The sequence below is a fragment of the Novosphingobium rosa NBRC 15208 genome (assembly GCF_001598555.1).
Lineage (GTDB): Bacteria > Pseudomonadota > Alphaproteobacteria > Sphingomonadales > Sphingomonadaceae > Novosphingobium > Novosphingobium rosa.
This window is the reverse complement of record NZ_BCZE01000026.1, coordinates 1-110027: the sequence shown is the minus strand read 5'-3', so window position 1 is coordinate 110027 and position 110027 is coordinate 1. Positions and strand designations below refer to the sequence as shown.

The 110027-nt window shown below is 63.9% G+C and carries 104 protein-coding genes and 3 pseudogenes; 52 read left to right on the top strand and 55 right to left on the bottom strand.

Features of this window, described 5'->3' with window-relative positions; genetic code table 11:
- The 8 genes from SR3_RS11095 to SR3_RS11060 form a co-directional block, all read left to right on the top strand.
- The coding region (locus SR3_RS11095; protein WP_218018806.1) for an MFS transporter at positions 1-1367 on the top strand (1367 nt) is incomplete at its 5' end.
- Complete coding sequence (locus SR3_RS11090; protein ID WP_068085314.1) at positions 1364-2101, top strand: class II aldolase/adducin family protein; 738 nt, start codon at positions 1364-1366, stop codon at positions 2099-2101. The genes SR3_RS11095 and SR3_RS11090, both read left to right, overlap by 4 nt.
- Positions 2098-3252, top strand: coding sequence for an alpha-hydroxy acid oxidase (locus SR3_RS11085; RefSeq protein WP_068085311.1), 1155 nt, complete (start codon positions 2098-2100; stop codon positions 3250-3252). The genes SR3_RS11090 and SR3_RS11085 overlap by 4 nt, the downstream gene beginning before the upstream one ends.
- Before the next feature lie 2 nt (positions 3253-3254).
- Positions 3255-3755 (top strand): flavin reductase, encoded by a 501-nt coding sequence (locus SR3_RS11080; RefSeq protein ID WP_068085308.1) that lies wholly within the window; start codon positions 3255-3257, stop codon positions 3753-3755.
- Positions 3752-4543 carry a 2-keto-4-pentenoate hydratase gene (locus tag SR3_RS11075; protein WP_068085306.1) on the top strand — a complete coding sequence of 264 codons (792 nt, stop codon included), beginning with the start codon at positions 3752-3754 and terminating at the stop codon, positions 4541-4543. Before SR3_RS11080 ends, SR3_RS11075 begins: the two co-directional genes overlap by 4 nt.
- Before the next feature lie 11 nt (positions 4544-4554).
- Entirely contained in the window at positions 4555-4863 is a 309-nt protein-coding gene (locus tag SR3_RS11070; RefSeq protein WP_068085303.1) for a 2Fe-2S iron-sulfur cluster-binding protein, read from the top strand.
- Positions 4864-4865: 2 nt separating this feature from the next.
- Positions 4866-6086: an NAD(P)/FAD-dependent oxidoreductase gene (locus tag SR3_RS11065; protein ID WP_068085300.1), complete on the top strand. Its 1221-nt coding sequence runs from the start codon at positions 4866-4868 to the stop codon at positions 6084-6086.
- A 140-nt stretch (positions 6087-6226) separates the two neighbouring features.
- On the top strand, positions 6227-8665 hold the full coding sequence (locus SR3_RS11060) for a penicillin acylase family protein (protein ID WP_157098786.1): 2439 nt from the start codon (positions 6227-6229) through the stop codon (positions 8663-8665).
- A 579-nt stretch (positions 8666-9244) separates the two neighbouring features.
- On the opposite strand, the gene SR3_RS11055 is transcribed toward SR3_RS11060, so the two are convergent.
- Positions 9245-10480: an NAD(P)/FAD-dependent oxidoreductase gene (locus SR3_RS11055; protein WP_068085292.1), complete on the bottom strand. Its 1236-nt coding sequence runs from the start codon at positions 10478-10480 to the stop codon at positions 9245-9247.
- A 187-nt stretch (positions 10481-10667) separates the two neighbouring features.
- Here SR3_RS11055 and SR3_RS11050 point away from each other — a divergent pair, with 187 nt between their 5' ends.
- Entirely contained in the window at positions 10668-12833 is a 2166-nt protein-coding gene (locus tag SR3_RS11050) for a TonB-dependent receptor (RefSeq protein WP_068085289.1), read from the top strand.
- Between the two features lie 69 nt (positions 12834-12902).
- Entirely contained in the window at positions 12903-14882 is a 1980-nt protein-coding gene (locus tag SR3_RS11045) for a glycoside hydrolase family 3 protein (protein ID WP_068085286.1), read from the top strand.
- Positions 14883-14971: 89 nt separating this feature from the next.
- Here SR3_RS11045 and SR3_RS11040 read toward each other — a convergent pair whose 3' ends face one another.
- Genes SR3_RS11040 through SR3_RS11010 form a run of 7 tightly spaced genes read right to left on the bottom strand, consistent with a single transcriptional unit; the run spans position 14972 to position 20276 of the window.
- Entirely contained in the window at positions 14972-15766 is a 795-nt protein-coding gene (locus SR3_RS11040) for an SDR family oxidoreductase (RefSeq protein ID WP_068085283.1), read from the bottom strand.
- 4 nt (positions 15767-15770) lie between these two features.
- Complete coding sequence (locus SR3_RS11035) at positions 15771-16625, bottom strand: alpha/beta fold hydrolase (protein WP_068085280.1); 855 nt, start codon at positions 16623-16625, stop codon at positions 15771-15773.
- Between the two features lie 10 nt (positions 16626-16635).
- The gene (locus SR3_RS11030) at positions 16636-17196 is read right to left on the bottom strand and encodes a cupin domain-containing protein (RefSeq protein WP_068085277.1); all 561 of its coding nucleotides are present in this window, start codon (positions 17194-17196) and stop codon (positions 16636-16638) included.
- Between the two features lie 28 nt (positions 17197-17224).
- Entirely contained in the window at positions 17225-18142 is a 918-nt protein-coding gene (locus SR3_RS11025; protein ID WP_068085274.1) for a VOC family protein, read from the bottom strand.
- A complete protein-coding gene (locus SR3_RS11020) occupies positions 18139-18936 on the bottom strand; it encodes an IclR family transcriptional regulator (RefSeq protein WP_068085271.1) in 798 nt (265 codons plus the stop codon). The genes SR3_RS11025 and SR3_RS11020 overlap by 4 nt, the downstream gene beginning before the upstream one ends.
- Positions 18937-18940: 4 nt before the next feature.
- Positions 18941-19960, bottom strand: coding sequence for an aromatic ring-hydroxylating oxygenase subunit alpha (locus SR3_RS11015; RefSeq protein WP_068085268.1), 1020 nt, complete (start codon positions 19958-19960; stop codon positions 18941-18943).
- Between the two features lies 1 nt (position 19961).
- On the bottom strand, positions 19962-20276 hold the full coding sequence (locus SR3_RS11010) for a recombinase-like helix-turn-helix domain-containing protein (RefSeq protein ID WP_068085265.1): 315 nt from the start codon (positions 20274-20276) through the stop codon (positions 19962-19964).
- 329 nt (positions 20277-20605) lie between these two features.
- Here SR3_RS11010 and SR3_RS11005 point away from each other — a divergent pair, with 329 nt between their 5' ends.
- Positions 20606-21346, top strand: coding sequence for an SIR2 family protein (locus SR3_RS11005; RefSeq protein WP_218018805.1), 741 nt, complete (start codon positions 20606-20608; stop codon positions 21344-21346).
- Between the two features lie 257 nt (positions 21347-21603).
- Here the strand turns inward: SR3_RS11005 and SR3_RS10995 are convergent, their stop codons facing one another.
- The 4 genes from SR3_RS10995 to SR3_RS10980 all read right to left on the bottom strand — a co-directional run bounded on the left by SR3_RS10995 (position 21604) and on the right by SR3_RS10980 (position 26490).
- Positions 21604-22446, bottom strand: coding sequence for an IclR family transcriptional regulator (locus SR3_RS10995; protein ID WP_068085259.1), 843 nt, complete (start codon positions 22444-22446; stop codon positions 21604-21606).
- 79 nt (positions 22447-22525) lie between these two features.
- Positions 22526-24028 carry an aldehyde dehydrogenase gene (locus SR3_RS10990; protein WP_245653870.1) on the bottom strand — a complete coding sequence of 501 codons (1503 nt, stop codon included), beginning with the start codon at positions 24026-24028 and terminating at the stop codon, positions 22526-22528.
- Complete coding sequence (locus SR3_RS10985; protein WP_068085251.1) at positions 24028-24801, bottom strand: aspartate dehydrogenase; 774 nt, start codon at positions 24799-24801, stop codon at positions 24028-24030. The genes SR3_RS10990 and SR3_RS10985 overlap by 1 nt, the downstream gene beginning before the upstream one ends.
- Positions 24802-24813: 12 nt before the next feature.
- Entirely contained in the window at positions 24814-26490 is a 1677-nt protein-coding gene (locus SR3_RS10980; protein ID WP_218018804.1) for a thiamine pyrophosphate-binding protein, read from the bottom strand.
- A gap of 577 nt (positions 26491-27067) precedes the next feature.
- On the opposite strand from SR3_RS10980, the gene SR3_RS10975 reads away from it, so the two are divergent.
- The 5 genes from SR3_RS10975 to SR3_RS10955 all read left to right on the top strand — a co-directional run bounded on the left by SR3_RS10975 (position 27068) and on the right by SR3_RS10955 (position 32326).
- Positions 27068-27835 (top strand): SDR family oxidoreductase, encoded by a 768-nt coding sequence (locus SR3_RS10975; RefSeq protein ID WP_218018803.1) that lies wholly within the window; start codon positions 27068-27070, stop codon positions 27833-27835.
- Positions 27836-27875: 40 nt separating this feature from the next.
- Positions 27876-29150, top strand: a complete 1275-nt coding sequence (locus tag SR3_RS10970; protein WP_068085249.1) for an MFS transporter — start codon at positions 27876-27878, stop codon at positions 29148-29150.
- Entirely contained in the window at positions 29147-30136 is a 990-nt protein-coding gene (locus SR3_RS10965) for an ABC transporter substrate-binding protein (RefSeq protein ID WP_084455392.1), read from the top strand. The genes SR3_RS10970 and SR3_RS10965 overlap by 4 nt, the downstream gene beginning before the upstream one ends.
- Positions 30137-30600: 464 nt before the next feature.
- Positions 30601-31194 carry an alpha/beta hydrolase family protein gene (locus SR3_RS32085; RefSeq protein ID WP_174549144.1) on the top strand — a complete coding sequence of 198 codons (594 nt, stop codon included), beginning with the start codon at positions 30601-30603 and terminating at the stop codon, positions 31192-31194.
- Positions 31181-32326: a patatin-like phospholipase family protein gene (locus SR3_RS10955; protein WP_068085241.1), complete on the top strand. Its 1146-nt coding sequence runs from the start codon at positions 31181-31183 to the stop codon at positions 32324-32326. Before SR3_RS32085 ends, SR3_RS10955 begins: the two co-directional genes overlap by 14 nt.
- Positions 32327-32627: 301 nt before the next feature.
- Here SR3_RS10955 and SR3_RS10950 read toward each other — a convergent pair whose 3' ends face one another.
- The 5 genes and pseudogenes from SR3_RS10950 to SR3_RS32790 all read right to left on the bottom strand — a co-directional run.
- Complete coding sequence (locus SR3_RS10950) at positions 32628-33131, bottom strand: 2'-5' RNA ligase family protein (protein ID WP_068085238.1); 504 nt, start codon at positions 33129-33131, stop codon at positions 32628-32630.
- Between the two features lie 46 nt (positions 33132-33177).
- Entirely contained in the window at positions 33178-33510 is a 333-nt protein-coding gene (locus SR3_RS10945; RefSeq protein ID WP_068085235.1) for a hypothetical protein, read from the bottom strand.
- Between the two features lie 12 nt (positions 33511-33522).
- Positions 33523-33735 carry a hypervirulence associated TUDOR domain-containing protein gene (locus tag SR3_RS10940; RefSeq protein ID WP_068085232.1) on the bottom strand — a complete coding sequence of 71 codons (213 nt, stop codon included), beginning with the start codon at positions 33733-33735 and terminating at the stop codon, positions 33523-33525.
- Positions 33736-33847: 112 nt separating this feature from the next.
- A complete protein-coding gene (locus tag SR3_RS32795; RefSeq protein WP_218018807.1) occupies positions 33848-34066 on the bottom strand; it encodes a hypothetical protein in 219 nt (72 codons plus the stop codon).
- Positions 34067-34426: 360 nt separating this feature from the next.
- Positions 34427-34693: pseudogene (locus SR3_RS32790) on the bottom strand (pyridoxamine 5'-phosphate oxidase family protein); the annotation flags it as partial.
- A gap of 69 nt (positions 34694-34762) precedes the next feature.
- Between SR3_RS32790 and SR3_RS31265 the strand changes: the two are divergent.
- Positions 34763-34867 (top strand): annotated as a pseudogene (locus SR3_RS31265) (IS5 family transposase); the annotation flags it as partial.
- A 40-nt stretch (positions 34868-34907) separates the two neighbouring features.
- On the opposite strand, the gene SR3_RS10925 reads toward SR3_RS31265, so the two are convergent.
- From SR3_RS10925 to SR3_RS10915, 3 genes are read right to left on the bottom strand one after another with little or no spacing between them, the layout of a single operon-like run.
- Positions 34908-36365 carry an indolepyruvate oxidoreductase subunit beta family protein gene (locus SR3_RS10925; protein WP_068085229.1) on the bottom strand — a complete coding sequence of 486 codons (1458 nt, stop codon included), beginning with the start codon at positions 36363-36365 and terminating at the stop codon, positions 34908-34910.
- A gap of 10 nt (positions 36366-36375) precedes the next feature.
- On the bottom strand, positions 36376-38508 hold the full coding sequence (locus tag SR3_RS10920; protein ID WP_068085226.1) for an indolepyruvate ferredoxin oxidoreductase subunit alpha: 2133 nt from the start codon (positions 38506-38508) through the stop codon (positions 36376-36378).
- Between the two features lie 3 nt (positions 38509-38511).
- On the bottom strand, positions 38512-39291 hold the full coding sequence (locus SR3_RS10915; protein WP_068085223.1) for a cyclase family protein: 780 nt from the start codon (positions 39289-39291) through the stop codon (positions 38512-38514).
- A gap of 101 nt (positions 39292-39392) precedes the next feature.
- Between SR3_RS10915 and SR3_RS10910 the strand changes: the two genes are divergently transcribed.
- From SR3_RS10910 to SR3_RS10895, 4 genes are all read left to right on the top strand, one after another.
- Positions 39393-39857 carry a MarR family winged helix-turn-helix transcriptional regulator gene (locus SR3_RS10910; RefSeq protein WP_068085220.1) on the top strand — a complete coding sequence of 155 codons (465 nt, stop codon included), beginning with the start codon at positions 39393-39395 and terminating at the stop codon, positions 39855-39857.
- A 76-nt stretch (positions 39858-39933) separates the two neighbouring features.
- Positions 39934-42222 (top strand): bifunctional salicylyl-CoA 5-hydroxylase/oxidoreductase, encoded by a 2289-nt coding sequence (locus SR3_RS10905; RefSeq protein WP_068085217.1) that lies wholly within the window; start codon positions 39934-39936, stop codon positions 42220-42222.
- A gap of 123 nt (positions 42223-42345) precedes the next feature.
- The gene (locus tag SR3_RS10900) at positions 42346-42783 is read left to right on the top strand and encodes a MarR family winged helix-turn-helix transcriptional regulator (protein WP_245653869.1); all 438 of its coding nucleotides are present in this window, start codon (positions 42346-42348) and stop codon (positions 42781-42783) included.
- 13 nt (positions 42784-42796) lie between these two features.
- Positions 42797-43213, top strand: a complete 417-nt coding sequence (locus tag SR3_RS10895) for an acyl-CoA thioesterase (RefSeq protein WP_068085210.1) — start codon at positions 42797-42799, stop codon at positions 43211-43213.
- Positions 43214-43220: 7 nt separating this feature from the next.
- Here SR3_RS10895 and SR3_RS10890 read toward each other — a convergent pair whose 3' ends face one another.
- On the bottom strand, positions 43221-44201 hold the full coding sequence (locus tag SR3_RS10890; RefSeq protein WP_068085207.1) for an AraC family transcriptional regulator: 981 nt from the start codon (positions 44199-44201) through the stop codon (positions 43221-43223).
- A 244-nt stretch (positions 44202-44445) separates the two neighbouring features.
- Here SR3_RS10890 and SR3_RS10885 point away from each other — a divergent pair, with 244 nt between their 5' ends.
- The 5 genes from SR3_RS10885 to SR3_RS10865 all read left to right on the top strand — a co-directional run bounded on the left by SR3_RS10885 (position 44446) and on the right by SR3_RS10865 (position 49742).
- Positions 44446-45255: an SDR family oxidoreductase gene (locus SR3_RS10885; RefSeq protein ID WP_068085204.1), complete on the top strand. Its 810-nt coding sequence runs from the start codon at positions 44446-44448 to the stop codon at positions 45253-45255.
- A 112-nt stretch (positions 45256-45367) separates the two neighbouring features.
- On the top strand, positions 45368-46600 hold the full coding sequence (locus tag SR3_RS10880) for a styrene monooxygenase/indole monooxygenase family protein (RefSeq protein WP_068085201.1): 1233 nt from the start codon (positions 45368-45370) through the stop codon (positions 46598-46600).
- A gap of 3 nt (positions 46601-46603) precedes the next feature.
- Positions 46604-47077 carry a flavin reductase family protein gene (locus SR3_RS10875; RefSeq protein WP_068085199.1) on the top strand — a complete coding sequence of 158 codons (474 nt, stop codon included), beginning with the start codon at positions 46604-46606 and terminating at the stop codon, positions 47075-47077.
- Positions 47074-48666 carry a phytoene desaturase family protein gene (locus SR3_RS10870; RefSeq protein ID WP_068085196.1) on the top strand — a complete coding sequence of 531 codons (1593 nt, stop codon included), beginning with the start codon at positions 47074-47076 and terminating at the stop codon, positions 48664-48666. Before SR3_RS10875 ends, SR3_RS10870 begins: the two co-directional genes overlap by 4 nt.
- 113 nt (positions 48667-48779) lie before the next feature.
- Entirely contained in the window at positions 48780-49742 is a 963-nt protein-coding gene (locus tag SR3_RS10865) for a SphA family protein (RefSeq protein ID WP_068085341.1), read from the top strand.
- A 148-nt stretch (positions 49743-49890) separates the two neighbouring features.
- Here SR3_RS10865 and SR3_RS10860 read toward each other — a convergent pair whose 3' ends face one another.
- Positions 49891-50805: a fumarylacetoacetate hydrolase family protein gene (locus SR3_RS10860; protein ID WP_068085338.1), complete on the bottom strand. Its 915-nt coding sequence runs from the start codon at positions 50803-50805 to the stop codon at positions 49891-49893.
- 34 nt (positions 50806-50839) lie between these two features.
- Positions 50840-51964, bottom strand: a complete 1125-nt coding sequence (locus tag SR3_RS10855) for a cupin domain-containing protein (protein ID WP_068085193.1) — start codon at positions 51962-51964, stop codon at positions 50840-50842.
- Between the two features lie 125 nt (positions 51965-52089).
- On the opposite strand from SR3_RS10855, the gene SR3_RS10850 reads away from it, so the two are divergent.
- Together SR3_RS10850 and SR3_RS10845 are read left to right on the top strand one after the other, a co-directional pair.
- Entirely contained in the window at positions 52090-53031 is a 942-nt protein-coding gene (locus tag SR3_RS10850; protein WP_068085191.1) for a carbon-nitrogen hydrolase family protein, read from the top strand.
- On the top strand, positions 53031-53651 hold the full coding sequence (locus SR3_RS10845) for a flavin reductase family protein (RefSeq protein ID WP_068085189.1): 621 nt from the start codon (positions 53031-53033) through the stop codon (positions 53649-53651). Before SR3_RS10850 ends, SR3_RS10845 begins: the two co-directional genes overlap by 1 nt.
- A 169-nt stretch (positions 53652-53820) precedes the next feature.
- Here the strand turns inward: SR3_RS10845 and SR3_RS10840 are convergent.
- From SR3_RS10840 to SR3_RS10825, 4 genes and pseudogenes are all read right to left on the bottom strand, one after another.
- Positions 53821-54150 (bottom strand): annotated as a pseudogene (locus SR3_RS10840) (transposase); the annotation flags it as partial.
- A gap of 143 nt (positions 54151-54293) precedes the next feature.
- Positions 54294-55208: a bifunctional helix-turn-helix transcriptional regulator/GNAT family N-acetyltransferase gene (locus tag SR3_RS10835; protein WP_068085185.1), complete on the bottom strand. Its 915-nt coding sequence runs from the start codon at positions 55206-55208 to the stop codon at positions 54294-54296.
- 129 nt (positions 55209-55337) lie between these two features.
- A complete protein-coding gene (locus SR3_RS10830) occupies positions 55338-56123 on the bottom strand; it encodes a zinc-binding dehydrogenase (protein ID WP_068085183.1) in 786 nt (261 codons plus the stop codon).
- A gap of 32 nt (positions 56124-56155) precedes the next feature.
- Complete coding sequence (locus SR3_RS10825; protein WP_068085180.1) at positions 56156-57121, bottom strand: GlxA family transcriptional regulator; 966 nt, start codon at positions 57119-57121, stop codon at positions 56156-56158.
- 109 nt (positions 57122-57230) lie between these two features.
- Here SR3_RS10825 and SR3_RS10820 point away from each other — a divergent pair, with 109 nt between their 5' ends.
- Entirely contained in the window at positions 57231-57524 is a 294-nt protein-coding gene (locus tag SR3_RS10820) for a hypothetical protein (protein ID WP_068085177.1), read from the top strand.
- Positions 57525-57717: 193 nt separating this feature from the next.
- Here SR3_RS10820 and SR3_RS10815 read toward each other — a convergent pair whose 3' ends face one another.
- The 4 genes from SR3_RS10815 to SR3_RS10800 all read right to left on the bottom strand — a co-directional run bounded on the left by SR3_RS10815 (position 57718) and on the right by SR3_RS10800 (position 61031).
- The gene (locus SR3_RS10815; RefSeq protein WP_407668161.1) at positions 57718-58455 is read right to left on the bottom strand and encodes a haloalkane dehalogenase; all 738 of its coding nucleotides are present in this window, start codon (positions 58453-58455) and stop codon (positions 57718-57720) included.
- Between the two features lie 46 nt (positions 58456-58501).
- A complete protein-coding gene (locus tag SR3_RS10810) occupies positions 58502-59236 on the bottom strand; it encodes a hypothetical protein (RefSeq protein WP_068085174.1) in 735 nt (244 codons plus the stop codon).
- Positions 59237-59271: 35 nt separating this feature from the next.
- Positions 59272-60141, bottom strand: a complete 870-nt coding sequence (locus SR3_RS10805) for an NmrA family NAD(P)-binding protein (RefSeq protein ID WP_068085171.1) — start codon at positions 60139-60141, stop codon at positions 59272-59274.
- A 257-nt stretch (positions 60142-60398) separates the two neighbouring features.
- Positions 60399-61031 (bottom strand): LysE family translocator, encoded by a 633-nt coding sequence (locus SR3_RS10800; RefSeq protein ID WP_068085168.1) that lies wholly within the window; start codon positions 61029-61031, stop codon positions 60399-60401.
- Between the two features lie 53 nt (positions 61032-61084).
- Here SR3_RS10800 and SR3_RS10795 point away from each other — a divergent pair, with 53 nt between their 5' ends.
- Positions 61085-61600, top strand: a complete 516-nt coding sequence (locus SR3_RS10795) for an Lrp/AsnC family transcriptional regulator (protein ID WP_068085165.1) — start codon at positions 61085-61087, stop codon at positions 61598-61600.
- 192 nt (positions 61601-61792) lie between these two features.
- Here the strand turns inward: SR3_RS10795 and SR3_RS10790 are convergent, their stop codons facing one another.
- Entirely contained in the window at positions 61793-62170 is a 378-nt protein-coding gene (locus tag SR3_RS10790; RefSeq protein ID WP_068085333.1) for a winged helix-turn-helix transcriptional regulator, read from the bottom strand.
- A gap of 111 nt (positions 62171-62281) precedes the next feature.
- Between SR3_RS10790 and SR3_RS10785 the strand changes: the two genes are divergently transcribed.
- Together SR3_RS10785 and SR3_RS32080 are read left to right on the top strand one after the other, a co-directional pair.
- The gene (locus SR3_RS10785) at positions 62282-63343 is read left to right on the top strand and encodes an SDR family oxidoreductase (protein WP_068085162.1); all 1062 of its coding nucleotides are present in this window, start codon (positions 62282-62284) and stop codon (positions 63341-63343) included.
- 420 nt (positions 63344-63763) lie between these two features.
- A complete protein-coding gene (locus tag SR3_RS32080) occupies positions 63764-64087 on the top strand; it encodes a hypothetical protein (protein ID WP_068085159.1) in 324 nt (107 codons plus the stop codon).
- A 261-nt stretch (positions 64088-64348) separates the two neighbouring features.
- Here the strand turns inward: SR3_RS32080 and SR3_RS10775 are convergent, their stop codons facing one another.
- Positions 64349-65242 (bottom strand): LysR family transcriptional regulator, encoded by an 894-nt coding sequence (locus SR3_RS10775; protein ID WP_068085156.1) that lies wholly within the window; start codon positions 65240-65242, stop codon positions 64349-64351.
- Positions 65243-65371: 129 nt separating this feature from the next.
- Between SR3_RS10775 and attM the strand changes: the two genes are divergently transcribed.
- Both attM and SR3_RS10765 read left to right on the top strand, forming a co-directional pair.
- A complete protein-coding gene (gene attM, locus SR3_RS10770) occupies positions 65372-66163 on the top strand; it encodes an AttM family quorum-quenching N-acyl homoserine lactonase (protein WP_068085154.1) in 792 nt (263 codons plus the stop codon).
- A 328-nt stretch (positions 66164-66491) separates the two neighbouring features.
- The gene (locus SR3_RS10765) at positions 66492-66953 is read left to right on the top strand and encodes an SAM-dependent methyltransferase (protein ID WP_068085150.1); all 462 of its coding nucleotides are present in this window, start codon (positions 66492-66494) and stop codon (positions 66951-66953) included.
- 280 nt (positions 66954-67233) lie between these two features.
- Here the strand turns inward: SR3_RS10765 and SR3_RS10760 are convergent, their stop codons facing one another.
- The 3 genes from SR3_RS10760 to SR3_RS10750 are packed head-to-tail and all read right to left on the bottom strand — an operon-like array spanning position 67234 to position 71123.
- Positions 67234-69594: a TonB-dependent receptor gene (locus SR3_RS10760; protein ID WP_068085147.1), complete on the bottom strand. Its 2361-nt coding sequence runs from the start codon at positions 69592-69594 to the stop codon at positions 67234-67236.
- Positions 69578-70564, bottom strand: coding sequence for a FecR family protein (locus tag SR3_RS10755; RefSeq protein WP_068085144.1), 987 nt, complete (start codon positions 70562-70564; stop codon positions 69578-69580). Before SR3_RS10755 ends, SR3_RS10760 begins: the two co-directional genes overlap by 17 nt.
- Positions 70557-71123 carry an RNA polymerase sigma factor gene (locus tag SR3_RS10750; protein ID WP_068085141.1) on the bottom strand — a complete coding sequence of 189 codons (567 nt, stop codon included), beginning with the start codon at positions 71121-71123 and terminating at the stop codon, positions 70557-70559. Before SR3_RS10750 ends, SR3_RS10755 begins: the two co-directional genes overlap by 8 nt.
- Positions 71124-71335: 212 nt before the next feature.
- Between SR3_RS10750 and SR3_RS10745 the strand changes: the two genes are divergently transcribed.
- The 3 genes from SR3_RS10745 to SR3_RS10735 all read left to right on the top strand — a co-directional run bounded on the left by SR3_RS10745 (position 71336) and on the right by SR3_RS10735 (position 73903).
- Positions 71336-71662 carry a hypothetical protein gene (locus SR3_RS10745; RefSeq protein ID WP_068085138.1) on the top strand — a complete coding sequence of 109 codons (327 nt, stop codon included), beginning with the start codon at positions 71336-71338 and terminating at the stop codon, positions 71660-71662.
- A gap of 90 nt (positions 71663-71752) precedes the next feature.
- Positions 71753-72535, top strand: a complete 783-nt coding sequence (locus SR3_RS10740; protein ID WP_068085135.1) for a MipA/OmpV family protein — start codon at positions 71753-71755, stop codon at positions 72533-72535.
- A 675-nt stretch (positions 72536-73210) separates the two neighbouring features.
- Positions 73211-73903 (top strand): hypothetical protein, encoded by a 693-nt coding sequence (locus SR3_RS10735; RefSeq protein ID WP_157098784.1) that lies wholly within the window; start codon positions 73211-73213, stop codon positions 73901-73903.
- A 175-nt stretch (positions 73904-74078) separates the two neighbouring features.
- Here SR3_RS10735 and SR3_RS10730 read toward each other — a convergent pair whose 3' ends face one another.
- The 4 genes from SR3_RS10730 to SR3_RS10720 form a co-directional block, all read right to left on the bottom strand.
- Entirely contained in the window at positions 74079-74879 is an 801-nt protein-coding gene (locus SR3_RS10730) for a class I SAM-dependent methyltransferase (RefSeq protein WP_068085130.1), read from the bottom strand.
- 353 nt (positions 74880-75232) lie between these two features.
- Positions 75233-75832 (bottom strand): hypothetical protein, encoded by a 600-nt coding sequence (locus SR3_RS30555; protein ID WP_218018802.1) that lies wholly within the window; start codon positions 75830-75832, stop codon positions 75233-75235.
- Between the two features lie 28 nt (positions 75833-75860).
- The gene (locus tag SR3_RS10725; protein ID WP_068085128.1) at positions 75861-77000 is read right to left on the bottom strand and encodes an MFS transporter; all 1140 of its coding nucleotides are present in this window, start codon (positions 76998-77000) and stop codon (positions 75861-75863) included.
- Between the two features lie 34 nt (positions 77001-77034).
- Complete coding sequence (locus tag SR3_RS10720) at positions 77035-77811, bottom strand: DeoR/GlpR family DNA-binding transcription regulator (RefSeq protein WP_068085125.1); 777 nt, start codon at positions 77809-77811, stop codon at positions 77035-77037.
- Between the two features lie 117 nt (positions 77812-77928).
- Between SR3_RS10720 and SR3_RS10715 the strand changes: the two genes are divergently transcribed.
- Positions 77929-78711 carry an inositol monophosphatase family protein gene (locus SR3_RS10715; RefSeq protein ID WP_068085123.1) on the top strand — a complete coding sequence of 261 codons (783 nt, stop codon included), beginning with the start codon at positions 77929-77931 and terminating at the stop codon, positions 78709-78711.
- Between the two features lie 459 nt (positions 78712-79170).
- Here SR3_RS10715 and SR3_RS31260 read toward each other — a convergent pair whose 3' ends face one another.
- From SR3_RS31260 to SR3_RS10695, 5 genes are all read right to left on the bottom strand, one after another.
- Entirely contained in the window at positions 79171-79338 is a 168-nt protein-coding gene (locus SR3_RS31260) for a hypothetical protein (RefSeq protein ID WP_157098783.1), read from the bottom strand.
- 157 nt (positions 79339-79495) lie between these two features.
- A complete protein-coding gene (locus tag SR3_RS10710) occupies positions 79496-81445 on the bottom strand; it encodes an alpha/beta hydrolase domain-containing protein (RefSeq protein WP_068085120.1) in 1950 nt (649 codons plus the stop codon).
- The gene (locus tag SR3_RS10705; RefSeq protein WP_068085117.1) at positions 81442-82560 is read right to left on the bottom strand and encodes a M14 family metallopeptidase; all 1119 of its coding nucleotides are present in this window, start codon (positions 82558-82560) and stop codon (positions 81442-81444) included. Before SR3_RS10705 ends, SR3_RS10710 begins: the two co-directional genes overlap by 4 nt.
- Positions 82557-83792: an MFS transporter gene (locus tag SR3_RS10700; RefSeq protein WP_068085112.1), complete on the bottom strand. Its 1236-nt coding sequence runs from the start codon at positions 83790-83792 to the stop codon at positions 82557-82559. The genes SR3_RS10705 and SR3_RS10700 overlap by 4 nt, the downstream gene beginning before the upstream one ends.
- 12 nt (positions 83793-83804) lie before the next feature.
- A complete protein-coding gene (locus SR3_RS10695) occupies positions 83805-85907 on the bottom strand; it encodes a TonB-dependent receptor (RefSeq protein ID WP_281198720.1) in 2103 nt (700 codons plus the stop codon).
- A gap of 111 nt (positions 85908-86018) precedes the next feature.
- Here SR3_RS10695 and SR3_RS10690 point away from each other — a divergent pair, with 111 nt between their 5' ends.
- From SR3_RS10690 to SR3_RS30550, 5 genes are all read left to right on the top strand, one after another.
- Positions 86019-86735 carry a DUF3830 family protein gene (locus tag SR3_RS10690; protein ID WP_218018801.1) on the top strand — a complete coding sequence of 239 codons (717 nt, stop codon included), beginning with the start codon at positions 86019-86021 and terminating at the stop codon, positions 86733-86735.
- Between the two features lie 17 nt (positions 86736-86752).
- Positions 86753-88051 carry an NAD(P)/FAD-dependent oxidoreductase gene (locus SR3_RS10685; protein ID WP_068085103.1) on the top strand — a complete coding sequence of 433 codons (1299 nt, stop codon included), beginning with the start codon at positions 86753-86755 and terminating at the stop codon, positions 88049-88051.
- A 63-nt stretch (positions 88052-88114) separates the two neighbouring features.
- Positions 88115-89236 carry a pyridoxal phosphate-dependent aminotransferase gene (locus tag SR3_RS10680; RefSeq protein ID WP_218018800.1) on the top strand — a complete coding sequence of 374 codons (1122 nt, stop codon included), beginning with the start codon at positions 88115-88117 and terminating at the stop codon, positions 89234-89236.
- A 31-nt stretch (positions 89237-89267) separates the two neighbouring features.
- The gene (locus tag SR3_RS10675; RefSeq protein WP_068085097.1) at positions 89268-89738 is read left to right on the top strand and encodes a MarR family winged helix-turn-helix transcriptional regulator; all 471 of its coding nucleotides are present in this window, start codon (positions 89268-89270) and stop codon (positions 89736-89738) included.
- Between the two features lie 110 nt (positions 89739-89848).
- Positions 89849-90640: a redoxin domain-containing protein gene (locus SR3_RS30550; RefSeq protein ID WP_169805611.1), complete on the top strand. Its 792-nt coding sequence runs from the start codon at positions 89849-89851 to the stop codon at positions 90638-90640.
- A 159-nt stretch (positions 90641-90799) separates the two neighbouring features.
- Here the strand turns inward: SR3_RS30550 and SR3_RS10670 are convergent, their stop codons facing one another.
- From SR3_RS10670 to SR3_RS10660, 4 genes are all read right to left on the bottom strand, one after another.
- Complete coding sequence (locus SR3_RS10670) at positions 90800-91297, bottom strand: hypothetical protein (RefSeq protein WP_157098781.1); 498 nt, start codon at positions 91295-91297, stop codon at positions 90800-90802.
- A 491-nt stretch (positions 91298-91788) separates the two neighbouring features.
- The gene (locus SR3_RS32785) at positions 91789-92160 is read right to left on the bottom strand and encodes an Arm DNA-binding domain-containing protein (RefSeq protein ID WP_407668162.1); all 372 of its coding nucleotides are present in this window, start codon (positions 92158-92160) and stop codon (positions 91789-91791) included.
- A 266-nt stretch (positions 92161-92426) separates the two neighbouring features.
- Entirely contained in the window at positions 92427-93446 is a 1020-nt protein-coding gene (locus SR3_RS10665; protein ID WP_068085330.1) for an adenosine deaminase, read from the bottom strand.
- 174 nt (positions 93447-93620) lie between these two features.
- Positions 93621-94754 (bottom strand): nucleoside hydrolase, encoded by a 1134-nt coding sequence (locus SR3_RS10660; protein ID WP_157098780.1) that lies wholly within the window; start codon positions 94752-94754, stop codon positions 93621-93623.
- Between the two features lie 145 nt (positions 94755-94899).
- On the opposite strand from SR3_RS10660, the gene SR3_RS10655 reads away from it, so the two are divergent.
- Together SR3_RS10655 and SR3_RS10650 are read left to right on the top strand one after the other, a co-directional pair.
- Positions 94900-95631, top strand: a complete 732-nt coding sequence (locus SR3_RS10655) for a 2OG-Fe(II) oxygenase (protein ID WP_068085092.1) — start codon at positions 94900-94902, stop codon at positions 95629-95631.
- Positions 95632-95858: 227 nt separating this feature from the next.
- Complete coding sequence (locus SR3_RS10650) at positions 95859-96734, top strand: OmpA family protein (protein ID WP_068085090.1); 876 nt, start codon at positions 95859-95861, stop codon at positions 96732-96734.
- Between the two features lie 126 nt (positions 96735-96860).
- Here SR3_RS10650 and SR3_RS10645 read toward each other — a convergent pair whose 3' ends face one another.
- Complete coding sequence (locus tag SR3_RS10645) at positions 96861-97748, bottom strand: LysR family transcriptional regulator (protein ID WP_068085087.1); 888 nt, start codon at positions 97746-97748, stop codon at positions 96861-96863.
- 117 nt (positions 97749-97865) lie between these two features.
- Between SR3_RS10645 and SR3_RS10640 the strand changes: the two genes are divergently transcribed.
- The 3 genes from SR3_RS10640 (at position 97866) to SR3_RS10630 (ending at position 99539) form a co-directional block, all read left to right on the top strand.
- On the top strand, positions 97866-98480 hold the full coding sequence (locus tag SR3_RS10640) for a glutathione S-transferase family protein (RefSeq protein WP_068085084.1): 615 nt from the start codon (positions 97866-97868) through the stop codon (positions 98478-98480).
- 3 nt (positions 98481-98483) lie between these two features.
- Positions 98484-98897, top strand: a complete 414-nt coding sequence (locus SR3_RS10635; RefSeq protein WP_068085081.1) for a VOC family protein — start codon at positions 98484-98486, stop codon at positions 98895-98897.
- 114 nt (positions 98898-99011) lie between these two features.
- On the top strand, positions 99012-99539 hold the full coding sequence (locus SR3_RS10630) for a cupin domain-containing protein (RefSeq protein WP_084455364.1): 528 nt from the start codon (positions 99012-99014) through the stop codon (positions 99537-99539).
- A 10-nt stretch (positions 99540-99549) separates the two neighbouring features.
- Here the strand turns inward: SR3_RS10630 and SR3_RS10625 are convergent, their stop codons facing one another.
- The 3 genes from SR3_RS10625 to SR3_RS10615 all read right to left on the bottom strand — a co-directional run bounded on the left by SR3_RS10625 (position 99550) and on the right by SR3_RS10615 (position 105598).
- Positions 99550-101736 carry a GH92 family glycosyl hydrolase gene (locus tag SR3_RS10625; protein ID WP_068085323.1) on the bottom strand — a complete coding sequence of 729 codons (2187 nt, stop codon included), beginning with the start codon at positions 101734-101736 and terminating at the stop codon, positions 99550-99552.
- Positions 101733-102974 carry a phosphatidylinositol-specific phospholipase C1-like protein gene (locus SR3_RS10620; protein ID WP_084455406.1) on the bottom strand — a complete coding sequence of 414 codons (1242 nt, stop codon included), beginning with the start codon at positions 102972-102974 and terminating at the stop codon, positions 101733-101735. The genes SR3_RS10625 and SR3_RS10620 overlap by 4 nt, the downstream gene beginning before the upstream one ends.
- Positions 102975-103096: 122 nt before the next feature.
- A complete protein-coding gene (locus SR3_RS10615; protein WP_068085078.1) occupies positions 103097-105598 on the bottom strand; it encodes a TonB-dependent receptor in 2502 nt (833 codons plus the stop codon).
- A 217-nt stretch (positions 105599-105815) separates the two neighbouring features.
- On the opposite strand from SR3_RS10615, the gene SR3_RS10610 reads away from it, so the two are divergent.
- The gene (locus SR3_RS10610) at positions 105816-106442 is read left to right on the top strand and encodes a TetR/AcrR family transcriptional regulator (RefSeq protein ID WP_068085320.1); all 627 of its coding nucleotides are present in this window, start codon (positions 105816-105818) and stop codon (positions 106440-106442) included.
- Here the strand turns inward: SR3_RS10610 and SR3_RS10605 are convergent.
- Positions 106418-107365 carry an AraC family transcriptional regulator gene (locus tag SR3_RS10605; protein WP_068085075.1) on the bottom strand — a complete coding sequence of 316 codons (948 nt, stop codon included), beginning with the start codon at positions 107363-107365 and terminating at the stop codon, positions 106418-106420. The two genes, SR3_RS10610 and SR3_RS10605, sit on opposite strands and share 25 nt — an antisense overlap.
- 108 nt (positions 107366-107473) lie before the next feature.
- On the opposite strand from SR3_RS10605, the gene SR3_RS10600 reads away from it, so the two are divergent.
- Together SR3_RS10600 and rclC are read left to right on the top strand one after the other, a co-directional pair.
- Entirely contained in the window at positions 107474-107818 is a 345-nt protein-coding gene (locus SR3_RS10600; RefSeq protein WP_068085072.1) for a carboxymuconolactone decarboxylase family protein, read from the top strand.
- A gap of 12 nt (positions 107819-107830) precedes the next feature.
- A complete protein-coding gene (gene rclC / locus SR3_RS10595; RefSeq protein WP_068085070.1) occupies positions 107831-108418 on the top strand; it encodes a reactive chlorine resistance membrane protein RclC in 588 nt (195 codons plus the stop codon).
- A 70-nt stretch (positions 108419-108488) separates the two neighbouring features.
- On the opposite strand, the gene SR3_RS10590 is transcribed toward rclC, so the two are convergent.
- Positions 108489-109385 carry a LysR substrate-binding domain-containing protein gene (locus SR3_RS10590; RefSeq protein WP_068085067.1) on the bottom strand — a complete coding sequence of 299 codons (897 nt, stop codon included), beginning with the start codon at positions 109383-109385 and terminating at the stop codon, positions 108489-108491.
- 162 nt (positions 109386-109547) lie between these two features.
- Between SR3_RS10590 and SR3_RS10585 the strand changes: the two genes are divergently transcribed.
- A partial coding sequence (locus SR3_RS10585; RefSeq protein ID WP_157098779.1) for an alcohol dehydrogenase catalytic domain-containing protein occupies positions 109548-110027 on the top strand: 480 nt, incomplete at its 3' end.

The window sequence follows — 110027 nt, the reverse complement described above, 5'->3', positions numbered from 1 at the left end:
AAACGGCGCGCGCGAGGTGGGGAAACGACATGCATGATACGGTGAAGCTGCGCCCGACCCTGCGCGAGGCGCTGGAGGAAGGCCCCTTTACGGCGTTCCAGATCCGCTGCGCGCTGATCGCTGTGCTGGCGGTGGTGCTCGATGGTTTCGATATCCAGCTGCTGGGCGTGGCGATGCCCTCGCTGATGAAGGCCTGGGGCGTGGACAAGGCGGCATTTGTGCCGGTCATCGCGGGCGGGTTGCTGGCGATGAGCCTTGCCACCACCGTCTCGGGCTGGCTGGGTGACAGGATCGGGCGGCGGCCCTGCCTGATCGGTGCGCTGGTGATCTTCGGGCTTGGCACTTTGGGCGCCACTTTTGCCACAAGCCTGCCGCTGTTCTTGGCCGTGCGGTTGGTGGCTTCGCTGGGGATGGGCGGGGCGATGCCGGTGGCCATCGCCATTCTGGCCGAATACACACCACGCCGCCATCGCGGGCTGACGGTGACGGCCAGCATGGTCTGCATGCCGCTGGGCGGGATGCTGGCGGGCGTGGTTGCCGCGCAGCTGGTGCCGCTGTTTGGCTGGCCCTCGCTGTTTGTGGTGGGGGGCGCGGCGCCTTTGGCTTTTGCCGTGATCCTGTTGTTTGGCCTGCCGGAATCGGCGCATTACCTGCGCGCTAAGGGCCGGGTCGCCGAGCTGGGAAAGCTGGCCGAAAGGCTGGGCGCGCGCGTGGTGCCCGCCGCTGTCGAGGCTGGAACCATTGAAAGCAAAGGCCAGTTCTCCGCCCTGTTCGCCGATGGGCTGGGCACCACAACGCTGCTGATCTGGGGCCTGTTTCTGGCCGGGTTGCTGGCGGCCTACACCTGCTTCAACTGGCTGCCCACGCTGCTGACGCGTGGCGGGCAGAGCATCGCCACCGGCAGTCTCGCGCTCGCGGCCTTCAACTTCGGCGGCATTCTGGGCACAGCGCTGGGCGCGCTGCTGATCGGGCGTCTGGGTTCGAAGGCGACGATCACCGGCTTCGCGCTGGCGGGCATGGCGGCAGCGGCAGCTTCCATCGCGGTGGTCGGCGCAACGCAGGAGGCGCATGTCGTCGAGGCGGCCATGGCGGTTACCGGCTTCTGCCTGGTGGGCGTGCAGACCATGCTCTTCGCGTTGGCCTCGCATGCCTATCCCGACCATCTGCGCGCGACAGGCGTGGGCGTCGCGTTGGGTGTGGGGCGCCTGGGAGGACTGGCGAGTTCCGCCGTCGGCGCAGTGCTGGTCGGGCAGGGTTACGCCGGTTTCTTCGGGTTTCTCGCGGTGCTGATGGCGGCGGTGGGGCTGTTCCTGCTGATGCTGCGCCTGCATATTCCTTCCGCGCACCATCAGGGAGAGAGCGCATGAGCGACCACGATATCGAGCGCAAACTGCGCATCGACCTCGCCAATTTCTACCATCTGATCGATCACTTCGGCTGGAGCGAGCTGATCTTCAACCACATCTCGGTGCGTCTGCCGGGGCGGGATGCCTATCTCGTCAACCCCTTCGGCCTCAATTACACCGAGATCACGCCGGACAATCTGCTGGTCGTCAATGTGGATGGCGAGAAGGTGAGCGAGTCCGATTACAGCGCCAATCCCGCCGGTTTCGCGCTGCATGGCGCGATCCACAGCCATCGCCACGATGTGCATTGCGTGGCGCATACCCATTCGATCCCCATCTCCGCCGTGGCGATGAAGGAGGCGGGCTTCGACCATAATAATTTCTATGGCGCGCAGCTGATCGGCCGCATCGGCTATCACGATTTCGAGGGCATCACCCTCTTCGCCGACGAGCGTCCGCGCATGCTCGCCAGCCTGGGCGACAGGCATGTGCTGGTGCTGCGCAACCACGGCATCGCCGTGTGCGAACGCGACATTCCCTCCACCTTCTTCCTGCTGTGGATCGTCCAGCGCGCCGCCGAGGTGCAATGCGCCGCCGGCCAGATCCCCGGCCCCGACCGCCAGATCGGCGCGGAGATCGCCGAGAGATCGCGCGCCTCGGCCCAGAAGCTGACCGAGAGCGGGCGCGCCGCGCAAATGGTCTTCGACAGCCAGGTGCGCGCCATGCGCGCGGTCAAGCCGGTCGCCTGGATGTGACGCATCTGCGCTGCCTCTATGCCGGGCGAGACCCCGCGCGCGCGCTTGCCATCGCCGATCTGCGCGCGATGGCGCTGCGCCGCCTGCCGGGCTTCGTCGCGGAATTTCTCGAAGGCGGCGCCGAGGATGAGAACACGCTGGCGGCCAATCTGGCCAGCTTCGCGCAGGCGCGTTTCGCCCCGCGCGTGCTGACCGGGCCACCGCCGCCATCGGGCATTCGGTTGCTCGGGCAAGACCTGCCCCTGCCGCTGGTGATCGCGCCGACCGGCTTCAATGCACTGCACTGGCACGAGGGCGATCTGGCGCTGGCGCGCGCGGCGGCGCGCGCCGGCGTGCCTTTCACGCAAAGCACCGTCTCCAACGCCACCATCGAGCAGGTGGCCGCAACTGGCGCCAGCCACTGGTTCCAGCTCTATGCCTTTCGCGATCGCGGGGCGAGCGCCGCTCTGGTGGAGCGCGCGCGTCAGGCTGGGGCGGGGGCGCTGGTCATCACCGTCGACGCGCAGCTTTACGGCAAGCGCGCCTGGAACACCCGGCTCTATCGCGGCGAGCATGCGCTGCGCTGGCCCGCGATGCTGGACGCCGCGCGTCATCCGCGCTGGATGGCGCAGGTCTGGGCGAAAGGCATGCCCGGTTTCGCCAATCTCTATCCCTTCCTGCCGCAGGGGCAGAGCGGATTGCTGCCCTCGGCGCGCTGGGTGCGCGAGGCCATCGACCCCGCGCTCGATTGGTCGATCCTGGGCTGGGCGCGCCAGCACTGGAGCGGGCCGCTGATCGTCAAGGGCATCGGTCATCCCGAGGATGCCGCGCGCGCCCTGGCCAAAGGCGCCGACGGCATCGTGCTGTCGAACCATGGCGGGCGGCAGCTTGATGGCGCGCTGCCCGCGCTCGATCTGGTGGCGGCGGTGCGCGACCGGCTGGGCGATAGCCCCACGGTTTTGGTCGATGGCGGAGTGCGGCGCGGGGTGGATCTTGCCATCGCCCGCGCGCGCGGCGCGGATGCGGTGATGACGGGCCGTGCCACGCTTTATGGGCTGGCGGCGGCGGGTGAGGCGGGGGTGGGGCGCGCCCTGTCCATTCTGGCCGAGGAATACGCTCTGGCGCAGGGCTTGATCGCGGGTGGCCCATTGTGGCCGCCGCAAGGAGCATAGATATGGTTTCGCAACAGGAATTTCGGCAGGCCATGGCGGCGCTGCCCGCGGCGGTGAATGTCATCACCACCCATGGCCCCTCGGGCTGCCACGGCATGACGGCCACGGCGGTCTGTTCGGTCAGCGACGATCCGGCCTCGCTGCTGATCTGCATCAACCGCAGCGCGCGGATGCATGATGTTCTGGTGGAGAACGGGCGCTTTTGCGTCAATGTGCTGGCCGCCGGGCAGGATGGCGTTTCGGGCGCCTTTTCCGCGCGGGGGCTGACCATCGACGAGCGCCTTGCACAGGCCGGGGATATCGTGCTGCTGGAGGGCGACATGCCCGCTCTGGCCGAAGCGCAGGTGGCGCTGCCCTGCCGGGTGGAGCAGGTGATCGAGGCAGGCACGCACACCATCTTCATCGGCCATGTCGAGCAGGTGGTGCCGGGGCGGGGGCAGGGCGCGCTGGCCTATTACGGGCGCGACTATCACCATCTGACCCAGCGGGAGCAGGCGGCATGAGCGCCGCGACGGCGGAAGCCTTCGCACGTGCCCGCCGCACAGCTGCCGGGTTGGCGGCATGGCCCGGTGACTTTCCCGAGACGCTGGAGGACGCCTATGCCCAGCAGCAGGCTGTCGCCTCGGCCTGGGGGCGTCCATCAGGCGGGGTGAAGGTGGGCCGCGTGCTGGGCGAATGGGCCGAGCGTTTTGGCGTCAACCGTTTCTCCGGCCCCATCGATGCCGATGCCATCCGGCAGGCGGACGAGGAGGCCATCTTCCCGGTGATCGCGGGCGGCACGGCTTTGCTGGAATGCGAAATCGTCGCGGTGCTGGGGCAGGATGCACCCGATGGTGCGATCTCGCCCGAACAGGCGCGCGATCTCGTGGCCGGTCTGCATGTCGGCATCGAGGTGGCGGGCAGCCCCATGGCCGATATCAACGCTTTGGGGCCGCTGGCCTCGATCGCCTGCTTCGGCAACAACAATGGCGCGCTGCTGGGCCCGGCGATTGCCGACTGGCGCGCTCTGGACCTTTCCGCGCTGGGCTGCATCGCGCGGATCGACGGCGCGGTGGTGGGCCAGGGCGACACGTCGCGCCTGCCGGGCGGCATCTGGGCGGCGCTGGCCTTTGCCGCCACGCAGGGCGCGGCGCTGGGCCAGCCTTTGCGTGAAGGACAGATCGTCTGCACCGGCGCGCTGACTGGCATGCATCCCATCGCCGCGGGGCAAAGGGCCGAGGCGGATTTCGGCGCGCTGGGCGTGGTGCGCTGCCATGCGGTGGCGCAGGCTCCGCATGGCGCAATGGATTGAAAAGGAAAGACATGATCAGTTTCACGATTGTCGACCGCCAGGGGCGCGAGACGCAGGCACAGGCTCCCTCGGGACTTTCGCTGATGGAAGCGATCCGTCAGGCCGATGTCGGCGATCTGGAGGCGCTGTGTGGTGGCAGCTGTTCCTGCGCCACCTGTCATGTCTTTGTCGAAAGCTTTGACCTCGATGCAATGAGCGGCGATGAGGACGATCTGCTCGACAGCAGCGACCATCGCAGCGCGGCCAGCCGACTGTCGTGCCAGATCCGCCTGACCGAGGCGCTGGCCGGCCTGCGCGTCACCATCGCGCCCGAGGATTGAGCATGGCCGATGTGGTGATCGTGGGCGGTGGCCATGCCGGGGCACAATGCGCCATCGCGCTGCGTCAGCAGGGCTTTGAAGGCAGCATCGTGCTGATCGGTCGCGAAAGCGAACTGCCCTATGAGCGGCCGCCGCTCTCCAAGGAGTATTTCGCGCGGGAAAAGAGCTTCGAGCGGCTCTACATCCGCCCGGCGCAGTTCTGGCAGGACAAGGACATTGCGCTGCATCTGGGCTGCGAGGTGGTCGCTGTCGATCCGCAGGCAAAGCTGCTGACGCTGGGGGATGGCGCGCAGATGGCCTATGACAGGCTGGTCTGGGCGACCGGCGGGGATCCGCGCGGCCTGTCCTGTCCGGGCGCCAATCTGGCGGGTGTGCATGCCGTGCGCACCCGTGAAGATTGTGACCTGCTGATGGGCGAGATCGATGGCGGCGTGAACAAGATCGCGGTGATCGGCGGCGGCTACATCGGGCTGGAAGCAGCCGCCGTGCTGACCAAAATGGGCTGTCATGTCACGCTGCTGGAAGCCGCACCCCGCGTGTTGGCCCGCGTGGCTGGCCCCGAGCTTTCCGCCTTTTATGAGGCCGAACATCGCACTCATGGGGTCGATCTGCGCACCAGCGTGACTGTCACCGCACTGGAAGGTGAGGGGCGGGTCTCCGGTGTCAGCTTGGGCGATGGCTCGCTGGTGGCCGCCGATGCGGTGATCGTGGGGATCGGCATCGTGCCCGCGATCACGCCGCTGATCGCTGCCGGTGCCGCTGGAACGCAGGGGGTGGAGGTCGATGCGCATTGCCGCAGTTCGCTGCCTGACATCTATGCCATCGGCGACTGCGCCAGCTTTGCCTGCGCCTATGCGGGCGGGCAGGCGATGCGCGTGGAATCGGTGCAGAACGCCAATGATCAGGCGGTTTGCGTGGCCAAGGCGATCTGTGGTGACGCGCAGCCCTATCGCGCCTTTCCCTGGTTCTGGTCCAATCAGTATGATCTCAAGCTGCAGACTGCCGGCATATCGCTTGGGTATGACGCCACCGTGCTGCGCGGGGACAGGGCCGCGCGCAGTTTCTCGGTGATCTATCTCAAGCAGGGCCGGGTGATCGCGCTCGACTGCGTCAACCGGACCAAGGACTATGTGCAGGGGCGCAAGCTTGTCGAGGCCGGTGCTTCTGTCGATCCGGCAAGGCTGGCCGATGCCGACACGCCGCTCAAGGCGCTGATCGCATGAAGCCGGCAGGGGACAATAAGGGCGTCATTCCTGTTGCGGCTGCCCGGCGCGATGCGGGGCAGCCGCATTACCGTGGAGGGCGGCCATGATTTCGCGCTGCAATCTCCTTTCCTGCCAACTCTTTGCCGATTGAGGCTGTCATGATCTTCCTGCCTTTCAAACGCCTCGCCTCGCTGGCTGCCCTCACACTCGCTTTGACCGCCGGTGGCCTGCAGGCCCGTCCGGTGACGATCAAGCGCGACACCTATGGCGTGCCGCATGTCTATGCCGATACGACCTATGGCCTGTTCTATGGCTATGGCTATGCCGTGGCCGAAGACCGGCTCTATCAGATGGAAATGGTGAAGCGTTCGGCGGAAGGCACGGTGGCGCAGGTGTTGGGAGGGGCCTATCTGGCGACGGACAAGGCGACGCGAGGCATGTTCGACCCCGCCTCGCTTCACCGCCAGCTCACCGCGCTTCCGGCCAATGATCGCGCGATGTTCGAAGGCTATGCCGCCGGTTTCAATGCCCGCATCCATGCGGTCATGGCCCAGCCTGATAAGCTTCTGCCCCGCCAGTTCGTCACGGCCGGTTTCCAGCCTTCCAGCTGGAGTGCCGACGATGTTGCGGCGGTATGGGTTGGATTGATCCTCAACCGCTTCTTCTCCGGCAATATGGAGCTGGCCAATCTCAATCTGCTCAGTGAATTGCAGGCGGCCAAGGGGGCGGAGGAAGGCGAGAAGATTTATCATCAGCTGCGCTGGCTGGAAGACCCCACCGCCCCGACCATTGCCGCGCCTGAGAGCGCCGCATCGCCCACCGAGGCGAAGGCCGATCCTGGCGCAGCCGGTCTGCGCGGCGTGTCACGCGGGGCAGCGCTGGCCTATCAGGCCGGGCAGGAGGCACGTCTGGGCCCGGTTGCCGCCGCCGGCATGCCCACGGCGAGCAATGCCTGGGTGATCGCTCCCAAGCGTTCGGATCAGCATCACACCGTGCTGTATAACGGGCCGCAGCAGGGATGGTTCAACCCTTCGATCATCTATGGCATCGGCCTGCATGGCGCGGGCTTCGATCTGACGGGGACCACGCCGGTCGGCTTGCCTGCGGTGTTCTTTGGCACCAATGGCACCATCGCCTGGGGATCGACCGTGGGCGCGCTGGACACCAACGATCTCTATCAGGAGACACTCGCGCCCGAAGACATGCATCGCTACCGCTATAAGGGCGTCTGGCGCCCGATGATCGCGCGGCATGAGGTGATCCGGGTCAAGGGGCAGGTGGATGTGCCCTTCACCGCCTGGGCCACGGTGCATGGACCTGTCACCGGCTGGGACGAGGCGAACCATACCGCCTATGCGCTCAAACGAAGCTGGGTGGGGCATGAGATCGAGACGCTGATGGGCTGGGCTCATGTGGGGCAGGCGCGCGACTGGGACGGTTTTCTCAAACAGGCCGCGCGTGTCTCGGCCTCCATCACCTGGTTCTATGCCGATGGGCGTGGCAACATCGGCTATGCTGGCCTTGGCCGTTTGCCTGACCGGCCCGCCAATCAGCCGGTTCAGTTCCCTGCCAGGGGTGATGGCGGCATGGAATGGCGCGGAACCTTGCCCTTTTCAGCCAATCCCAAGCAGCTCAATCCGTCGCAGGGCTATCTGGTGAGCTGGAACAACAAGACCATGCCCGGGCTGAAGGGCGACGGGGCTGATTACTCACATATCGACCGGGTCAACGAGCTGGCAGCAGCCCTGAACCACAAGCCGTTGCTGAGCGACAAGGAGATCTGGGATGTCGATCGCTATGGGGCATTGGCCGATCTCAACCATCGCTATTTCGTGCCCTATATCACGCAGGCGGTGGCCGGTCTTGGGGAAGGAGATCCCTTGCGTCAGGCTGCCGCGCGGATCGCTGGCTGGGATGGACGGCTGACTGAAAGCGCCGTCTCGGGCTTCTATGATGCCCCCGGCGTTCCCCTGTTCCGTGCCTGGCTCGCCCATGCGCTGGAGCGGCTGCTGAAAGCCGACCTGCCCGCCGATGTCTACGCCAAATATGCCGCCACCGGTTATCTCCCCGCGCTCAGCCCGCTCAGCGCCAAGCCGGGCAGCGGGGCCAAGCTGCTGTGGTATGCGCTGCGCCGGGGACAGGATGGCGCGCCCTTCGCCTATGATTTCCTGCATGGCCGCGATGCGCAGGCTCTGGTGCGTGACGCTTTGCGCGATGCGGTGAGCGACCTCTCAAGGGCGCAAGGCCCTGACATGGATCGGTGGCGCACGCGGGCTGTGCCGATGCAGTTTGCCGCGCGCAGTGTGGTGGGCGTGCCATGGGCGGGCGAGGATGAGGACAAGGTGGTCGCTCCCTATCGCAATCGGGGCAGTGTCAGCCTGCGCGTCACGCTCGATCGGCAGGGGGCATCGATGTGTTCAGCGGCGGCGCCCGGGCAAAGCGGTTTTATCGCGCAGGATGGGAAGCCCGACCGCCATTATGCGGATCAGCTACCGCTATTTACGGGATTTGCCTGCAAGCCAGATTGGCTGACCGCAGGCGAAATCGCCGCCCATGTTGAACGGCAGGAGCATCTGGACGATGGGCGAGGGGGCTGATGCCCTCGAGGGGAGGTGGCGATCTTTATGGGGGCCGCGGATAATCTCAATTCAGTTGTGATGCCGTCCACCCACTGTATTCCGGCACATTCAGGTGCGGAATGGCGGGGGCGGCCTTGATGAGCTGCTGGACCTGCTCATCGAGGGTCATGTTCGCCACTCAGCTCTTTGGATACGGCGCGTTTCGTCTCTTTGAAATTGATTCAAAATCCCTCAACCTGGCCCAACGACGGTATCGATACAGTCCCTGTGGTTCTTGATCGGCTGCGGTCTCCATTACAATGCGACAGCTTTCAACGACCCGCTCTTTCTCTCAGTTAGGTGGCTGTGTTGTGGGAAACGGAATGTCGCCTTTGGGCCATGGGCGGGGCAATACCTGCCCATCATTCCTCGAACCTGAGCCAGCCCTTGGCGACGCTCGCCCATCTCGCGATTGCATCCGAATGGACTGTAAGTTTGCTCTCGACGCGATGCCATACCGTCCCGCCGTGGTGTTATCTCCCAACGCCGCTGCTGCTAACACTGGTTCATCAAGTTTTTCGGGCGGTCGCCAAACTGACGGTCTTCACCATTCGGCGACTATATCGTGGAGACCATTTCCTTTAGTTGGCGTGATGTGTCGGCAAGGCTGGCGGGATCGATGCGGGCCCGGGCCTCGATCAGCTTGCGGCCCTGCACATAATCCTTGACCATATTGACGCAGTCGATGGCGACAGCCCGCCCCGCCTTGAGGTAAAGGACCGAAAAGCTGCGCGTCGCCGGATCGCCGCGCAGCACGGTGGCGTCATGGCCCAGCGAGATGCCTGCCGTCTGGAGCTTCAGATCATACTGGTTCGACCAGAACCACGGGAAAGCGCGATAGGGCCGGGCCTCTCCGCACAGCGCCCTGGCCACGCATGTGGCCTGATCGTTCGCGTTCTGCACCGATTCGACGCGCATCACCGTGCCATCGGCGTGATCACAGGCAAAGGCGGTGCAATCGCCGATGGCGTAGACGTCGGGAAGCGAGGTGCGGCAGAACGCATCGATGGACACGCCACTGCCGTGCGCGGCCCCTGCCGCAACCAGCGGGGCAATGCTGGGGGCGATGCCGATTCCCACGATCACCGCATCGGCGGGGATCACCTCCCCGTCAGCCAGCGCCACGCCGTCTACGCTGTCCTGTCCGGTCAGCGCGGTGATGCTGGCGTTGAGGCGGATCTCCACGCCATGGGCAGTATGTTCTGCGGCGTAGAAAGCGGCGATCTCGGCCCCGGCGACGCGGGCCAGCAGGCGCGGCGCAGCTTCCAGCACGGTGACCTGGCATTCGCGCCTGGCCAGCACGGCGGCGGCTTCCAACCCGATATAGCCGCCGCCCACGATGGCGATTCGCCGCGCGCCCGAGTCGATGGCCGCCATCAGCCCGTCGCAATCCGCGCGTGAGCGAATGGTATGAATTCCCGACAGATTTGCGCCGGGGACAGCCAGCGGACGCGGGTCTCCACCCGTGGCCCAGATCAGCGTGCCATAGGTTACAGTGCTCTCATCAGCCAACACCACCTGTTTCAAATCGGGATGAACAGCCTCCACCGCTTCGCCCAGACGCAGCGCGATCTGTTTGTCCGCCCAGAATTGCGCCGGGCGGATCAGCAACCGCTCGAAGCTTTTGTCCCGTGCGAAATAGTCCTTGGAGAGCGAGGGGCGGTCATAAGGCAGATCCGGTTCGCGCCCGATCAGCATGATCGAACCGGAAAATCCGCTTTGTCTTAAGGCAATTGCGCATTGGGCCCCGGCATGGCCCGCACCCACGATCAAGACATCGGCATGGTTTGGCATGGTAGGCTGGTGTCCTCTTCAGGTCTCTCGATGCGGATCGCAACCGTCTGCCCAACCGGCAAACGGGCGCCTTACATGCGAAGCGTCATAAAATTTTCGCATAGGCCATATTGACACTATGCAGGTTTTCAATTCAACATATCAAGCAATGATCCGCATATCAAACACGAAGGATCGGGGAGTTAGCATGCAGACCTCAACGCGCAACATCTTGCTGGCCGGTGCCGGCGCCTTGGCACTCCTGCCGCAACTGGCTGTCGCACAGACGGCGCCCGAGGCTGCAGCCGAGCCCACCAGTGGCATCCATGACATCGTGGTGACCGCCACCAAACGCGAGACCAACTCGCAGAGCACGCCGATCGCGCTCAACGTCTTCGGGGCCGAGCAGCTCAAGCAGAACGGCGTGAGCAACATCAACGAACTGGGCGCCTTCGCCCCCACGGTGAACATCGGCCAGAGCGCGGGCGCCTCGATCATCACCATCCGCGGCATCTCCAGCCGCGACACCACCGAGATCGGCGATCCGGCGGTGGCCGTGAACATCGACGGCATCTATCTGCAGCGCCCCACCGGCATGAACGCCGCCTTCTACGACATCGCGCGCGTGGAAGTGCTGCGCGGTCCGCAGGGCACGCTCTACGGTCGCAACGCCACGGGCGGCGCGATCAACATCATCAGCCAGGCCCCCACCAGCAAGAACGAAGGCTATGCCATGTTCGAGGGCGGGAACTACGGCACCACCAATGGCGAGATCGCCATCAACCGCCGCCTGTCGGACGATCTGGACATGCGCGTCTCAGGCGTGGTCCACAACAATGACGGCTACCGCCAGACGGGCAACGGCACCCGCGCCGAGCAGAACGTCAACCAGGGCGGCCGCATCCAGTTCAAGTACCACCCGGGCAGCCGTCTGACCGCCACCTTCGGCGCCAGCTACATGCATATCGGCGGCGAGGGCACCGCTTACCTTCAGATGCCGACCCAAACCGTGAATGGCGTGGATGTGACCCGTCCGCCCAGCACGGCCTATGGCGCCACGCATTTCTCGCTCAACACGCCCGGCCATCTGAACATTCAGGATGTGATGCTGCACGGCCAGATCGACTATGATCTGGGCCCGGCCACGATCACCTCGATCACCGGCTATCACCGTCAGCGCTACATCAACAACTGGGATGCCGACGGCAGCGACAGCAAGGGCTTCAACTACTCGCGCAACGAGCTGACCGCCGATGCAAGCCAGGAGCTGCGCCTGTCATCGAACAACAAGCATGGTTTCGTGTGGCAGATCGGCGGCTTCTATTTCCATGAAGCCTTCCCGCTCAACAACTTCTTTTACAAAAACGCCACCAATGGCACGCCGGTCGCCATCCGCGAATATCACAACTCGGTGCCTTCGGAATCCTATGCCTTCTTCGGACAGGCCTCTTACGATCTGACAAGCAAGCTGCGCGTCACAGGCGGCGTCCGCTACACGCATGACAGCAAGAGCCGCGTCGGCCCCGATTACATCGGCTCGCTCACGCAGAACGTCGACAATGGCGCGACCCGCACCTACTCCTACGACAATTCGCATGTCGCATCGAGCAAGGTTACATGGCACGCCGGTCTGGATTACCAGATCGACAGCGCCCACCTGCTCTACGCCAAGGCCGACACCGGCTATAAGGCGGGCGGCTTCAACCAGTTCGGCTATGGCAACTATGCCCCCGAAACGCTGACGGCCTTCGAGGGCGGCTCCAAGAACCGCTTCCTCGACAACAAGCTGCAGGTGAACCTCTCTGGCTTCTACTACAATTACAAGAACCAGCAGGTGAACCAGTATGTCGCGGCGGTGGGCACCACCATCACCGTGAATGCGGGCGTCTCGCATATGTATGGCGGCGAGGCCGAGTTCATTGCCAAGCTGTCGGATGACGACCAGTTCGACGCCACGGCGGCCTATCTGCATGCCAAATATGTCGATCTGGCGGTGGCCAATGGCACGGTCAACCAGTCGCTGGCCGGCAATGACGTGATCCAGAGCCCCAAGTGGACGCTGGGCGCCGGTTACCAGCACACCTTCCATCTGCTGGGCGGCACGCTGGTGCCCCGTGTGCAGACGCAGTACCGCACCAAGTACTTCCTGACGATCTACAACCGCGCCAATGACCGTCAGGATGCCTTCACCCGCACCGACCTCTCGCTGACCTACAAGCCGGAGGGCGGGCGCTGGACGGCGCAGGCCTATGTGCATAACCTCGAAAACTCTGTGGTGATCACCAATGCCGCCGCCAGCGCCACCTATGGCGGCGTGCTCTATCAGTTCGATGCGCCGCGAACCTATGGCGCGCGCCTCACCTACAACTGGTAACATCCTTGTGGCGGCCATGGGGTTTCTTCCCCATGGCCGCCATGATCCAAGATTGACAGGAGACCCGCCATGACGCGCCCGCACGCCATTTCCTTCCTTCTGGCGAGCGCCGCGCTTGTCGTCTCCACGGGCGGTCATGCCGCCGCGCCCGCGCCTGCGAAGATCCAGCCGGTGCTGGGCAGCCATGACGTTCCGGTGATCACCGTCGAAGGCTTGCGTTTCCGCGATCTCGACCGCAACGGCCACCTCGATCCCTACGAAGACTGGCGGCTGGCGCCTGCCGTGCGCGCCGCAGACCTTATCAAGCGCATGACCCTGCCCGAAAAGGCCGGGCTGATGGTGCATGCCGCCAACTCCGGCTTCTTCGGCCCCGGCGGCACCGTGCTGCGCGAACTGGCCCCGCCGCCGCCCGGCGCGCTCAAGCCTCCGGTCAATGTCACCGGCGTCCCCGGCTTCGACCGCGCCGACAAGCCTTCGCCCTACACGCTGATCCAGACGCTCAATGTGCGCTGGATGATGACCTCGGCGGGCGGTACGCCCACGGAAGCCGCCCGCTGGTCCAACGCCATTCAGGACATTGCCGAAAAAACCCGTCTGGGCGTGCCGGTGATGCTCACCTCCGATCCGGTGCAGACCACCAACCGCCTGCCGGGGGGCGCGCTGCCCCCGCCGGATCGCAAGAAGATCACCTCCAGCTGGCCCGACCAGATCGGCCTGGGCGCCATCGGCGACCCCGCCGAGGTGGAGCGCTTCGGCAGGATCGCGGCGGCGGAGTACCGCGCCATCGGCTTCCGCATGATCGTCAACCCCATGGCCGACACCACCACCGAGCCGCGCTGGAACCGTATTCCCGGCACCTTTGGCGAGGATGCCGATCTGAATGCGAAGCTGGTCGCCGCCTATGTGCGGGGCTTCCAGGGCACGCATCTGGGCCCCGACAGCGTGCTGACGGTGGTGAAGCATTTCCCCGGCGACGGGCCGGTGAAGAACGGGCTCGATCCGCACAATCCCTATGGCAAATGGCAGGTCTATCCCGGCGGGCAGATGGCGCAGCATCTCAAGCCTTTCCGCGCGGGGATTGCCGCCGGTACGGCTGCGGTGATGCCCGGCTATGGCATTGCTGTTGGCACCGATACGGTGGCGATGAATTTCTCGCGCAAGATCGTGACGGGCATGCTGCGCGGCGATCTGGGCTTCAAGGGCATCGTGATGAGCGACTGGCTGCATGCCATGCCTTGGGGCGTCGAGACGCTCACCAAGGAGCAGCGCGAATATCGCATGATCGCGGCGGGTGTCGACCAGTTCGGCGGCGAGCATGATCCCTCGCATATCATCGCGCTGGTGAAAGCCGGGCAGGTGAGCGAGGCACGCATCGATGCCTCGGCCCAGCGGCTGCTGACGCCGATGTTCGCCATCGGCTTGTTCGAGAACCCCTATGTCGATCCCGAGGCGGCGGCGCGCATCGTCAATTCGCCAGCCTTTGCCGCTGCCGGGCAGGATGCGCAGCGCCGCTCGATCGTGCTGCTGCGCAATCAGGGCGCGGTGCTGCCGCTCAAGCCGGGCGCGCGCGTGTTCCTCTCGGGCTTTGCGGCCGCGCCTGCCGGGCTCGGCACGCCGGTGGCCAGCATGGGCGAGGCGGACACGGTGATCGTCAAGGTCAACGCGCCCTACATCAGCAACAAGACCGGCCAGAGCTTCTTCACCAACACCCATGAGGGTCCGCTGGTCTGGACCGGCGCCGACAATGAGGGCGAACTGACGCAGATCAGGGCTGCCATCGCCTCGGGCAAGAAGGTGGTGGTGGTGGTCAGCATGGAGCGCCCCGCCGTGCTGTCGGAGTTCATCGGCAAGGTTGATGGCGTGGTGGCGACCTTCGGGTCGGACGATACGGCGCTCACCGCGATCCTGACCGGGCAGGCCAAGCCGACGGGCCATCTGCCCTTCGACCTGCCCGCCGATGAGGCCTCGGTGGAAGGGCAGAAGGAAGATGTGCCCTATGATTTCGCCCGCAAGCTGTTCTCGCATGGCTTTGGGCTGACCTATCCCTGACGGGATCTGCCGCATGGCCGTCGGGGGGCGGACATGCGGCAAGCCTGCCGCGCCGGAGACTCTCGTCCTGGCGCGGCAGGCCTTTGGGTTTAGGCGAAGCGCGAAACGCCCCCCGCCACCTCCAGCGCCGCCCCGGTGATGAAGCTGGCCATGGGCGAGGCAAGGAAGGTGATGGCGGCGGCAGGCTCCTCCGCCTCGCCGAAGCGGGCCAACGGGATATGGCGGTTGCGGGCTTGCTCGGCGAGCCAATCCTCCATCGACTGGCCAGGAGCGGCGCGCTCGGCATAGCGGCGCGCCCATTGCCCGCTGTTGACGGTGCCCAGCAGAATGGCGTTGACGCGCACCTCGGGCGCAAACTCCACGCTCAGCGATTTGGCAAGGTTTTGCACCCCCGCGCGCGCCGCAGAGGTGCAGACCATATGCGGCTCGGGCTGGCGCGCCAGCAGCGAGTTGACGATGACGATGGCGCCAGCGTCGCTCTCTTTCAGCAACGGCAGAAAGGCCCGCGTCGGGCGGATGACGCTGAAGAATTTGAGGCGCAGTTCGGCCTCCCAATCCTCGTCGCTGGTGCTGGCGAAGGTTGAAAGACGGGCTTGCCCCGCATTGTTGATAAGGATGTCTGCCTTGCCGAAAGCCTCTCGCGTGCGCGCCACCAGCGCATCGACTGCGCCCTGATCGAGCACATCGCAAGGCTGTGAGACCAGATTGTCGATGGCCACACCTTCGCTAGCCAGTTGGCGCGCGGCCTGCTGCAGCCCCTCGGGTTTGCGAGCGCAGCTGACGACCTTGGCGCCCTCGGCCAGCAGCAGGCGCACGGTGGCCAGGCCAATGCCAGATGAGCCGCCGGTGACGACCGCCACGCGGTCCTTCAGTTTCAGATCCATGGGATTATTCCTTAAGGTCAGCGGCATCCGCCGCGTCGATCAGCGGGCGGATCGCGGCGTTGAAGGCGTGGGGCAGGGTGGTGGCGAAGGCATGGCCGCCATTGGGCACCTCCATACGGCTGGCGCGCGGATTGCAGCGCGCCGCAGCCGAAGCGATGCGCGCGCAGCTTTCGGGCGGGGTGACGACATCCGCCGACCCCCACAGCACCAGCACCGGCACGGGCAGGCCCTGAACATCGCGCGCCAGATCAGCACCGCCCAGCAGGCGAACGGCCTGCTCATAGCCTTGCGGCACCACCTCGGCCATGGCGGCGTGGACGGTGGCGCGCGCCTCCTCGCTGGCGGTGCCGGTGCAGAGGCGATGGGCGCGGGCCTCGGCCAGACCGGCCGGGCCCAGATCGCGCAGATCGCGGATGCGGGACTCCACCTTTTCGGGCAGCGGCGCGCCCGGCGCCACGCCATAGCCCGCTGCCGGGCTGGCCAGCGCCAGCGCCGCGACGCGATCCGGCGCCAGACGCGCCAGCGCCGTGCCCATGATCGCGCCCAGCGACTGGCCGACGATCACGCAGCGCCCGATCCCCAGATGGTCGAGCCATTCCAGCGCCGCCGCGCCATAATCCGCCGCCACCGGGGCGGCCATGGGCAGGGGCGCGCTGCCCGCATAGCCCGGCGCGTTCCAGGCCAGCACGCGGCGCTCACCGGCGAAACCGGCGAACTGCCCACCCCAGGCCCGGCTGTTCGAGCCGATGCCATGGAGCAGCACCAGCGGCAGCGCCGCGCCATCCTCGCCAGCCTCACGCCAGCTTTGGCGGCGACCGGCGACAGGGGCCCAGATCAGCGGCGGCAGATCCTGGTTCATGTCTCCTCGCTCAAGCCTGACCGGGCTTGGGGCGCTTCACCTTGGACAGCGGATGCGAGGGCGGATAGGTCGGCGTTTCGGGCACATTGGTGCCAAGGCAGACGATCATCAGCGCTTCCTCGATGCCCTCATTGACCAGACCGCGATAGATGCCGGCGGGCACGGAAACCAGATCGCGCTCACGCACATAGGTCTCGGTGTATTCGCCGTTGATCTCGAACATCAGCTTCACCTTGTTGCCTTTGAGGATGAAGAAGATCTCTTCCACATCGTCATGCAGGTGGAGCGGGCCTTCGCAGCCGGCGGGCAGCACCATGGTGGAGAAGGTGAAATGCTCGGCGGCCACCGTGTTGCCGTCAGCGGCTACGCCCGTGGCGCCGGTGCCGGCATAGCGCATTTGCGCGCGCTTGTATTTTGGATCGAAATCGGCCTGGAATTTCAACGCGTTCCAGTCGAGGTTGCGGGTCTCGTAACGCGCGGTGCGCTTGGTGATCCAGCTTTCCAGCGTCTCGCCCTCGGGGATGACATTGGGCAGGGCGTCGATGTTGGTGTCGGAAAGGGTCTCGGACATGGGTTCGTTCTCCGTGTCGAAAAAGGGATCAGGCGGCGCGCGACTGGCGACGGGTCTTCCCGTCGATGCCACCCGCGATGGCCCATTCGGTGAAGTTGTTGGGGGTGCGCTCGAATTCGCCGGCCACCCAGTTTTCGGTGCACCAGTCATCGTCGGCGTAATATTCCAGCGAGCCGCCGAAGGGGCTCTTGAAATACCAGAAATAGGCCGAGGAAATCGGGTGGCGGCCCGGGCCCAGATCGCTCTCCCAGCCCTTGGCGCTCATGGCCAGGCCGCCGCCGAACACCTCATGGATGTTGCTGACGGTGAAGGCGACATGGTTGAGGCCGGGCTTGCCGGGGCGCTGCAGCACAAAGGCGCTGTGATGCGGGCCGGGCGTGGAAGCGCGCAGAAACGCGGCATGGCCCGGATAGCTGTCAGACACCACGAAACCGAGGGTCTTGAGGAAGAAATCCAGCGTCTTCTCCAGATTGTCGACGAACAGCACAACATGGCCGATCGAGATCGGCACCGCGCGCTCATAGACCGGCGAGCGCTGGTCCACCCGGCGATGAACGCCCGGCCCGTTCACATCCTGCGCATCGGCCTCCACGGCCACGCGGCGGGTGGGGCGGAAGCCATGGGTCAACCCGTTGGGGTCGGTGGCGAGCAGCAGGCCGTCTTCCCAGCGGGCCTCTTCGCCAAGGCGGGCGGCGATGGCGGGGATGGTCGTTTCGTCGTCCACGCCCCAGACCACCATGCGCAGCGTGGGGCCCGCCTGCATGGCGGAGGGCAGGGCGGGGTCGTCATTGTGGCGCACCACCACCTCGCTGCCGTCGCGGGTGGAAAAGAGCAGCTTGTCCTTGGGGCCGGGGGTTTCGGCCAGGCCCCAGTCGGCCAGATAGGCGCGGGCCTCGGCCAGGTCGGTCACGCCGAAGGTGACGGCGTCAACACCGGTGATCATCATGCATCCTTTTCATGGTGTGCCCCGGCCTGAACCAGTGGCTCGGCGGGTAGGGGCAGCGTTTCGGGCGCGCCCATCAGGCGCGAAATGGCGTGAGCGGCGCGGGCAACCGCCTGTGTGATGGCGGAAAGATCGGTGCTGGCCGGACCTGTAGCCGTGGCATTGATCGCCGCGACGATCTGCAGCGAGGCGTCGCGCACGGGCGCGGCCACCACCGCCACGCCCGCCTCGTGAAAGCCGGTGCTGGCGACATGGCCGCGCGCATGGTCCTCGCGCAGCATCTGCTCCAGATCGGCGAGGCTGGCGATGCCATTGGGGCCGAAGGCGTGATCGGCATAGAGATCGCGCAGCGCCAGCGGCTCGAGATCGCTGAGCAGCACCCGGCCCATCACCGTGCTGTGCGCGGGCAGGCTGGTACCCACCGCGACATTGCGCGTCACCGCTGCCCGGCTGGCAAAGCGGCTGAGATAGACGATGCTGCGCCCCTGCCGCACGCCAAGGTGGGTGGACCAGTTGGTCTCGTTACGCAGAGCCTCCAGCACGGGCGCGGCCAGATTGGTGAGGCCCGAGGAGGCGAGATACTCATAGCCCAGCGTCAGCACGCCCGCGTCGAGTTCGAAGCGCCCCGCGCCGTCGCGCCGCAGCAGGCCGAGCGCGACCAGATCGCCCAGCAGGCTGTGCACCGTGCTGCGCGGCAGGCCCGATGCCGCCACCACCTCGGGCGCGGACATCTGGGCCCGGTCGCGCCGGAACAGGCGCAGGATCGCCACGGCGCGGTGGAGGGCAGGGGCGCTCATCGGGTTATGCCTCGACCTTGGGCGTGACCTGCTTCAAGGCCTCGGCCTCCATCAGGCGGCGCAGCTTCACCAGGCCGGCGTCATGGGCATAGAGCGCTTCATGCTCGCGGGCATCGTCGTCCATGCCTTCGAGGATCAGGCGGTCCTGCTCCAGCACGTCCCAATGCAGCGTTTCGAGGCGCGCGCGGTAGAGGAATTTCCAGGCGTCGCGCTGCCAGCCCTGCACCTTGCGGCAGCGCCAGAAGAACACGCGGCAGTTGGTGCTATCCACCGGCGTCACCAGCCCGACGATGCCGAAGGAGCCGCCCGGCCCCGCCGCCCGGCGATAGGGGATCGAGAGGCGCTGCCAATAGGCGCCGGTTGCGCCGAATTCGGTCCAGTCGAAGTTGATGCCGCTCTGGTTGGTCTTTTCGAAGACGAAGCCATGATCGGTGGCGCGGGCGCGCATCGTGGCGGTCTTGTCGCCTTCGGCCATGGAGTGCGAGACCGAATGGAGATAGGCGCCGTGCATCGGGTCCATCACATTTTCGGCGGCATAGCGATAGTTGCAGGACCAATGCGCGGTGCAAAGAATGGCTTCCCATTCGCCGCCGTTCACTTCCTCGGGCAGGGTCAGTTCGGCGGGCTCGGAGCCGTCATTGCCGAACCACAGCCAGATGGCGCCAGCGCGCTCGATCACATGATAGGTGCGGTTGCGGGCGCGCTTTTCAGCCTCGCAGCGGCCGATGGCGGGGACGGCGGCCATGCGGCCAGCTGCGTCCACTTCCACGCCGTGATACCAGCAGGCGACACGATCGCCCAGATTCCAGCCCATGGAGAGGCGCGCGCCGCGATGCGGGCAGCGGTCTTCCACGGCATTCACCTTGCCTTGGCCGTCGCGCCATAGCACGATCTTCTCACCCAGACGCGTTACGCCAGTGGGGGCTTCGGCCACCTCCCAGCTGGCGACCACCGGATACCACAGATCGCGCAGGCCTGTATTGAGGCGGGTGCGGGCCTGATCCTTGAGTGCAGTCTCGTCCACTTCAGGCCTCCTTGGCGAAGAGGGCGTCGCCCAGCGTTTTGAGGCAGGCGGCCAGGCTTTCGGGGGTCCAGGACTGGCCCTCGGCGTCGGTGATGCCACGTGCGTTGAGGCCGGCGACCACCTCGTCCAGCTCCACCGCGCCGTCGTCGAACACGGCCATCAGCGCATCGGCCAGACCGTCCTCAAAGGGAGAAAGCGGAGCGCCGCGTGTCTGGAAGACGATGTTGGGGGAGCCGGTGGCGGACTCGATGGTGCGCGTGTCACCCTTGTTGTCGCGGTGGCGGTCTGGCGCCAGCCACGGATTATGCTGATACATGGGTCACCTGTTTTGCATATCAAACACTGTCTGGTATTGAAGACATACAATCGCGTTCTTGGGCCTTCGTCAAGTGGGGCGAACGGCGTAAAATGGCACAAAGCCCGATTTTGTCATTCATATGTCAATCATTGTCTTGTATATGGCACCAGATGGCGCAGCAGCCGACCAAGCGGGAGTGTCCGAATGCCTTTCCCCATGTCTTTCGCCATCCCGCAGTGGGCGCGCCGATTCGTTCTGGCGGGTGGCGGCGCGTGACACCGCTCGAACGCCTCGCCGTGGCCGTCCGGCAGCGTCGCGCCATCCTCTTTGCTGGAGCGGGAGTTTCAATGAGCGTCGGCCTGCCCTCCTGGGCCGAGCTGATTTCCCATATGCGTCGCGACCTCGGGCTTGATGAGGACGATACGGTGCGCCACTGGGGCTATCAGACGCTGGCCGAATATTACCGCCTCAAGCATGGCAGCATCGGCCCCCTGCGTAGCTGGATGGACCGCACCTGGAGCGTTTCGGCGGAGCGCGTCAAGGAATCGCGCATCCACGAACTGATCGTGAAGCTGGATTTCCCGCTGCTCTACACCACCAATTACGACAACAATCTGGAACTGGCCTATCAGTTCCACGACAAGCCCTACGTCAAAATCGCCAACACCTGCGATATCGTGGGCTGCGAGGACGGCCTGCCGCAGATCGTCAAATTCCACGGCGATTTCGACGATGACGAAACGCTGGTGCTGGCCGAAACCGACTATTTCAAAAGGCTCTCCTTCGAAGGCCCGCTGGATACGAAGTTCAAGGCCGATGCGCTGGGGCGCACGCTGCTTTTCGTGGGCTATTCCATGTCGGACCTCAACATCCGCCTGATGCTCTATCGCCTGTGGACCACATGGCGGGAATCGGGGCGCGAGCGTGATCGGCCCGCCTCCTTTGTGTTTACGGCGAAGGCCGACCCCGTGCAGGACGCCGTGCTGGAAAACTGGGGCATCACCGTGATGCACGAAAAGGCCGATCACCCGGCGACCTCAATGCTCAACTTTCTCGATAAGCTTTATCGGGCGGTTGAGGAGGTTTGAAGGTTGGAAAAGTAGATGCGAGGGCCATCGCCCTCGCGCTCCCTTTACTGTCCGCCTTGCGTATCGGGTTCAGCCAAGGCGCCAAGTTTGCCGCGCCGCAGGCAACAGGCCTATCGGAATTTCGCGGTAAGGTAGCGCAGGTGGAGAGGCTGGGCACCAAGGATCGGGCGCCAACACCCTATCGCCGGAAGACGGAATGGGAGCGCGAGGGCGATGGCCCTAGCATCTTCTCTTTCCTTCTTACCCTCTGAAAACCCTTAACCCGCCGCCCCGGCATGATACCCCAATCCCGCCGAAATCCGCGCCGCAGCGGCTTCCACCTGACCGCGCACCTGTGTGCTGAAGGTGTCCTTGTCATAGGTGGTGATCGGGCAGCTGACGGAGATCGCCGCTTCCAGCTTGCCCGCCGCATTGTAGACCGGCGCGGCCACGCTGGCCACGTCGGGATCGTAGAAGCCCCAGCTGATGACGCTGGTCTGCGCGCGGTCGCGCTCGACGAGGCTGACCAGGGCGCCCATGCTCTCGGGCGTATCGGCGGTGAAGCGCTCGAAGGCGAAATGCTCGTAGAGGCCCACCACTTCGGACAGCGGCAGCCCGGCCAGCAACACGCGCCCCGGCGCGGTGGCATGCGCGGGCAGGCGCGAGCCCACCGTCATGGCGCTGATGAGGCTGGTGTTGCCCTGGAAGCGGGCGACATAGACCACCTCATGCCCCTCGCGCACCGCCAGATGCGTGGAGGTCTGGGTTTCGTCGCGCAGCTGGCGCAGGATCGGGCTGGCGACCTCGATCAGATCCTTGCCCGCCAGAAAGCTGTAGCCCAGCTCGAGCACACGGCTGCCCAGCTCATAGCGATGCGTGCCGGGCAGGCGGCGCAGGAAACCGGCCAGCTCCAGCGTGTAGACGATGCGGAAGGCGGTGGAGCGCGTCACGCCGACATTCTTGGCCATATCGGCCACGGTCTGCTCCTGCCGGTCCTGCTTGAAGGTCAGCAGCATCTGCAGCCCGCGCACCAGGCCGGGGACGACATAGCGTTCATCGACCTCTTCCTCGCTGGTGGCGGCGAGGGCGTTGGCAGTCTGGGTGGCGGGCTTGGAGGACATTGACACTCGCGCGGTTGAACGAAACGGTGCTTCGCGTAACATGCTTCGCATGCCAACAAAACACCGTTTTGTTCAAAAGTCAGGCTTGCGTTTTAGCCCAGGCGAGCGGCGCTTCATCCATGCCCCAATAGAGCGCCTTCTGGTGCATGTAGGAGCGGATCCAGTCGCGGCCCTTTTCGCGCCCCATGCCGCTGTCCTTCACCCCGCCAAAGGGCGTGGAGGAGGAGAACTGCTTGTAGGTGTTGATCCAGACCGTGCCGGCCTTGATGGCGCGGGCAAAGCGCCAGGCGCGGCGATAATCGGCGGTCCAGAGCCCGCAGGCCAGGCCGAAGACGCTGTCATTGGCCTGAGCGATCAGATCGGCTTCATCCTCGAAGGGCAGGGCCACCAGCACGGGTCCGAAGACCTCTTCCTGACAGATGGTGGCGCTGTTGGGCAGGCCTTCCAGAATGGTCGGCAGGTAATAGGCGCCCTTGTCATAGAGCGGGCCCTCGGGCGCCCTGCCGCCGCACAGCAGCGTGGCGCCATCGGCCAGCGCGCCCGCGACATGGGCGGCCACGCTGTCGCGGTGGCTGTGATGAACCATCGGCGCGACCTGCGTGGCCGCATCGGTGCCGGGGCCGACGCGCAGCGCCTGCGTGCATTCGACCAGACGGGCCATAAAGCGATCATAGATCGCGCGCGCCACGAAGAGCCGCGATCCCGCGATGCAGGACTGGCCGGTCGAGCTGAACACGCCATACATCACGCCCGCGACGGCCTGCTCGATATCGGCATCCTCAAAGACGATGGTGGGGGATTTGCCGCCCAGCTCCAGACTGGCGGGCATGAATTTGACGGCTGCGGCGGCGGCCACGCGGCGGCCCGTCACCGTGCCGCCGGTGAAGGCGATGCGGCCTACATCGGGATGCCTGACCAGCACATCGCCGATCACCGAACCACGCCCCGGCAGCACCGAAAGCAGCCCGGCGGGCAGCCCGGCATCGGCGCAGATCTGCGCCAGCTTCAAGGACACCAGCGGCGTCCATTCCGCCGGCTTCAGCACCACCGCATTGCCGCCCGCCAGCGCGGGGGCGATCTTCTGCGCGTCGCTGGCAATTGGCGAGTTCCACGGGTTGATCGCCGCCACCACGCCAATCGGCTCATGGATCGACATGGTGAGGTAAGGCCCGCGCGGCGTGGTCAGCGCCTCATCCATCGTTTCCAGCGCGGCGGCGACATAGCGGAAAGTGCCCGAAGCCGATTGCGCCAGCGCGCCGGTTTCGGCCAGGGTCTTGCCGGTGTCGGCGGTCTGCAGGGCGGCGATCTCGGCGATCTGGGCCTCGATGCCGTCGGCGATGTGGTGCAGGATGCGGGCGCGGTTGTGCGGCAGCATGTCGCGCCATGCGGGGGCTTCGGCAGCGGCCTTGCCGGCGGCGATGGCCTCCTGCGCGTCCTCGGCGGTGCAATGGTGCAGGGTGGCGACCACGCTGCCGTCTGCGGGGTTGATGCTGTCCACCGCCGCGCCCGCGCCATGGCGGAAGGTTCCGGCGATGAAGGCGCGGGTTTCGATGGTGGCCATCGGGGCAGCAGATGCGATCATCAGCGGGCCTTTCTCTGGGCGGCGAAGGTGAGCAATTCGCGCGCCACGCTATGCGCGGTCAGCAGCGAGGTCTTGGGATTGTCGGGCGAGGGACGGCCCTCGATCTCGAAGCGGAAGGCGCCATCGGCCCCCTCGAAGCAGATCTCGTGCAGGTTGCGCGAGGAATGTGGATCGGCGACCAGCTCGACCTGCGTGGCATCGAAACCGACGCCAGCCAGCGCTACCGTGGCCGCGACATTGGAGTTCTTGGGAAAAGCGATGGCGGCCTCGCGCGCGGTGCCGCGAAAGAAGGTCGTGGCCTCGCCAAGGGAAGCGAGATCCACGACCTTCTCGGCCGGGCTGCCCGCCCAGGCCATGGCCGGTTTGCGCGCGCGATAGGTCACGCTGGACAGGCCGCCCAGCTTGGCCGCCGTCAGAGCATCGATGCCGCCCACCGCGCCTGCGGGAAGGATCAGGCGCGCGCCGCTGCGGGTCGCGGCATCGTTCAAGGCGCTTTCCAATGCCGGATCGGCCAGCGCGCCGATGGACACCACCATCAGTGCCACGCCCGCCTCCAGCACCGCCGCGCCATGCTCGCGCACGGCCTCATGGCCGGCGCATTCCACCACCACATCGGGCTGACGGTCCAGCAGATCGGCCAGCCGCTCGACCGCCAGATCGCCATCGCTACGCCCCGGACGGGCCAGATGGCCGCAGAGCGTCACATCCGGGCCCAGCGCTGCGCAGGCCGCGCGGGCGATGGAACCATTGCCGATAAATCCGATGCGCAGCATGGGTTTGGCTCCTTACTTGCGCTCCACCGTGGGCGGACCCGCGAAGCTCTTGGCGAAGCCGCCGATCGAAACCATATCGACCTCGACCACGGCGGGGCCTTCGATGGCCAGCGCCTCGTCCAGCGCGGCGCCGATGTCGGCAAGGTCGCTCACCTGGCGGTGCGGCAGGCCGATGGATTGCGCCAGCAAAGCGAAATCGGGGATCAGGATGTTCGAATAATAATGTCGACCGCCATAGGTCGTGTCCTGAATGTTGCGGATCACGCCATAGCCATTGTCGTTCATCAGCACGAGGGTGAGCGGGGCCTTTTCATCCACCGCCGTCAGCAATTCGCCCAGGCACAGCGACAGCCCACCATCGCCCGAGAGCACCACCGCGCCCGCCTCGCGGCCCAGCGCCGCGCCCACGCCCATCGGCAGGCCCTGGCCGATGCCGCCGCCCACGGCGTGGACACCGGCATGCTGATCGCCCACGCGCAGATAGCGGTTGCCCCACATGCTGTTCGAGATCGTCACGTCGCGCACCCATGCCGCCCCTTCGGGCATACGCGCCTGCAGCGCATCGACCAGCGCGGTGTAGGGGCCGACATCGCTGCGCAGCGCGGCGACCATCGTCTCGCGCGCGGCGGCGATGTCACCGGCCAGCGCGGGATCGAGTGAGAGCTCGCCCGCCACTTGCGCCAGAGCGGCCAGCACGGCAGGGGCATCGCCCTGGATGAACTGGGCGTTGGGGTAGCAGCGGCCATCCGATGTGGCGTCCACATCGATCTGCACCAGATCGGCGGGCAGGCCCAGCTTGTAGGTCCAGGTCTCGTTGCCGCGCAGGCGTGAGCCCGCCACGATCAGCAGGTCGCAGGCGGCATAGAGTGCCTGCACCTGATCGGTGCAGTTGAAGGCGCCCAGCGACATGGGATGATCCTCGGCCACGATGCCGCGCCCACAGGTGGAAGAAACGATGCCCACGCCCGCATCGGCCAGAGCGGTGGCCGCGGCACCCGCGCCGCGCGCGCCGCCGCCCAGCAGGATCATCGGGCGCTTGGCAGTACGCAGGCGCTCGACCAGTGCGGCGACCTTGGTGGGTTCGGGCTGGAGCGTGGTGATCTCCAGCTCGGGAAAGCTTTCGGGCAGGGGGATTTGCGCGGCCTGCACATCGATGGCTATTTCGATGCTGACCGGGCCGCGCGGCGCCGACAGCGCGCAGGAGGCGGCCTGCGCCAGCACGTCCAGTGCGGAGGCAGCGTCATCGATGCGGAAGGCGCGCTTGCTGACGGCCTTGAGCATGGTCAGCTGGTCGGGCGCTTCATGGATATAGGCGCGATTCGCGTCGAGATGTTCGACAGGGACCTGACCGGTAATGTGCAGCACGGGTGAGCCCGCCGTCAGCGCCTCGACCATGGCGCCTGCGGCATTGCCCGCCGCCGTGCCGGTGCTGGTGAAGGCCACGCCCAGATGGTTTTTCACGCGGGCATAGGCGTCCGCCATGTTGAGCGCGCCCGCCTCGCCGCGCGCGGCCACGAAGCGGATGTCGCCATCCACGCCCATGGGATCGAGGATCGGCATGTTGTGGATCGAGATCACGCCAAAGCTGGTCGTCACGCCCCAGCTGGCCAGCGCCTTGCAGATCGCCGCGCCGACGGTGAGTGTGGTCTGGGCGGGGGCGGTGGGCATGGTGATGACCTCTGGTTGCATGATGACCTCGATTGGGCCCGAATTGGCTCTTGCGTTTGTAATGTGAATTAATGGTTCGTATGTCAATCATCTTTTGTCATGGACCTGTCGACCGGAGGTTAATCGGGTTTCTGCGCAGGCTGTTTTCCATCTGACGATCATTGATCGGAAGGCATCTTCTGGCTTCAGTGAAGCAGAAAACACATGCATATCATTATTTATATGACTTATAAGAAAGGAAAAAATTGGATCTCTCGTCAATCTTCAAATGCGTGCGATCCTGTCGAGGTGCGTGCGGGTGCCGGATCGGCATGGGGGAAATGGCGTATAAGCGAGTGCCTGTTTTTGGGGTGGCAGGATCGAAAACTGCTGCTAAATTGATTGACATGCGAAGCGATGTCTATTCTACAATGCGTCAAGTGCTTCGCCCGAACGCGCCGGGGGCATGCCTGCCACACCTTTCGGAGGCGGCGCGCATGTCGGCCGGGGGCGAGGGTGAGGTTGTGCCTCTGCGATGTCGTCAAAAGGCAGGCAGATGCAAAGGACGGGCCGATCGCGCGACGAGACTGCCGCGCATCGATTTCCAGGGCAAATTATCATGATGCAACAGATCAACCTTTCGGGTCGCACCATCGTCATCACCGGGGCCGGTCGTGGGCTTGGCGAAGCATTCGCCAGAGCCGCGGCGGCCAATGGCGCCCATGTCATCGTCGCCGAGCTTGATGAGACGACAGGCGCGGCCACCGCCGAGTCCATCAAGCAGGAGGGCGGTTCGGCCGAATTTGTGCCGGTCGATGTCAGCGATCCTTGCAGCGTGGAGGCGATGGCGCTGGCGATCACCGCGCGCCATACCGCCATTGATGGCCTGCTCAACAACGCTGCCATCGCCACGGGCATCGGCGGCAAGACGTTCGAAGAGATCGACATTGAGACATGGGATCGCGTGATGGCGGTCAATGTGCGCGGCCCCTGGCTGGTGACGCGCGCGCTGGCCCCGTTGCTGCGCAACTCGTCAGCGGGCGGCCGTGTGGTCAATCTGGCATCGGACACCGCGCTGTGGGGCGCGCCGCGCCTGCTGCATTATGTCGCCAGCAAGGGTGCGGTCATCAGCATGACCCGTTCGCTCTCGCGCGAGCTGGGGGTGGATGGCATCACCGTCAACGCGCTGGCCCCCGGTCTGGTGCGGGTGGAGGCCACCGATTACGTGCCGCAGGAGCGCAAGGACTTTTACGTCAACAATGCCGCGATCCAGCGCCCGCAGGTGCCGCAGGATACGGTGGGCGCCGCGCTGTTTCTGCTCAGCGACCTGTCGGGCTTCATCTCGGGGCAGGTGCTGCCGATCAACGGTGGTTTCATTTCCGCGTAATTCTGTTCCGGCGCGCGCCGCGCGCATGATGGAGACAAGCATGAGCATGGATGCTTTCCCTGCCGACGGGCGCGCCGCCATATCGGCCCCCATCGGTAACGAGGCTTCGCTGGCGTTCCCCGGTTGGCGGGTGCTGCTGGGCGCGACGCTGGGACTGGCCTTCAGCCCCGGGCCGATGATCTTTGGCTCTATGGGCATGATCGCACCCTTTCTGGCTGCGGCTCATGGCTGGAGCCGAGGGCAGATCATGCTCAGCCTGACTTTGTTCAATGTGGCGGGCTTGCTTGTGGCGCCCTATACCGGGCGTCTGATTGACCGGTATGGCGTGCGCGCGGTGCTGCTGCCCAGCCTGGTGCTGTTGGCGGCGGGCTTCGCGGCTCTGGCCTTTCTCTCTTCCAGCCTGACCGGTTTTTATGCTGTCGCCTTCGTCTGGGGGGCGTTGACGATCGGCACGCAGAGCATCAGCTACACCAAGTTGATCAGCGGTTGGTTCGTGGCGCATCGTGGCCTTGCCATCGGCATTGCGGCGGCGGGGCTTGGCGCGGGCTACAGCATCGTGCCCTTGTTGATGGCGCGCCTGCTGGCGGGCATGGGCTGGCAGGGGGCCTATGCGCTGCTGGGCCTGCTGGTTCTGGCGGTGCCGCTGCTGGTCAACTGGCGCGTGGCTCATCCCAATCCGCTGGCGCCGGACGCTCAGGGCGAGGCCGAGGGCGTGCCGCTGGGGCAGGCGCTGCGCAGCCCGGCCTTTGCGCTGATGGCGCTTTCCATCCTGCTGGCCTCCGCCGCTCTGACCGGCGTGGTGCCGCATATGGCGCTGCTGGCGCTGGATCGCGGCTTTTCCAAAGGTGATGCGGCGATCACCGCCTCGGTCTATGGCCTTTCGACCATCGTGGGCCGCGTGATCGTGGGCTGGCTGGCCGACCGTTTTTCCGTGCCGCGCGTGGCGGCGCTGTTTTTCGGCCTGTCGATGGCGGGCTTCGCGCTGGCCGGGGCCCTTGGCGCGGCGGCCAGCCTGCCGCTGCTGATCTTCCTCTCGCTGATGATCGGTCTGGGTTTTGGCGCGGAGAGCGATGTGATCGCCCTGCTCATCATACGCTATTTCGGACGCCGCGCCTTTGGCGCCATCTATGGCTGGCTGCTGAGCGCCTTTCTGGTGGGGGCCTCGATCGGCGCGCCGCTCTTCGGCTTCGGGCATGACCGTTTCCATTCCTATGGCGTGGCGCTTTATGTGGCGACGGGCGTGATGGCGCTGGCGGTGGTGCTGATGCTGGCGCTTTCCGCTCAGACCGGCAGGCCGCAGGGCGAGGGGCAGTGAAGGTTCGCGCCTGTAGGCTGATCTTGGGTCTGGCGCTGGCCGCTGCTTTGGGCGGCGGGCAAAGCGCTCAGGCCCGCCCTGCTGAGCATGTCACCTATCTGCTGCCTGCACCGGAAAGCGCTATCGTCTTCGCTCCCTTCGTGCTGGCCAGCAGACTGGGGCTTTACGCGCGGCAGGGGCTGGAAGTCAGCTTCGTTACCGTGCCGGGCGGCATGAATGTCGGCGCGGCGCTGGCGCGGGGCGAGGGCGATCTGGGCGGGGCCACGGGCGATACGGCGATGCAGTTGCGGTCAAAAGGCATGGCGGTGCGCGGTGTCGCGCTGCTGGGCCATCACGCCTTTCTGACGCTGGTGACGCGCCAAGGCCTGGCGATCGACGCCAGCCTGAAAGGGCGCGAGATCGATGTGCCTTCGCTCAAGGACACGTCCTATTACGGGCTGACCGGCCTGCTGCAGGGCGTGGGGCTGGAGGCTGGCGCCGTCAGGACCGAGGCGAGGCCGGTCGATGCTCTGGTCGATGCGTTGGGCCATGGGCGCATCGATGGCTTTGTCGGCACGGTGGACTGGGGCGTGCGGGCCGAGCGCATGGGTGCCACCTGCGACTACCGCTCGCTTGATGCCTATTACCCGGCGCTGGCTCAGGCCATCTTGGCGTCGGACGCGACGATCCGGAAGCGCCCTCATGCCCTGCGGCGGTTTATCCGCGCCACGCTGGAGGCCATGCGGCGTATCGGAGCCGACCCTGCCCAGGCCGCCCGGGATTACGCGGCGGCCAGACCGGATTCCGGCTATTCGTATGCCGAGATCGCGCGGATTTTCGCGCTGCTGGGTGACAAGGTCTATGGCCCCGTGGCGGGGGCGGGCCGCTTCAATCCTGGCGTGATGGCAGCCGCTGGGCGGGCTAACATCGCGCTGGGTATCGTGAGGGGCGATGAGGATATTCGCGCCTCTTTTACCAACCGGTTTGTCGACCGCAGGACGCGGTAACACCTGACCCTAGACAAGCACCGCTGCCGATGATCTGCGGACGCCGCTTCCCGTTCCAGGCCAATATACACGCTACGGCTCTGCTTGGCAGCGCAGCCAGCCTCTCTTGCCAGAGGCGGACTTGATGGAAACATTGGTCAATTGATCAAGTCAGATGATGGGCCGGACCCTCACCGCGCATTTGCAATCGCCTCGCCCTCTTGCCAGGCGCTGGCGGGGTGCCTTGCCAATTCCGCCACTCGCGCTCGCCGTTGCGCAAGACAATGCAGTCATTAAAACCCTCGATATGCTTGAGTGAGCCATTGAACCCTCCTCGGGAACGTTCGCGATCCTTCAGTCCATTTATTAGCCCGGATTATCAGAACATGCGGACATGCAACGCTAATCTGGCGCACTGAAAGACCGTAGCCTCACCACACAGCAAGTTGAGCCCGGGCAAAAAGCTGGCGGCTGGCTCTAGCCAAATGGATGAATTGGCTTTTCCACGGCGCTCGGTTCCGACCGGAACGGCTGCAACGGCTGCGGCTTTGGGGCTGGAAAGCGCAACTGGGGCATCGCACGCGCGTTCCGCAAAAGCGGGCGCCGCTTGTCATCGAGGATCAGGGGCGTTTTTCCGTCGGGGGGCTGTTGTGCAAGCACCGGGCAAGGTCGACCAATATGCGCAAGCGGTCGCCGGTCAGACTTTCCACGGCGACCATGCCTATATCAGCTATCAGATCCCTGCGGACGCCAAGCCCCTCCCGCTGGTCTTCTGGCATGGCATCGGCCAATTCTCCAAGACGTGGGAAACCACCCCCGATGGAGGGGATGGCTTCCAGAACATCTTTCTGCGCCGCAAGCACAGCGGCTATCTGATCAATCAACCGCGCCGTGGGCGCAGCACCGCGCCCGATAACCAACGCTGGTTTAACACGTTTCGGGTCGGCGTCTGGCCCGAGTTCAATCTGGGAGGGCACAAAAGCCGTTTGCATTCAATCATCAAAGCCACGATGTTACGACTGCTATTGAGTGGCTCCGCCAGCGCGGCGCTGATCGGAGAATGTCATGATCCGTTATAGCTTTGGGCTGCTTTCTGCTCTGGCGCTTGCCGGATGTGCCATCGCGCCACCGCGCGTGCCTTATACGCTGGCTGACCTGGCTGCAGGCCAAGTGATTGACGGAGACCCGGTACGCTTTTGGGCCAAGGGCGACGATCAGGCTTATGGTGCGTGGAGATCCAAGGTGCTGGCACAGCGTCAGGCCGCCTCGATGCCTTTGCCCAGCACGGTCCTGGCTTTGTCGGGCGGATCGGACAAGGGGGCTTATTCTGCAGGGGTGCTCAACGCCTGGAGCAGGCAGGGTGGGCGGCCCAGCTTTGACATCGTTACAGGCGTATCGACCGGCAGCCTGATCGCGCCCTTTGCCTTTCTGGGCGAGCAGGAAGATGGCGAACTCAAAGCAATCTACACCGGGGTCAGCCGCAAGGACATTTATCATCAACGTATCCTCAGCGGCCTGTTTGGCGGCCCCAGCCTTATGTCGACCCGGCCGTTGCAGGCGCTGATCGCACGCCACATCACACCGGCTTTGCTCGACCGCATTGCAGTGCAGCATCGACGTGGCCGCAGGTTGCTGGTGATGACCACCAATCTGGACGCCGAACGCGGCGTTATCTGGGATATGGGAGCGATTGCTGCCAGCGGTGCACCCGATCGGCTTTCGTTGTTCCGGCAAGTGCTGCTCGCCTCCGCCAGCATCCCTGGTGTTTTCCCCCCGGTGCTCATCCATTCCGAAGCGCATGGTCATCGCTTTGCGGAAATGCATGTCGATGGGGGCACGGTGAGCGGCTTTTTCGTGCTCCCGCGCGCAATGCTGAGCGCCGCCGCCCAGTCCCCGCGCGTGAATGGAACGATTTATGTGTTTTATAACGGACGGCTCGAACCCGAGTTCGAACTGGTCAAGCCCAAAACCTTTGATGTCGTGGGGCGAGCCCTTGCAACCGTACTTGGCGAAAACGATCGTACCAGTTTGGATGACCTCAAGGGTTTTGCGCGGGAGGGATTGGGGACGGTGATCGTCTGCGCGATTGAGAAGAAGACCGCCCATGACGGAGCACCTCTGTTCGACACGACGCATATGCGCGAGATGTACGCCTTGGGTGAGCAGCAGACAGCACCGGACGGATGCCTTGGGCGTCGTGCAGGCCCATGAACGATCATAAGCCGCGCCGATTTTTGCTGGGGTGGCCAGTCCTTGAGCGCCGGATGAATGGGGGATTGTTTTTGACGCTCAATTCAGATGCTTTGTATGGCCGGTTTGCCAACTCAAATCGCCTATAACGTGTTTGGGTTGACCGGTGGGTTCTGGGAATGCGGCCATTGCTGTGTCGGTGTTCGCTCGGGTGGGGGCGCATTTCTCATCGATGCCACGGCGGCGTGACCGCCCGCGAGGCGCAAAATCCGTGACTGCCTGTAGGCTGAGCCGGGGTGGCGCTGCCCCGTCGAGAATATATTCAGCGGAACTGGTATCGTGCCAGCAGTTCCCACGGGCCACCGCGATACCACCACATGGCTAGACCCGCGATCTGCACCGGCCTGGGGCGAAAATCATGGCCGAGTTGCTCCTGAAGCGCGCGGGCCTCGGCCGGGCTTACCTTGTTCTGGATCGTCACATGGGGGCGCCACGGCGCAGCATCCTGCGGAATCAGCAAATCGGCGAAGGCCTGCGCCAACTCTTCCCGCTGCAAGGCCAATTCACGGGACTGGATGCGGATGGCCGTCCCCCTGCCGAGATTGAGCAGACCATCGGCCATGGCGGGCGGAGCGCGTCGGCGGGTCAGGGCGCCAAGGCGCTGTTTCAGCTCGGGCTCGATCGAGGGCGGCAGGTGATGAAAGAGCGTGAGATGGGCGTCGAGCTGGTTTCGTTCGGCAGGAAAATGCGCGCGGCGCAGAGCGTTCAGCCATGCAAAATCGTCCGGGCCGAACAGGGCGGAAACGATGATGGGGGCAGGGCTCATGCCGCTGTCATGGACCAAGGTGCGCCCTGGCGCCAGACCGCAATCCTTAGCCGAGCGCGCGGATTTTCTGCGCGGCCCAGACCTTGCCCGCCGTGCCGCCCCGCAGCAGCCAGGCAATAACGCTCGCCGACGGATCGCGGTCCGAATTCCAGCGATGTGCTTTCCCCGGCCCGGTGGCATCCTTGTCCACCTCATGGCGGGCACAGAAGCTATGCATCGATTTGACATCCCTGGCGTCGAGCAAGATGCCGCTGGGACAGCTGCTCTGCGCGTTGGACGCCAACTTGCGTACCGCCCCGGTGAATTTTTCTGGCAGTCGCAGGCCGCGACGGGCCGCCGAGGCCATGCGCAGGGTCGGCTTGAAATGAGGTTCGATCATGGGCTTGCCTCCTCAGTCACGGGTGGGCGTCAGGGCGGAGGGCTTGTGCGCCGCGCGCTTGCCTTCCCGCGTTTCGACGATCACCTCGGGATTGTCGGGCGAGGCGGCAACCTTGTGGCTCTTGATCCGCGTGGGGCTGGTCAATGTCTTGATCACCTTGCCATGCGCCTTGCCGCCATGGCTGTTCCAACTGACTTGTTGGCCTTTGTTCAGAGTTTTGGTCATGGCTGCTTTCCGATCGTGATCTCCGACCCCGAGGAAAGCCGGCGCCGGGATATGACGTTCCATGGCCTCGTCACGACCGCGATAGGCCGTGATCCGTGCGGGATGGCCCGGATCAGTGCATCAGCGCGGCGAACCAATCGGCATAAGGGGTGTTTTTGGCCAGATGGCGATTGTAATCCGGCGCGCCGTCCTGCCACCAGACGGGGCCCCGCTCACCTAGCGCCTCCATGAGCGCGTGGATGAGGCGATCGCGCAGATCCTCGGGCAGGTTCGGATTGGTGCGGCGCCACAGCCTGCCGCGCACCCCCAGATAGCGGCCGTCGGGCGTGATCGGATGTGGCTGTTTGCTCTCGCTCAGAGCGGCCTTCCTGTGAAAGCCGTACGGGATGGTTGCGACCTTGCCGGAACCTGTCGCGGCGGGAGATCTTCCCTTCCTGTAAGGAGAAAAGCCATGGCCAGCCAACCCGATCCTGTGCCCGATCGCATCGATCCGCAATCGCCCTCGGAAGTGCCGGTCGCGCCCGAGCCCACCGAGGCGCCCGATATCGATTTGCCCAGCGTCGAGCCGCCCCCGCCCGATGTCGATATTCCCGACACCGCGCCGCCCGAGATCACACCGGACCAGTTCAGCGGTTGACCTGGGCACGAATGTGGCAAGGCGACGCCTCGTCGTTCTGCGGTGCAAGGCCTCGACCTGCCGCGACCAAAGCTTGTCGATCATGGCCGGATTGTTATCGACGGTTGCAGAGCCGGACAGGCTCGCGAAAAAGTTCTGGCCCTTGGCCACGAAGTTGACCGTGGCATCGCCGCCTTTGGCCAGGCGGTTGTCCTTGCCGATAAAGAACCAGAGCGTGTCGACCTGATCCTTGTCCAACTGCGCCGTCACAGGCTCGGAATGGCTTGAGCCATCACGAAGGCCGACCATGGTGAAGGGCCCGTTCTCGAGCTTTTCCCACAAATGCTCTTTCAGCTTTTGCGTATTTTCCCAAGGCCCACCGCACGGCTTCCAGGCTTGGCGTAGAAAAGGGGGCGCTTCAAGGACTGGCGCCGCGTCGCGCCCCGCTACGATCGCTGCCCGACGGTCTTCTTCTCCACCCTCGCGCTGGCCGCCAACGTGCTCTTCTGGCTGTGATCAACGAGTCCTGACCCTAGCTTAATCAAAGCATCAGATATCAGGCTGCCATCACTCGCGACAAATGCTTTGCTTGGTCATCGGCGAGGGCCTTTTCCCGCCATTCCCTTATCTGCTCACAGTCGACATCGGCATGCCGCTCCATGATCCAGCGAAAATTGTCGAGCCCGCGCTCGAATGTGTCTCCATAACCCTTGATCAGGCGCTGGCATCGCGCGATCTCGATGGCTTTGGTATTATCGCGCGCGGTAACGGTGGCGATGGCATCGAGCCACTCGCCGATCCGCGCCTGCTCCTGCGCATAACGCAGTGAACGCGGGCGCCAGCCGCGCAAGGCAGCCACCATGCGCAGGAGCAGGAACCAGCGCAGCCCGGTGGTGCGCGCATGCCGCCCCTTGGTGAAGCGCCCTTCCAGCCAGCGCGACAAGGCGCCGCCATTCAGCAGTCGGCGCGCCAGCCCCGTGGGCAGCACCTCGGCCAGTTCCTGCAGGCGCGGATGCATGAATTCGGTCAGGGCCAGCACCTGATCGTCCTTCAGCTTCATCTCCTGCGCAATGCGTTCGAAGCGGCTGGCGCGCACCTTCAGATCGGCCACACGGATGGTGTCCTCATAGGCCATCCAGAGCGCCAGATGGCGCGCGACTTCGGCGGTAAGGGTGAAGGGAGCGGCGTCGAGCCGCGCCACCTGTTCCAACCGGTCGAGATAGAGCCCGGCATAGGCGGCATCCTGATAGTCCATCAGTCGCGCTGCGCCGTGTATCGCCAGCGTGCGCGCCGCTTCTGGCAGTTCATAGATGCGGGCCGCCAGCTGTTGCCCGGCAGGCGTGGTGGGGATCGGCAGATCGGCCTCGGCCTTCGCGGGCATCGCCACGGGCCCTTGTGCGCGGGCGAAGCCTTCCGCGAAACCGGCCAGATTGCTTTTTACCGCTTTGCCGCTGTGGTGGATCGCCTGCTCAAAGGCTTCGCGCGGGAAGGGCAGGGCACCGCTGCCCGCCAGAGCGCCGAACATGATCGCGCTGATGACGCTATGCGTCGCCTCGGTCGCCGCTTCCATGTCGAAGCCTATAAAGCGCGCCGAGCGCTCCTGAGCGGCGGCGATGATCTTGTCGCCATTGCCGCGCCCGTCTCCCGCCACCTGCTTTTCGGAGATGGCATAGACACGGTGGGTGGAGCCGATCAGCGTGGTGCGCTCCTTGGTGGCGAAGCCGCGCAGCACCGCGCGCCCGGTTTCCATCAGTTCGGAGGCCACCACCACATCGACATCGCCGGGCATCGGCATCTGCGCCATCACCGGCACGCGGCCATCGGCGCCGGGCCGGGCCAGTTCGACGTAATAGACGGTGGAGCCGGTGCGCTGCGCCACGCCGGGCACCGATGTGCCCTGCGCGATCCAGCCATCTTCACGCGCGACATGCTGGATCCATTCGGCCAGCACGCCGCCGCCCTGGCCGCCAAGGGCCAGAATGGCGATGGCGATGCGGTTCTTCTCGGTGGTCATCGCAGGATCCTCAGAAAGCACGGGCGAGGCGGGCGCGGCTGTCGCGCGCCTGGAACCAGCCGATGATGGCGCGGTTGAGCTTCGCGGAAAAACGCTCCCAGCCGGTGGGGTTGGCCACGATGCTGGCGCGGTAGAAGCTGGGGCAGAGCACGGCGGCATGGGCGTTCTCGCCGCAGAGGCCGCAGCCCACGCAGCTGCTTTCCACCGCCGTGACCGGGTCTTGCCTCAGCGGATCGGGGTTGCTCTTGATCGTCAGCGAAGGGCAGCCCGACAGGCGGATGCAGGCATGGTCGCCGGTGCAGGTATCGGCATCCACGCCAAAGCGTTCCGTCACCACGCGCCCGCCACCGGCCAACACCTTGGTCTGCTCGCGCTTCACCCGGCGCTGCTTGTTGAGCATGCATTCCGACTGCGCCACGATCACCTTCGGGCCTTTTTCGGGGCTTGTCATCGCCTCGCGCAGTGTGTCGCGCATTTGGGCGACATTGTAGGTGCGCTCGATCAGGCGGACCCATTTCCCGCCCACGCCCTGCACCGCCTTGGCGATGGGGTTTTTCGTGACCCGCTCGGGATTGTCGGCGCGGCTGGAGAGGATGTCCTGACCGCCGGTGGCCGCCGAATAGCCATTGTCGATGATCAGGGTGACGGTGTCATCCTTGTTGAACACCGCATTGCCGATGCCGCTGGTCAACCCGTTGTGCCAGAAGCCGCCGTCGCCCATCACCGCGATGGCGCGCTTGTCCTTGGGCTTGAAGGCGGAGGCGCCCGCCGTGCCAAGACCATAGCCCATGGTGGTGTTGCCGATGTCGAAGGGCGGCAGGATCGAGAAGAGGTGGCAACCGATATCGGCGGAGACATGGGTGGGGCCCAACTCGCGCTCGACCAGCTTCACTGCCGAAAACACCGGGCGTTCCGGGCAGCCGGTGCAGAAACCGGCGGGGCGCTGGGGGATTTCCTTGGCGACGGGGGCGGGCAGCGGATTGGCCTGCTCCTCGGCGGGAGCCAGATGCGGGGCATAGGCGCGAAGGAAGCGCGCGAGCCCGGCGCGGATCACGGCGGCGGAATATTCGCCCGCGCGCGGCAGCATATCCTTGCCGATGATGCGGGTCTGTAGATCGGCGCGGCGCACCAGCGTGTTGAGTTCATGTTCGATGAACTCGGGCTGGCCTTCTTCCAGCACCAGCACCGCCTGCTTGCCCGCGCAGAAATCGCGCACCTCGTCCGGAATCAGCGGATAGGTGACGTTGAGGCAGTAAATGGCGATGCGGCTGGCGCCATAGGCATCGGCCAGACCGATCAGCTCCATCGCGCGGTTGAGGTTGTTGTAGAGCCCGCCCTGCACGATGATGCCGATCTCGGGCGTTTCGAGGCAATCGCCGAACCATTCGTTCAGCTTGTTGTCCTGCACATAGGCGATGCCAGCGGGCCAGCGTTGCTCGATCTTCTCGATCTCATGGCTGAAGTTGGCGGGCGGCAGCACGATGCGCTGCGTGTCGCGCACCGGATTGGCGGCGGCATCGGCCACGGTCAGCGCGGGGCGGATGTTGTCCTTGGCCACGAAGCTGCCGGTCATATGGCAGGAGCGTACGCGCATCTGCAGCATGACGGGCGTGTTCGAGGCTTCCGACAGGCGGAAGCCTTGCTCCACCGCTTCCACAATGCTGGTGAGATTGGGGCGCGGATCGAGCAGCCACATCTGCGATTTCATCGCGAAGGCGTGCGTGCGCTCCTGCATGATCGAGGAGCCCTCGCCGTAATCTTCGCCCACGATGATCAGCGCGCCGCCTGTCACGCCACCGCTGGCCACGTTCGACAAAGCATCGGAGGCGACATTGGTGCCCACCACCGATTTCCACGCCACTGCGCCGCGCAGGGGATAATTGACGCTGGCCGCGAGCATGGCCGCTGCCGTCGCCTCGCTGGCGCTGGCCTCGAAATGGACGTCCAGGCTGGCCAGCAGATCGTTGGCATCGGCGAACACATCCATCAGATGGCTGATCGGCGAACCCTGATAGCCGCCGACATAGGCCACGCCCGATTGCAGCAGCCCCTTGGTGACCGCCAGAATGCCCTCGCCCGTGAAGGTCTCACCGGCGCCGGCGGTCAGCTTCCTGACTTCGGATTTGAAGGAACGTTCAGCCACGGATCAACCCTCGACCAGCGCGAGAACGCGCAAGGGACTGCCCGAACCGTCACGGATCTTGAGCGGCGCGGCGATGACGATGGCCCCCGTGGTGGGCAGAGCATCGAGGTTTTCCAGACACTGCAGCCCGTATTTGCCCGCGCCATGCAACAGCGTATGCGCCGGATAGGGTGGCGTCAGGCCATGGGCCTGTCCAGCATCGGTGCCGATGGTCTCCACGCCGAAACCGATCACATCACGGTCGATCAGCAGCAGAATCGCGCTGGCATCGGGGCCGGGGGTGTGCGGGCCATCGGGTGCGCGGTTGGTGTAGGCCTCCACGTCGCGTTTCGACCAATCGGTGCGGAACAGCACCCAGCTCCCTGCGGGAATTGCGCCATGCTGTGCTTCCCATTCCACGATATGCCCTGCCGTCAGCAGGAAATCGGCATCGGCGGCGCATTCCGCCGAGAAATCCAGCACCACGGCAGGCGCGATCAGCGGCTGCACGGGCAGGGCATCCACGGTGTTGGCAGGCAGATCCTTGCCTGTCACCCAATGCACCGGCGCGTCGAAATGGGTGCCGGTATGCTCGCCCACGGTGAAGTTGTTCCAGTGCCAGGCGACCCCCCGCTCGTCATAGCGCGAGATTTCCTGGCGCGAGAAGGCGGCGGTCTGGCCGAAAGGCTCGGGCAGGACCAGCAGCGGCGTGTCTTCCGACAGCGTCTGGGTCAGGTCGATGACACGGACCGCGCCGCTGGTGAGCGATGCGGCAAGCTGGACAAGTGTGCTGGCAGTGGACATGGCGGTTCCCCCGATGGATGTCTCGCTGGAAAACCTATCGGATAAACTTGCATGTGCAAGTAAAAAATGTTTCGGCGGTATGACAGGTATGGAGCTGGCGCATGAGTGAGGATTTACGGCCTTTTGGTGATCCGGGATCGAACCGGTTTCGCGTGGACGCTTATCCCTTCTATCTGCTGAACCGTGCAGCCAGCCGCTACAATGTGGTGATCGAGTCGCAGCTGCGCCCCATCGGCATCGACATCCCCACCTGGCGCGTGCTGATGATTCTGGGCGAGCGCGAGCCTCTGCCCATCGCCCATGTCGCCAAATCGGCGGTGATCAACATTTCGACCATGATGCGGATCGTCGAGCGCATGGTGAAGGCCGGGCTGATCGTGACCCAGCCCAGCGAGACCGACGGGCGCGTCACCGAACTGGCGATGACCGATCTGGGGCAGGAGAAGCTGGTGGCGGCGCGCGCGGCCACCTCGCCGGTCTATCAGCAGATTATCACCGGATTTTCCGCGGAGGATTTCGCGCAATTGCTCGATCTGCTGGGGCGGCTGCACGACAATCTGGACTGAGCAGCGGGCATTCGCGCCAAGATAACTTGCATATGCAATCAATATGTTTTAAGCCTAAAGCAAATAGGAGATTGCCATGCGTGTTGCCTGTCTGGGCGGGGGTCCTGCCGGTCTGTATTTCGCCATCTCGATGAAATTGCGCGATTCGAGCCATCAGATCGATGTGTTCGAGCGCAACCGCTCGGGCGACACCTTCGGCTGGGGCGTGGTGTTTTCCGACCAGACGGTGGAGAATCTGACCGCCAACGATCCGGTCAGCGCGGCGATCATCGCCGAGAATTTCGCGCATTGGGACAAGATCGAGGTCGGCGTGGGCGACCGCTCGGTGGTCTCGGGCGGGCACGGTTTTATCGGCATCGGGCGCAAGCGGCTGCTGCAGATTTTGACGGCGCGCGCGCAGGAGCTGGGCGTCAATCTGCACTTCGAGACCGAATTCTCCGCTGATCTGGCGACCTACGCCGATTACGATCTGATCGTGGCGGCGGACGGCATCAACAGCCAGATCCGCACGCAGAATGAGGCGCGCTTCGAGGTCGATATCCAGACCCGCCGCAACAAGTTCAGCTGGCTGGGCACGACGAAGCTGTTCGACGCCTTCGGCTTCTTCTTTGAACAGACCGAGCATGGCTGGGTTTGGGCGCATGCCTATCGCTTCGACGCCACGCACTCGACCTTCATCGTCGAATGCGCGCCCGAGACGTGGGAGGCTTTGGGCCTCGACACGATGGAGCAGGCCGACAGCATCGCTTTCTGCGAAAAGCTGTTCGCCCGCCATCTCGACGGCCATCCGCTGATCTCCAACGCCACCCATTTGCGCGGCTCGGCGGCGTGGATCAACTTTCGCCGCATCCTGTGCAAGCGCTGGTCCTTCGACAATGTGGTGCTGCTGGGCGATGCCGCGCATACGGCGCATTTCTCGATCGGTTCAGGCACCAAGCTGGCCATCGAGGACGCCATCAAGCTGGCGCAGGTCTTGAGCCGCCCCGGCCTCAAGCTGGCCGAGGGCCTCGCCGAATATGAGGCCGAGCGCCATGTCGAGGTGCTGAAGATCCAGAACAGCGCCCGCAACTCCACCGACTGGTTCGAGACGCTCGATCGCTATCTCGGCTTCGACCTGCCGCAATTCGCCTATTCGCTGATGACCCGCTCGCAGCGCGTCAGCCATGAAAACCTGCGCCTGCGCGATCCGGCCTGGCTGGAAGGGCTGGAGCGCTGGTTCTGGAGCGGCAATGAAACCCGCAACCAGCCCGTCCAGCCCATGTTCACGCCCTTCAGGCTGCGCGACGTCGAACTGGCCAACCGCATCGTCGTGCCGCCGATGCTGACCTACAGCGCCGATGCCGATGGCCGGGCTAACGATTTCCACGGTGTGCATTATGGCGCCCGCGCGCTGGGCGGGGCGGGTCTGGTGATGACCGAGATGCTGGCCGTCTCGCCCGAGGGGCGCGCCACGCCCGGCTGCCCCGGCCTGTGGGAGGATGGCCAGATCGACCGCTGGCGCGCGATTGTCGAATTCGCCCATCAGCATAGCGCGGCGAAGCTTTGCGCGCAGTTGGGCCATGCTGGCGCGCGCGGCGCCTGCCAGACGCCGGCCAAGGGCTATGACGTGCCGCTCGATCAGCCCTGGCCGATCCTATCCGCCAGCGCCCGGCCCTGGCGTGAGGGCGGCACCATCCCCGCCGCGATGATCCGGGCCGATATGGAGCGCATCCGCGGCGATTTTGTCAGCGCCACCTTGCGCGCGGTACAGGCCGGTTTCGACATGATCGAGGTGCAGGCGGGCCATGGCTTCCTGCTCTCCAGCTTTATCACCCCCGTCATGAACCGGCGCGAGGATGAATTTGGCGGATCGCTGGCGGCGCGTCTGGCCTTCCCGCTCTCGGTGATCGCCGCGATGCGCAAGGCCTGGCCCGCCGACCGCCCGATGGCCGTGCGCCTCTCGGCCAACGACTGGGTCGGCGAGGCGGGGATCACTCCCGCCGAGGCCGTTGAGGTGGCCCGCGCGATCAAGGCGCTGGGTGTCGACATCATCGACGTCTCGGCGGGCGAGACCGCTCCCGAAGCCCGCCCCGTCTATGGCCGCATGTTCCAGACGCCCTTTGCCGACCAGATCCGCAATGAGGCCCATGTGCCCACCATCGCGGTGGGCAACATCACCGATGCCGATCAGGTCAATTCGATCCTGACCGCCGGGCGCGCCGATCTGGTGGCGCTGGGGCGCCCGCAGCTGATCGACCCCATCTGGGTGATGCGCGCGGCGGCGCAGGCCGGTTATCGTGAACAGCCCGTTCCCGCGCCCTATCGGCTGGGGCAGCAGCAGGCTCTGCATCAGGCCGCCAAGGCCGCGGAGCTGGGCCGCGCATGAGGGCGGCGGCGCATGGGGGCGGGGTGAGCGAGCCGGGGGGCTTGCGCTCATTTCGCCCTCATGCATAGGACACCAGGTGGATCGGTGACCGGGAGGCAGGCAATGGAGCAAGAGGGGAGAGCCGTGCAGGAGGGCACCACGGATCTACGTCTGTGGGTCCGTCTGCTTGCCTGTGCCAAGATCATCGAAAAGGGGCTGCGCCGCAATTTTCAGGAGCAGTTCGACACCACTTTGCCGCGTTTCGACGTGATGGCGGCGCTGGACCGCGCCGGAGAAGACGGCCTGTCGATGAGCGATCTGTCGCGCGCGCTGCTGGTGTCCAACGGCAATGTCACCGCTATCGTGCGCCAGTTGCAGGACCGCGCGTTGATCGCCACCCGCGCCGACCCTTCGGACGGGCGTTCAGCCATCGTCTCGCTGACGGCGGAGGGGCGCAGCCATTTCGCGCAATTGGCGGTTGCGCATCGCGGCTGGGTGCGCGCGGCGCTGGCCAATATGCCGCCCGAGCATCAGGCGCAGCTGGCGCATTTGCTGGGCGAACTGAAAACCACTCTTTCCTAGGACCGATCCGGCCATGAGTTTCACGACCACCACCCGCGTGCGTTTCGCCGATGTCGATCCGGCGGGCATCGTTTTCTACCCGCGCTATTTCGAGATGCTCAATGGGGCGGTGGAGGACTGGTTCGAGCAGGATCTGGGCCTCAGCTTCAAGGACATGCATCTGGGGCGGCGGATGGGCACGCCCACGGTGAGGCTGGAGGCGCAGTTCATGGCCCCCAGCGAGTTGGGCGATGTGCTGACCATCACCATCACTGCGCGTGAGGTGGGGCGCAGCAGCTGTGCGATCACCGTGCTGTTCCGCGGTGACGATCGCGACCGGCTGAGCGTCGATGTGGTGCTGGTCTGCATGGATCTGGAAGCGCGAAAATCCATGCCATGGCCGGACGTCGTGCGGGCAAAGCTGCAGGATCAGATCGTTCCGGCGATCTGAAGCGCGTTCAGCGCCGCCTCAGGGTCTGGGACGGCGCTTCCCCGAACATGGCGCGATATTGCCCGGCAAAGCGGCCGAATTCGAAAAAGCCCCAGCGCCCCGCGATCTCGGACACGGTCGTCTTGTCGGCGGCTTGGAGCAATTCCTCGCGCACGCGCTGCAGCCGCACGCTGCGCAGATGGGCCATCGGCGATGTTTCACGGAACCGCCGAAAACCGTCATAGAGCGCCCGTCCGCTCACGCCGCTGACCCGCACCAGATCCTCCATGCTGATCGCTTCGGCGGCATGGGCCTCGATATAATTCTCGACCATGCGGACATGGCGCGGGGCGATGCTGCAGCCCCGGCTGGACAGGCTCTCCGAATAATTGTGCCACTGGCCTTCCAGCAGGCTGGCGATCAGCGCGGTTTCCAGCAGGTTGAGGCTGGTGGCATGGCCGCCGGGCCCGGCGAATTGCTCGACCTGCCCGGCCAGCAGCTGGACGAATTGCCACCAATTGCCGCCATGCCCCGCCTTGGGCATCGCCAGACGGAAGGTGAGCGGCGCGCGCAGAGGGCGGCCCAGCATGGTCGCCAGCTGCTGCTCCATCGCCTCGCGCTCGATGCGCACCATCAGCTTGGCGCAATCGGGCGACCATTCCATGCTGACGGGATCGGTGGGGCTCAGCATCGTGCCGACCCCTTCGCTGGCCACCACCGACCGGCCCCCGGCCTCGACCTGAGCGGTTCCGGCATAGGGCAGCATCAGCAGATAGAAATTCTCCAGCCGCCCCGGCTCGACGCGCACCGCGCCGCCATAGCTCATCGCGCTGAGCGTGGTGTTCTTCAGCCGCACGGCATTCTGCCAGGCATCGACCTTGCGGCCCCTTTCGCAGGGCGTCAGCCGGTGATCGCAATAGATGCGCGCCACCGTGTCGCGCACGGCATCGACATCGCTTGAAGCAAAAAACTGGTGACCGCCCAGAGGGCGGATGGTGCCCTGCGCCATAGATGCTCCCCGACGCGAATGAGTCTTCAAATCGTCACTCTTGCCAGAGGTAGATCATGAAATTCTGTCATGTGCAACCATTCGGCCCCGGCTCCTGCTGGGGTGAAATGCGCAGGACCATGCGCAAACTGCAGCGCCTGTGCGCTGGCTGCGGCAAAGATCGCCCCGGCACCGGGGATGGCTTTTCGCGGAGGCCGCGCCCGCTCATCACGCCTGCATGCACAACGCAGAAAGGATGAAACACATGAAAGGCATTGCGGGAGAGACCGTGATCGTCACGGGCGGGGCGGCCAGCATCGGCAAGGTTCTGACCGAAAGGTTCCATGCCGAGGGGGCCAATGTCGTGATCGCCGCACGCACCCATGCCGCGGCGCAGGAGCTGGCCGAACGGTTGGGCCAGCGCGCTCTGGCGGTCGAGACCGACATTCGCGACGATGCCGCGCTGGAGCGGCTGGTCAACCGCACGCTGGAGCGTTTCGGGGGCCTTGACGTCATCGTCAACAATGCCTGTTCCTATGTGGATGAGGGCGCGGCTTCGACCCGCGTCCAATGGCTCGAAACGCTCGACACCAATGTGGTGAGCGGCGCCCTTCTGGTCGAGATGGCCCGGCCCCATCTGGCCAAAGGGCCGGGCAGCGTGGTCAACATCGCCAGCATCAGCGGGCTGGTCGCTCAGGCCGGGCGCTGGACCTATCCGGTCTCCAAGGCAGCCATCCTGCATCTCACCCGGCAGCAGGCGCTGGATTATGCGCCTCAGGGCATTCGCGTGAACGCGCTGGTGGCGGGCTGGACCTGGTCCGACCCGATCGCGGGCCTGTCGGGCGACGACCGTGCAAAGGCTGATGCGGTGGCGGGCGAATTTCACCTGCTGGGCCGTCTGGGCCGGGCCGAAGAGGTCGCCGATGGCGCGCTGTTCCTCTGTTCCGACCATGCCAGCTTCACCACCGGGTCCGAATTGCGAGTCGAGGGCGGCTATCTCGCCATGGGGCCCGAGCAGGCCGGGCCCGCGATCGCCAAGCTGACCGGCGGTTCGAGTTCGGTGCTGCCGCGTTGAGGCGCAAATCCATGCGCTCAGCGCCCGGCGCCTGCACTGGCTGCATAGAGGGCCGAGCGGCGCCGCGCTTATGCTGCCTTTCATGGAATCAGCGAGGAAAGGTGCGGGGAAGATGACGGGGATCGGCACAAGGATCGGTATCGTGGGCGCGGGGCAGGCCGGGCTGCAACTGGGGATGGGGCTGCTGGCCATGGGCTATGAGGTGGTCATGCTCTCCAACCTTACCGGCGAGCAGATCGCGGCGGGGCGGGTCACGTCCAGCCAGTGCATGTTCAACACGGCACGGACGCATGAACGGGCGCTGGGGCTCAATTTCTGGGATGCGGCCTGCCCGCCGGTCGAGGGCATCGGCTTCAGCCTGGCGGGGCCCGAGCAGCAGAAACTGATGGACTGGGCCGCGCGCCTCGATGCGCCCGCGCAATCGGTGGACCAGCGGCTGAAGATGCCGCGCTGGCTCGACGAATTCGAAAAGCGCGGCGGCGAGTTGCGGATCGTCGATGCGGGGATCGCCGAGCTGGAGGAACTGGCGCGCGAATGCGATCTGGTGCTGGTCGCCTCGGGCAAGGGCGAGATCGGCCGCCTCTTCGAGCGCGATGCGGAGAAATCGCCCTTCGACAAACCGATGCGCAGTCTGGCGCTGACCTATGTGCAGGGCATGCACCCGCGCGAGGCGTATAGCGCGGTCAATTTCAACCTGATCCCCGGCGTAGGCGAATATTTCGTCTTCCCCGCGCTCACGCTGAACGGCCCTTGCGAGATCATGGTCTTCGAGGCGATCCCCGGCGGTCCGATGGATTTGTGGAACCCCACCGCGAGCCCCGAGGAGCATCTGGAAATCAGCCTGCATATCCTCAAGCGCCATGTGCCGTGGGAGTATGAGCGCAGCCGCGATTGCCGCCTGACCGACGATCTGGGGGTGTTGTGTGGCCGTTTCCCGCCCACGGTGCGCAAGCCGGTGCTGACCTTGCCCTCGGGCGCGAAGGCGCTGGGCGTGGGGGATGCAGTCTGCCTCAACGATCCCATCACCGGGCAGGGGGCGAACAATGCCGCCAAATGCGCGGCCTCCTATCTCGTCTCGATCCTGGCCAATGAGGGTCAGTCGTTCGATGCGGCCTGGATGCAGCAGACGTTCGACCGTTATTGGGACTATGCCCGCGATGTCGTGGCCTGGACCAATGGCATGCTGATGCCGCCGCCGCCGCATATGGTCGAACTGCTGGGCGCGGCCTGCGTGCAGCCCCGCGTCGCCCATTGGTTCGCCAACAATTTCGACGATCCGCGGCGCTTTTTCCCGACCATCGGCGATCCCGCGCTGACCGCCCATTTCCTGACCGAGGCGGCCTGAGCCATGGATCGCAACGCGCTTCGATCGACCTTCGGCCGTTTCGCCACCGGGGTCACCATCGTCAGCTGTGAAAGCGGGGGTGACGTGCATGGCATGACGGCCAACAGCTTCACCTCGGTCTCGCTTGACCCGGCGCTGGTGCTGGTCAGTCTAGGTAACCGCACGCGCATGGCCGAGATGCTGCGCGATGGAGGCGATTTCGGGCTCAACATCCTCTCCGCCGCGCAACAGGGCCTGTCGAACCATTTCGCAGGCCGCCCCGGAGAGGATCGCATCGTCTTCACCCCCATCATGGGCGTGCCGATGATCGCCGGAGCGCTGGCCCATCTGGTGTGCCGGCTGCGCGATGTCTGGCCGGCGGGCGATCACAGCCTGTTCGTGGGCGAGGTGCTCCACCACGCGCAGGATGACGCGGGAGCAGCTCCCCTGCTGTTCTATGGCGGAGCCTATCGCCATCTCGATCAGGCCTTCGCATGAGCGCTCCGCCGCGCCACGACGTGGTGCTGATCGGCAGCGGCATCAACGCGCTGGTCTGCGCGGCGCTGCTGGCGCGGCGCGGGCGCAAGGTCTGCGTGCTGGAGCGCAACAGCGTGGCGGGCGGCTGCATCCGCACCGAGGAGCTGACGCTGCCGGGCTTTCGCCACGATACGCTTTCCACGCTCTATCCGCTGTTCGTCTCGGCGCCGCATTTCGCGGAACTGGGCCCGGCGCTAGCGGAAAAGGGCGTGCGTTTCGTCAACAGCGAGACACCCACCGCCACGGTCCTGCCCGATGGCCGCGCCGTGCTGCTGCGGCGGGATCGTCAGGCCAATATCGCCGCTTTCGAGGCCCTGGGGCCGGGAGAGGGTGCGGCCTTCCAGCGCGCCATGGCCGACATCGAGAGCAGTGCGGCGCTGACGTTCGGCATGCTGGGCAATGCCTTGTGGGGCCGAAAATCGCTGCGTATCCTGCTGGGCGAAGGGCTGAGGCGTGGCCCCAGAGGGCTGACCCGTACCATCGGCCAAGCGATGGGCAGTTGCCGTGACTGGCTCGAAGGCAAAGTCAAATCCGATCTGCTGCGGGCCTTGTGCGCGCCATGGATCCTGCATGTCGGCCTGTCGCCCGAGGCGCCCTTGTCGGGCCATATGGCCAAGCTGATCCTGCTGACGCTCGAACAGTTCGGCAGCCCGATGGTGGAGGGAGGCAGCGACCGCATCGTCGCGGGTTTTCGCGCCATCATCGAAGAGCATGGCGGCGAGATCCGCACCGATGCGCCGGTCAGCGACATTCTGATCGAGAAGGGCCGTGCCAGCGGGGTGCGGCTGGCATCGGGCGAGGTGATCCGTGCGCGCCGCGCGGTCGTCGCCAATGTCACGCCCACCCAGCTCTATGGCGGGTTGCTGCCCGATCTGCCCGCACTGTCGCAGGCGCGGCAGGATGGGGCGGCCTATCGCTATGGTCGGGGCGAGATGCAGATCCATCTGGCGCTCGATGCGCCCCCGGCCTGGCACGATCCGGCGCTGGGCAAGGTGGCGATGCTGCATCTGACGCCGGGCCTCGATGCCGTGTCTCAGGCCGTCAACGAGGCCGAGCGGGGGCTGTTACCCGCGCAGCCGACCATCGTGGTCGCGCAACCCACCGCGCTGGACCCTTCGCGGGCGCCGCAAGGCAAGGCGATCCTGTGGATTCAGCTTCAGGAGTTGCCGCGTGACGGCCAGCTGCGCGGCGATGCTGCGGGGCGCATTGCCGTGCCCGCCGACGGGCGCTGGACGCCGCAGATCCGCGATGCCTATGCCGAAAGGATCATCGACGGGCTCTGCCAGCATATCGCTGGCCTGCGTGAAAGCATCATCGGGCGCCATGTGATCGGGCCGGGCGATCTGCCCGGGCTCAACATCAATCTGGTCGATGGCGACCCCTATGCCGGTTCCTGTGCGCTCGACCAGTTTCTGCTCTGGCGCCCGGCAGGCGCGATGGGCGGACACAACACGCCGGTGAAGCGGCTCTGGCATATCGGCGCCTCTACCCACCCCGGACCGGGGCTGGGCGGCATGTCGGGTTATCTGGCGAGCCGCGCCATCGGCTGATGGGCCGGGGCCGCAGCCAACATCATCCAGACGTCCGGCATGCGGGCGGGGGAGCCATGCGCCCTTCCGCAAGGCACCGGGCGTGTCTCGATAACAGCGAAGGGGGAATGAGCATGAGGAAGAAGGACAGAGTGATCCAGCAGCTGTTCGGCGCGGCGGTGCTGCTTGGCGTGGCCAGCGCGCAGCCGGTATCGGCGGGCGAGGTGGGCGGGGGTGTCTATCCCAATGGCGCGGAAGGCTACACCGGTGCTGCGCTGCCGCCGCCTGGCACCTATCTGCTGGGCTATTACGAACATTACAGCGCGGACCGCTTCAACGATGGGCAGGGGCAGGCAGGGCTGCTGCCCGCCTTTCATGCCCGCGCCGACGCGGCCATTGTGCGTCTCGTCCATGTGACCGGGCAACAGGTGCTGGGCGCCAGCTGGGGCATGCAGGCCATCGTGCCTTTCGTGAATTTGCGTGTCGGCGCTGCGGGCATGGCGGACGAGACCACCGGGGCGGGCGATGTGATCCTCGATCCGGTGATGCTGGGCTGGCATTTCCGCAATGGGGTGCATGTGACGACGGGGCTGGACATCACCATGCCCACCGGCAGCTACAAGCCCACCAAACTCTCGAACATCGGGCGCAATTACTGGAGCATCGAGCCCGTCGCGGCGGTCGCCTATTATGGCAAGCAGGGTTTTTCGCTCGATGCCAAGCTGATGTATGATGTAAACTTCACCAACAATAATGCCATGGTGACGCCGTTCAATCCAACCGGCGCCGCTTACCGTTCGGGCAATGAGTTTCATATCGACTATGCCGCCGGTCAGCAGATCGGCACATGGAAGCTGGGCGTTGCTGGCTATTATTACGCGCAGACGACCAGGGACAAGGTCGACAATGCGGCGGCGCAGGCGACGATCGATGCCCTGCGCGGCTTCAAGGGCGAGGTCTTCGCGGCTGGCCCTTCGGTGGCCTATCGCCTTGGCAAGGTGCAACTGATTGGCACCTGGCAGCATGAATTCCATGCCGAGTACCGCCCGGCGGGCGATAAATTCTGGCTCAAGGCGATTATCCCGCTGACGAAATAACGCGAAACTGCGCGCCCGTTACAGCAGCCTCCCCAGCCTGTGTTGGGGAGGCTGTTCGCGTTTCCCCCGCCCCGGATCGACAGGGCATAAAAGAAGGGGCCCCGTGAGGGGCCCCTTTGAGGCGGTAGGGCTCTCTTGCGAGAGGTCTTCAGGCCGCGGCCACCACATTGTGGCGCAGCGTGCCAAGCTTTTCGACATGGGCGACGATCACATCGCCGGGCCACACCCATTCCTGCGGGTCCATACCGGCGCCCACGCCCGCGGGGGTGCCGGTGGCGATGATGTCGCCGGGCTCAAGCGTGATGCCCTGGCTGATGTCGGCGACCAGCTCGTCGACCTTGAAGAGCATATAGGCGGTGTTGCTGCGCTGCTTTTCCACGCCATTGACGGTCAACCACAGGTCGAGCGTCTGGGGATCGGGGATCTCGTCGGCGGTGACGATGCAGGGGCCCATGGGCGCGAAGGTGTCCTGGCCCTTGGAGTAGATCCACTGGCCCGCGCGGCGGCAATCACGCGCGCTCATGTCGATGCAGACGGTGTAGCCGAAGACATAGTTCAGCGCATCCTCGCGCGCCACGCCCTTGGCGCGGGTGCCGATGATCGCGGCGAGTTCGACTTCCCAGTCGAGTTGCTGCGTGATTTTGGCGTTATGCACGATGGCATCGTCCGGGCCGATCACCGAGGTCGGCGGCTTGGAGAAGATCACCGGCTGGCGCGGCAGCTCCGCCGAGGTGTCGAGCGACTTGGCGCTTTCCGCGACATGCTCGGTGTAGTTCAGGCCAATGCCGAAGATGTTCTTGCGCGGGCGCGGGATGGGCGCCAGCAGCTTGACATTGGCCGCCGGGAAAGCGGTGCCCAGCGGGAAGATGCCCTTGGCGGCATCGAGCAGTGCGGCTGTCGCGGCAACTGCTTGCGGCCCCAGATCGATAAACTCCAGCATGGTGGAGGGCAGCGGCACGTTACGGCTGGCGCCGAAATCCGCCAGATCGACGACCAGAGTGTCGACCAGCGCGCCAAGACGCGCCGGCGCCTCGACATGGGAACGGTAAGTGACAAGACGCATGGAAAATCCCCCGAAGTGAAAGGGTTGAAAAGGATCAGGCAAGAATGGGTTGATGGCCGCCGCAATCGCCGAAGGCCTCTTCACGCCAGAGCCCAAGTGAGCGCATCACGGGCAGATCGTTGAAGGTGAAGAGGCAGGCGTCTTCGCTGTCCGACAGGTTGACATGCTCGTGCCAGGCCCAACTGGGGACCACGAAAATGTCGCGTTCCTGCCAGTCGAAGCGCTGGCCGTTGATGATGGAATAGCCATGGCCCTTGGCGCATTGATAGACGAAGCTGCCGGTGTGGCGATGCGCCTTGGTGTGAAACCCTGCGCGCAGCAATTGCATGGATGCGCCCAGCGTCGGCATCACCGGCCCGCCCGTATGCGGGTTGACATATTCCATCAGCAGCCCGTCATAGGGCGAGCCTTCGCTGACGGCGGCATAGCGCAGCAGCGACTCATAGGTGGGGCCCCATTCATACTTCAGCAGCGGCGAATAGGGCTTGCGCCACATCTCTCCGGCGGGGCGCAGCGCGGTGCCCGCCCACATGCCCAGCGAGTCATTCACCGGGAAGGAGACGACCTGCTGCAGATCGGGGTGAACCTCATAGAAATTGGCGTCGAGCGCATTCATCAGCGGAATGTCGAGCCCGTCCTGCCAGATGCAGTTGGTGCCGTCCTCGGCCACGCCATGCTCGTGCCAGGTGCCGTTGGGGGTCAGCACGAAATCATTGCGCCCCAGCGTCATCTTGTGCCCGTCGACATTGGTGAAGGCCCCGCTGCCCTCCATGATGAAACGCAGCGCCGAGGCCGAATGGCGGTGGCTGGAGGCGCATTCGCCTGGCGCCATGGTCTGCAGCCCGGAATAGAGCCAGCCCACGGCGGCCACCACATCCTTGCGGCCCGGATTTTCCAGATAGACCACGCGGCGCCCGGCCTGTTCGGGCGTCACCAGCTCGAGCGAGCGCAGCACATCCTCGCGCAGATCCTTGTAGCGCCATAGATAGGGCACCGAGGTGGAGGCCGGTTCCCACGGCTCGATCTTGTTGGCCACGGTCCACAGCGCGCCGGTGCCCAGCGTTTCGAGCCGCCGGTAATAGGCGATCAGTTCGGGCGTGTCGGTCACATTGGCGCGGCCGATCATCTCTTCGCGATACTGGTCGTAGGTGTTGGCCATGGCGGTCTCCGGATGGGTGGAACGCTGAAGATGTTATAGGCTTAAAATAACTTGGCGAAAGTGTCAAATGCAAGTAAATTGCCTGTCATCATTCCCCGGCCTGTCCCGGAAAGTTGAGGAAAATCATGACGCAACCTTTCACCGCCGCAGTTGTGCAAGCCGCTTCCGTCCCCACCGACTCGCAGGCCTCGGCTGACAAGGCCGCCGAAATGATCGCCAAGGCGGCCGGGCAGGGCGCCAGGATCATCGTTTTCCCCGAAGCCTTTTTGGGCGGCTATCCCAAGGGCGCGTCCTTCGGCACGCCGGTCGGCATGCGCAAACCGCAGGGGCGTGAAGATTTCCGCGCCTATCACGAAGGCGCGATCAGCCTCGACGGCCCCGAAGTCGCCACCATCGCCGAGGCGACGGCGGCCACCGGCGCCTTCGTGGTGATCGGCGTGATCGAGCGCGACGGCGGCACGGTCTATTGCACCGCGCTGTTCTTCGATGGCGAGAAGGGCCTGATCGCCAAGCATCGCAAGCTGATGCCGACGGGCGCGGAACGCCTGATCTGGGGCTTTGGCGATGGTTCGACCATGCCGGTGATCGACACGCCGCTGGGCAAGATCGGCGCGGTCATCTGCTGGGAAAACTACATGCCGATGCTGCGCATGGCGATGTACGATCAGGGCGTTACGCTCTATTGCGCTCCCACCGCCGACGACCGCGACGGCTGGGCCAGCACGATGCAGCATGTCGCGCTGGAGGGGCGCTGCTTCGTGCTCTCCTCGTGCCAGCACATCACGCGCGGCGCCTATCCGGCCGATTATGACTGCGCATTGGGGGACGACCCGGAAACCGTGCTGATGCGCGGCGGCTCGATGATCGTCGATCCGCTGGGCAAGGTGCTGGCCGGCCCCGATTACAGCGGCGAGACAATCCTCTATGCCCAGATCGACCCAGCCGAGGTGATCCGTGGCAAGTATGATTTCGACGTGGCGGGCCACTATGCCCGGCCCGACGTGTTTCGCCTCAGCGTCGATGTTTCGGCCAAAAAGCCCGTGGCACGCATCGGCGAGGCAGGCTGATGGAGTTCGACTTCTCGCAGATCGCCACGGCCGACCGCTACAAGCTGATGGCGGCCTCGATCACGCCGCGGCCCATCGCCTGGATCACCAGCCAGTCGCGGGAGGGCGCGCGCAATGCCGCGCCCTACAGCTTCTTCGGCATGATGGGGGCCGAGCCGCCGCTGGTGTCCATCGGCATGATGCGCCGCCCGGACGGCACGCATAAGGACAGCGCCGCCAACATCCTCGCCACGGGCGAATTCGTCGTCAATCTGGTGAGCGAGGACGATGCCGCCGCCATGAATCTGACCTGCATCGATGCGCCCCCCGGCGAGGACGAAATCGCGCTGGCAGGACTGCAGATCGCTCCCTCCAGCCTGGTGGCAGCGCCGCGCATCGCCTCGGCGCCGGTCAGCATGGAGTGCCGCCTCTACACCCATATCGAGGCAGGCCATGCCACCATCGCGCTGGGCGAGGTGCTGCGCTTCCACATCCAAGACCGCTTCGTCGATGCGCAGAAGCTGCATGTCGATACGCTGGCCATGCGGCTTATCGCCCGCATGCATGGCGGCGGCTGGTACACGCGCTGCAACGATCTGCTGCAGATGGAGCGCCCCGTCTGGGTCGAGCGCCCCGCCTGACTGGCCGGTTCGTTGCACTGATGGCGACGAACCGGCGCAGGCTATGCTGTTGTTGCAGTACTCGTTGATCAAAGCCAGAAGAGCACGGTCGGGGCGAGCGCCAGGGCGGAAAAGAAGACTGTGGGGCAGCGATCATACCGCGTTGCCACGCGGCGCCAGTCCTTCAGGCGCCCGAGATCCCTTTTTTCACCCCAAGGCTGGAAGCCGTGCGGTGCATTTTGAGATAGGTCGCATCGACCGACTCCGCCTTCTGGGCAGACAGGCCTTCCATCATCCGGGTGAACACGCCCATCTCACGCCACCGTTTCCAGCGGTTATATAATGTCTTGTGCGGACCGTATTCCCTCGGCGTATCCCGCCAGCGCAGCCCGTTCCGATTGACAAGGATGATCCCACTCAGAACCTGTCGGTCATCGACCCGAGACTGGCTGCGGCTCTTGGGAAAATACGGTGACAGGCGTGCCATCTGCTCGTCCGTCAGCCAATACAGGTCGCTCATGCCCAGTTTCTTTGCGGAACTCTGAGTCACATCGCCGCCTGCCAATCAGTTGGCTCCAAGGGAAGTGCGCGGGTTCAATCGGCGTAATGGTTGACCTGGAGGCGCCTTTCCAGGCTTTGGAGGTCATGGGGACGTGATGAAATCTATATGTCCATCGCCCAAGTCTCGCTTACGATCTCCTGCCCGAAGTACCTGGCCGGCTTGGCTTCGAGCCGCGTAAATCCCGCGCGTTCATAGAGCTTGCGTGCCGCTTTGAGCTGGCCATCGGTCCACAAAACGATCCTACGATAACCGAGCGCGCGCGCCTTCCCGACACAGGTTTCGACGAGCCGCCTCCCAAGGCCGGTTCCCCGCGCCTCCGGCTCGACGTAAAGCAGGCGAAGACGAGCGGTGTCGGGCTGATCGTCAGCGGTCAAGAACACAGATCCGGCGATACGTCCGTTGAGATCTGCGATCCAGGCGTCATCGCGCTGCGGATCGAATGCTTCCAGAAATTCCGCGAGTATGCGGGCGATCAGCGTCTCGTAGCTATCATCATAACCGAATTCGGCGCCATAGAGCAGCATCTGGCGGTGAACGATCATCCCGAGGTCGCCGGACTGCATGCCGCGCAAGATCACCGCGCCGGATGGCTCGGGATGGAAGACCTCGGTGATGGCCCGCGCAGCATCGATCAGCTTTTGACGGCGGATCGGCCCCAGATCTTCGAGCATCATTGCGATCCGCTGCTGCGTGGAGGCATTCAGCCCGGCAAAAACGGAGCGGCCTTCCGCCGTAAGGGAGAGAAGCTGCTGGCGCCCATGGGCAGGGTTGTCGCGTGCTTCGGTCAGGCCACGGGCGGCGAAACGCTTGAGCGTCCGGCTCATTTGGGCGCGGTCGAGATGCAGCGCACGGGCGATATCGGCCGCTGTGGGGCTCTCCCGATGGGCTAGTTCATAGAGCACCCGTGCCTCGCTCAGGGTGAACGGGCTGCCGTCGAGATGCGTGTCCAGCAGGCCGAGCTCAAGCGTGTAAGCGCGGTTGAAAGCGCGCAGTGTCGCGACATCGGAGTCTGTCATGGCCCATTCCTTTGTTGATTCAGTCAACATTGATAGTGTTGACTGAATCAACATTTATGTCAAGGCCGTTGCGCTTCACCAGAATGCCCGCGTGGCCCTGCCGCTTCCTCGCCTCGCGCTCCGGGCAGGTTACCCGATGGCGCCGGACGCCCCCTCATTCTGGACGCAGGTCGCCGGCATCGAGGCCATGTCGATCACGAAACGATAGCGCACGTCGCCGCGCTCCATCCGCGCGAAGGCCTTATGGATATCCTCGATGCCGATGGTCTCGGTGTTCGGGAGAATGCCTCGCCCTGCACAGAAATCGAGGAGTGCCTGCGTCTCGGGAATGCCGCCGGATGGCGAGCCCGTGATCCGGCGGCGCCCCAAAATCAACGGCACTGTGCTGATCGCCGGGAGATCTCCGATCAGGCCGACGATGACCAGCACGCCCTCCACGTCGAGCAGATGGAGATAGGGGGCAATGTCATGTCGGACCGGTATCGTATCGATGATCATGTCGAAGGATGAAGCCGCCCCGGCCATGGCAGCGTCATCGGTCGAGATCAGCATCTGTTCGGCGCCCAGCGCTTTGGCCTCCCCCGCTTTGTCCGTACTCCGAGTGATGACGGTGACCGCAGCACCGAGCCCTGCCGCGAGTCGCACGGCAAGATGGCCAAGCCCGCCAATGCCAATGACGCCGACGCGGCTTCCCGGGCCGACCTTCCACTGCTTCAGCGGCGAGTAGACCGTGATGCCAGCGTTCGGAAAGCGGCTACGCCCCCAATCGTCGCGCGTTTGATGAAGATCGGAGTGGCAGACACCGCAATAGAGGATCTCGATCGCCACGTCATTGTCGCGCAGCGCGCGCCGCTCGAAGGTCCAGGGGGCAAGCCTGCTGCCAGCGCTTTGGGCTGCATATCCGGTGGTCTGCATGGCTGTTTCCTTATTGAGAATCCTGGAGACTGTCACAGCAGGTCGGCCCGTATCTCGCGCACGCCCCGGCCAAGTCGGGAGCGCAAAAGCGTGCGCAGCGTGGCGCCATCCTCATAGCCGACCTCCGCCGCGATCCGTTCCAGTGCCAACCCACTGCTGTGGATCAAGGTCTTGGCACGCTCGACCCGAAGATCCTGAAAATAGGCCAGTGGTGATTTGCCCAGCACGGCCTGACAGCGGCGCTGCAACGATCGCGGGCTCGCCGCCAGCGCCTTGGCAGCGTCTTGCAGCGAGAAGCCTTCCTGCAGGTGATCGCGCGCCCAGAGTTCGAAGCGCTGGATCAACTCGTCGGACTGGGCGAGATGGTTGGGGATGATATAGGCTGCCTGCGAGGAGCGGATATCCGCCAGCAGATAGCGCGAGACAAGACTGGCCAGTTCCGGACTGCGATGCCGGATGAGCCACAGCGCCAGATCGAGATGACCCAGCGCCGATCCGGCGGTGATGCCCGCCTCGGTCGGCACGAGCATGCGTGTCTCGTTCAGTTTCACTTTGGGATAGCGCTGCCGGAAGAGCGGTGCCAGCGACCAGGTCGTGGTGGCATCCCTGCCGTCGAGCAGACCGGCCTCCGCGATGACGAAGGTGCCGATGCAGGATGCGGCGATCCGCGCCCCGTCGTCGTGCCATTGGCGAACCTGCGTGATGGCCTTGCGCACATCCGGGCGGGCAAGCGCTTCCAGCAGCGTGCCGGGTTGTACGGTCGCCAGCGCTGGCACGATCACCCAATCCGGCTTGAGATCCGGTGTGATGGGCTGGGTCGGGATGGTCAGGTCCAGCCGGGTCGTCACCTTGCGGCGCAGCCCGACCACGGTGACGTCGAAGCGGACATCGCCGCCCAGCGACGCCTTGGACAGATTGTTCGCGGTCTGCAGCGCGTCGAGCGTGACGGTGAAGCCGGTGTCGAAGACGCCGTCGAGGGCGAGGATGGCGATGCGCATGGCGTAAATGATCCTAAAGTTGTCATTTGCGACGATATTCGAAGGGGCCTGCCTTGGCTAGTTGAGATGACGCCGGACAAGATCCGGCAGCCAATCAGGAGTGTCCCCCATGAAGATTTTTGCAATCGGCGCCGTGGTGAAGCCGATGTCCGACGAAGAGCACGCGCGGATCATGCCGAGCGAGGTTCCTCACACCCTCAAGCTCTATCTGGACGGCCCCATCGAACAGTTCTGGTTCCGGCAGGACCGGCCCGGCCCGATCTTCCTGATGAACGTCGAGTCTGTCGAGGCGGCCAAGGCGATCATCGAGCAAATGCCGATCGTCGCGGAAGGCTATGCCGCCTATGACTACATCCCCGTCGGGCCGCTGATGCCGCTCGGCATGCTGTTGCAGGGCCGGTAACCCTTGCCGCCGGAGCATCGCACAGCGGGGCTCCGGCGGATCCATTCGGTTCAGGACAGGCCGCGCCGCGCGATCCATGCAGCAATCGCCTCGCCAATGCGCGTGCCTGAATCCTCCTGGATGTAGTGGCGACCGGGCACGGTCACTTCATCCTGGTTTTTCCATTGGCGGCAGAAGTCTCGGCGCGGGCCGGTCAGGATCGCGCCGGGCTCGGCGTTGACGAAAAGTTTGGGCAGGTCGCTTCCCGCCATGAAATCGGCATATTGCGTGGCGATCTCGACCACATCGGCGGGATGCCCGGCGATGGGTATCTCGCGCGGCCAGGTCGGGTGGGCCAGCGATCTTCGCGTCGGGCAAAGGGCCGGCGGTATTCAGCCATCTCCGCATCCGAAAGCTGGCGCATCACCATTGCGGGAAGCAGCTGTTCCACGAAAGCATTCTGGTCCAGTATCAGCGCCTCACCCTGTTCTGAACGATAGGCCATCAGCGTCGCACCAGCCTCGCTTGGCCCGTCCGAGGGCAGAACCTGTCGGACGATGGCTTCCATATAGGCGATGCCACGCACGCGCTCCGGGTGTAGCCGCGCCCAGTCGAAACCCAGCGCCGATCCCCAGTCGTGCAGGACCAGAAGCACCTCATCCTCATCGCCGATCACGGCCTTGATGAAAGCTGCAAGATAGGCGCGGTGCGTCCTGAAGCGGTAGGTCTCGGGGCCGGGATCGGGCAGCTTTGCGGAATCGCCCATGCCGATCAGATCGGGCACAATGAGACGGCCGAGACCTTCCAGCGGAGGCAACGCATCGCGCCAAATGTAGGAGGATGTGGGATTGCCGTGAAGGAACAGAATGGGGCGCCCGCGCCCGCGTTCGTGATAGGCCATGTGATGGCCCAGCACGTCGGTGAAACGCTTTTCGAGCGGTGGGGATGACATAGCGGCTCCGATGATGCTGAAGGAGGTGCGGCTGGCTGCGCCGCGCTCAGTCTCTCGTGATCTTGTAATTCTGCAGATCGGCGGCGATGAGCAGGCGGTCGCGATCAGGCACACGATCATCCCCCATGACGAAAATCCGCCGCCTGGTCGGCAGGCGCAGCCCGTTGAATTCGGCATAATCAAGCAGGTAATGCGCCGCGCTCAGGTTCTGGCGGACATCCACCGTGTAGTCCTGCCGACGCATCAGCCCATCAGCGTCGAAATAATGCGTCTGCTGCGCGGTATGGGCGGGAAAATCGGCGGGATAGCTGATGCGCAGGCCACGCCATGTCGCGCCGTCCTCGGTCCAGGGTTCGACCTCCTCCACGGTGATGCCGGGCTTGAGGAAATTGAACGGCAGCGTCAGATACAACCAGAGCGAATAGCCGAAGAAATAGACGAGCTGGGGCGCGCTCCATGGCACACCCGGAGCCATCTGGGTCAGCGATCCCCGGGGATCGTGCTGCTTTTCAACCAAATCCCCGCCGGCCGTTTCGACCCAGGTGCGATCAGGCGTATAAATGGCACGCTGATCGGCGGCGAGGAAGGGAGCGAAGGCGACATATTGGCGCTTTGTGTCAACTGTGGCGCGCATGTGGGAGCCGGCTGCAGCCACGCCCACCGGTCCGCGCGTGTGGAGCGAAGGGCCCTCGGGCGTGAAATCGAAGGAGATGCGGTTCACGCTGTTCCATGCGCCGATGCCTCCGGCGGCGTCGATGGCTTTCTGGATAAGGTCATCCATGTCTGTGTCTCCTGATGGGGACGGGCTTTGCCGCTTTATTGGAAGGCAGCCCGATGCTTTTCGATGAATTGGGCGGTGGACATGGGACGGATGCCAGCGATCCGTTCGATCGTGTCGTTCTGTCCGGCCATGCCGCCTTGCGCCTGGATCTGGGCGATCCCGTCGAGATGCTGCGCGAGATAGGGGGCCTTGATGCCATGGAGGTTGCCGACCCATTGCTCGCCGGAAATGCGGGCATATGAAACCTCGTGCCCCAGCGCCTCCGTTGCGATGCGCGCGATATCCGGCGCCGTCAGCTCCTCGGGCCCGGTGAGCTGGTAGGTCTGGCCGACATGCGAGCCCGGATCGGCGAGGATGGCGGCGATGACGCATGCCTGATCCTCCGAGGCAACCGGAGCGAACCGCCCCTCGGGGTCGAACGGCACATGATAGCGTCCTTCTCGGATCTGGCCGCGCATGTAGAGCAGCCAATCGTGAAAGATGGTCGGCTGGAGGTGCGCCACGCCGATCCACGCACGGTCGAACAGGCGCTCTGTCAGCCAGTGTTGAAGGGCAGCATCACTCTGGGCGTTGGCCTGCGCTGTGCGCTGCGACATGTTGACGATGAACTCGGCGCCAGCGTCGAGCGCTCCTTGCAGGAAGTATGCGGCTGCCTGCACGAGGCCGGGACGCATCGGATAGACGAAATATCCCCGCTTCATGCCATCCCAGGCCCGCTGCACCGCGCGGACATCGAGCAAATCGCCAACGACCACGTCGGCGCCAAGGTGGGCGAGCCGTTCCGAGCGCTCGTCGCGAGTGTGGACCAAGGCCCGGACTGAAAGGCCGCGAGAGATGAGCAAGCGCGTTGCCTCTCGGCCGGTCGCGCCACTGATCAGGATAGGTGATGTGTTGACCATATGCATTCCGCTTTCATCTGTGCAAAGCGGAATAGAGCGTTTTCAGGATCGACGTGATTGTCGTTTCCGCCAACTTTGATATGGATTGCGCCAGATTGCTTTCATGATGCCGGCGGCGGCTGCACGTCGCACGGCATGGCGCGATGCGCGACCATTCCCTTCCGAATTTTCGTCCAACGGCATGTCCGCTGATCGGTGATATCCGGAATCGCAGCTTCGCAGCCAGGATGAATGCCTGGAATGGCTTGCTGCTTCTCTGTTGCTCAGTGGGTCGCCCGCATCGCCAGCAGATCGGCACCGAAGCCGATCAGCACCGCGGCGAAGCCGTAGCGCTGGCCGCTTTGCATCGCCGGCCGCCGTTCCAGCCAAGTGCCGAGTGCCGCTCCCCACAGGGCAAACGTCGCATCAAACAGAAAGCCGACGACAACGAGTGTCACCCCGAGCGCTGCGAACTGCGCCAGTATCGGTCCGGAGCCGGGGTGAACGAACTGCGGCAGCAGCACCGAGCAGAAGATAAGCGGCTTGGGATTGAGCAAGTTGGTGAGGAAGCCGCGCATCACGACGCGCGCACCACGGCGGTCATTGACGGGCTCGGTGGGGTCGCGCTTCGGAACCAAAGAGCCCGCACGAAACAGGCCAATTCCCAGCCAGATCAGGTAAGCTGCGCCAATGAAGCGGACGGTCGCGAACAGCCATGGCGCATTACGGAACAAGGCCGCCAAACCGATGCCCGCGAAGGCAACGTGGCAAGCCCGTGCGCAGCCCAGCCCGACCGTCGCCGCTAGCGCCCGCCTGCGGCCATGCACCGCGCCCGTCTGGAGGAGAAAGATCATGTCTGGACCGGGAACGGTGTAGGCGACAAGCAGCGCGCCGATGAAAATGGGAATGTCGCTCATTTCGTCCGTCACATCCTCTGGAAATTATCGAAGATATCGATAATATCATCGGCATGAGCGATGAACGACCGAATGGATTACGGGATAATCGGCTTCCTGCCTCCCTCGACCGAACGGATGCCGCCATTCTCGGGCTTTTGCAGAACAATGCCCGGCTCTCCGTCAAGGAGATTGCAGCCGAGATTGGCCTGGCTCCCTCCTCGACTCACGAGCGTATCCGGCGCATGCGTGACGCGGACATCCTGCGCGGCGCGCATGCCGAGGTCGATCCCAAGGCGCTTGGTATTGGCCTTGAGGCGCTGCTGATGATCGAATTGTCAAAGCACCGCCGTTCGACGGTCGACAGCTTCCTCGACGAGGTGGTCAAGGTTCCCGAAGTGCGTTTCGCCTATCTTGTCACCGGTCGTCACGACCTGATTGTCCATGTGGTGGTGCGCGATACAAGGCATCTCAAGGATCTTGCGCTCGATCATTTTACCAATCGACCGGGTGTCACCCGGATCGAAACATCCATCATCTTCGAGGCGCGCCACCGCCATGAATTGCCCTTGTTGAGGCAGATTGGCTAGGATCCGTTCGGCGCAGGGGCTTCGCTAGCGGTGCGGCCTGATTTGCCCATGCCCAAATTAGGCCCATGCGAAACTCGGGAGGCATGAGAAGGCGCGCTATTTGGAACCTTTTCAGGCTTCCTCTTCACATGAACGGAGGGAAGCTCAAGAAGGGCTTGCCCAGCACCCTAAACGGCCGCTTTGTCAGCGGTTTTACCAGCGCGAACGGCCCCCTCGCGGTAAGGCATCGAGGGCATCGGCATTGCGCCGGGCCCAGTCATAGAGCAGTTCGAGAGGCTCGATAAAGCGCAGGCCCAACGGGCTCAGCTCATACTCCACGGCAGGGGGGATCGTGCCATGGACATGGCGAACCACCAGCTTGCGCTCTTCCATGTCACGCAGTGTCTGGGTCAGCATCTTCTTCGAGATGTCGGGCAGGGAGCGCAGCAGAACGCCTGTCCGTGCTTTGCCACCATGGCGCGCGTGCAGCGTATGGAGGACCATACTCAGCCATTTTGTGCCGAAAAGGTCGAGCGTGCGGCGCGGAGCGCAATCCTCGCGCCATTCCTCATCAGGGGTGCCTGCTTTCATGTTGTTGCCTTTGTGCCGGGTGGGCACCTCTGGGTGCCTATGTCCCTAAATGGTGCCTTCTAGCGCGGTGAGGGCGCCGCGCCTAGGAATTCTCCCATCAAGGAGAAAGACATGGGCAAGACAGCTCTGGTGGTCGGAACAAGCGGCATTGCGGGCAGTGCCACCGCGGATCTGCTGGCGCAGGAGGCATGGTCGGTGCTGGGTCTGGCACGCCACTCTGCCGCGCAGCCCGGCGTTACCCCCATCGCGGCGGATCTGCAGGATCCGGCAACCCTGACCGCCGCGCTGGCCGGGCACAGGCCCGATGTCGTGTTCATCACCACCTGGTCACGCCAGGCCACCGAGGCGGAGAACATTCGCGTCAATGCCGCCATGGTCCGCAATCTGCTTGATGCGCTCCGCCCGGCAGGCAGTGTGGCGCATGTCGCGCTGGTGACGGGCCTCAAGCATTACCTCGGGCCGTTTGAAGCCTATGGCAAGGGCGCTCTCCCCCAGACCCCGTTTCGCGAGGAGCAGGGACGTCTCGATGTCGACAATTTCTATTATGCGCAGGAGGATGAGGTCTTTGCCGCCGCCGCACACGATGGTTTCGGCTGGAGCGTGCATCGTCCGCACACCATCATCGGCAAGGCGGTGGGCAATGCCATGAACATGGGCACCACGCTGGCGGTCTATGCCACGCTGTGCCGGGAAACCGGGCGGCCTTTCCGTTTCCCCGGGTCGCCGGCGCAATGGAACGGTTTGACCGACATGACCGATGCGCGGCTGCTTGCCCGCCAACTGCTGTGGGCTGCCACGACGCCCGCGGCCCGCAACCAGGCTTTCAATGTCGTCAATGGCGATGTTTTCCGCTGGAACTGGATGTGGGGCCGCATCGCCGAATGGTTCGGTGTGACGCCCGCGCCCTTCGATGGCGAGATCATCCCGCTGGAGGTCCAAATGGCGCAGGATGCGCCTTTATGGCTTGGAATTGCCGCGCGCGAAGGTCTGGTCGAAGCCGATCTTTCCCGTCTGACGAACCCCTGGCACACCGACGCCGATCTGGGTCGCCCGATCGAGGTTGTCACTGACATGAGCAAAAGCCGCAAGCTCGGTTTCACCGCCTATCAGGCGACCGATGAAGCCTTTTTTGATCTTTTCAAACAGCTGAGGGCCGACCGATTGATCCCATGATCTGGAGATGGCCAGAGTGAACCGCGTTCTTCTCCGTCTTGGCTCGTGTGGATAGACGGTTGGTTTCGACATGCTACCCTTGGGCCGTGAACGTCGGCCATGTCAGCGGGCGAGGGCACCGTTCGCCAAACATCAATGTTCGGGCAATCCATACAGCTTTTCCGTGGCTCTGCCCTGAACGAAAAGGCAGGTTGTGGAGGGTTGGCTCCCCGCCGCGAATGGCCGGTTCGTGGCGGGGAGAGGCTTAAAATCCAGGCCTTGACTGTCGCCAGATTGATCTTGTTCCAGACGTATCAGCGCTGCCTATGCCGGTCCCAAAAATGATGATTGTATTTTGGTGGCTTGCGATGGCGTAAGAAACGCAAAACACCAAAAAGGGAGAGAAACGTTTAGAAGGCCTTATGCCATCGGATCGGGTATATGCTCGCTCTGACCGTGTTGAGGACTTTGCGCGCCATGGCCCAGCGTGAGGCGCAGCAAGGAATGCCGGCAATGGTGCCTGCTACCGCGCCAGCGGAGCCCGATGCGATACCGCTTTACGGCAAGGCGACCATGGGTAGCGCAGCCAACGAAATCTGGTCGAAGTCTGGCGATGTGGATTATACCGTGCGCAACGTCACCCGGCCTACGTTGACCCCCGTGCTGCCCGATCCGACCAAGCCGCCGAGCTTGAGCAATCCTGATGCAGCGGCTGATGGGCGTGAGGCAGTCAAGCTGGTGCGGAGCTTTACGCCGATTTCCTGACGATGACCATGGAGTGGGCCTTTGCCGGCGTGCTGGACCGGCCCGGTCTCGATCTGGTGACGCGCGAATTTGTCATCACCGCCTGCTGCGTGACGCGCGGTTAGGCCGGCGGAGATGCTGCTGGTATCGACCGCGGCCCAACGTGATCGGCTTCTTCCAGGCGATGGATGCCTTGCCCGTGCCGCATCGCATGGAAGAAGTTACACAGGTCTACCAACGTTTTGCCCGGAGCATCGTCGGCCCGGTGGTGACAGGCTGAGCTTACCGCAGCACGTCCCGCGCCCTGGCTTCCAGAGTCGAGAGCAGCAGGCGCAGGCGAGGCGGCATCGGTCTGCCCGGGGCGTAAAGCGCATGAAGATCGAAGGGCGGCACGGTAAATTCCGGCAGCAAGGGGATCAGCGTGCCCTGCCTCAGATCGTCCGCGCAGACCGGTTGTTGCAACACGCCGATCGCCCCTCCGCCCAGCAGCAGCGCATGCAGGGGGCGCCAATGGCTGACGGTGATTACGGTCTCGATGGGCGTAGCCACCATGCCGCCATCGGGTGCGTGCAAAGGCAGGCGGTTGCCGTGGAACAGCCCCGCCACCCGGGCAAAGCCATGGCGGGCAAGGTCTACGGGGTTTTCAGGCCAGCCATGCCGGTCAAGATAGGAGGGCGCGGCCACCAGCACCCGGCGCACCATGCCCAGCCGCCGCGCGACGAAATGCCCCTCGCCGACAGGGCCGAGGCGCAAAGACAGATCGACGCCTTCGGTCACCGGATCGACGACCTGATCGTTGAGTACCAGATCGATCCGCAACGCGGGATGATGGTCACGCAGGTCGAGCAGCACCGGCGTCAGCAAAACCTCGCCCAATCCATGGGGTGCCGCGATCCGCAAAGTGCCGCTGAGAGGCTGGTCCTTTTGCGCGACCGCCATGGCATCGTCAGCCGCCTCGATGGCCAGCTTGCAGCGCTCGTAAAAGGCGGCCCCGGTGTCGGTTACGGACATCGCCCTGGTGTTCCGCCGCAGCAAGGGCGCGCCGAGATGTGCTTCGAGCCGGGCGATCCTTTCGCTCACCGCCGGCTGCCCCAGACCCAGATCGCGCGCGGCGGCCGAGATGCTGCCGCGTTCCACGATCCGCACGAAGACGCGCATGGCTGCCAGAGTGTCCATGTGCATATATCTATCGTATTTTCCGATGAATGAAAGCGGTTTGAGATGTCTACCGATCGGGCATCCTATCACTCACATAGCTGCCCGGCCTGGCGCGCGGGGCGGCAGGCAGCATGTTGAGAGGTCCCTATGAACGACATCAGACTCTATATGTTTCAGTCGGGCAGCCAGTGCTGCAAACTGCATGACATCAAGATGAATCAGGGTGATGGAGCCGATTACACCATCCCCGTGCCGTGGTTCCTGCTCACCCATCCCAAGGGGCATGTCGTCATCGATGGCGGTCTGGCGGTGGAGGGTCTGGCCGACCCGAGGGCCTATTGGGGCGACGCCGTGGATGCCTATCGCCCGATCATGAGCCCTGAACAGGGCTGTGTCGCACAACTGGCCAGCCTGGGCATCGCGCCGGAGGCGGTGCGCTTCGTGGTGCTCTCGCATCTGCATTCGGACCATAGCGGCGGCATCGGTCGTTTCCCCAAGGCCATCCATGTGGTGCAGCGGCGTGAGTATGAGTATGCTTTCGCGCCCGACTGGTTTGCCGCAGGAGCCTATGTCCGCAAGGATTTCGATCGGCCCGGTCTGGCGTGGCACTTGCTCGATGGTACCGGGCCGGATGGTTACGACCTCTATGGCGACGGCGTGTTGCGCATGATTTCCACGCCCGGGCATACGCCGGGGCATCAGTCGTTTCTGATGACTTTGCCGCGCCATGGCGCATTTCTGCTGGCTGCCGATGCGGTCTACACGCTCGATCACTGGAACGAGAAGGCCTTGCCCGGCTTCATGGCCTCGGCAGTGGATGCGGTGCGTTCCGTGCAGGCCTTGCGCGTTCTGGCGGAACGGACAAACGCACAGGTCGTGACAGGGCATGATCCGGAAGCCTGGCCGTCCTTCAGGCAGGCACCGGCTTTTTACGATTGATCATCCGGCAGAGCGTAACGCTTATGGCATTGCGAGAAAGCGTGGGTTGACGGACATCCCATGCGCCAAACGCCTGATCTCAGGTTAAGCGTCGGTTGTGACGCCACGCCTACCCAGTTATGCAAATATGTTTTCGTCGACCGGGATTGTCAGGCCCCTTTTGACGAGGCCCAACGTTAATTTGATTTTGGAGAACGAATATTAGCGAGGCGCTTGGAAGCAACCTGCAAGAATGGCCGGTTTCCCAAATGTCATCGTTTGCGGGAGTGCATGCACGTTCCCCGCGATGTCCGATTGTGGCAATAGACACCATCGATAGGAGGCGACCATGACATTCACGATAGAACCCATAGGGCATGTCCGGGGTGGCCGGGTTGATCCGATCGACGACGATTGGGGAAGCAGTCGAACGACCATCGAACTGGATTCGACACAGGTGGATGCCGTCGCGCTGGCCGGGCTGGATGCGTTCAGTCACGCCGAAATCATCTTCCTGTTCGACCGCGTGCCCGAAGAGAAGATCGAACGAGGCGCGCGTTACCCACGAGGTCGCGAGGACTGGCCGCTGACGGGTATCTTCGCACAACGGGGCAAGAACCGCCCCAATCGGCTTGGCGTGACGGTGTGCCGGGTCTTGAGTGTCGAAGGTTCGCGGCTGAATGTCGAGGGTTTGGACGCCATCGATGGCACGCCGGTGATCGACATCAAGCCGGTGATGCGCGAGTTCTTGCCTCGCGGTGAGATTCGACAGCCAGAATGGGTGTCCGAACTGATGGCTGCTTATTGGTAGCGTGAATCCTATTTTGCCATCGTTTGCGGGACAACTGCTCATGCTACCCGCCTCCCCGAAAGCGGTAAGGCCGCCTCCCACCGGACCTGCCCCTACATGGCTAAATGGGATATCGGGCTATAAGTGGCCGGATCTGGCGACGGTTGTTGTAAGGCAGGACATGCCTCAATGCCCGCTTGGTGCCAAAGCCGTTCGGTCAGCGCATGCGTGGGTCACATGAACAACCGGCAGTTTTTGACGATCTCCATCAGACCCTCGCACGGCGGCTTTGTCAGCGATTTCAGAATTTCATATCGATACCGAACCTTATCGTGCGTGGTCTCAGCGGCGTGATCTGATTGCCCTGTGCAAGCCCGAAAGGATTGCCGAAGGAAAAGGTGTTGGCGCGCACATTGCCCAGATTGTCCGCCATCAGCGACAGGCCCAGTCGACCGATCTGGATGCGCGCATTGGCCCCCAGCACCACATAACCGCCCTGCGTCACGCCCTGATCGGCGCCCACGCCCAGCACCGATCGGCCGATGTAGCGCATTGTCGCGCCCGCGCTGACCGGCCATTGCCTGCGCCATTGCCCGTTCCAGCGCGCCTCGGCGCGAATGCCGCCGCGCGCCACATTGGGCAGGGTCTGCGACAGGCTGGAGGCATAGGCGGGCGCTGGATCGTTCAGGCGGCTGTCATTGAGGAAAGCCGCCGCGCTCAGCGTCCAGGCAGAAGCCGGGTGCCAACCAAGCTCGCCATCCAGCCCATAGATAAAGCCATGGCCGATGTTCGCGGTGGTGATCAGGCCATTGCTGCCCACCAGATCGGCCTGGATGTTGGCCCAATCGGCAAAGAACAGCGCGCCGCGCAGCCACAGGCGGTCATGATCCTGCCGCCCATAGCGCAGGCCCAGCTCGTCCATGCTCAGATTGTCGGTCTCGAAACGCTGGCTCTGCACCCCGCTGCCTGATGACGCCACGGACAGGCCGCCGGGACGATAGCCCTGCTGGTAATGGAAAAAGGCAGAGACCGGACCGCCCGGATGCCAGTCGAAGGCCAGCGTGTGCGACAGCCGCGCGGAAAGATGGGTGGCGCGGTTGGAAAAGACCCCCTGCGTATCGACCAGAAAGCCGGCGCTGTTGGCGATGGTCAGCCGCTCGCCCACTGTTACCGTGAGGCGGTGGCCCAGTGGAAACGACACTTCGCCGAACAGCGCCCCCTCGCTGCGTGTGTTGACCACCGTCGCCAGCGGCGCTTCCTCGTTCAAAGGCCCCAGACTGCGCATGAGCGCGCTGGCATTGTAGAGGGTTGAGGCGCCCAGCACCCAGGGATGGCGGCGGCTGTGCCCGCTCAGCCGGATTTCCCCGGTGAAAAGAGTGATGTCGTTGAGTTCGGTATAGCGCGCGGGCGCGGCGGTGCCGTCATAGCCCGTCGCATCGAAGACCGTACTCAGATCCTGCTTCACAAAGCCAAGGCTGCCGGTCATATCCGCCCAGCTCAGCGTGCGCCGGGCGGAGACATAGCCCATCCGCTCATTGTTGTGGAAGGGCTGGGCAATGGCACTGTTGCGGGTCAGTTCGGGCGTGCCCAGCAGCGTATATTGCCCGTCCGCGCTGTAGAGGTTCTGGAACACCATGCCCAGATCGACCTGCCAGCCGCCCAGATCGTCCAGCCGCACCGCCAGTCGCTGGCCATAGCTGGAGCTGCGATTGATGTTCTTCAGTGCGCGTGAGGGATCATCGATATAGCCGCCCGACTGGCTGGCATAGGCCACCATCCGCACCGCCGCCTTGCCATGCACCAGCGGCAGGTTGATCATCGCGGCGCCATCCTCGCCCACGGCGCCCGACCATGTGGTGCTCAGACCTGCCGAGGCAGTGGCGGCCACGGCATGGCTGTCGGGCGCATTGGGCACGAAGCGGATGATGCCGCCCAGCGTGCCGGCGCCATAGAGCGTGCCCTGCGGGCCCACCAGCACCTCGACCCGGTCCATGTCATAGAGGTTGAGGTTGGGATCGGGCGCGTTGTAGTTCAGGCGGATGTCGCCCAGATATTCGCCCACGGTGGACTGGGTGGGGCCGTTGAAGCTGCTGTCGGCAATGCCGCGGATGAACAGCTTGTCGCGCCCGTCGCCCAGATTGGTCGAGGCCAGAATGGGCAGCAGCCGCGCGATGGCCCCTGTGCCCGAGGCGGCGTTTTCGGCCAGCCAGCCCCGATCCGTGGCGATGACCTTGGCCGAGCCGGGATAATGGTTCAGCTCCACAGCCTGCTTGCTGGCGGTGACGAGAATGTCGGTCTGGGCCAGCGTGACGGGCACGGCCACAGAGGCAGGGGGCGGGGCCTGGTGAGGCAGGGCGGAGACGCGGATGGTGTGCGGATCGATAAATTGCGCCTTGGCGTCGATGCCGCGGATCGCCTGACGCAGCGCGCCATGCAGGCTGCGCGCCTCATGCACCCCGGGCGAAGGGCGGGTGCCCAGCACCGGATCGGTGACCAGAATGGTGGCATGGCCTGTCGCGCCGATGCGCGCCAGCACCTGGCCCAGCGGTCCGGCGGGGCTTTCGTAAGTGCCGGCCCTTGCCGCCGGGCTGACCAGAAGCAGCGGAGCGCACAGCAGGATGCCCAGTGCATCCCGCCGCGGGCCGTCAGGGCGTGGGACCATGGGCGGGCTTCAGGATCCATGTCTTGCCCTGCTTCACCACCCGGACATTGAGCGCCGAGGCGAGCAGCGGGATGCGGACAGGTGTGATATCCTGCACATCGATCGTGCCGAAGACCGGTCGGTGCGCGATCCGGGCATCCACCCTGATCGCCGCGCCCAGCACCCGGCCCAGATCCTGCGCCACCTGTTCGAGCGGGCTGCCATCATAGCTCAGCCGCCGGTGCCGCCAGCTGCCGACCGTGTCATGGTCGATGGGTGAGACCCGCGCCGTGCCTGCCGCGGTATCGGCCTGCATCTGTTGCCCGGCATGCAGAGGGATCGATTGCCCATCGGGCCGGTAATCGACGGCGCCTTCGGCCACCGCGATGCGCGTCTGATCGGGCAGGCTCACCACATTGAACAGCGTGCCGATATCGACAATCCGGCTGGTCCCCATCTCCAGTGTGAAGGGATGCTGCGTGTCATGCTGCACGGCGAACAGGGCCTCGCCATGGTCAAGCCGGGCGAAGCGGGCATCCTTGCGGTCAAAGACCATCTGTGTATCGCCATTGAGCGTGATCTGCGTGCCCGCGTCGAGGTCGATCGTCCGGCTTTCCCCCGGCGCCGTGGTGATCTGATAGCGGCTGGAGCCATGCTCTCCAAAAGGGCCCCCAACCAAAGCCAGAACCAGCCCCGCCGCCAGCGCGCCGCCCGCGCCCGCCGCCCAGCGCCAGCGTCGCGCGGGGGCAGGGGCATCGTCATTGGCGGCGACGGGTTGAGGCTCCGCAGGCTGGGGCGCGGGAAAATGCAGATCGGGCAGGGCGGAATCGAGCGCATGATCCATCGCCTCCACCTCGGCATAGGCCTCTGCGTGGTCGGGGTTCTGCGCCAGCCAGTCGGCGAAGGCATCCCAGTCCGCATCGCCGCCATTGCGCAAGCGAATATGCCAGCGCAGCGCGGTTTCGGTCAGGTCGGATGCGGTCTCAGTCATGGTGATGGCCCTGTTCATGAGCAGGATGCCGCGCCGGCCCGCTTTCCTCATCAAATTTTTTGCGCGCCTGCAGAATGTCGAGATAGGCCCGTGCCAGATGCTTCTCCACCGCGCTGACGCTGATGCCCAGATCGGCGGCGATGGTCTTTTGCGGCACGCCATCCAGCCGGAACAGGCGAAAGATCGTGGCGGTGCGTTCGGGCATGGCGGTGATCACGCCCTGCAGCAGATGCAGATGCTGGCTGGCGATCAGCACGGTTTCCGCCGAGGGCTGCGGATCGACCTCTCGCATAAAGCCGCTTTGCGCGTCGACCCAGCTCTCGTCGCGCCGCCGCCGCCTGGCATCGCCCCTGCGGTGCAGCAGGAACTCATTGGTGGCCATGCGATAGAGATAGGCGCGCGGCTGATCGACCGGTCCGGTTTCCTGCTCCGCCAGTTTCAGGCCCATGCTTTGCAGAATGTCCTCGGCTTCGTCGGGCATGGCGCCGCGCAGCCGCAGGAAGCGCAGCAGTTCGGGGCGGGCAGGGAGGAAGGTCTGCAACAGACCGCTATCGGGCATGGACCAACTGTGATGTTTCGAGGAAGGGGATCAGGCGCGTGTACGCATGAGGATAAAACCCTTCTGCCCCGCGTCAACATGGGAGAGTATCCCGGATTTTTGATTTAAAATCATATATTGTCAGTGGTTTGTATAAAATATCGCAAGCCGCGACGATTTCCGGTGAGGATTCCAGACCGCCATGGTGTCTCAGCCATGAAAGGACGAGATTCATGCCCCCCGACGATCCTGAACTCCCCCCTGTCTCTGCCCCAACATCGCTGGAACCGCTGGAGCGGACCGTGGTGGCGCTGGGTCTGCGCGATCCCTTGTGGAGCGCGCAGGCTCCGCATTCTCGTCGCTGGTTTCACGTCAGGCCGGTTGAGGCCGGGCGCCTGCAACTGGCCAATCCCCGGCTGGAAGGCCTGCGCCGTTTTGTCATTCTGCTGCGCCATGGTCAGCCGGTCGAGGAGGATGCCATCACCTTGCTGCGTTGTGGTTTCAACCACAGCCAGATCCTTGAAGCGCGCAGCCTGACCGACAGCCACGCGGAGGCCTGACCGGCCCGCCATTCCTCCTCATTGCAGGCTCACGTCCATCCACGTTTGCGGTGGAGGGCGAAGCTTGCCCAACCCCCAGAAAGAAAACGCATGAAGATTTTCACCACCATCACCTGCGCCACCTTGGCCCTGCTCACCGTGCCTCAGGCGCGGGCGCAGGATGTCGATGCCGCTGCGCAAAGCGATGCGCCGCGCAATGGCGACCATATTGTGGTTGGCCTGGGCGCGCTTTATGCCCCGGCCTATGAAGGGGGCGATAAGTATCGCGCCCTGCCGCTGCCTGCCGTCGACATCAAGCAGGGCCGCTTCTTCGCCAATCTGCGCGATGGCGTGGGCGCCAATCTGCTGGACACCGATCTGGTCACCGTGGGGGCGAGCATTACCTACACGCAGGGCTATCGCTCCAAGGATGTGCCCGCAGGGATCGGCGCGGTCAATTTCGGGGCGGGCGCGCGCGGTTTCGTCTCGTTCCACGATCAGGGCGTGATCTTCACGCTTGGCGCCACGCAGGGCTTTGTCGGCGGCACCAAGGGGCTGGTGGCCGATGCCAGCCTGTCCTACCCGGTCGCTGTCACGCGCCGCCTGACGGTCATCCCCACTCTGGGCACGACCTGGGCCAATGCCAAATTCAACAACCGCTATTTCGGCATCGACACGATACAGGCGGCGGCCTCGGGGCTGAACACCTATGCCCCTGGCTCGGGCTTCAAGGATGCCAGTGCCAGCCTGACTGCCAGCTATCGCCTGACCGACCATATCGTGCTGAGCGCCTCGGGCGTGGTGACCACGGTGCTGGGGGCGGATGGCCGCAGCCCGCTGGTGGTCCACAAGACGCAGCCTTCGGGCTTCCTCTCGATGGTCTACCGTTTCTGATCGCCCGGCCTTCCGGATATGTGCGGGCTATCACCTTGCGCTGCGGAGGGCCGACAGCGACGGCTGGGGCACCGATCGGGTCATCCCCCCAACGGATCTGATCGCGTTGCTCCAGCCGCTTCTTTCGCGTTGGTGGTGCTTCGGAGCCCCAGCCTGACAGCCTATCCCGTCATGACATGGTCGTGATGTATGTTGCCCTCACGGCCGGCGCGCCATTCTCCCTCACCGCTTTTGCCAGGAGCTTGGATGTATGGCTGAAAGTGAAGGGGATGTGGCAAACACCCTGAACCTTTAGCAGGCCCGCTAGGCCAGCCACCTAATAGCCTCAACCGGTGACCACGGCCTATGAACGCATGGCACCTTATGAGGGGCTGGTCAGAGGGCCCTGAGTGCCCGGTTTGTCAGCGCCTGCTGACCGTTGGACGCGATGTTTGGCACTGAACCGCCCCGGATTTCCCGATAGCACCCGCCTCGGAGAGCAGTGTCGGCTCGGTCCCTTATATGTAGACTTCAGGAAGGTCGAGGTGTTCTCGTTCCTCACGGCAAGCAGGTGCATGATGCCATGCAGGCAGAAGATTGGCGTGCATTTGGCTTCTAATAACATGAGCGACCGCGAGCATCAGAATTCAGCAAGGAAATTGGTATAGCAGCTATGACCTTGCGCAAGGGTATGACATGAACCGTCGGTCAATGTTACGGCGTCTCGCTGGTGGGGCGGTTCTGGTGGCGAATGCCGCAATGCTGGGCGGATGCCAGGTCGGTTTCCAGCGGTCGTTTCGATTTCGCATGACGGTCGAGGTGCAAACCTTGCATGGCGTGAAAAGCGGGTCTGCAGTTTACGCGGTGACTGCTGCCCCTTACTTCGATCCAACCTTGCCCAAGGTTGGCATGGTCGGAGGGCTGAAAGGTCAGGCGACTGTGGTTGATCTGCCGGATGGGCCTCTGTTTGCATTGCTCAAGTTGCCCATGGCTGGGGGCGGTTTAGGCGATATGGCTGTAAATGCGCTGAATGGCGGGCCTCCTATTGATCAGAAGGATTGGATCACCGCCGTCGGCAGATTGAGCCATGAATCACGGAAGGCCGACATTCCTCCCGAGAAGTGGCCTCTGATGGTGCGGTTTCGGGACATCAATGAGCCGGGCAGTGTGGAAATGATCGATCCGATGGCTATCGGGGTCAAAAAAATCCGGGTGGAAACCACGAGAGATCCAGTGACGACCGGGATTGAGAAACGATTTCCGTTGTGGTTCCACAGCTTAATTCTTAGTCGCTCGAATCTGAGTGGACATTCGATGAGTGTGATCAGTGGAAATGCTCTACCTGATGCAATGAGTCCTGCGGATTTCAGTACGGATATTGAAAAATAAGTAATTTAAGACGGTATGGCAATTTTTTCGTCGAAACGGTTCGCAGCCCTTTTTTTGGTATGCTTATAAAAGACCATCGTCGAATGTATACGAACTGTACGGCGCGGTTCCGTCAATTGTCATTGAAGGAGGTCTCAGCCGGTGCGGGGTGTGGATTTACCGCACCGGCGATTGGTTATGCTTTGAGTGCCAGTGTTGCGATAAAAGTTGGTATGTAGCGGTCAATTAGGAAACGCGGGGTCAGCGCCTGATCTTCCTGAAAACCAGCGATCTGAAAGCCGACGTCGATCTGACCGGCGATGAGGTCGGTGAGGCTGTGGCCAAACACCAGTGCCTCGCCGCGTTCGACCTTGGCCGCCAGAGCTGTCGGTTCCAGATCTACCGTATCGGCATAGGGGATGGCATACAGCGGTCGAATGAGACCTTGCGCCTGAAGATCCGGCGAGCGGTCACCAACAAAGATGATAGGATTGTAGAAGCTAGCCAGCAGCCGGCCTCCCGGGCGCAGGACACGGAAACATTCACGCCAGACGGGGCGGACATCGGGCGCATAATGGTTCGAGATCGGGTGAAAGACGATGTCGAAACATGCGTCATCGAACGCCGAAAGATCAGCCATGTCGCCCTGCACCGTCACCAACGACAGCCCATCCCGGGCTGCCACTTGCCTGTCATGTTCAAGCTGATGGTGCGATGTGTCGAAGACGGTGACTTGCGCACCGGCGGCGGCCAGAACAGGCGCCTGTTGCCCTCCCGCCGAGGCAAGGCAGAGAATTTTCCTGCCTCGGACATCGCCAAGCCAGTGGCGGGGAAGATCGTTTGGCGTCAACTGGACCGACCACAGGCCGGATCGCGCTGCCGCGATGATCGCAGGGGAGACAGGGCGCGACCATTCGCAATCATGCTTGGCCAATCGGTCCCAAGCGGCCTGATTATGGGTATGGATGTCATGAGCCGTGGAGAGAGAATGTTTCATAAAGAACCTGACAGGTCTGTGCCCGGCCCACATTGCCTTTATCACCAGAAGGTCTTCAGGCCGGACTTGGTAGATGATCCATCATGCGAAAGGCGCATGATCAAGGCTTGCGCGAAAACCGCTTCAGAGCTGGTCAATATGCGCAGACGCTTGTTTTAGAGGATCACGACACTTTGCTCCGTTAGTCCGTTTATAGTTAGCATCAGACCAGGGCGATGGCAATGTGCCGGCTTTGGGGCACCTTGGTCCTTTTGAGGCATGCCCATAAGGGACCACGCCACCACAGCGCTATGACACAGATGCCTCCGGCATATACGGTGCGGTTCAACTGGTGTTGTCCTCGCCTTCGCGCGCTAACTCTCTTCGCCAGCGCGTCGGGCAATCGCTTGATTTACAAAAATATCGATGCAGATATTGTGAGCTTTACCAAATGTATCGACATAGTTTCTTAGTGCTGCCGGTGCAGCGTGCAAAACTTGGGAGACGATCGCATCGAACGTGTGCTGCGTAATTTCCTCTCTGCCCGGAAGCGTCGAATTCTGAAGTATGGTGTGCGCAACGATTTCCAATACAGCACGGCGATATGGGACGGTTTCAAGGACGGAAAGGTCATCCGTTGAGATTTCGAAAGAGAAGCTGAAGCTGAGAAAACCAGAATCGACTGGAAGCGAGTAGATCAGTTTACCGTCAAGCTCATCGACGTAGGGTTCATATCCGTCGCCGAGTCGTCTGATTTTTCTCATTTCTCTTCCTGACCAGGAAATCATAACAGGCTGTTGCGGATCGTCAAACCGGTCACGCAACGCCGCCCGCTCTATCGTCGATTTGCTTCGCCCGTCATCTGTGTAAATCGGGTTACAGGAGGCTGCCGCATGGCTGGGTGAAGCCTGTTGCGCTCCGCGACCATCTGCACACCAGCTAAGCCATTCGTGTGAAGGAGGCGAAACGGCCAAGCTTCAGATATTCATCACATCAGCGCATTCATGTTTGCTGCGGTGTCGCGATGGCAGCGCTGAGCGGGACAAGGCAGAGCAGCCCGGCCAGCATCCAGAAGGACGCCGTCAGGCCAATGCCCTTGGCCACGAAGCCGATGGCCGCGGGCCCCACGAGAACGCCCGCATAGCCCGTCGTCGCCAGCGCCGCGATCGCCAGATTGGCGGGCATGACGGTTTGCGCGCCGGCTTGACGGAACAGCACCGGCACGATGTTCGCCGCGCCAAGGCCGATCAGAATGAAGCCCGCCAGGGCCACGGCTGCGATCGGCGCAAGGAGCAGCATCAGAAACCCGCCGACCGCCACCATGCCGCCCCAACGCACAGCGGCGCGGTCTCCGATGCGGGCGGTCATGGCATCGCCCGTCAGGCGGCCCGCGGTCATGGCGATGGCGAACAGCATATAGCCGAGCCCGCCTTGCTGCACGCTCACAAGGCCCTTTCCGGTGATGAGCAAAGCGCTCCAGTCGAGCAGCGCGCCTTCGGCCAGAAAGGTGATCGCCGCAAGCGTTGCCAGCACCAGCACGATTCCGCGCGGCATGGAGATATGCGGCTCACCCTCGGCTGCTTTGAAGCGCAGCAGGCGGGGGGTGGCAAGGGTGATGGAGACCACGATCAGCACGGAACCGAGCATGGCGCTGCGCAGGGGGCCGGTGCCAAGGGAGAGCAGCAAGGTCATCATGGCCGAACCGGCAAAGCCGCCGATGCTGAACAGGGCATGGAAGCCCGACATCAACGGGCGGCTGCCGGCACGCTCCACCTCGACGGCATGGATGTTCATGGCGACATCGAGAGAGCCCAGGCAAGCGCCGAAAAGCAGAAGCGCAGTGCCCAGCAGGGCGGGCGTGCCGGCCACGGCAAGCAGAGGGAGAAAACCCGCCAGGCCCAATCCGCTGGCCAGAATGATCAAGCGGGGGCCATATTGCGCGCTGAGCGTGCCTACGGCCATCATGGCCGCGACGGAGCCGATGCCCAGACACAGCAACAACATGCCAAGCATGCCGGCGTCGACGGCCAGCCGCTGCTGCGCAAAGGGCACGAGGGGCGCCCAGCAGGCAATGCCGAAACCGGCGGCAAGGAAGGCCAGGCGCGTGGCAAGGCGCGCCGACGGCGAGTCAGCGTGAGGCATGGTCAAATCTCCGGGGCATATCAGGGCCGGCGCATCATGGGTTCGATGGCGCAATCAGAAGTTGGGTGGCGGCTGCAGCGGCAAGATGGGGAACCGCGCTGATGGCATCCTGCTCGACCACAAGCGCCGAAAGGCGGCTGAGCGGCGCGATGCGGTGCCGCGCGCGGGTCTCCAGCTTTTCGGTGGTGGCCATGACCACGATCTGGCGGCTGACATCGACAAGGGCGCGTTTGAAAATCGCATCGTCGCTGTCGAATGCGCCAAGTCCTTCATCGATGGAGAGGGCGCATGTGCCCAGAAAGGTGCGGTCGATGTTGAGCTGTTGCACCGCAAGGGTGGCAGCCGCGCCGACGCAGCCGCCAACGTCCGGATCGACCGGCCCCCCGATCATGATGACGGGAATATCGCCCAGCGCCAGCACGGCGGCGGCAATGGCAATCGCATTGGTGGCCACGCTGATGCCGATGTCGGTGGGCAGCATGGTGGCCAGGGCCAGATTGGTGCTGCCATTGTCGAGGAACAGCAGTTCCCCCGGCTGAATGAGGGGCAGTGCAGCGGCTGCAAGGTTGCGCTTGTTGTCCTTGCCTTCCCGCATGCGGGTGCTGATCGGCGTCGATGCGGGGGACAGCGGCAGGGCGCCGCCATAGACGCGGCGGCAACGCCCTTGCGCGGCCAGCGTCCGCAGATCACGCCGTATGGCATCCTCCGACACGTCAAACTCGATGGCCAGATCGGCGGCGCTGACGGCATGGCCTTCGTCAAGGCGGCGGCCAATGTCATCGCGGCGGGCAAGGGGCGGGGTGTTCATCATGAACGTGCAATACCATGCAAAACATGCCTTGTAAATGCATGGTCATGCGTGTTTATAGTCATGAAACTTGCATGATTCGGCATAGACGCCTCACCATCATGCATAAATGGATGTTTTATGATGACATGGCCCCCCGCCGCCTTCCTGCATCACCTTGCTGATATCGCGGATCGTGAAACCTTGCCCCGCTTTCGAACGGATCTGAAAATCGAGACCAAATTCAAGGAGGGCTGCAGTTTCGATCCGGTGACCGCAGCGGACTACGAGGCCGAGATCGCCATCCACGCGGCCATTGCCGCCGCCTTTCCCGACCACGCGATTCTGGGCGAGGAAATGGGGCTGACCGGAGGCGGTTCGCACTGTTGGGTGCTCGATCCGGTGGATGGCACAAGGCCCTTTATCTGTGGCTTGCCGGTCTGGGGCACGCTGATCGGCTTGATGCTTGAGGGCCGCGCACGGATGGGCATGATGTCCCAGCCCTTCACCGGTGAGCGCTTCTGGGCCGACGCCGATGGCGCCTTTTATGAAAGGGCAGGGCACCGGCACCCTTTGGCGACGCGGGATGTCGGCGCCCTTTCGCACGCGATCTTGCACACAACCTCGCCCGAGCATTTTCCTGAAGACCTGAAACGGGGTTTCGACAGGCTGGCAGGGGCGGTGCGCATGACCCGTTATGGCGGCGAATGCTATGCCATGGCGATGCTGGCGGCAGGGCATATAGACCTGGCCGTCGAGCCGTCTCTGCAGCCCTATGACATCGTGGCGCTGATCCCGATCATCGAGAAGGCGGGTGGGGTCGTCCGACGGATCGATGGAGGGCGTCCCGAGGAAGGTGGGCCAATCATCGCGGCGGCCACGGCGGATCTTTGCGATCGGGCGCTGCGCGTGCTGCTGGCGTGACCTTCTCCCTGTGACTTTCCCCGTATCCCGCCGTCCCGACCTCTTTGGGGGCGGCCAACCTGCCGCCCCGGATTCTTCTCCGGGGCGGCCTTTTGTGGGATCGCAGCACGATCGGCGAGGTGGAACGCGACGAATGCAGCGGAGGCTGAAGGATCGAAATCTCAAATGAGCAGAAGGCTGCTATCGACTGCCCGCTATGGGATGTATTGGTCCGCTTTATGAGCGGCTCTCTCCACCGGGTCGAAACAGCGCCTCTCGACCCCAATCACGCCGTTCGCGCATACCGGCGTGAGCGACGGAAAGCCGGCAGGGGCTGAGGCCAATGCATATGCTTTCAGCTGGCTGGGGGCTGTCGGAGATGGGATCTGCCCTTGCCGCCGAGGGTATTGGCCGGTCTGTCTTTGGCGTGCCTCATAAGAATCTACTCAGGCCAAGCCGGGAGATCACCGACACGATGGCTCAATTCGAGACTGTCAGTGTCCGGCAGGTCGCGAAAGCCCCGATCAGGATAATTGGCCAGCCCGCTCCGGGTTCGGCGAACCAGGCCGCCAGCGCATGGCCCAGGGCAACAAGCCCCGTCCGCGCGACCGGATCGGCCTGCGGGGCCGGGATGGAACGTTCCTGCAAGGCTTGCGGAACGTCCCTGAGCAGCGGGGCCTGTTTGGCAACCTCCCGTTCCTGCAATGTCGGCGTGGCGGCGATGATGTGCCGGCGCGGTTCGGATATGTAGCGCTGCCAGGCCCCGAATGGCTGCGCTACCCACCTTGCCCAGACAGGAAGATCTTCAAATCAGACCAAAAGACGTGAGGTCTGGCCGTGCATGCCTCAGGAGTTGCTCGGCATCCTCAGGCAGCAGCAGGCGGTCCGCAACCAGAGTCTTGCAAGCCTTGACCAAAGCTGCGTGCCAGCCGGCCTCGTCGCCGTATCGCTCGGCAAAAGATGCACGCGGATCTCGCGCCGCATGTCGCGCCGCCTGGTCGGGCGCAAAAGGAAGCATCGCGCCATAGACGCTGTAGAGATGCCCCGGGGCATAGCCGCTCTGTCGCACCGTCCAGCCCGCATGGGTGCCGAGAGGGGCGCTGAGCAACGGATGGGCCACGCCCCGGGCGGTGTTGCCATCCGCATCGGTGGCCGGGACGAAGACCGGATAGTCCGGGCCCGCCACTGGCGGCACATGATCATGGTCACGATTGCGCAGCGCATTGAGATGCTGCGCGGCAGGCATGGCTGGCAAAGCGGGAAAGCGCGCCTGCCATGCCGCCAGCGTCATCAGCCCGCCATTGCCATGGGTGGGATAGGCGCTGGGAGGCGGCGCGATGCCGTCATCAACCCATTGCCGCATCGCAGCGATCAGCGCGCGCAGCAGCGAGCCATAGGTCAACAGATTGGTGGGTAGCGCCAGCACATGGCCTGAGGGCACCGGATAGTCGCCGTGGGCAACGCCGGCCGCCAGATAGGCGCGGACATCCTCCGGTAGTATGATGTCCTGACCCTGCGGATCGGTGACGATCAGCGAACCGCGCGCGGACCAGACCTCGGAATCGGTGTCGAGATGCATCACCTTGGGCGATACACCCTCCGCGCGGGCGCGGGCGAGGATATCGTCGGTCTGGCCGCTCACCGGGTCGCGAGTGGGCGTGTAGGTGAAGGGGAACTGGTCGCCGGGAAAGTCGTGATCCTCATGCTGGCGCGAATAGCGGCCCGGCTGCGAGAAGGGCGCGTTGACCCAGGCCTTGCGGCTGCCGCCGATGATCGGGATGATGCCATCGAAGACCGGGCGTCCCGAAAGATCGGCGTTGAAGCCCTGCCAGACGAAATCGCGCAGCACGCGCCCGCTCTGCGACAGGCCGAAGCCCATGATGCGGCGGATCGCTGGGGTGTCCGTGTCGCTGCGCCACAGCGGGTTGGCATGGCCTTGCGCATCGGCGGCTTCGTGCCGGAAAAAGCTGAGCGCGTCACGGATGCCGGCATAACCCAGCCCCATCACGACCGGATCGCGGGCTTCATAGAGAAATTCGTGGATGGCCCCCCGGTCGATGCCCGTACCGGGAGCGATGGCGATGCGGATGCGCCGGTCATCGATCCATTCCCAAGTGACGCCCTCGGGAAGGCTGCGTGGCGCATCGGCGCAAGGGCGCACCGAGAGGCTTGCCTTGTCGCGGTCGGCTGCGGGGTAGGACAGATGGAGCACAAAGCCGCTGTCGCTCACGTCGCTGATGCTGGCGCCACGGATAGAATCCACGGCATCCACCACAACTTCTTCGCGCGTCATGCCGGTGTAGCCTGACACCACGGGCAGATCGGCCAGCATCGGGCCGCCGGCGGGTTCGACATTTCCCTGCCATGCGGTCCACAGGACAGTATGGCCTTCGCGCATCAGGAAAGCATTTCCCAACTGCTCGACCGTTTCGGGCATGACCGAAAAGGGCGCATTGTTGATCCGCATGATCGCGCGCTGTGAGCCACGATTGAGGAAGTCGTAGAATATCCAGCCGCTGCCCCTGGCCGCATCGACCGGCGTGTACAGGCAGAAATCCAGGCGATATTCGATCATGCCCCTTTCATTGACCGGGGCACGGTCAATGAGTGCGATCCCGGCGTTAGCGGGCTCGGCGGGATCGGCCTCCATATGCAGGCAACCTGCCAGGCGCATATAGGGGCCATGTTCGCCGAAGGCGGCGCCATCGAAGGCAGGCTCGTCGCGGCGGGTGATCTCGATCCGGCGGACGCTCATTCCGGGGCCTCCGGGGTCCACACGTCGGAGCCGGCGATCTTCACCACAATATCATTGGGGCGCACCAGATGGTTGAGGATATAGGCATAGAGCAGTCCTTCGCGCGCAGCAAACAGCGGCGTGCGACCTTGCTCCGGATCGTCGGCAGCCGGGTCGATGATGTCGGCGATATGCTGGCCCTGTGCCACGCGGGTTCCCAGAGGCTGGCGATAGACGATCACGCCGCCGACCGGCGTGCGCTGCATCAGGATCGCCTTGTGGGGGCTGAGCGTGCCCGGCCAGGGCGTGGCCGCAGGAGCTGGCGAGGTGATCACCCCGGAATCGCGCAGGAAGTCCATGATCGCGGCTGCATCGCCACCGGCCAGTTCGTCCGACACATCGGTGACGCCGCGCAGCTCCAGCGTCGCCGAGACGCAGGGCTGGCCGATGGCGGCTTCGGGATAGGCCTCGGCGATCGTGTGCCAGATGCGCGACGAGGCGGAATCGAAGAGCAGCGGCGTATCGGTGACATGCACAACATCGGGCGCGACGCGGTCCACCAGCGCCTGCATGCGCGTCATCGACCAGGGCCCTACCACCATGCCCGGCACAGCGACCAGTTCGGTGTGAACGTCGAGCACGATATCGGCCCGCGAGGCTTCACTGAGCAGCGCCAGCTGCATGGCCACCACTTCGTTCGGGCGAGGCAGGGCGGCGAGCAGGGCGGCGATTTCCGCGCGGATCAACACCTGATTGGCCATCTGATCGTCGCCCAGCCTGCCAGCCAGGCGCGACACGGCCAGCTGACCAAGGTCAGGCCAGCCACGATTGTAATTGCCGCCGCCGTCGAGCGCCTCGCGCCCGATCTGGTTGCCCAGCACATTGTCGGACAGGCCGATGGGATTGGCATAGGGCACCAGCACGATCTCACCCTGGATCTCACCCTTGCGGTCGGCCTCGATCACGGCGGCCAGCAGGTGGTGCAGGATGACGAGGCCCGGTGTCTCGTTGGCATGCAGCGCGGCCTGCACATAGACGCGCGGACCGCTGCCACCCTTGAAGCGGTGAAAGCGGATCTGGCGGCAGGTGCCGGGGCTGGTGGCGGGCAGGGCAACCGTGTCGATGGTATGGGTCATGCAAGGTCCGGGTCAGATTGAGTGAGGGCGTCACGGGCCGGATAGGCGCCGAGTGTGAGGAGAAGGACGCAGGCCACGCCGATCAGCGCGGCGCTGCCGACAAAGAGGGTGGGATAGGCACCGGCCTGCTGCGACAGGCGGGTGAACAGCCAGGGCCCAAGGCCAGCGCCGATGGCAAAGCCGATGTAGATCAGCCCATAGGTGGCGCCATAGACCAGGCGTCCGAAATAGCGCGAGATCAGAAAGGCCAGCGCGTCATATTCGACACCCGCCGCCGTACCCAGCACGAAGACCAGCAGGCTGGCGAGAGGCGCGGAAAGGTGGACATAGGCCAGCGCCACCAATGCGGCCGCTGTGGGCAGCAGCATCACCGCCACCACTGCGGGCGCCCAGAACCGGTCCAGCATTGCGCCCGTAACCAGGCGACCAGCGATGATGCCCAGTCCATAAAACGCGGCGATCTCGACGGCGCTGCGCCGGTCAAAGCCGCTCTGCGTGAGGAAGCGTTCGAGATTGGGGATAACCCCTGAAATGGCCAGCGACAGCACCAGAAAGGCCCCCGCCATGATCCAGACGTGGCGGTTGGCAAGCATCTGGCTCAGGCGCGGCTTGGCGTCCGGGGCAGCCGCAGCGCTTGGCAGGGCAGGCGTATCGCGGGGGAGGAAAAACCATGCGATCGGCCAGGTGATGGCGAGCAGGCAGGCGCCGATGGCGACGAAGCCTAAACGCCACCCCATGCTGTCGAGCACCTGAAAGGCCAGCAGCTTGATCCCGCTGCCGAACAGTCCGGTTCCCACCATGCAGATGCCCAGCGCCAGGCCGCGTGCCTTGTCGAAATGGGCGACGACCATGCGCGTCCAGGTGAGCGGCAGCGTGCCCGCGCCCAGCAGGGTAAGCAGCGCGAAGGCTGCGTAATAGACGGGCAGCGAGGGGGTGATGAGCGATAGCCCCATCCACCCGAAACCGGCGCCCGCCACCGACCACAGGGCAACGCGCCGAGCCCCGATGCGGTCGACCAGCAGGCCGATGGGCGGTCCCAGCGCGCTGGCGCCGATCAGCACGATGGTCACCGCCAGCATGATATCGGCATCGCGCCAGGCGAAGGCCTTGGCCAGAGGTGCCAGAAACACCCCCAGCGTGTAATAGACAAAGGTCGTCAGACCGGTCCCGATGCCGACCGTCGCCGCCAGCAGAATGCGCCAACCGCGCCGTATTTCATCGAGACCGGTCAAACCGTTACTCCCTTAGAACGAATATTTGATCGAGGCGCCGAAGCTGCGCGGCTCGGCCGGCAGATAGCTGGTGCCGATCGAGGTCGGATAGGTCTGCGCCGTGATGACGTAGAACTTGTTCGTCAGATTGTTGACGAAAGCCGAGACTTCCACCTTCTGCACCGCCCAGGTCAGGCGAGCATTAACCAGAGCAAAGGCCGACTGCGACACGAATTTGGTCATGAAGGGTGAGAAGTAGGTGCGCGAGGTGTAACGCATGTCTGCGCCCAGCGTCAGCGTGCTGCCCTTCAGATCCCAGGTGTACGCGGTATCGATCGAGCCGCTCAGCTTGGGCGCGCGGGCCATCTGGAAGCCGTTGACACTCACGAAGGGCGAGCCGGCCAGGCTGACGTTCTGAAGCGCCAGATTGCCATATTTGCTGTCCAGAGCCGTGCCGTTGATCCCGATATGGAAGGCACGGGTGGGATGCCAGGACAGTTCCAGATCAAGGCCTTTGATGGTGGCGGAGCCGGCATTGGTGGTGATGGGCACCGTGCCGTTGGCGGGAAGCTGGGTGACCTGCAGGTTGGTATAGTCGTAATAGAACGCCGACAGGTTGGCCGTGACCGTGTTCTTCAGCCAACTCGACTTGATACCGCCCTCATAGCTCCAGATCTTTTCCGGATTGAAGGGGGGCTGCACCGCGCTCGAGTTGAAGCCGCCGCTCTTGAACCCTTGCGTGGCAGTGGCATAGAGCATCACGTCGCGGTTGAAGGCATATTCCAGCCCGAACTTGGGCGTGGGCTGGTCCCAGGACCCGCGGCTGGGGGTGTTGAAGAAGAAGTTCTTGACCTCATGGCTGTAACGCACACCGGCCAGCAGTTTCAGCTTGGGCACGATCTCGTAGTTCAGATCGACAAAGGCGCTCATCGCCGAGACCGAATTGCTGGCGAGCAGGATACGGTCAGGCGTGCCGGGAGCAAAGCGTGAACGGATGTCGGCCGCCAGATCCTCATGCATATAGTCACCGCCGACCATCCAGTTGAAGCGGCCGGGCACTTGATTGTTGAACTGGATGCTCTGGGTGAAGGCCTTTGATGTCTCGAGGCCCTTGTAGGTCTCGTTGACCTGCGCCTGCGTGGCATCGAAATCGAGGACTCGGTTGGTCTCAGTGTAATTGTAGCCGGTCACACTCTTCATCGAAACCGGGCCAAGGTCATAGCTGATCGTCAGCGCGGTGCTGCGCGCATTGAGTTCAGCGTTGTTGGGCAGGTTGTAGTTCACGTCATAGGGACCGGACGGCACGGTGGCCGAGGGATATTTGGCCAGTGTGGGACTGGGCTGGCTGGTGTCCAGCTTGAAGGTTGTGCCTTTGCTGCCGTGCTGGTCGATGATCGAGCCGGTCAGGCTGATCTTGAGGCCATCGGCGGGTTCCACCAGCAGAGTGGCGCGGCCTCCCTTGATGTTCTGGCCGCCCACCGTCTGATTGGTGTAGAGATTGTGCATATAGCCATCGTCGGCGGTATAAACGCCGCTGACACGCAGCGCGGCGATCTGGCCGATTGGCACATTGACGGCAGCTTCGACGCGCTTGCGGTTGAAGTTGCCGTAGCTGGCCAGGCCATAGCCCTCATATTTTCCCAGCGTCGGCTGCTTGGTGACGGTCAGGATCGCCCCGCCGGTGGCGTTGCGGCCATAGAGCGTGCCTTGCGGACCCTTGAGAACCTCGACGTGGTCGAGATCCCACAGCGCTCCGAACACCGAGTTGCCGCGCGAGTTGTAAACGCCATCGACATAGGTCGCCACGCTGGGGTCCACGCCGATGCCGACCGAATCCGTGCCGATGCCGCGGATGAAGACGTAACCACGCCCAGCATTGTTATCGACCTTCAGGCCAGGGGTGAGCACGGCGATCTGGTCGAGGGTGGCAATGTTGCGCTTCTGGATCTCGGTGCCGCTGAGCACCTGGATTGCCATGGGAATGCTCTGCGCGCTGCCCTGGCGCCTTTGAGCGGTTACCACGATGTCACCCGACGTTTCCTCGGAAGGATGGGGGGCCGGCGCCGTATCCTCGGCAAAGGCCTGCTGTGCTGATCCGAGTGCTGTGAACAGCAAGAGTGCTGTCTTGAGTGTCATTCTGCGCTTGGCTGCTGAATTTGACATCATGGTCCCTCCTTACCCTGTTGACTGACGTGCGTCCCTGAAACTTTCACAATTTGTGTGAATGTGGACGGATCATGCGTGCATATGGACGCAATCTCAAGAGGCATCTTCGTGATTGAGGGGGCGGCGCATGGGGTAAATGACCACCATATCCACGAAAATATGATTTTATCAGGGAATTACAAAGCATTTTTTGGAAGAATGTTATCTTTAAGTTCCCTCGTTGCTCCGATGATATGTGAAAATGGTTGCAAATGTGGAGCAGTGTCCATACCCAAAGGGCAAGCATTTTTCTGGAGGTCCGCCATGGGGCGAGTCATTCGTGTTACCGAATCAGGTTCAGGTCTTAACTGTCGCATCGAACTGCTCGATGGGCAGGCACCGCTCAACGCCGAGGCACTTTGGCAATTGGCTGGCGGCGGAGCGGATCATTTTGCGCAGCATGCGATGTGGACCGGGCCGGAAATCTCGTGCCCCATCACCAGTGACGCCTTTCCGACCGGCACCGGTGCTTTTGCTGCAATTCCCTTGGAAAACGCGACGAGCTTTCCGGCAGCCGGCGATATTGCGACCGTGTTCGCGCCCAAGGGCACTTGGGTGGGCCAGCCTCCGGCCGACTTCTTCGATATCGGGCTGTTCTATGGCGATGGCGCCCGACTGCTGATGCCCATGGGCTGGATCATGGCTTCGGTCAGCGGACGTGTCGTTGCCGAGGACATGGACGCCTATGTCGCGGCCTGCCGCGCGATCCGCCGCAGCGGCGCCTGCAAGTTGCAGTTCGCGCAGGTCAGCGGCCAGTGACGGCCATGGACCCGGCCATGCATGACAAAATTCAGCCCGAGCGCAGTTTATGGGCGATGAAGCCGCGTAAGCGGGTGGATATGGCGTCCTTGACGGGCAGGGTCGATGTCGAGGTGGCAATCGTGGGCGGCGGCTTGCTGGGCGCCAGCACGGCCTATCATCTGGCGCAGGCCGGCAAGGCGGTGGCGCTGATTGATGGCGAGCGCTGGGCGGCCTCGGCCACGGCGGCCAGCGCGGGGATTGTAGCGCCCCAACTGGTGCGTGCCGAGCCTGCCGACATCATCAAGCGCCTGGGCCCCGGAGCCGCGGCTGGGTTGCTTGGCCTTTATGCCGAATGCGGCACCTACACCTTTTCGCTCATCCGAAACGAAGGCATTGCGTGCGACGCGGTGCAAGGCGGCTTTCTGGCTCCTTATGTTACCGAGGCTCAGGCCGCCGCCGCCCGGCGCGCCGTTGAGCAATGGCAGCCCTACCGTCAGGATCTGCGCCTCATCGACGCGCAGGAGGTTGCAGCCCTGAGCGGTTGCACCGGCTACGCGGGCGCCGTGCTTGACCCCACAGGCGGCGCGCTGGATCCGCTGGCCTATCGGACCGGCCTGCTTGCCTGTGCGCAAGCCTTGGGCGTGCAGTGCTTCAATGGCGACGTTCAGGGCGCCGTCCAGAAGGTCGATGGCGTTTACCGCCTGGCCACACGCGCGGGCGAAATCCGCGCCCGACGCGTCATTCTGGCAGCCAACGGCGGCAATGCCGGTTTGTGGCGGCCCCTGTCGCGCAGCCTGTTGCCTCTGGCTGTCTGCGAGATGGCCACCGCCGTCGTTCCTGAGGATCTGCGCGCGCTTATCCTGCCACAGGGGCACGCGTTGACGGATGTGCAGACCGACATCTTCACCATCCGCTACGATGCCGAAGGGCGGCTCATCACAGCCCGCGCCATGCCCGATGTGATGGATCACGAGAAGTTGGAAGCGGAAGCCAATGCCCGCATGACGGCCATGATACCGGGCTGGAGGCATCTGCCGCTCGAACGGGTCTGGACCGGCATGGCCTGGCTCAATTCAGACCTGACGCCCCGGCTCGTGCGCTGTGACGAAGGCGTGCTCGCGATCCAGGCCTGCAACGGGCGCGGGGTCGCCATGTCCTCGGTCATCGGCCGTGAAGCGGCGAACTGGGCGTTGGACCCTGCGGCGCCATCGCGCATGCCCCCGCAGCCGCCGCGTGCAATTCCAGGCTATTTCTTCGCTCGCCATGTGCCGCGACTGATGATGGCCGGGGCCGGGCTTCGCCGCCGCCTTATCGGGAAAAGTCATAATTCTTAACAGGAAACCATCATGTCTTTCTTGTCTTCGCGTATCACCTCATCGTCCAAAAAAAGTTATGGCATGTTCGCCAAGGCGGCCGCGATCGCGGATCGCGATCTGATCCATCTTGAGCTGGGCATGCCGGTTCATGACACACCGGACTTCATCAAGGACGCCACCATCGCGGCTCTGAAGGCCGGCGACGTGCACTACAGTTCCTTTCAGGGCCAGCCTGCCTTGCGTGCCGCACTGGCCGAGAAGATCACACGCTTCAACGCCGTGCCTGTCGATGCGGGGCAGGTGCTCGTCACCAATGGGTTGACCCAGGCCTCCTATGCCGCCTTCATGGCGACAATCAATCCGGGCGACGAGGTGATCCTGCTGGATCCCTATTATCCCCAGCATGTCGGCAAGATCGAGCTGTGTGGCGGCAAGGTTGTGCTGGTGCCGCTCGATGCCGAGAACGATTTCGCTCTGCGTGCCGACTGGATTGCGGCCAAAGTAACGGAAAAGACCCGCGCCGTCGTGCTGGTCAATCCCTGCAACCCCACCGGGCGGATTTACACGCGTGAGGAACTGGAGGCCTTGGCCGAGGTGGCGATCCGCCACAATCTGGTGGTGATCTCCGACGAGGTCTATGAGTATATCACCTTCGACGGTCACGCCCATATTTCCATTGCCGCGTTGCCCGGCATGGCCGAGCGCACCATCACCCTGTCGGCCTTCACCAAGGCCTATGCCATGGATGGATGGCGCATCGGCTATGCCTTCGCCAGTGCCGAGCTGATCGGCGGAATGAGCAAGATCGTCACCAATGAGGTGACCCATGTGAACACCTTCATCCAGGCCGGCGCCCTGGCGGCGGTCACGGGCGGCGATGAAGCCGTGGCCCACATGGTGGGCGACGATCGCGCCAAGCGCGACATCGTGGTGCGCGCGATGAACCAGATGCCCGGCGTGACCTGCATGCCGCCGCAGGGTACGATCTATGCCTTTCCCTGTGTGCGCGAGACGGGTCTTTCCTCGCAGGAGCTGGCTGATCGCATTCTCGACGAATGCGGCGTGGTTGTCGAGGCTGGCAGCTTTTACGGCGCGGCGGGCGAAGGTTATCTCCGGGTCTGCTTCGGTTCGCAGTCGGCCGAGCGCATCGGGGAGGCAATGGAGCGGCTGCGTGGTTTCTTCTCCGGGCTGAAGGCGGCTTGACGATGCCTGCCCGGGGTGGAATGAGGCAGCCATGAAGACTGATTTTCGCAAGATTTGTGACCCGACGGATTCTGGCTTCCGCCTCGCGCATTCACCGTTCTATCTCATCGCCCACGCTGATTTCCGCTATCACGAGGACGTCAGCACCGTGCTTGAAAAGCAGGGCGTGAACAAGAATATGTACCGTATCATGACGGTTCTGCGCGAGGATGAGCCGGCGGCGATCACACGTCTTGCGGATCGGGCCCTGATCAAGCGATCGACAGTCAGCCGCATTGTCGATCGTATGACCGAGATGGGGTTGACCTCCACCTCGACCGATGAAGCCGACAACCGCGTGACGGTGGTCGAGCTGACCAAGGCAGGTTATGAGGTTCTCGACAAATTGACGCCGGTGGTGGCCGAGCAGTTCCGCCGTGCCATGGTCGATCTGTCGAGCGAAGACATCGAGACGCTGATCGGCCTTTTGCAGCGCATCGGTATCAATCTGACGGACGACTGAATCCTGGGTAAAATCAGGCAGGGCGTGGCGCTGTAAGGGATCGACCTGCTTAGGTGTAGGCTCGAGATTGAACGGCATCATTGGGGCGCCCGCTTTTATTTGTTGAGATCGTGCGCGAGATCGATTGTCGCTTTGTGTCGATGTTCGCTCCAGGTCAGCTTTTTCGTCTGCGCCGCTCCCCGAAGCACGTTCCACCTGCCGGTGGCGCCGCAACAACGGTTCGGGACAAAGAGCCGTACAAATTTTTCAGCCAGAGCTGTTTTTGCAAAGCCAGGAGAACAAAAATGCTGAATTTAGGTGAAAATGCACCTGATTTTGCAATGGGGGAGGGGAAGAGCTTCCATGAATGGCGGGCAGGGCGCTGGACTTTGCTCATTTCTGCCAAGGCCTTGTCCCCGACCTGCACAGTCGAATTTGCAGAATTGGCCAGGTTGGCTGGGGAGTTTTCTTCCGAAGATATTGGCTTGGTAACGCTACTTTGCGATCCTGCGCAGGCTGTCACCAATTGGCTTGGTGACCTGGCCGATGATTTTGCTATCCATCCGTCTTGGCCCATCATCAGCGACAGCGATTTGTCCATTGCGGCAACCTATGGGCTGGTTGACAGTTCAGGAACTGGACTTCAGCGTGCTTCGATCCTGATTGACCCGCAGGGAAAGATCGCAGCTTTGTCAGCCTATCCGATCACAAACGGGCGTAATTTTTCTGAGATGTTGCGCATTGCTCTTGCCGCACGGCTTACTGCCACGGATCGCGTGGCAACACCACCGGAGTGGACGTTGAAGAATGGCCGCGTCATGCTCCCGCCGTCACTCCCCCAATCAGAAGCAGAGAAATTATATTCTCAAGGCGTTGACATTGTGCGGCCTTATTTGCGTTTCGTCGATCTGCCCGTTTCTTGATCTAGAGACACCGCCCCTCATGGCTTCGATAGCACCCATGAGGAAGGCCGCCACCATCAAGCTTTGTTATAAGTAAGGATGGTGGCGGCAAGTCGGGATCTATCCTTTTACAGAAAAGCAGGGTGGAACTACCGGGGTAGGCGACCTCGCTTTCAATTCTTAATGCTCCAGATCAGAATAATCGTAGAAGCCCGGCGATTTGCGTGCACCGCGATGGAACGATGTGCTGTGATCGATCCGGAGCTGTGAATGCGTCTTTTCGAAGAAATCGTCGATTTTCTTGCGGGAGGCGGGTGTCTGCGTGACCTTCTCCACATCCTGCATCTCGTGATAGGTTTTCTCTTCGGTGTAGTGGTAGAGACCGCCCGAGACCACCACGCGCCCGGTGTTCTTCAGATTGACATAGAGCGACTGGTGGCCAGCGATCTGCCGCGCGCCGTGGCCCTGACCCGGCAGGCGGAGTCGCGGCAGGCTCAGCTTGACGCCTTGCGATCCCGGATTGGCGGCCTGGCGCAGCTCAATCGCCGTCATGCGACGGCACTGGCGCTTCACACCTATTCCGGCGTAGGGATGATCGGCGGCAATCTGTGGGATCTGTGGCCGGTGTTGCGCGATGTCGACCCGGAGCTGGTCGGGTTCAACTACGATCTGGGCCATTGCGGCGCCTGCGATCCGGGCTATCACCGTCAAGGATTATCTCTGGCAGGCGAGTCCCAAAGGGTGGCAGCCGGTTTGGATGCCCATCGGCGATGGGATGGTCGATCTGCGGCAGCAAATGGCAGCGTTGAAGGAACTGGGCTTTCGTGGCCCGGTCAACCTGCAGGTAGAGCATCATGGATTGTTGGGCGGGATCTGACGAAGATCTCTGCGGGGATGACGACCCGGGGGTGGCTTGTCCTGAGCCGTGCCGCCCATCGAGAGCTTGTCCGGTCGTTTCAAAGGTGACGGAAGAAGGCCGCACGGGAGCAAAATCAGGTCGGATGGATCCGCGGTTGGGGGTTTGCAGCGTTGCCTGGAACATGACAGCGGCTTCGCATGTGCCATCCATGGTTCCGCGCAAAGCCGATCTGCGCGAGATCCTGTATCCCTATTCATCAAATGACTGATATAATTTGCACTTCTATGGATCTTGCACATTCTTGAATTCGTCATAGTTTATGGGGGCATTGCTGTTCGAGGTGGTGCCGAGGCGTGAGAACCTCGCTTGCGTATGAAGGAATTTCCGATCCGCCACACGAGTGCCCGGGTGGCCGACACGCATGTACAAGCCGGTTCCGGCAAAGGTGTCGGCGCATATAAAGCACGTGGGTCTTTGCCACGGTCATCTTCGCAAGCGCTTTTCCCTCCCTTTGAGTGACTCGCGGATCAAGCCCAGCCTCTACCTTTTCGTTCAAGCTGCGTGCCCATGCTCTTGCATCGGCGGTAGGAGTGACGGGATAAAGTCCGCCGAAGAGTTTGGCGACAAGATCCTTACCGAACATTATCCGACGATAACGCCATCGCTTTTTCCCGCTAGGCAGAACTCGATGGCCAGTTCGGGGGTATTTTAGGTCTGCCAGCGAACCGCTGGTCAGGGCATCAAGGGTAAGCGGGAGTCAGTGCAGTTTTCTTTGCCACAGTCCGATTTCCTCGGTCTCAGGCGCACAAAAAATCATGACACAAATCCGGACACAACGGCTGTCTAACTCTGGCAAGACGCGTCGAGATTAGTCTGGCCTTATATCGGTCAGAATTGGGATCCTATCGTGCGCGTGATTCGAATCGAGAGAATTCGACAGGCTTGAAATTACAGACTCCTGATTACAATATCTATGCTCTCCAGATGTTTGTCCTTTTCGTCTTCACTCAGGAACGAACCTTTGAAGGAATTTCGAACCAGCTGGATGAGGCTTTCACGAGTCAAAACACCAACGGCGTCCAATGCGTAAAGGTTATCGTTCACATAGCCGCCGAAATAGGCCGGATCGTCGGAATTGACGGTGGCGGTCAGCCCGGCCTCCAGCATCGCGGGAAGGGGGTGCCGGGCCATATCCTCCACCACACAAAGCTTGAGGTTGGAGAGCGGGCACACTGTCAGCGCCATGCCTTCCTGCGCCAGGCGGCTGACCAGAGCGGGGTCTTCCATGGCGCGGTTGCCATGATCCAGCCGGTCCACCTGCAGCAGGTCCAGCGCTTCATGGACATAGGCAGGCGGGCCTTCCTCCCCGGCATGGGCGACGCGCTTCAGGCCCAGCTGTCCGGCACGGGCGAAGACACGCTCGAACTTGGCGGGCGGATGGCCGACCTCGGAGGAATCCAGCCCCACGCCCAGCAGCCGGTCGATCCATGGTTCGGCGCGGGCGAGGGTGTCCAGCGCCGCCTCCTCGCTCAGATGGCGCAGGAAGCACAGGATCAAGCCGGAGGTGATGCCGTAACGTCCATGCGCCTCGTCCATGGCCGAGGTCAGGCCTTCCATCACCACGTCGAAGGGAATGCCGCGGTCGGTGTGGGTCTGGGGGTCGAAGAAGATTTCGGCGTGGCGGATGTTGTCGGCGGCGGCGCGGGCGAAATAGGCGGCGGCCAGATCGTGGAAGTCGCGGGCGGTGCGCAGCACATCGGCCCCGGCGTAATAGATGTCGAGGAAATCCTGCAGGCGGGTGAAGGAGTAGGCGGCGCGCACCTCCTCCACGCTGGCGTAAGGGATGGCGACATGGTTGCGCTGGGCCAGTTCAAACATCAGTTCAGGCTCCAGCGAGCCCTCGATATGGAGATGCAGCTCGGCCTTGGGGAGGGCGGCGATCAGGGCGGAGAGGGGTGTATCGGTCATCGGATCAAGCCTTTGGTGCATCATCAAGGTCATGCGTCAGCATCACCGCCAACGAGGTGTCGCGATCATGGGCGAGACCGGCCGCACTATAGGTGCGGGGGACAAAGCGGTCACCCCCTGGAATGTGCATGCGATCATGGTGTGCGGGCGCCGGGATCATCAGGGCCTTTCCTGTCAGCGTTTCGAAAGCAGCTCCACGAACAGGCTTTCCACCTGTGCCTTGTCCACGGCGTAGACCACATCGACATCGCGTTCTCCAAGGCCGGGCCCCTGACCCGCAGGCCATGTCAGCAAGGCGCCGTAATTGGCCCCCGGCATCAGGTCGACATCCATCGCCAGCCTGCCCTTGCGCCGCGCGATCTCCGGCTTGAGCCAGACCGCCGCCTGCGTTTCATCCCATAGCGGATAATTCGCCTGAGCGGTCTGCTTCATATAGCGCGCCACCGGGGTCGATCCCGAGGTCACCTTATCGAGCAAAGCCTGAGTGCCGAAAATCTCAGCGCTGGCGTCATCGGTCACCAGAGACAGCTTCGGCCAGGGGCTGGTTAAGACGATATGCGAGGCTTCCGGATCCCAGAAATGGTTGAAGGACATGCGCGGGGCATAATCCAGCTGCATGGCGAACTCGTCCTTCGGGCCCGCCGCCATGGCGCCGTTTTCCAGCTTGCCGCCCTCGGTGACAAGTTCCTTGATGCGTGCGGCAAAGCCATCGTCCAGCCTTTGCGCCAGCGCCAGATTGGTCAACGGGCCCATGGCGATGATGGTGATCTGCCCCGGAAATTTGCGCGATTGCTCCAGCAGGAACGCCGCCGCGCTGCCGGGATAAGGTTTGGTGGTCGGCATGCCTTCGGGCAGGGGCGGCACGACATGAGCCTCATGCGGTAGGCGGCGGGCGATGGTGTTGTAGCTGGGCCAGCTTTCCATCCACGCGCCCTTGTAGGGCAGCTTGCCATATTGCGCCTCGCGCAGTTTGGTGCGCGCCTGACTGTTGACCAGCGGGAAGGTGGCCCCCGCCACCACCGGCACATCCTTGCGGCCCACCAGCTCCAGCATGCGCAGGGTGGCGGCGGTTTCTTCGGGCTGCCAGCCGTCGCCGCTGACGGTGGTGATGCCCAGCACCTCCACTGTCGGGTCTTGCAGCAGCATCAGGATCGGTTGCAGGCCGGGGCCTTCGAAAGCGTCCTGATCGATGATGACCTTGCGGCGCTCGACAGGGGCATTGGCGGCATGAGCCATATTGGCGCTGCCCGGGAGGATCAGCGCCAGCGCCGTGAACAAGCCATAGAGGGATTTGGGCAGGATCGTCATGCCCCTGCGCTATCAGCCCGGGAGGCCGATGTCATCCCGGGCGATTGCCGGTACCGGCATGGGAATTTGAAAGCAGGAAGCGGAGTGCCCTGCTGCCGCGCATCCGCCATCAGCGCCTGACAGCCCCCTGAAAGAGAGATCGACCATGAGCATCCTTGCCCCGCCCCAAAGCCAGACAATTGCCCCCGGTCAGGCTCTCGACTGGGAGCGGATCGCGGATGATCTCGATCAGCAGGGCTGGGCCTTGCTGCCCGGTCTGATCGCGCAGCTCGATTGCGATGCCACCGCCGCCCTCTATGACCGCGAGGAAGGCTTTCGCAGCCGGGTCATCATGGCGCGGCATGGTTTCGGGCGCGGCGAGTATCGCTATTTCGCCTATCCGCTGCCGCCGTTGATCCAGCATCTGCGCAGCAGCCTTTATCCGCACCTCGCCCCCATCGCCAACCACTGGTATGAGCGCATGGGCATCGCGACATGCTTTCCCGACACGCATGAGGCGTTTCTCGGCCGCTGCCACGCCGCGGGGCAGCAGTGCCCGACCCCGCTGCTGCTGCGCTATGGCCCGCAGGATTACAATTGCCTGCATCAGGATCTCTATGGCGAGCATGTCTTCCCCCTGCAGGTGGCGGCGCTGTTGTCTGCGCCGGGGCGCGATTTTTCCGGCGGCGAATTCGTGCTGACCGAGCAGCGCCCGCGCATGCAGACACGCGCCGCCGTGGTGCCGCTGGGCAAGGGCGACGCGGTGCTGTTCGCCGTCAACCAGCGACCGATGCGCGGCACGCGGGGCGATTATCGCGTGGCGCTGCGCCATGGGGTCAGCGCGATTCGCGAAGGCCGCCGTCATACGCTGGGCATCATTTTTCACGATGCAGCCTAGCGTTTGGGGCCTTTCAGCCGAGTCGAAAGCGTCCCGGATTCGTGGTGGAATCCCTGTTGCAATCGTCTGTTCAGCCGTGCGCTGCATCCGATCACTGGCGCCAAAAGTGCAGTTTGTCGCATGTCAAGATCGTTTCATCCAACTAATCCGGGGTCTGCGGGCACTTTTCATCTGCGAGACAGAATTAAACTGGCAAGCCAAGAACAGTGTTTGCAAGGAGTCTCGTTATGCGTGTTATGTCCAAGAAATCAGGCATCATTGCCCTCCTGGCGGTAAGTACCCTGCCGATGGCGTCCAGCCTTTACGCGCAGGACCAGCAGCCAGCCCCCCGCAGCGACATCACCGTCACCGGTGAGCAGGCCCCCGACGCGTCCAAACTGCCGGCTGGACCTGAGGTGAAAGGCTTCATTTCCGCCCGTACCGGCAATAAAATGCAAGTCACCGGCGCTGATGGCTCGAAGCAGATCATCAGCTTCAATGAAAACACCCCCATCAAGGCCAGTAAAGGTCTGTTCGGAAGCAACAAGCTGAGCCCCGGCTCGCTGATGAACGGCCTGCCGGTGACGGTGAAGACCGTGCAGGCCCCCGATGGTCTGCTCGCCGCGCAGATCACCCTGCGCAATGGCGACCTCAAGACCGCCAACATGATCCACAACGGCACCGATCAGCGCTTCACCGCCAATGAAGCCGCCACCGAGGCGCTGCGTGGACGCATGGGCGATATCGACAAGTACAACATCAAGAGCACGATGAATGTCCACTTCGACACCGGCAAGGCCGTGCTGTCGAATGAAGACAAGAACCAGCTCTGCCAGACGGCCACCCAGGCCGAAGGCACTGAAAACGCGCTGATCCTGGTGGTGGGCTACACCGACTCGACCGGCAGCGACGACACCAATCAGGCGCTCAGCGAAAAGCGTGCCAGCAGCGTGATCCACTACCTGCAGCAGGCCTGCCACTGGAAGCCCTATCGCATGCTGACCCCCAGCGGCATGGCCACGGCTGATCCGGCCGCCAGCAATGACACGCCCGAGGGCAAGGCCCAGAACCGCCGTGTTTCGGTGAACATTCTGGTCAGCAAGGCGGTTGACGTCAACAGCTGACGCCAGCAGCTTTAGCGAGCTTCAGGAAGCGGGGCGGGTTGTCATCAACCAGCCCCGCTTTCGGCGTGTTTGGAGAGGCTAGCGCCGTGCGGAGCAATGCGGGAAGGCACATTGTTCAAACGCACGTCAAAGCGCGCCGCCGCGCAGGCGTTGCTGCACCAGATCGGTGAAGGCGCGGATGTTGGGGGTGTTCCTCCGCCCGCTCTGGAACAGCAGCGAGACCGGCAGCGCCGGGCTGGGCACATCCCCCAAAATCTGTCGCAACCGCCCCGCCTGCAGATCCTGCGTAATCTGGTAGGACAGCGTCCGCACGATACCGAGGCCACCGATCGCCGCCTCGATCCCCGCCTGAACACTGTTGACGGACAGGCGCGCCGGCGCCTCGCCGCTTCGGCCATGGCTGGCATCCCAAAGGCGGTGGGCGCGGACTTCATCTTCGATGGCGATCATGCGGTGATGGCGCAGATCCTCCAACTGTCGGGGCTCGCCCTTTTCGGCCAGATAGGCGGGGCTGGCGCTGTAGACACGCCGCACTTCGCCCACCTTGCGCATATGCAGGGCGCTATCGGGCAGATCGGCGATACGCACCGCCACATCCACACCTTCCTCCACCAGCCGCACCACCCGGTCGAGCAGCATCAGCCGCACATTGAGGTCGGGATGGCGCCGGATCAGTTCGGTGGCGATGGGCAAGATATGCAGCCGCCCGAACATCACCGGCGCGGTGACGGTCAGCGTGCCGCGCGGGGCTTGGCCCGTGCCGCGTATGGCTTCGACAGCGCCGTCGATTTCGGCGAGGCCCGCCCGGCAGCGCTCCAGAAAAGCAGCGCCCTCCTCGGTGAGGCGCACGCTGCGCGTGGTCCGGATCAGCAGGGGCGCGCCCAGATCAGCCTCCAGCGCGGCCACGGTCCGGGTGACGGTGGTGGGCGACATATGCAGCCGTCGCGCCGCCTGAGCGAAGCTGGCTTGTTCGGCCACGGCGATAAAGGTGCGCAGGGCTTTGAGCTGTTCCATCGCGGGTGATAATTATCATCACAGATCGCAAGAATGAAGTGCGATCATGCCAGATTATCATCGAAACCGCTGTGAGCGATACAGATCGGACCTTACCGCAGCAGCGAGGTTCCACGCATGAAACTCTACCACTTCCCCCTGTCCGGCCATGCGCATCGCGCGGCCCTGTTCCTGTCGCTCGCCGGGGTCGAGCATGAGCTGATCCCCGTCGATCTGGCCGCCGGTGCGCATAAGCAGCCCGAATTTCTGGCGCTCAACGCCTTTGGGGAGGTGCCGGTGCTGGACGACGATGGCATCATCATCGCCGATTCTCTGGCCATTCTGGTCTATGTGGCGCGCAAGATCGGTCCCTCGCACTGGCTGCCGACCGACCCGGCCACCGAGGCCGAGGTGCAGCGCTTCCTTTCGGTGGCGGCGGGCAAGATCGCCTATGGCGCCTGCGCCGCCCGTCTGGTGACCTTGTTCGACGCCCCCTTCCGCGCCGAAGAGGTGATCGGGCGCGCCCATGCCACGCTGACGGTGATCGACCAGCTGCTGGCCACGCGCAGCTGGATCGCCGGAACAGCCCAGCCGACCATCGCGGATGTCGCGCTCTACAGCTACATCGAGCGCGCGCCGGAGGGGAATGTCGACCTCTCTACCTATCCCCATGTGCTGGGCTGGCTGCGCAAGATCGAGCAACTCCCCGGCTTTGTGCCCTTCGCGCGGAGCCGCGCCGGATTGGAGGCCTGAACCATGCAATTCCAGACACTCAAACTCGACCATGTCGGCATTCGGGTGACCAATCTTGCCGTCTCGGAAGCCTTCTACGCCAAGCTGGGCTTCATCCGCGATCCCGAGGAGTTCTCCGAAGCGGGCAAGGCCTGCGGACTGGTTCATCCCACCGGTCTGCGCATTCATCTGATTTTCAACGGCACGGCGGCGGTGGAGGGCAATGTGTTGCTCGATGCCGCGATCAAGCGCCCGGGCTACACTCATGCCGCTTTCATCATCGAGAGCATGGCGGAGCTGGTGGCATGGCTGGGTCAGGAGGGCATCGCCATCACCGAAGGCCCGGTCGAGATGGGGCATGGCCGCCGTAGCGTCTGCTTTATCCGCGACCCTGACCGCAATGTCTTGGAGTTCAATGAAATCCTTCCAGAGGCCTGACGTGAGGCCCCGCCCATTGCCTCCTGAGGGTTGCGCGCTACAGTCTGGCCTTCAGGAGCAGTGGCGGGCAGCCACCGCCGGGATCAGGGAGGGGGCAGATCTATGGGAAAAGTCATGTCGGGCAGGCATCTGGCGATATCGCTGGCGCTTTTGGGAGGCTGCCTCATCCATGCCCCCCTGGTCGCGGCAGCCACGCCTCCGCAACCGGCCACCGCGCAAGCGGGTGGGGCCTTGGTGACGGGCCCTGACCTGCACCGGCAGATCGAGATGATGAAGGCCGATCTGAAGCCCGATACATCGCTGCTCTGGCGTCCGGTGATCACCGCGGATGGCTTGACCGCCGCGCTGGAATATTGGCACAAGCCGCGCCCACCGGCAGCGCATATTACCGAGGCGGAGTATGTGATGGTGGTCGAGGGCCACGGATGGATGGTTTCAGGCGGGACGTTTGCCCATGCACAAGAAACCCATCCCGGCCTGCTGGAGGGGGATGAGATCACCGGTGGCGTCAGCCGCGATCTTGGCCCGGGCGACGTCTTCCTGATCCCGGCGGGCATGCCCCACTGGTTCGGTATTCGCGGCGAGGGGCTGGTGTTGCTGGGGACGAAAATTCCCGCGTCTGCGCCCCGGCCCAAGCCCTGAAAGCGCCCGCTTAGCGGCAGGTCTGGTCGGGCGAGGGCGGCGGTGTGGCACCCCATGCGGTTGGCTCTGGCCCCATTGTCAGGTGCAGCGTGCCGCCTTGCGCGATCTCGCCATGGCGCAGCCAGGCGCGATCAAGCGGGCGCCCGTTGAGCGTGGCGGCCTGCACATAGCGGTTGGTGCCATGCGTCCCGGCGCCGTCCGCCACGATGCGCAATGTGTGGCCGCCACCCAGATCCAGCCTGCTCTCGGGAAAGACCGGCGATCCGATCAGATAGAGATCCTGACCCGCCACCGGGAAGAGCCCCAGCATCTGGAAGATCAGCCAGCTGGACATGGCACCGGAATCGTCATTGGCGGGCAGGCCGCCGCGTCCGTCGAAGAAGCCCTTTTCACGGTAATCGACGATGCGGTCCACCGACAGATCCGGGCGGCCCGCCCAGTGATAGAGCATCGGGATCAGGAAGCCCGGCTCATTGGTCATGTCGAAATGGAGATGGTCGAACAGCGTATCGAGGCGATGTATGAAGGCCTCGCGCCCGCCCGAGAGTGCGATCAGGCGCGGCACATCCTGTGGGGCATAGAGCGAATAGGTCCAGATATCGCCTTCATACAGAAAATCGGGCCATGTGCCGCGCTTCACCAGATAGGGCGGGGCCCATGAACCATCGGGCTGGCGCGGGCGCAGGAAGCCCTTGACGCCCTCCTGCTCCAGATCGGCGTTCCACAGATTGGCCCAATTGCCCGAGCGGGCGAAGGCCGCTTTGGCGGTGTCCTTATGGCTCAGCCCACAGGCCAGCCGCCCGATGGCGAAATCGTCATAGGCATATTCGACGGTGCGCGATCCGGCGCGGGGATAGGCGGTGCTGATATAGCCTTTGCTCAGATAATCGGGCAGGCCGCCGCGCCCTTCCTTTTCGGCGTCCTTCGGCTCGACGGAGGCGTTTTTCTCCATGCCTTCCAGAGCGGTGGCATAGTCGATGCCCTTCAGCCCTTTGACATAAGCATCGGCGAACATCACATCGGCATTGCTGCCGCCCTGCGTGCGGCCATTGCTGTTGCCGCTGCGCCCATCGGGCAGCCAGCCATCGTGGCGGTAGATGTCCACCAGAGAGCGCAGCAGGTCGCGCTGGCGGTCGGGCGCGATCAGCGTCAGTAGCGGACCGGAGGTGCGGAACGTGTCCCAGATGGTGTAGTAATCGTCGTAATAGGGCTCTTTGGACTGCCAGAGCGGGTTTTCCCCGCTGTGATCGCTGGGCATCATCATCACGTGGTAGAGCGCGGTGTAGAACTGGCGCTGCTCCGCCGACGTGCCTCCGGAGATGGCGATGGGGGAGAGCGCCTTGCGCCACCCAGCCTGCGCCGCCTGACGCGCGGCATCGAAAGCTGGTGTAGCCATGGCATTGGCCCGCGCCTGATCGATGCTGACGAAGGAGATGCCGACGCGGGCATTCACCACCTGCCCCGCCTTGCGCCCGAAATCGAGCTGAGCGCCGATGGGCCTGTCGCCATCCACCTGCGTGTCGGCGGTGGATGGCAATGCGCCGTTCCAGCTGGAGGCGTTCACGGCATCATGGTCGGTGATCAGGGCGAAATAGACGCGATACTCCGCGCCCATGTTCCAGCCACCGATATAGCGGCCCATGCCGGTGACCTCATGGCGGGAGGCGATATGCACCTGACCGCCCAGAAAGCGCTGATCCTCCTTGCCGCCGCGCTTGTTGAGCATCCGGTCGAGGCGCAGGGTGAGGAAAGCGGGCCTGTCGGCGCGGAAGGTGTAACGGTGCAGGCCCGCGCGTGGCGTGGCGGTGAGTTCGGCGCGCACGTCGGGGCCGGTCAAGGTGGCGGCGTAATAGCCGGGCTGGGTCACCTCATCGCGGCGGGCGCTGGCGATGTTCTCCAGTCCGGTATGGTCGGATGGCATCAGGCGGATGTTGCCATATTTGCCTGCCGCGCCGCTCAGGTGGAGATGGCTGAAGCCCAGAATGCGCCCCGCGCTGCGATAGCCGAATTTGGAGGGCACGCCATCGAAGCTCTCCATATCCGGCCCGGCCTTGACCATGCCGAAAGGCGTCGTCGCGCCGACAAAGACATTGCCGTACCAGTCCGCGCCGATCAGCGGATCGACCTGAGGCAGCGGATCGGGCGCCGAAGCCGCGATGGTGGAGAGCGCCAGCAGGGCGGGGATCAGGCGCTTCATCGCGCGGCGGGCCACACAATCGGGGCGGCCTGGGCGCTGGCCCAATCGGCCTCGTTCACCTTTTCGACCGGGACGCCGCTGCAACGGTCCCCCACGCGCATGGGGTTGCACAAGCTGGCGGCACGGTCAGGCAGGCTCACGGCAAAGCCCCCGGCAAAGCGCGGATCGGCCCAGAGATAATCCGTGGATACCGCCTGAGCGCCGGAATGCAGCGCCAGATCGCGATGCGCCACATCATTGCTGCGCGCCTGCCATGTGCTGTCATCGGCGCGGGTGCGCACGAGGAAACCGGCCTTCACATCATCGGCGATGCGCCGTGCCTGCTCGACAGGATGATTGAGCGTAAGATAGGCGGCGGCGGGCGACTGCTCGTCGGTGTTGACGAACATCACCCTTCCCTCCAGCGAGCGGCGCTTGCCGCGATAGACCGCCACCTTGGCCGGGCTTTCGTCCAGCGCGAACATGATCCGCCCGCGCGCCTTGGCCAGCGTGGGCCAGTTGCCGGCCAGCACGGCCTCGCGCAGGGTGGGGTAATGGCCCTGCACATCATCGGGGGTCAGCAGTTGCGCGGGGGGCAGCACGGCGCGCGCCTCGGCGTCCAGCGCATCGTAAGCCGCTTCGTCATAGTCGAGCAGCGGCGTGCCGCCGGGCACGGTCTTGCCGTCCTTGGCGTTGATCAGGATCATGATCGGGGCATGGCGCGTATGGGCCTTCGACCAGTCGCGCACGATGCCCAGGCACGCCTTGAAGGTCAGGCAGCTCGAATGGTAATCCACATCGGGCATATGCAGCACCTTGAAGCCGGGCTGCTGCATCGTGGCGACCCATGTGGGATCAAGCTGGGTCTGCGTCTGCATGGCGATCAGCGGGCGGGCATAGCGGCCACCCCTGGGATCATAGACCACATCGATCTCGATCTCGCGCGCGCCGGAGTCCAGCTGGGCGGTCAGGCTCTTGTGGGCATAGTCCAGCTCCTGAGCGCCCCTGGGATTGGCGGCGGCGATCAGGCGATAGTCGGCGGGCGGGATGGCGCGTTTGTAGCTGTTGTGCGTGCCCACCGTCAGCAGATCATTGACCTTGAGATGCGCGTCCATCCAGACTTCCGCACAACCCGCCCCGGCATGGGCGACGTCGGTCGCATCGAGATGGCAGGAGGGTTTCGCAGGCGCGGCCGGCGCGCTGCCCGCCATCAAAACCATGGCGCCGGACAGAAGCAGGGCAGAAGCAGTCAGGCGCATGGCATATCCTTGGAAATTGCGTGTTTGAGCGCCCATAGGGCGCGGTTTTGACCGTTTTACGTCAAACAGATGGAGCCGATGGAGGGCGACCATCCCCCATCGGCTCCTGCCACCCCGGGCAATCAGAACTTGTAGCTGATCGCGCCGCGGAAACTGCGCCCGAAGATCGAGCGGGCCAGATAGGTGGCGGCGCCGACCTCGGTGTTGTCGATGGTGCCGGCGCGCGGATTGCCCTCGGTCAGGCCCACCGTGTTGGTCAGGTTGTCGACATAGAAGTTGAGCATCAGGCGCTTGTTGACGCTGTACTGCGCCTCCAGATCCAGCGTGGTGTAGCTGGGCAGCTTGACCTGATTGGCCACATCGGACCAGCGCTTGCCATAGAAGGACACATCGGTCTGGATGCGCAGCTTGCGGTTCAGCAGATTGACGGCGGGCGAAATGCGCCAGCTGTTCTTGGGCACACGGATCAGCTGATGGCCCGAATAGTCGGTCAGCACGCCGCTGCTGTTGGTGTAGACAAAGCGCGAGAATTTAGGATCCTGCCAGGTGTACTGGCCGTGGATATCGAACCATGTGCGCGGGTGCCAGGTGGCCTCGGCCTCCACGCCCCAGGTGTTGGTGTCGCCATAGACGGTCTGCGCGATGAAGGAGGTGCCCACCGTCTTGTAATCGGTGATGGCATAGCTCTTGTAGATCGAGCGAAAGCCGGTGAGATAGGCGTTGAATGTGGGGCGCTGGAACTTCAGCCCCACTTCGGTGAAGTTCATCGTCTGCACGATGGGATTGTTGTTGGCGTTGCTGATGAAATCGCCAACGCTGGGCAGGCGGAAGGTGGAGGTGTAGCGGGCAAAGGCGCCGAAGCTGGGCTGGAACTGGTAATTGGCGCCCAAAGTCCATCCGGCATGGTTGAAGGTGCGGTTGAAGGGCGTGTAGATCCCGGTGCCGCTCAGCACGCTGTTGTCGGCGATGGTGGCCGACTGGTTGAGGTTGATGGCCTTCGAACCCTCGGCCTGGCCCTGCACCCAGACCTGCTCCCAGCGGATGCCGCCATCGAGGCGCAGCTTGGGCGTGATCTGCCATTCATCGCTGCCATAGAGCGCCACCGTGTCCGAATGGCCGCGCCCATTGGCATATTCGGCGCCATAGCTCAGGATGCCGTTCTCGGTCAGCGACTGGATCGGCTTGCCGCTGGCATCGAGCACATAGACGTCGAGCAGGCGGGCGTTGTTCTGCACATCGGTGATCGCCGTGGCCGAGGTCGAGCGATAGGCTTCCGAAACATGGGCATAATAGCCGCCAAAGGCCAGATCATGCTTCTGGCCGAAGAGATAGGCCGTCTTCTGGAAACGCGCGTCGTCGACAAATTCCTTCTCCGGCACGGTGAAGGAGCGGATCAGATCGACCAGCGCCAGCCCGTTGCCATTGGCGTTGGTCATGTTGACCACCGTGCCGGGCGTGTCGGTGTAGACATAGCCCACGCTCTTGCCGCCCGAAACAGTCGCGGCATAGGGCGAGAGCGCCGACAGCAGATCGGAGGCCTTGTAGACCGAATAGGGCGTCACCGCATTGCGACGCGTCCAGCTGTCGCGGTAACGGGCGTTGTTCTTGAAGGTGAAATCCTTGGCCAGATTGACCTTCAGCTCGGCGGTGAGCTGGGTCAGTTTGACGGTGGTGCCCACGCCATCGTCGAACTTGTAGGTGCTGCCATCGGCCTGACGGAAGTTGAAATAGCGCGTTTCGGGGCCCGCAATGTTGTCATAGAGCGCGTTGAAACCGGGCACGCCTTCGGGGTTGCCCTTGCCGTCATTGACGAAGGGGCTGACCATCGAATTGCCGATGCGGTCGTCGATCCGCTTGACGCCCAGCATCAGCGAGCCCCAGTTGAAATCGCCCGACAGCGTGCCGCGGATCTGCCCGCCCTTGTCCTGACCGTAGCCGCTTGTGCGGCGGCCATCGGACACGCGGTAGAAACCGCCGACCATGTAGCGCCACGGCGTCGCGCCGATGGGGCCGCTGACCCAGCCGTCGAAACGGTGCGTATTGTAGCTGGACACCTCATATTTGGCGAAGGCTTCGAAATGGTCGCCGCCCTTGCGGGTGATGAAGTTCACCGTGGCGCCCGGCGCGTTGGAGGCAAAGATCGAGGAGGGGCCGCCGCGCACCACCTCAATGCGCTCGATGGTGGAATCCATGCGGAAGGCCTGATCGGCGTTGAGCCAGCCGAGGCCTGCGTCATGCTGGATGGTCAGGCCGTCTTCCTGCAGGGCCAGCTGCGAATAACCGTCGTTGGGGATGCCGCGCACGCGCACATTGCCGCTCGCCTCGCCCGAGGAGCTTTCGATCCAGAAGCCGGGGACGTTTTTCAGTGCCTCGCCCACGCCGATGGGGGCCTTGAACTGAATGTCTGCGGCGCTGAGGGTGGAGATTGCATAGCTGGCCTCCACCTTGCGGCGGGCGGTGTTGCCCGCGCGGCCCGTGACGATGATGTCGCTGCTGGCGCCGGGGGTGTCGACGTGGTCTGCCGGAGCATGGGCGTCTGCCGGAGCGCTTTCCGCCAGCGCCGGTTGCGACAGGGCAAGCATCAGGGCGGCGGCGGAAAGCCCGGTCAGGAAATGGCAACGCATGAAACAACCCTCTGCTTTCGAATCTCTGCGCCGCCATATGGTAGTCATAAATATCATTTTTGTGACAGTGGTGGCGCGAGAGGCTGTTTGCTCCACTGGCAGAGGGGAGGATTCCTGGCTAAATGCCGCAGGATATGAGGAAAATCCGGCGTTGCAAAAAAGATAGCGATCGATATCATTAAGCATGATCGCAGCACATCGGGGGATGGACACAAGCGTGACGGAATTTCGTAAACCCAAGCAGGAGCGTTCGCGCCGGACCTTTGACGCGCTGCTCGATGCGGCAGGCGTGTTGCTGGGCGAGGTGGGGATCGAGCGCATCTCCAGCAATCTGATCTGCGAGCGCGCCGGGCTGACCCCGCCCGCCTTCTACCGCTATTTCGACGACAAATATGGCGTGCTGGCCGCGCTGGCCGAGCGGCTGATGGACCGCCAGAATGTGGTGCTGGAAGCCTGGGTGGAGCGCTGGCAAACGGCAACGGCCGAGGAAATCGCCGCCCAGACCATCGACCTGCTGCGCGACACCGCGCTGGTCGGCGATGCCGAGCCGGGCACGCTCTGGGTGCTGCGCGCGTTGCGGGCGGTGCCGCGTCTGGCCTCGATCCGTCTGGAATCGCATCGCATTGTTACGGAAAGGCTCACCGCGCTGCATGCGCCTCTGCAGCCCCATGTGCCGCGCGAGATCATTGCGCGGCGCGTGCGTATGTCGGTGGAGTTCGGCTACAGCATCGACGAGATGATCCGCGAAACCGATTATGATCGCGAACAGATCTTTGAAGACGCCCAGCCGGTGTTCGAGGCGATGGCGCGCTATCCGGATTATGCCTTGCCGCCGGTTGCCTGAGCCGCGCTCTGCTCCGCCTTGCGCAGCGCGCCGGGGCGGATGGCAAAGCGCCGCAGAAAGGCCCGGCTCAGCGCCTCTTCGGACTGATAGCCTGCGTCTGCGGCAATCTGCGCGAAGGGCTCCGATGTCTGGGCGATGCGGTGATGCGCCATGCCCAGCCGCAGTTCGGAAAGAAAAGCGAAGGGTGGCATCCCCGCGATCCGCCGAAAGGCACGCACCAGCGAGGGGCGCGACACCGCCGCAATGGAGGCCAGCGCGTCCAGATCCCAGGCGCGGGCAGGTGCTTCCAGCATGGCGGCGGCGGCGCGGCCTGTCTCACGCGCGCTCAGCAGGGCGAGCAGGCCCTGAACCGGCGCCTGCTCCTCGAAACAGCGGCGCAGCAGCATCACGAACATCGCGCTGGCCAGATCGCTGGTGATCGCCGCCGCACCCGCGCGGTCCTGCTCCAGCTCGTCGGCGATCAGCGCGATCAACCCGCGGCAGCCATCGATTCCGCCAAGCGTCAGCAACACGGCGCGGGGCAGGGTTTGCAGCACCAGATTTTCTCTGCTGCTTTCCAGGTGGAACCTGCCGCAAACCAGCTCGGTCTCGATCTCCGCGCCAGCGGTCTGTTTGATGCGGATATAGTCGCGGCTGGTGGTGCTGATCGGGCGAAAGGCCTGCCGGTCATCGCCGCCAAAGACCACATGCGCATCGCCCTGAGGAAGCAGCAGCACATCGCCCTCCTTCAGCGACACCGGCACCTGACCCTGCCGCTCCACCATGCAACAGCCCTTCAGCACGATATGGAAAGCCGCCCAGCCGCGTTCCTCCGGGTCATGCACCGCGCACCAGTCGCCGCCGAAGCGGCAGTAGTCCTGAAGCTCCGGGCGGACCCGCAGCATGGGGGCAAGGCTGGTCAGGGCATCGCGCGTGTCCGGCATGCAGGCAATCCTGTGATTTGATCCTTGCGGTCATAAGCCTGCGCCGCGCGGGCATCAACAGGCAGGGCGATCCACGCCATGATCCGGTCATCGAAAAGGAGAAATACCATGATGATGGACTGGAACACGTATCGCACTCAGGTTTCCGCCGGTGTCGGCGCGCTGGGCAAGCTCAGCCCGGATACGGTCAAGGGTTATGTGCAGATCAGTCAGGCGAATGCCACGACCGGCACGCTGGACACCAGGACGCGCGAGTTGATCGCGCTGGCGGTGGCGATCAGCCTGCGCTGTGACGGCTGTATCACCGTCCACACCGCCGCCGCCCGCAAGGCCGGGGCCACCAAGGCCGAGATCGCCGAAGCGCTGGGCGTGGCTGTGGCCGTCAATGCCGGGGCCGCGCTGGTCTACTCGACCCGCACGATGGACGCCTTCGACGCGCTCGATCAGGCGTGAGGAGCAAGGCTCATGAACAAGCTCTATGATCGCGCGCTGCGCCTTGTCGCTTCGCAACAGTCTGACGATCTGGGGATCGCCCTGATGAAGATCGCCATTGCGGTGATTTTCCTGTGGATCGGCTGGCTGAAATTCCAGCCCTATGAGGCCGACAGCATCACCGTCTTTGTCGCCAACAGCCCCTTTATGCGCTTCTTCTACGCCCATCCGGCAGAGTATGCGGCGCATCTCACCAAGGAGGGTGTGCTGGCGCCTGCTCAGCGGGTCTGGCAGATCGCCAACAACACCTATGCCTTTTCCAACGGGCTGGGTTCGCTGGAGATTCTGATCGGTACGCTGACGCTGTCGGGGCTATTTTCGAAGCGGCTTGGCATGATCGGCGCGGTGTTGGCTTTCTTGACGCCCTTTGTGACGCTGTCCTTCCTCGTCACCACGCCGGAGGCCTGGGTGCCCGCGCTGGGCGATGCCCAGCATGGTTTCCCCTATCTCTCGGGCGCGGGGCGGCTGGTGATCAAGGACACGGCCATTCTGGCCGGAGGCTGGCTGATCATCGTCGATACCGCGCGGCGGATGCTCGCCGGGCGCGGGCAAGGCGCCTGAGCGATGAAGCCGGTGGCTGCCACAGCCACCGGCTTGCGATACCGCGCGGACCCGGCCTCATGCGGGTTTTCTAGCGCTCTCCGGCGATGGCCTGCATGGCTTTGGGAAACTCGCGTTTGAGATAATCGAGCGCGCCGCGAATTTTTGGCGAAAGATGGCGCCTTTGCGGATAAACAGCCCAGATCGGTTCCTCATCCGCCTGCCAATCGGTCAGAAGCGGACGCAATGCCCCACTGCGCAGATGCTTGTTGACGTAGAATTCGGGCAGTTGGCAAATGCCCATGCCCGCCAGACAGGCCTCCAGCACGGCATGGCCGCTGTTGCAGCGAAATCGTCCGGACGGGCGCAGCTGGATCGCCTCACCGGCTTGCCTGAAATGCCAGAGGGTGCTGGTGCCGATCAGGCATTCATGGTTCGCCAGATCCTCGGCAGTGTCCGGCATGCCGCGGCTCTCCAGATAGGCGGGCGCGGCGCAGGTGACGAAACCGCGTGAGGCGATGCGGGTGCTGATCAGGCGGGAATCCCGCAGATCGCCGGTGCGGATCGCCAGATCATAGCCTTCACCGACCAGATCCACGAGCCGGTTGGTGAGATCGATCACAATCGCGATCCGGGGGTGTTGCAGTGCGAACCGGCGCATGATCGGGGCCAATACCTGCTCGCCCATCGCCATGGAGCAGGTGATGCGCAATTCACCCTGAGGCTCACTGCGGTCGGTGATGAGGGCCAGGGCATCGTCGCGATCCTCGATCAGGCGCAGGCAGTGTTCCAGAAAGGTTCGCCCGGTGTCGGTCAGCTTCACCACCCGCGTGGTGCGATGCAGCAGTTGCACCTGAAGCCGCTGCTCCAGCACCATGACCGAGCGGCTGACATGAGTGAGCGAGGTGCCGAGCATCTCCGCGCCTCGGGTGAAGGAGCCGCCTTTGGCGACGGCCACAAACTCCTCGATCCCGTCCCAGTCCGACATGGATTATCCCAAATGTGGTATAATGATTTCCGAATATCGCTCTTTATCACAAGGCGGGGCTTTGGGTAGAGCCTGCAGGATCAGAACGATCGGCAAGGGAGGGCTTGGCCTCGCGTCTTCCCGAAACGCCGCACAGCACAGTGTCCGAAAGGGAAGCTTGAGATGAAGACCCGCGCCGCCGTCGCCTTTGAAGCCAAGAAGCCGCTGGAGATCATGGAAGTCGATCTGGAAGGCCCCAAGGCGGGGGAAGTGCTGGTCGAGATCATGGCGACGGGCATCTGCCACACCGATGCCTATACGCTCGACGGCTTCGATTCCGAGGGCATCTTCCCCTCGATCCTGGGCCATGAAGGCGCGGGCATCGTGCGCGAGGTGGGCCCGGGCGTCACCTATGTGAAGCCCGGCGATCACGTCATTCCGCTCTACACGCCCGAATGCCGCCAGTGCAAAAGCTGCCTCTCAGGCAAGACCAACCTGTGCACCGCGATCCGCGCCACGCAGGGCAAGGGGCTGATGCCCGATGGCACCACGCGCTTTTCCTACAAGGGCCAGCCGATCTTCCACTACATGGGCTGCTCGACCTTCAGCAATTTCACCGTCCTGCCTGAGATCGCCGTGGCGAAAATCCGCGAGGACGCGCCC

Coding starts and splice junctions, on each gene's coding strand:
- SR3_RS10985 (WP_068085251.1), bottom strand. CDS start 24,801: ATGCTGCGCATCGGATTTATCGGCAATGGTTCCATCGCCCGCGCGGCC.
- SR3_RS10950 (WP_068085238.1), bottom strand. CDS start 33,131: ATGAGCCCTGCCCCCATCATCGTTTCCGCCCTGTTCGGCCCGGACGAT.
- SR3_RS10875 (WP_068085199.1), top strand. CDS start 46,604: ATGGATCGCAACGCGCTTCGATCGACCTTCGGCCGTTTCGCCACCGGG.
- SR3_RS11080 (WP_068085308.1), top strand. CDS start 3,255: ATGGTTTCGCAACAGGAATTTCGGCAGGCCATGGCGGCGCTGCCCGCG.
- SR3_RS10870 (WP_068085196.1), top strand. CDS start 47,074: ATGAGCGCTCCGCCGCGCCACGACGTGGTGCTGATCGGCAGCGGCATC.
- SR3_RS11065 (WP_068085300.1), top strand. CDS start 4,866: ATGGCCGATGTGGTGATCGTGGGCGGTGGCCATGCCGGGGCACAATGC.
- SR3_RS11020 (WP_068085271.1), bottom strand. CDS start 18,936: ATGAGCGCCCCTGCCCTCCACCGCGCCGTGGCGATCCTGCGCCTGTTC.
- SR3_RS10755 (WP_068085144.1), bottom strand. CDS start 70,564: ATGACTGAGACCGCATCCGACCTGACCGAAACCGCGCTGCGCTGGCAT.
- SR3_RS10745 (WP_068085138.1), top strand. CDS start 71,336: ATGCCCCCCGACGATCCTGAACTCCCCCCTGTCTCTGCCCCAACATCG.
- SR3_RS11090 (WP_068085314.1), top strand. CDS start 1,364: ATGAGCGACCACGATATCGAGCGCAAACTGCGCATCGACCTCGCCAAT.
- SR3_RS10885 (WP_068085204.1), top strand. CDS start 44,446: ATGAAAGGCATTGCGGGAGAGACCGTGATCGTCACGGGCGGGGCGGCC.
- SR3_RS10720 (WP_068085125.1), bottom strand. CDS start 77,811: ATGATGAACACCCCGCCCCTTGCCCGCCGCGATGACATTGGCCGCCGC.
- SR3_RS10630 (WP_084455364.1), top strand. CDS start 99,012: ATGTCGGGCAGGCATCTGGCGATATCGCTGGCGCTTTTGGGAGGCTGC.
- SR3_RS10980 (WP_218018804.1), bottom strand. CDS start 26,490: ATGCAACCAGAGGTCATCACCATGCCCACCGCCCCCGCCCAGACCACA.
- SR3_RS11060 (WP_157098786.1), top strand. CDS start 6,227: ATGATCTTCCTGCCTTTCAAACGCCTCGCCTCGCTGGCTGCCCTCACA.
- SR3_RS10715 (WP_068085123.1), top strand. CDS start 77,929: ATGATGACATGGCCCCCCGCCGCCTTCCTGCATCACCTTGCTGATATC.
- SR3_RS10695 (WP_281198720.1), bottom strand. CDS start 85,907: ATGACACTCAAGACAGCACTCTTGCTGTTCACAGCACTCGGATCAGCA.
- SR3_RS10740 (WP_068085135.1), top strand. CDS start 71,753: ATGAAGATTTTCACCACCATCACCTGCGCCACCTTGGCCCTGCTCACC.
- SR3_RS11070 (WP_068085303.1), top strand. CDS start 4,555: ATGATCAGTTTCACGATTGTCGACCGCCAGGGGCGCGAGACGCAGGCA.
- SR3_RS10880 (WP_068085201.1), top strand. CDS start 45,368: ATGACGGGGATCGGCACAAGGATCGGTATCGTGGGCGCGGGGCAGGCC.
- SR3_RS10615 (WP_068085078.1), bottom strand. CDS start 105,598: ATGCGTTGCCATTTCCTGACCGGGCTTTCCGCCGCCGCCCTGATGCTT.
- SR3_RS10905 (WP_068085217.1), top strand. CDS start 39,934: ATGCGTGTTGCCTGTCTGGGCGGGGGTCCTGCCGGTCTGTATTTCGCC.
- SR3_RS10655 (WP_068085092.1), top strand. CDS start 94,900: ATGAGCATCCTTGCCCCGCCCCAAAGCCAGACAATTGCCCCCGGTCAG.
- SR3_RS10850 (WP_068085191.1), top strand. CDS start 52,090: ATGACGCAACCTTTCACCGCCGCAGTTGTGCAAGCCGCTTCCGTCCCC.
- SR3_RS10760 (WP_068085147.1), bottom strand. CDS start 69,594: ATGGTCCCACGCCCTGACGGCCCGCGGCGGGATGCACTGGGCATCCTG.
- SR3_RS10895 (WP_068085210.1), top strand. CDS start 42,797: ATGAGTTTCACGACCACCACCCGCGTGCGTTTCGCCGATGTCGATCCG.
- SR3_RS10665 (WP_068085330.1), bottom strand. CDS start 93,446: ATGACCGATACACCCCTCTCCGCCCTGATCGCCGCCCTCCCCAAGGCC.
- SR3_RS10670 (WP_157098781.1), bottom strand. CDS start 91,297: ATGGCCCAGATCGTAGTTGAACCCGACCAGCTCCGGGTCGACATCGCG.
- SR3_RS10680 (WP_218018800.1), top strand. CDS start 88,115: ATGTTCGCCAAGGCGGCCGCGATCGCGGATCGCGATCTGATCCATCTT.
- SR3_RS10625 (WP_068085323.1), bottom strand. CDS start 101,736: ATGAAGCGCCTGATCCCCGCCCTGCTGGCGCTCTCCACCATCGCGGCT.
- SR3_RS10600 (WP_068085072.1), top strand. CDS start 107,474: ATGATGATGGACTGGAACACGTATCGCACTCAGGTTTCCGCCGGTGTC.
- SR3_RS10945 (WP_068085235.1), bottom strand. CDS start 33,510: ATGATCGAACCTCATTTCAAGCCGACCCTGCGCATGGCCTCGGCGGCC.
- SR3_RS11055 (WP_068085292.1), bottom strand. CDS start 10,480: ATGCCAAACCATGCCGATGTCTTGATCGTGGGTGCGGGCCATGCCGGG.
- SR3_RS10865 (WP_068085341.1), top strand. CDS start 48,780: ATGAGGAAGAAGGACAGAGTGATCCAGCAGCTGTTCGGCGCGGCGGTG.
- SR3_RS10825 (WP_068085180.1), bottom strand. CDS start 57,121: ATGCGCATCGCCATCCTCGCCCTCGACGGCGTCTTCGACACCGGCTTC.
- SR3_RS10645 (WP_068085087.1), bottom strand. CDS start 97,748: ATGGAACAGCTCAAAGCCCTGCGCACCTTTATCGCCGTGGCCGAACAA.
- SR3_RS11005 (WP_218018805.1), top strand. CDS start 20,606: ATGAGCGTCGGCCTGCCCTCCTGGGCCGAGCTGATTTCCCATATGCGT.
- SR3_RS10810 (WP_068085174.1), bottom strand. CDS start 59,236: ATGGATGACCTTATCCAGAAAGCCATCGACGCCGCCGGAGGCATCGGC.
- attM (WP_068085154.1), top strand. CDS start 65,372: ATGAACGACATCAGACTCTATATGTTTCAGTCGGGCAGCCAGTGCTGC.
- SR3_RS10910 (WP_068085220.1), top strand. CDS start 39,393: ATGAGTGAGGATTTACGGCCTTTTGGTGATCCGGGATCGAACCGGTTT.
- SR3_RS10790 (WP_068085333.1), bottom strand. CDS start 62,170: ATGAAAGCAGGCACCCCTGATGAGGAATGGCGCGAGGATTGCGCTCCG.
- SR3_RS10970 (WP_068085249.1), top strand. CDS start 27,876: ATGAGCATGGATGCTTTCCCTGCCGACGGGCGCGCCGCCATATCGGCC.
- SR3_RS10650 (WP_068085090.1), top strand. CDS start 95,859: ATGCGTGTTATGTCCAAGAAATCAGGCATCATTGCCCTCCTGGCGGTA.
- SR3_RS11050 (WP_068085289.1), top strand. CDS start 10,668: ATGCAGACCTCAACGCGCAACATCTTGCTGGCCGGTGCCGGCGCCTTG.
- SR3_RS10605 (WP_068085075.1), bottom strand. CDS start 107,365: ATGCCGGACACGCGCGATGCCCTGACCAGCCTTGCCCCCATGCTGCGG.
- SR3_RS10775 (WP_068085156.1), bottom strand. CDS start 65,242: ATGGACACTCTGGCAGCCATGCGCGTCTTCGTGCGGATCGTGGAACGC.
- SR3_RS10830 (WP_068085183.1), bottom strand. CDS start 56,123: ATGCAGACCACCGGATATGCAGCCCAAAGCGCTGGCAGCAGGCTTGCC.
- SR3_RS10635 (WP_068085081.1), top strand. CDS start 98,484: ATGCAATTCCAGACACTCAAACTCGACCATGTCGGCATTCGGGTGACC.
- SR3_RS10620 (WP_084455406.1), bottom strand. CDS start 102,974: ATGCGCCTGACTGCTTCTGCCCTGCTTCTGTCCGGCGCCATGGTTTTG.
- SR3_RS10730 (WP_068085130.1), bottom strand. CDS start 74,879: ATGAAACATTCTCTCTCCACGGCTCATGACATCCATACCCATAATCAG.
- SR3_RS10800 (WP_068085168.1), bottom strand. CDS start 61,031: ATGAGCGACATTCCCATTTTCATCGGCGCGCTGCTTGTCGCCTACACC.
- SR3_RS10675 (WP_068085097.1), top strand. CDS start 89,268: ATGAAGACTGATTTTCGCAAGATTTGTGACCCGACGGATTCTGGCTTC.
- SR3_RS10820 (WP_068085177.1), top strand. CDS start 57,231: ATGAAGATTTTTGCAATCGGCGCCGTGGTGAAGCCGATGTCCGACGAA.
- SR3_RS11025 (WP_068085274.1), bottom strand. CDS start 18,142: ATGATGATCACCGGTGTTGACGCCGTCACCTTCGGCGTGACCGACCTG.
- SR3_RS10860 (WP_068085338.1), bottom strand. CDS start 50,805: ATGCGTCTTGTCACTTACCGTTCCCATGTCGAGGCGCCGGCGCGTCTT.
- SR3_RS10845 (WP_068085189.1), top strand. CDS start 53,031: ATGGAGTTCGACTTCTCGCAGATCGCCACGGCCGACCGCTACAAGCTG.
- SR3_RS10915 (WP_068085223.1), bottom strand. CDS start 39,291: ATGTCCACTGCCAGCACACTTGTCCAGCTTGCCGCATCGCTCACCAGC.
- SR3_RS10925 (WP_068085229.1), bottom strand. CDS start 36,365: ATGACCACCGAGAAGAACCGCATCGCCATCGCCATTCTGGCCCTTGGC.
- rclC (WP_068085070.1), top strand. CDS start 107,831: ATGAACAAGCTCTATGATCGCGCGCTGCGCCTTGTCGCTTCGCAACAG.
- SR3_RS10660 (WP_157098780.1), bottom strand. CDS start 94,754: ATGACGATCCTGCCCAAATCCCTCTATGGCTTGTTCACGGCGCTGGCG.
- SR3_RS10590 (WP_068085067.1), bottom strand. CDS start 109,385: ATGTCGGACTGGGACGGGATCGAGGAGTTTGTGGCCGTCGCCAAAGGC.
- SR3_RS11045 (WP_068085286.1), top strand. CDS start 12,903: ATGACGCGCCCGCACGCCATTTCCTTCCTTCTGGCGAGCGCCGCGCTT.
- SR3_RS10795 (WP_068085165.1), top strand. CDS start 61,085: ATGAGCGATGAACGACCGAATGGATTACGGGATAATCGGCTTCCTGCC.
- SR3_RS10785 (WP_068085162.1), top strand. CDS start 62,282: ATGGGCAAGACAGCTCTGGTGGTCGGAACAAGCGGCATTGCGGGCAGT.
- SR3_RS10685 (WP_068085103.1), top strand. CDS start 86,753: ATGCATGACAAAATTCAGCCCGAGCGCAGTTTATGGGCGATGAAGCCG.
- SR3_RS10710 (WP_068085120.1), bottom strand. CDS start 81,445: ATGAGCGTCCGCCGGATCGAGATCACCCGCCGCGACGAGCCTGCCTTC.
- SR3_RS10975 (WP_218018803.1), top strand. CDS start 27,068: ATGATGCAACAGATCAACCTTTCGGGTCGCACCATCGTCATCACCGGG.
- SR3_RS10705 (WP_068085117.1), bottom strand. CDS start 82,560: ATGACCCATACCATCGACACGGTTGCCCTGCCCGCCACCAGCCCCGGC.
- SR3_RS10735 (WP_157098784.1), top strand. CDS start 73,211: ATGAACCGTCGGTCAATGTTACGGCGTCTCGCTGGTGGGGCGGTTCTG.
- SR3_RS10890 (WP_068085207.1), bottom strand. CDS start 44,201: ATGGCGCAGGGCACCATCCGCCCTCTGGGCGGTCACCAGTTTTTTGCT.
- SR3_RS10805 (WP_068085171.1), bottom strand. CDS start 60,141: ATGCATATGGTCAACACATCACCTATCCTGATCAGTGGCGCGACCGGC.
- SR3_RS11035 (WP_068085280.1), bottom strand. CDS start 16,625: ATGAACCAGGATCTGCCGCCGCTGATCTGGGCCCCTGTCGCCGGTCGC.
- SR3_RS10955 (WP_068085241.1), top strand. CDS start 31,181: ATGATCCGTTATAGCTTTGGGCTGCTTTCTGCTCTGGCGCTTGCCGGA.
- SR3_RS10725 (WP_068085128.1), bottom strand. CDS start 77,000: ATGCCTCACGCTGACTCGCCGTCGGCGCGCCTTGCCACGCGCCTGGCC.
- SR3_RS10815 (WP_407668161.1), bottom strand. CDS start 58,455: ATGTCATCCCCACCGCTCGAAAAGCGTTTCACCGACGTGCTGGGCCAT.
- SR3_RS10940 (WP_068085232.1), bottom strand. CDS start 33,735: ATGACCAAAACTCTGAACAAAGGCCAACAAGTCAGTTGGAACAGCCAT.
- SR3_RS11040 (WP_068085283.1), bottom strand. CDS start 15,766: ATGGATCTGAAACTGAAGGACCGCGTGGCGGTCGTCACCGGCGGCTCA.
- SR3_RS10750 (WP_068085141.1), bottom strand. CDS start 71,123: ATGCCCGATAGCGGTCTGTTGCAGACCTTCCTCCCTGCCCGCCCCGAA.
- SR3_RS10835 (WP_068085185.1), bottom strand. CDS start 55,208: ATGACAGACTCCGATGTCGCGACACTGCGCGCTTTCAACCGCGCTTAC.
- SR3_RS11010 (WP_068085265.1), bottom strand. CDS start 20,276: ATGTATCAGCATAATCCGTGGCTGGCGCCAGACCGCCACCGCGACAAC.
- SR3_RS32085 (WP_174549144.1), top strand. CDS start 30,601: ATGGATGAATTGGCTTTTCCACGGCGCTCGGTTCCGACCGGAACGGCT.
- SR3_RS10765 (WP_068085150.1), top strand. CDS start 66,492: ATGACATTCACGATAGAACCCATAGGGCATGTCCGGGGTGGCCGGGTT.
- SR3_RS10990 (WP_245653870.1), bottom strand. CDS start 24,028: ATGATCGCATCTGCTGCCCCGATGGCCACCATCGAAACCCGCGCCTTC.
- SR3_RS10690 (WP_218018801.1), top strand. CDS start 86,019: ATGGACGCAATCTCAAGAGGCATCTTCGTGATTGAGGGGGCGGCGCAT.
- SR3_RS10640 (WP_068085084.1), top strand. CDS start 97,866: ATGAAACTCTACCACTTCCCCCTGTCCGGCCATGCGCATCGCGCGGCC.
- SR3_RS10995 (WP_068085259.1), bottom strand. CDS start 22,446: ATGTCCTCCAAGCCCGCCACCCAGACTGCCAACGCCCTCGCCGCCACC.
- SR3_RS11030 (WP_068085277.1), bottom strand. CDS start 17,196: ATGTCCGAGACCCTTTCCGACACCAACATCGACGCCCTGCCCAATGTC.
- SR3_RS11075 (WP_068085306.1), top strand. CDS start 3,752: ATGAGCGCCGCGACGGCGGAAGCCTTCGCACGTGCCCGCCGCACAGCT.
- SR3_RS10855 (WP_068085193.1), bottom strand. CDS start 51,964: ATGGCCAACACCTACGACCAGTATCGCGAAGAGATGATCGGCCGCGCC.
- SR3_RS32080 (WP_068085159.1), top strand. CDS start 63,764: ATGCTCGCTCTGACCGTGTTGAGGACTTTGCGCGCCATGGCCCAGCGT.